Here is a 115,343-nt window from a genome sequence, read left to right as displayed (position 1 = left end):
AGATTGTAGATAAAAATGGATAATTTTAGCATAGAAACTGCCCAAAACATAACAATTCAACAAAATGTTGCCTCTGTAAGTTTAAGAATTGGATCTTTCCTTATAGATTTAATAATTATAGCAGCTTATGGATTTTTAATGATGCTAATATTAAATGGATTAGATGCAGATGATTTTTCTAACAATCAAGTACTTTTTACACTAGTAAGTTTACCTGTATTTTTTTATAGTTTATTTTTTGAATCTTTTATGAACGGACAAACTCCTGGCAAATATTTCAACAAAATAAGAGTAACAAAAATAGATGGTTCTAAACCTACTTTTAGTAGTTATTTAGTTAGATGGATTTTAAAAGGAATTGATGTGAGTTTATCTTCTGGTTCTATAGGTTTACTAACTTTATTATTAAATGGAAAGGGACAACGTTTAGGAGATTTAGCCGCTTCAACCACTGTAATTTCAGAAAAAAAGGCAGTATCAATTAGTGATACTTTAAATGTAGATATTGCTGAAGGTTATGTTCCTACATTTCCACAAGTAACCGTTTTAACAGATAATGATGTACAAACTATAAAAGAATTGTACCTAAAAGCTATGCGAGCTGAAAACCATAAAACTATTTTAAAACTACATATTAAAGTTACAGAATTAACTGGTATTACAACAGACTTAAAACCTGTTGAATTTATAGATATTATTATTAAAGACTACAATTATTATACACAACAAATGTAAATGACACTTTTCGATTTTTTAGACATATCAGGTACAATAGCATTTGCTATTTCAGGAGCTTTAGTAGCTATGCGAAAACGATTCGACCCGTTTGGTGTTTTTATTATTGCATTTGTAACTGCCGTTGGAGGTGGAACTTTAAGAGATGTTTTAATTGGTAGAAATCCTGTTTTTTGGATGGCTAATATGGAATATATTTACGCTATTATGGCCGGTACCATTTTAACTATTATACTTAGAAAAAGGTTAAGGTATTTAAGTAAATCTTTATTTTTATTTGATACTATTGGTTTAGGGTTATACACCATTGTGGGTACCGAAATTGGAATTGAGTATAATTTTCATCCAATAATCTGTATTGCACTTGGTACAATGTCTGCATCTTTTGGTGGAGTAATTAGAGATGTTTTATGTAATAAAATACCGTTAATATTTAAAAAGGAAGTATACGCTACGGCAAGTATTATTGGTGGAATTGCTTTTTTAGTAATTTCTAATTACACTACAAACCAAAATGTTACTTACGTTGTAACATCGCTAATTGTTATTGCTATCCGATTAATTGCTGTAAGGTTTAAATTAGAATTACCTTCATTTTATACCACTAAACAATGAATTTCAATACATTTAAAAACACAATTGCTACGCTTCAACAAAATAAATTGGGAGGTTTAGATGCTCAATTTAAATTAGCACCTGCAATCCGTTTGAAATTTAACCATGAATTAATTGAGAAAGCAAACCCAAAAATTGCTGCAGTATTAGCCTTATTTTACCCAGACAAAAACAACGAAACTCAATTTTTACTAACCTTAAGAGCTAGTTACAAAGGCACACATTCTGCTCAAATTAGTTTTCCTGGCGGTAAGTTTGACAAAGTTGATAGCGATTTAAAAAGTACTGCACTTAGAGAGGCAAACGAAGAAGTTGGCCTTCACTTAAACGATACTTTTGTATTTAAAGAAATGACAAACGTGTACATACCGCCTAGTAATTTTATGGTAACTCCTTTTCTAGCAACTGTAGATTATAAGCCCAATTTTAAAATAAATAACGAGGTAGAACAATTAATTGAAGTTCCATTAAAAGATTTATTAAATAAAAATTCAATTTCAAAAACAACCATAACTACCTCATATGCAACAAACTTAGATGTTCCCTGCTTTAAATTTAACAATCAAATAGTTTGGGGAGCAACCGCAATGATGCTTAGTGAAATTAGAGAATTGTTTAATTCGCTGTAAAATGTGTAACTTTGTCTCAACAAACAAGCAAACCCATAAATGCCACTATTTAAAAGAAATCCATTTGGACATATACTTTTCATAAAAAGATGGATTATTAGAATTTTCGGAATTGTTTCTCACGGAAGATACAGAAGATTTAACAAACTCGAAATTGAAGGTTCTGAAATTATTAGAGATTTACCTGAAGAAAATGTACTATTTATAGCTAATCATCAAACATATTTTGCTGATGTTGCTGCTATGCTACACGTTTTTAACGCTTCTTTAAAAGGAAGAATAGATTCTATTAAAAATATAGGTTATATATGGGATCCAAAATTAAATATTTACTATATAGCAGCTTCAGAAACTATGAAAGCTGGACTATTACCTAAAATATTTGCTTATGTTGGTTCTATTTCTATTCAAAGAACTTGGAGAAGTCAAGGTAAAGATGTAAACCGCCAAGTTAAAATGAGTGATATTAGTAATATTAAAAAAGCACTTGAAGATGGTTGGGTAATAACATTTCCTCAAGGAACAACAACTCCTTTTAAACCAATTAGACGAGGAACTGCTCATATAATTAAAACCTATAAACCAGTAGTTGTACCGGTTGTTATAGATGGTTTTAGACGTTCTTTTGATAAAAAAGGATTACTTATAAAAAAACGAAACGTATTACAATCTATGGTTATTAAAAAACCAATGGAAATTGATTACGAAAACGAATCTATTGAAGATATTGTTAAAAGAATAGAATTCGAAATAGAACAACATCCATCATTTTTAAAAGTTATTACTCCAGAAGAGTATTTAGAAAGAGAAAATGATTTAAATCGAAAACGAAGATTTTGGAAACATCATCAAAAAAAGCCGCAATAGCGGCTTTTTTGTTTTTTTAGTTTTATGTAGTGTAAGAAAGGTGTTTATTGTAACCAAGCATTTAACATCCATACTGTTTTTTCTTGTTCAGCAATAAAATCGCTCATCATCGAGTTAGTACCTTCATCATCTGCATTATCAGACTCTTCTAAAATTGCTCTTTCAATTTTTAATAATTCAGCTAAAGAATTAACTACTAATTGAACAGATTCAACATCATTAGACACATTTTTGCCAACTGGCACACTTGCTTTTTCTGTATAATCTACAAAAGTATGTAGTGGTGTTCCTCCTAATGTTAAAATACGTTCAGCTATCATATCAATTTTCTCTTGAGAATCTGTATAAAACTCTTCGAACTTTACGTGTAATTCAAAAAAGTTTTTTCCCTTAATATTCCAATGCAATCCTCTTAAATTCTGGTAATACACTTGAAAATTAGATAATAAATCATTTAAACTTACTGTTAAATTTTCTGCTTTTACTTTGTTTAAACCTATTATTGTTGTACTCATTTTTATAAATTTTAATATTATTATTTCGTGTTATTTTCTGATACAAAATTGTTCAAAAAAAAGTGATAAATATTATAATTACAATTGATAGTTTTAATATCTTTATCATAAATATTTATAGTTATGACTATTACCCAGTTAAAGTACGTTTTAGCGGTTGCTGAATATCAAAATTTCACTGTTGCATCAGAACATTGTTTTGTTACACAACCAACATTAAGCATGCAAATTCAAAAGCTAGAAGAAGAATTAGACACTAAAATTTTTAATAGAAACAAAAAACCTATTCAATTAACAGAGGTTGGAGATAAAATTGTTGAACAAGCAAAAATTATTGTTGATGAAAGCAACAGAATTAATGATATTGTAGATCAACAAAAGGGATTTGTAGGTGGAGATTTTAAATTAGGTATTATACCCACTATAATGCCAACGCTATTACCTTTATTTTTAAAAACTTTTATTAAAAGATACCCTAAAGTAAATTTAAAAGTTGAAGAACTTACTACAGAAGAAATTGTAAAAAAATTAGCCGATGGCCATATTGATGTTGCCATTGCAGCTACACCTTTAGAAAACGAAGCAATAAAAGAACGTGTACTATATTACGAACCTTTTGTTGGTTTTGTACCAAAAGAACATAGATTGTACGAACATTTAAAACTTAAAGTAGACGATTTAGATGTAGATGATATTTTATTACTCGAAGACGGACATTGTTTTAAAGAAAGCATATTAAACCTTTGTAGCACCTTTGGAAGTAAAAATAGCCATTTTCAGCTACATAGTGGAAGTTTTGACACCTTGATAAAACTTTCTAAAGAAGGTTTAGGAATGACCTTATTACCTTATTTACAAACCTTAGATTTAAATGATAAAGAAAAAATTCATTTAAGAGATTTTACAGAACCTGTACCTGCTCGCGAGGTAAGTATAATATATCATAAATCGCAATTAAAAATACACCTTATAGAAGTATTAAAAAACACCATAGATAGTGTTATACGAGGCGTAATTGCTTTTAATGATGTAAAAATTATAAGTCCAATACAAAAAAAAGGAGCTTAAAAGCTCCTTTTTTTATTATTTTCTACCAAATTTAAACAAACATTGAGTTCTGGTTTATTTGAGGTGAACTCTTTTAACCATACTACTAATTCTTTTATTTCGTATGGTAATAATCTGTTTACTGCTTTTTCTAACTCTTTTTTAAATAAATCTTTATTAAAGCTAACTTTTTGAAGCACGGTTTTGGTATACTCGTACATTGCTCTTGCCATAAATTAATAGATTTTAGTTGGTATTTTAAAAACGTAACAAATACTACTTTTAGTATTTAAATTTACAAAAAAAATTACAATTTGTTAATTTTTTCTATCAAATTATTTGCTGAAGTCTCTAAATCTTTACCAATAGCTTTAAAGTGACTCTTTTTGTTTTCAACACCTTTTTCATTTAAACGCACAATTAAATCATCAAAAATAACAATTGCCTCATCTACAATTGCTTGTGGTCCTTTTACATCTCCTTTAGGATTTAAAAGTTCCCAAACTAAACACTCTTGAATAATATCACCTAATACGTAATTTATATCTTTCTTTAAATTTTTTATACTTGCCATAATGGTTATTTTAATTATATATACAAATGTACACATAATAGATTTAGTGAAATTTTAATTTATTGTGAAAATTTACTTAAAATTGACTTCAAATCTGTTAATCATTTAACAAAAACAATGCTTTACATTAAATTAATGTAGTTTTTAGCTGTTTTTTAAATATTATTTCTATTTTTGGATAACAAATGAAAGAATTCAACAATATATACAATCTATTACTAAACAATGTCAAGGCCATTATAGTCTCGACCTGTTCGTTTATTACCATGCATAATTTAAAACAGCAACCTGTATATATTAAAAATAGCACTTTCAATCCATTTGGGAAATGATACAAATAATAATCATATAAAAATATTAAAAAAGGTGCTTTTGTTAAAAGCATCTTTTTTTTTGCATTACATATTAATTAAAATAGAAAATTATGAAACAAGTCACCATTCAACAACAAGTAAAAATCGCATTTTATATGCTACGTACAATTTTAAATTCCACATACAAAGCACCAGTTCCAATACCCATTACAATAACTACTTAAAACTACAAACATGAAAACTTTCGAAAATAAAATTGCAAATCCTAATACAAACTTCACAGTTACAAAAAGTACAGTAAACAATAACAATGCATTGCTAAGTAACGTATTGTATACCGAAATGGAAAACTTTGTTAAAAAAGTTATATCAGAACATTCAGATATTGTTTATGCTACTCCTCGTTTATACAAGCTTCAAATTTTGAAAAATGCTTATTTAGATGAAAACTTATCAATTACAGGTCAAATTATTAAGTTAGACACAAAAGATTTACATTTTTCAATAGTTGTAAGCAAACTAAACAAATCTAATAAAGAAACAATTTGTAGAGCCACCTTTAAATTTCAATTAAAAAGTAGTGTCTCTATGGCATCATAATAAACTTAAACCAATTGCAGTTTAACATTTATAACTGCAATTGGTTTAAAAGTTAAAATTATAGCCAATTCCAATATTATGCTCTATATAATTTTCTATCTTATTAAATTTATAAAACATATTTATTTCTTTTAAAGAATATTTTACTTCTGTTTGTAATTGCCAATAGTTTTGCCAGTTTGTGGTTTTAAGAGTTGCTTTTATACCGTGTGGAAAATTTTGATTAACACCAATTGTATACCCATAATTTGAGTTATTTATAGAGTTATTTTTGAAATTAGATTTTCCAAACCCAGTGATTAAAATAGTATTTCTATTAAAAATTAAATTTTTAGTGAGGTTAACTTCTACTCCTACACTCTCAAAATCAACAAGGCTACCAACATTAATTTTAGAATATAAAGCTTTTACACCAACGTTTATTTTATTAAAATAGAAAATGTTTATTAAACCTAGTTCTGCATATAATTGATTATTCTTTTTGTTTTTTATTTGATATCCTAATTCAAATTTTGAAATAAACGGTAACGACAATAAGTATGGATCAAAGTATTTAATTGAAATACCATTCATAGAATGGTTTACTCCGCCAAAATAATGCAAACCTATATATCGAGGGTAAAAATAACAAAATGCAATTACCTCCTTCATTAGCAGTAAATTATCCTCTAAAACATACTCTTTCTGTTCATTGTTTTTTATAATTTCTACTTCTTTCGTTTCATATCCAACAAAACTTATTACTAACGTATTTATAGAGTCTGGAACGTGTAATTTAAAATAACCATCGAAATTTGTTTGCGTTCCAATTGAAGTTCCTTTAACTACAACTTGAGCTCCTGGTAAAGGTCCACTAGTATCTTTAACTACTCCACTAACATCTTTAGATTGACTAAAAATTATTTGTGTTAAAAAAAATAATGATAAATAATAAAATCTCATAGCTTGTTTGGTTTTATACAAGCTAAATTAAACCATATCGTAAAAAAGATATAGTTAGAATGAGTGAACTATACATTCCATTTAGTAAACAAGTATTAAAAGTTATTTAGCCATTCTCTAGAGCGGTTAATTGTAGAAAATATATTGAATTCAACAGAATCACTCAACACTAGTTCTTTATATAACATAGATAAAACAGTATTTTTAGGTGAATCAATTATTATGGCAATAAAAGTATTTTTATAAAGCAAAGAAGCTATGCTATTTGCTTCTGCAATTTTTTGAAGTTCATTAATTTTTACATTAAAAATAGCTTTAGTTGCATCTAAAATTATTTTTCTATTTTGTAATGTTGTAAACTCCTCTTTTAATGTAATTATATAATTTAAAATATCATGCGTACTAATTTCTCCTTTGAAATTAGTTTCAATAATATTTGTTGATTCATTATATTCTGAAAAAATCATATTTAACCCTAGAATTAACTAACAAGTTATTAATTTTTAATTAAACTTTGTTCTTTTAATAAATATTCATTTAACACTGCATTTCTTTTTTTTGAATTTACAACATGTTGTGGGTTTGTAGTTGTATGATAATGACGTAAATGATGCTCCGTTTGTCTGTGCGAACTAAAGCTTGATACTCGCTTTAAATAACCAATAACACGTGTACCGTAATCAACATCTGTACTACCACATTTGCTGCAACTAGTTAACGTACGTTTGTCTATATAACTACATTTATTACAAATAGTAATTTTTATATTGAAACAAAAATAATTACACCCAGCAACAGCTGCAGCATTAATTAGCTTTAGAAACCCTACTTTATTAGGCGCTTCTTCTAAATTTAAATGCAATGCAGATCCGCCATCTAAATATTGAATAGTTTCTTTACCATGCAGTAATATTTTATCTAAAGTATTCATTTCTTCATCTTCAACAGCATAAAAATATGAGTTATAACAATCTCTCGAGACCTTTAAACCATCTTCTCTATCCCATTTTGCATTTTTAACACCTAAATTTTCTGCAGGCACAAACTCGGTATTAAACATATAGCCATAATGTCTTTTCGCATCTTTATTAGCTTCGTAAATTACCTTTAATTTATTTTGAACAAAATCTTTATATTCAATAGTGTTCTGAGCTTTTATTCCTTGGCTTTCAGCAGCCTCAACCATACCATTAATACCTATGGTTAAAAATTGTTTATCTAACGATATAAAACCTGCTTGGTAAACAGGTAACATACCTGCTTGTTTATATTCTTCAATTAATTTTCTGTAAGCAACTTGATATTTATGAATTTTCTCAATTTCTAATTTTAAATCTTTTCCTTTTTGAACCAAACGATTCATATTTAATGTAATTACATTAATTGAACCCGTAGCCACACCTCCAGCTCCTAAAGAATAGCTAAAAGTATTATCGCTAATTTCATTTCTAAGTCTACAACAAGACGCTAAACTATCTGCATTTTCAGATTGATATATAAAAAATGAGTTTCCTTCACTCAATTCTTCAGCACACATAGTTGCAAACTCACTATCTACCGGTTTACCTTCATTTACCAACATAGCGGCTGTAACTACAGGAAAAGTTAATACAGCCTCTTTACGTTCTGCATTAAACCATTTCATAAAAAATTGTTGTGTTTTCTTTAAATTTTCCCAGCTTGGTCTAGTCATATCCGGAAAAACAAACTCACCAAACATACTATTAAAATAAGCCTCATCGTATAATGAAATATTCCAAAAAACAGATTGATAACCTCGTGCAGCTGCCGGTTGATTGATAGCATAAACCGCATGTTGCAAATGGTTAGCTACTAATTTACCGTTAGTTTCTAAATAATTATCGCCATAATCTTTACGAGCAAAATAATCGAAATACATTAAAAACTCTACGGTAGCTAAAGCGCCAGCAAATTGAGAGCTAATTGCGAAAACTAAATTCACAAATTCTCCGCAAAAGCTCTCCAAGTGCTGTGGTGCTTTACTTTCTCCTCCTAGTTTTGTTAACCCGTCAAACAAAAAAGGATACATACTTATTGAAACACAATAAGGTTTTAATGATGTTTCATCGTGCACATAAATTTCGTGATCTTCTATTTGGCGTATGTATTCATTAGACATTTCTTCGCCAAACAACTCACTTATTTTATTTTTAACTAAACTTCTATTTACCTGAATATTAATATCTTTATTTAATTCAGCCTCCATTGTTGCAATGTTTTTTGAAGTAACATTAGCGTTGGCATCTACCGCAGAACCATCTGCAGCATTACTAGAATTTATATAGTTTTCTATAAAATCTATTTTTTTTGAAAGTTGTTGTTCAGTTAATCTAATCATAGTTTAGTTTTTTAAAAATAAATGGTTTAGTGTATTGTAGGAATTAACTTTTTTAAATTGTTGGTTTGTTATAGGAGAATCTAAACCTCCTAATTCCTTTATCCAAGGCCCTGTTTTAATCCAGGTTAATTGGTCTAAAATTTGTTGTGAAACTTGTTCTTTGCCAGTATATAAGCAAGTTGTAAAGTTTAGAGTTCGTGCTAATTTCAAATACTTGATTAATTCTTTTTCATGCCATTCTCCTCCCATAAACAATATACAACTCGCTAAGTTTTTATACCGACTCAATGTTTTTATATACAACTCTTCTGTTAACTCACTTCCATTGTTTTTATTCCATAAATAGGAAGAATGGCAGCCGTCACATTTAATATTACACCCAGTAATAGTAAACGAAATACTAATTTCGCCAGGCACTTCTTGTAACGCAATGTTAATATCAGAGTAATTCATCTTAAATAAATTTATTATATTATTTAGTAAGCTTGATGCAATTATCAACCTTTCAGATTTCAAAAAATATTTGCTATCTCTAAAAAATATCTGTAAACCTTTCTCCCGAAAGTTTAACATACTTAATGAATATTGGCAGGTCTTCTGACTAACTTTAGTTTTACGCCTTCCCATCGTCAAATTTTGATAGTGGCAAAAGATTGTAAAACCTAATTTAAAGCTTACAGCTGCGGGAACAGTTTTGGAATTACACCAAATTCCCTTTTAATCCAAGTAATTGTATAATTACTAATGAACCAAATTCTTAACAAATTTATAAAGATTACCATTCAATTTTTAATAAGAAAGTTTAATCTTATTAACTACTTATAAACAATGTAATTTATCAAAAACATGTACTTTAGTATAAAAATAATAGAATGAAAGAGCATAAAATTATTCTAAACAGTATAGGAACAATTAAAACACCTTGGTTAACACCAGAAAACATGCCCATTCAACCAACTGGTGCTCAAAACACTAAAGGTACAATTATACTAAATAAAGAATATTCAAAAGGTTTAAAAAATATTGAAGGGTTTTCTCATATTATTTTAATTTACCACTTACACTTAATTAATAAACCAGAATTAGAAGTAATACCTTTTATGGATAAAAAATCTAAAGGAATATTTGCTACTAGATCTCCTAAAAGACCTAACAAGCTTGGAATATCTACTGTAAAAATTGAAAGTATTAAAGATAATATTATTCATATTTTAGATGTAGATATGGTAAATAATTCACCTTTATTAGATATAAAACCCTTTTTTGAAGATTTTGACAATCGTTTCAATACAAAAAAAGGATGGTTAGCCTCAAAAACTAAAGTTGCCATTGAAAATGTTAAATCTGACGATCGATTTAAATAAATAACTATTTTTGCCGAATGATTGAATTTATAAATAATCTACCAAAAGCTGAATTACATTTACACATTGAAGGATCGTTTGAACCTGAATTAATGTTTAAAATAGCTCAGAGAAACAATATTAAAATACCTTATAAAAGCATAAAAGAAATTGAAGAAGCTTATAAATTTAGCTGTTTACAAGACTTTTTAGATATATATTATCAAGGTGCTGGAGTGTTAATTACAGAACAAGATTTTTATGATTTAACATATAGTTACCTTCAAAAATGTGCTGCACAAAATGTAAAACATACCGAAATAATGTTCGATCCTCAAACGCATACGCACAGAGGAATTACTTTTGAAACTGTTATTAAAGGTATTTCTAAAGCTTGTAAAGATGCTGAAGAAAATTTAAATGTTTCTTCATTATTAATAATGAGTTATTTACGCCATTTAAGTGAAGAAGATGCTTTTAAAACTTTAGAACAATCGTTACCATTTAAGCATTTAATTACAGCTGTAGGTTTAGATTCTTCAGAAAAAGGAAATCCACCTTCAAAATTTAAAAATGTTTTTGAAGCTTCTATAAAACAAGGTTACATACCAGTTGCACATGCAGGTGAAGAAGGAGATGCAGACTATGTATGGGAAGCCTTAGATTTATTGAAAATTAAAAGAATAGATCACGGTAATAATAGTTTACAAGATGCTAATTTAATTAAAGAGATTATTAAACGTAACTTAGCTTTAACTGTATGTCCGCTTTCTAATACGGCATTAAAAGTTGTAGATAATTTAAAAGATCATCCGCTTAAAAAAATGTTAGAGTTAGGACTAAATATTACTATAAATTCAGATGATCCAGCATATTTTGGTGGTCAAGTAAACCAAAATTATATTGAAACTCAAAAAGCGTTAAACCTTTCAAAATCACAAATTTACCTGTTAGCAAAAAATTCTTTTAAGTATTCATTTCTTTCTGAAGAAAAAAAAGAAATCTATTTGTTACAGTTAGATGAATACTATAACAACAATAAGTAAATTTTAACATCGTTATATTTTATAAAACCATTATTTTTCATGTATAAAAATTGTTTAGCAATACTAGTTTTATGTTTAGTTACAACAACAGTATTTAGCCAAAAATCGAAAAAATTTAGCAATAAAGGAACTGTAAATGAACAGTTTGATTATTTATATAAAAATTCAAATAAATACCAAACTTATAAAGTTGTTGAAGCTAATTGGATTCTAAAACTTAAAAAAAATGTTTCAGACTCTATAAAAGCTTCAAAAGTTGAAATTAACAACAACTACAAAACTATAAAAGAACAAAAAAACAATATTAGCAATCTAAACAACTCATTAACAGAATCTAAAAACATAATAGATAAGCTTAATAATGAAAACCAAAGCATTTCGTTATTTGGTATTCAAATTGGAAAAGGCGTATTTAAAACTATTATGTTTAGTATAATTGGAGGTTTAATTGCACTACTAATTGTATTTATAGGTAAATTTAAACAAAGTAACAGTGTTACTAAAGAAATTAAGGCTAGACTTACTGAAACTGAAGAAGAATTTGAGAACCATAGAAAAGTTGCTTTAGAACGTGAACAAAAAGTTAGACGCCAATTACAAGACGAATTAAACAAGCAGAAAAAAGACTAATTTAAATATGAGTTTAGAAGTAATTAAACAAAATTTAGGTTTTCTAAATGAAAATCTATTAATAGAAATTGAAAAAGCTTCTAACATAGTTTCAATAGAAAAAAATAAAGAATTAGTTAGAGAAGGACAATTTATAAAAGTTATTCCTATTGTTATTGAAGGTTTAATTAAAGTATTTTCTAGGTATGAAGATAAAGAACTTCTACTCTATTATATAAAACCTTCCGAAAGTTGCATTATGTCTTTTTCTGCAATTCAAAAAAATGCACCTAGTGAAATTTTTGCAGTAACTGAGGAAGATACTAAAGTACTTTTGTTACCAGCTAACTTAATTCCTAATTGGTTAAAAAATTACCCTACATTAAATCAGTTATTTTACAAGCAATATAATGTTAGGTATACCGAACTTTTAAAAACAATAAATCACTTATTATTCGATAAATTAGATGTTCGAGTTTACAATTACCTTGTTGAAAAAAAGACTTTTACTCAAAAAAATCCGCTAAAAATTTCACACCGTCAAATTGCGAATGAATTAGGTACGGCGCGAGAAGTAATTAGCCGAATAATTAAAAAATTAGAATCCGAAAATAAGGTAAAACAGCATAGCAATGCTATTGAATTAATAAAATAGTGGTGACTATAGTCACTGCATAGCTTATTTGAACCCCATATATTTGCAATATATTAACTTTTAAAAATTTACTGATATGAATAAAAATATGGGATCTACCGATAAAATTATTAGAATAATAATAGCTCTTGGTTTAGCAGCTCTTTATTTTACAAACATAATTTCTGGCACTATTGCTATAATTGCCATAGTTGTTGCCGTAATATTTGTATTAACAAGCGTTGTTAGTATTTGTCCGCTATATTCAATTTTTGGAATAAATACTTGTAAAGTACCTCAAAAATAAAAGCATAAAAAAACCTGCTAATAATTAGCAGGTTTTTTTACTCACCAGTGTAAGTAACAAAATTTCTTGGCGTTTCGTACAAAGTTATTGACAACTCTAAATTGTCTGCAATTTTAGAACGCAACTTGTTCCAAATAACTACCGAAATATTTTCGGCAGTTGGGTTTAAATCTTTAAACTCTTCAACTTCTTCGTTTAAATTTTTATGATCAAATTTTTCTTCAATTTCTTTTTCAATTAGTTTTTTTAAAACTTTCATATCCATAACAAAACCTGTTTCTGGATGTATTTCTCCTTTAACCGAAACAATTAACTCATAATTATGCCCGTGATAGTTTGGATTAGCACATTTACCAAATACAGTAGCATTTCTAGCATCTGTCCATTCTGCATTATACAATCTATGAGCGGCATTAAAATGTGCCTTTCTATTTACGGTTACTTTCATTGCAATTACTTATTTATAAATTCATAATACTTGTCAAAAATAATTTTAAACCAAGCTGTATATATTTCAGGTTGCTTTTCCATATCCTGTTTAACAGCTTCTAAACTCATCCATTTAAAACTTTCAACTTCATCTTTATTAATTACAGGATCATTATTATAATACCCAACCATAATATGATCTAGTTCGTGTTCTGTTAATCCATTATCAAAAGGAGCTTTGTATATAAACGAAGTTTTTTCTTCCAATTCACAAACAAACCCCATTTCTTCTTGCAAACGTCTTTTACCAGCATCTAAATTTGCTTCACCATCACGTTGGTGACTACAACATGTATTTGCCCACAATAATGGCGAATGGTACTTTTCAGCAGCGCGTTGTTGCAGCATTAATTCGTTTTTATTATTAAATACAAATACCGAAAATGCTCTATGAAGCATTGCTTTTTCGTGTGCTTCCATTTTTGGCATTAAGCCAATTTGTTCATCGTTTTCGTTTACTAAAATTACTTGTTCTTCTTTCATTTTTTATTTTGAATTGCTACAAATATAGTTATTTATTGAATGAATTTAGAACTGAAATTTTAAAGATATTTTCTAAATTGTTTTATTGAATCCAATATCGAAAATTAAATAATTTAATAAGGTGTTATGAAAATAGTTATAAAATAAATAGTAACTAATATTTAGTACTTTGGTAAGGTAAATTTAAATTCACTTCCTTTACCTATTTCACTCTCAACCCAAATTTTTCCATTTTGATTCTCAATAAATTCTTTACATAGAATTAAACCCAATCCAGTCCCTTTTTCATCTGCAGTTCCTTTATTTGACAAATTACAATCAATTGAAAATAAGTTATTCAAATATTTAGACTCAATCCCAATTCCTGTATCTGAGATTATAAATAAAATATCATTTTCTAAATTTTTGGCTATTACTTTAACATTTCCATTAGGATAAGTAAACTTTAAAGCATTAGATATTAAATTTCTAAGTACAGTTTTCAACATTTGATTATCAGCTCTAACATAAAAAGTTGAATCTAGTTCAAACTCCAGATTAATATCTTTTGATAGTGCTATAGGTTCACAAAGTAATTGAACATCTAAAGATGTTTCATTAACATTTATTTTTGTAAAATTAGGAATTATTTTTCCTCTTTGCAGCCTTGTCCATTCCAATAAATTCTCTAATAACTCAAAAGTATTTTTAGATGAATCATGAATACTATGTGCTAATTTTTGAGTTTTATCTGTAGAGTAATATGGCGCTCCATCAGCTAGTAATTTACTAAAACCTAATATGGAATTAAAAGGGCTTTTTAAATCATGAGCAATAATCGAAAAAAACTTATCTTTTGTAACGTTTAATTCATGTAGTTTACTATTTACTTCCTCCAACTGTTTTAATGTAATTTCTAATAAGTTTTTTTCTTTAATTAATTTACGTTGAAGATTACTTACCTCTCTATTTAAATGATGCATTCTCTCATTCTGTTCAAATAACTGAGTTGTATTTGCTCCTCCAAGAATTAATATTTGATCATTTTTTCTATAAATATTAGCTTCAATACATACATTAATTGAATTATAATCTCCCAATGTTAAAAAACCACTAAAAATTAGCGGCTCACTATTTTCACAAGCTAATAACTTATTAAAACTTGGATTTATTAAACTTGCATTAGGCTCTTCAGTTAAAAATGCAGAAATAGCTTTATTAGCAAACAATAATGTTCCTTCTATATTAAATAATGCAATACAAAATGAATCGCTATTTAAAAGAGATGTATTTAACTCATCACTCCAATTTAGTATTATTTCTTTTATTTTATTGTTTTGCATTTATTAGTGAAAAGTATTGGTTGATTCAAGTTTTTCATCAGAAACCTTAACAAAAACAGGAATGTTTATTTGCATCCATTCATACAGAGGAAATATTTCATTATAACTTTCTTGTGATAAATGATTTAAAAGAATTTTCATCCATGCGTTCAACTGAGCAGACCAGTAATTAGTTGAAAAACCATGGCTTCTATAAGCTCTAAAAACCCATAAAATTGTTTCTACTAATACTTCTGAATTATAATTAGCCAATATTGAAGCTATAAACCTAACGTGATTTGAATGATTTTCTTGCATCATTTCAAAGTTATCTTTTCCAACTAATTTTTCTAAATCATTACGGTTTAACATTAATTTATTCATTTCAGCTATTAGTAATTCCGCTTTCAATTCATACTCCTTTGATGAAGAATTACTAACTTGTTTTAAGTTATTTGCTGTTTCTAAAAGATAATTTTTATCCATACTATTACAAGTTTTTTATAAATAAATCAGTGCTATTCAAATCTGGCTGGTAAATTATATTTTTATAATTCATCAATATTTCCTTACCTCCATGTCTAAATGCCTGTCCTCCTACTAAAATTGGTGTTTCTGAAAATTCTTGGCGTAATGCTTTAATCAATTTTTCTAACTCCGGTAAATGAAAATATATGCTTAAAGAAATGGCTATAATATCTGGTGAAATTGTTTTTGCAAAAGAAATTAAATCAAAAGTAGGTGTTTTAGCCCCTAAAAAATAAGATTTCCATCCATTCATTTCAAATATATCGCTAATCATTTTCGCTCCAATTTCGTGATGCTCATTTTCAACACAAGCCATCAAAACTTTTTTATCCTTTTTTTGTTTAGAAATTATAAAAAAGTAATGTTCATTTAAAATTGCTGAACAAATTGCAGATGAAAGGTGTTCTGTGGCTACACTTATCTTATTATACTCCCATAGTTCGCCTACAGTATACATAGTTTGTTTTATAATGTTTTCATAAATATCAATAATTGAAATACCATTCTCTATAAGCTTATTAACTATATTAGAACACTTTACACGACTACCTGTAAGTAATCCTTCTAAAAACTGATATTGAGTTTCATTATTTAACTCCATTAATTATATACACTTTATATAAATTTAAGAAAATTCTTTTTTATAACAGCAACCCAGTCCAATTTCTTAAATAAAAGAATCAACTTTCAAGTACTAATTCAATTCATACACATATTTCAACTAATAAAGCTTTTATTAATTAAAATAATCTTCTATTATGAGTACTTTAAACTTTAATATTTTTAATAAGAATACCATATATTTGCACCTCAAATTTTGACAAATGAGTTTTTTAGAAGAAATACAACGTAGACGAACTTTTGGTATTATTTCGCATCCAGATGCTGGTAAAACAACATTAACCGAAAAATTATTACTTTTTGGAGGTGCAATACAAGAAGCTGGAGCCGTAAAAAACAACAAAATTAAAAAAGGTGCAACTTCCGATTTTATGGAAATTGAACGCCAAAGAGGAATTTCTGTTGCTACTTCTGTATTAGCTTTTATTTATAAAAACAAAAAAATAAATATTTTAGATACGCCTGGTCACAAGGATTTTGCTGAAGATACTTTTAGAACCTTAACTGCTGTAGATAGTGTTATTGTTGTAATTGACGTTGCAAAAGGTGTAGAGGAACAAACTGAAAAATTGGTTGAAGTTTGTAGAATGCGTAAAATACCTATGATTGTTTTTATTAATAAATTAGACCGTGAAGGTAAAGATGCATTTGATTTATTAGATGAAGTTGAACAAAAATTAGGTTTACGCGTAACTCCCCTAAGCTTCCCTATTGGAATGGGGTATGACTTTAAAGGTATATACAATATTTATGGAAAAAAATTAAATGTTTTTTCAGCAGACAACAAACAAACTGTTTCTGAAGGTGTAGAATTTAATGATATTTCAGTTCCTGAATTAGATGAAATTATTGGAGGTACAGCAGCTGAAACACTTAGAGAAGAGTTAGAATTAGTTGAAGAAGTATACCCAGCCTTTGATAATGATGAGTATTTAGCTGGAGATTTACAACCTGTATTTTTTGGGTCAGCATTAAATAACTTTGGTGTTAAGGAGCTATTAGATTGTTTTATTGAAATTGCACCTTCACCACAACCAAAAAAATCTGAAGAACGTTTAGTAGATTCTAAAGAAGAAAAATTATCTGGTTTTGTATTTAAAATTCACGCCAATATGGATCCTAACCATAGAAACCGTTTGGCTTTTATAAAAATTGTATCCGGAACTTTTAAACGTAATGCACCTTATTTGCACGTACGTTTAAATAAAAAAATGAAATTCTCTAGTCCAAATGCCTTTTTTGCTGAAAAGAAAGAAATTGTAGATGAATCATTCCCTGGTGATATTGTTGGTATTCAAGATACTGGAAACTTTAAAATTGGAGATACTTTAACCGAAGGTGAAAACTTAAACTTTAAAGGTATTCCTAGTTTTTCTCCAGAACATTTCCGTTATGTTAATAATGCAGATCCTTTAAAATCTAAGCAGTTGTACAAAGGTTTAGACCAATTAATGGATGAAGGTGTTGCACAGTTATTTACATTAGACTTAAACGGACGAAGAGTAATTGGTACTGTTGGAGCCTTACAGTATGAAGTAATTCAATACCGTTTAGAGCACGAATATGGCGCTAAATGTAGTTACGAAAACTTACCAGTACATAAAGCTTGTTGGGTTGAACCAGAAGATCCTAAAAACGAAGAATTCAAAGAGTTTAAGCGTGTAAAACAACGTTTTTTAGCAAAAGATAAACAAGGTCAATTAGTATTTTTAGCAGATTCTGCTTTTACTATTCAAATGACACAAAGTAAATACCCAAGTGTAAAACTTCACTTTACAAGTGAGTTTAATTAAAAATAGTTTCAGTTTTTCGGGCGTTTTCAATAATTTCGGAAGGATACTTATACAATTCTAAAATCTTAATTGCATTTCTAGTTTTAAGTTTTCCTTCTTTTAATTTATGGTCGAATATCAGGTTGTTATTATCTATACTTTCAGAAAAATGAAATAGTTGATATTTTTCAATTTTTAACAAATCGGTTAATTCAATGTCGTGTGTAGAAACTAATACAACATTGTTGCCTTTATTTAAAAAAGACAAAATTGCCTTTCCTCCAGAAATTCGCTCAACAGTATTGGTTCCTTTAAAAATTTCATCTAAAATAATTAAGCAGGGCAAAGTATTTTCTGTTGAAGAAATTAACTCTTTAATAGACAAAACTTCTTCTAAATAATAACTTGTACTATCTAACAAATCATCTGAAATTTTAATTGATGAATAAATTTTAAAATAAGGTGCTTTGTATTTAGTAGCAAAACAAATATTTAATGTTTGAGCCAAAACACTATTAATTCCTATAGTTCTAATAAATGTAGTTTTACCAGACATATTAGATCCTGTAAGCAGTAAACTACTATCAACTATTTTAAAATTATTTGGAATACAATTTTTAATTAATGGATGCTCAATTTCAACAGTATTAATTGTGTTTTCTTTTGTAAATTCTGGCGTGCACAATTTTAAATTCCCATCTTTTAGAGACGCTGTAGAAATAGCCGCATCTACTTCACCAATAAAAAGATACATTTTCTCAATACTTTCCTTTTCTTTAGTAATACCGTCAATAAAACTATAAAACAAAATATACTCTACATTGAATTGAATTTTAACAATTTCAATAATAAACCAAAAAATAAAAGCAAATTCATTACTTAAATTCTTTTCAAAAGAAATAAATGCGGTTTTTAATTGAACAGAATTTGCTTTATGTATAAAAGATACATCTTTAAAATAAGCCTTTAATTCAGTAATTGTTATTAGAGATTTTGATACTCTTAACGCAATTGAAAGCTGACTTACTCCATTTAAATAATAATTAATATTCCCCTTATTTTTATAATGAAAAAAGGAATTAACTACTAAAATTGGTACTAAAGCTAAACTACAAATTGGATAAAAAAATGCGCCTATTATTGAAGCTAGCGCTAAAACAGATAATACTTTTAAAAGTGTTAATACTTTAGGTTTTTTAACTTGTTCACCATTTATTAATTCCTCAAATGCATAAGCATCATATGAATCTAAATTAGATAACATAAATTGACACTTTAAAGCTATTTCTCTATTATTTTGAAAAAACGAAACTCGTTTATCAAACTCTTTCAAGTTTTCTAAACCTTCAATGGTTCGTAATTTAAAGTATAAAAACTGTTGTCCTATTTTTGAAGTTGTTCTATCAACAAATTTAAAAACATCATCTATATCAAGATCAATACTAACTTTGTCAGATATTTTATGATAATATTTTAGAGTAGAATTATCAAAGTATCTTCTAATTATATCAAAGTTGTAATATTCATCAGCCTTGGGTTTACCCCAATTTTCAGCTAATTTATTACGCAGTTTTTTATACCTATTTTTACTAGCGTAATTAGATATTAAATAATAAACAATAATTACAGCAATAACTCCTAAAGCCCAATTCATAGCAGATGGTTTTAGAAATTATTAAGCCTTTGTTTTTCTATACATAAAATATAAACCTCCTAATACTAACGGAATACTTAATACTTGTCCGGTATTTAAACCTAAAACCCAATCTTCTCTACCTTCAACTTGAGCTTCTTTAAAGAATTCAATTAGAAATCTGGCTGAAAATGTTAGCGCAAAATACAACCCAACCAAATAACCAGGTTTTTGCTTTTTATCTGTTTTCCAATATACAAACCATAAAATTGCAAATATTACTACATAACAAATTGCTTCGTATAACTGTGCCGGATGACGCGGAAAACTTTCACCTAAACGCTCAAAAACAAAACCATAATCACTACCTGTTGGTTTTCCAACAATTTCAGAATTCATTAAGTTTCCTAAACGTACAAAAGCTCCACCAATGGCAGAAGGCAAAACAATTCTATCTAAAATAAATAAAATTGGTTTTTTTAACACTTTTTTACTAAAATAATACAATGCTATAATTACTCCAATTGCTGCTCCGTGACTTGCTAAACCTGCAAACCCTGTAAATTTAAAACTTGGCGAAAACTGAAAAGGTAAAATTACTTCTAAAGGTCTTTCTATTAATGCTGCTGGCTCGTAAAACAAAAAATGTCCTAACCTAGCTCCAATTAAAATAGACAATACCATATAAATAAATAATGAATCTAATTTTTCTAATTCAATTTTATCCTTTATAAATACGCGTTTCATTATTTGCAATCCTAGTACAAATGCAATAACAAACATTAAACTGTAATAACGTATTGCAATCGGTCCGATTTTAAATAATTCTGGAGCCGGATTCCAATTTATTTGAAGTAAAGTCATTCTAATTTTTTATTAATAACTGTTTAACAGTTTAATTATTATTTATCTTTTTTAATTTCTTCTTTTTCTGGAACAGGATCGTAACCACTACCACCCCACGGATGGCAACTACCAATTCTTTTAATAGCTAATAAACCACCTTTAAAAAAACCGTGTTTTTGCAAAGCTTCTAATGAATAGCTTGAACATGTAGGTGAATACCTACAAGCCGAAGGCGTGTATGGCGAAATAGCTGCTTGGTAAAAACGTACCAACCATATAAATGGAATTGCTAATATTTTGGCTACAGATTTCAAAACTAATTTACAGAAAAAGTTGTTCCGTCTTTTCCGTCTTTTAATTGAATACCTAATTCAGCTAATTCATCTCTAATTTTATCTGAAAGTGCCCAATCTTTATTCTCACGTGCTTGTTTACGCATACCAATTAACATTTCAACAACACCAGAAAGCTTATCTGAACTATCTTGTTGCAATTCATTCTGAAGTCCTAAAACATCAAAAACAAAGGCATTAATTGTAGCTTTAAACTCTTCTAAATCTTCAGCAGAAATGGTTGCTTTCTTTTCTAGTAAAACATTCACAAATTTTACAGCCTCAAATAAATTTGCAATTAAAACAGGTGTATTAAAATCATCGTTCATAGCATCGTAACATTTCTGTTTCCAAGCTTTAATATCTAACGATGATTCTTTACTAGTTTCAATTTTATCTAATGATGAAACGGCTTCCATTAACTTTACATACCCTTTTTCTGAAGCCTCTAAACCTGTACTTGTAAAATCTAAAATACTGCGGTAATTAGCCTGCAACATAAAAAAACGCGTTGCACTAGGACTAAATGCTTTGCTTAAAATTTCATTATCTCCAGAAAAAATTTCGTTTGGTAAAATATAATTCCCTGTAGATTTAGCCATTTTTTGACCATTTAAAATTAACATATTAGCGTGCATCCAATAATTTACGGGATTTACACCATTTTTAATTTTGGATTGTGCAATTTCACACTCGTGATGTGGGAATTTTAAATCCATTCCACCACCGTGAATATCAAAAGTTTCACCTAAGTATTTTGTGCTCATTGCTGAACATTCTAAATGCCAACCAGGAAAACCATCGCTCCAAGGCGAAGGCCAACGCATAATGTGGCGTTCGTCTGCTTTTTTCCAAAGTGCAAAATCTTGTGGGTTTTTCTTTTCACTTTGCCCATCTAACGTTCTTGTATTATGAATAGAATCTTCAATATTTCTTCCTGAAAGAATTCCGTAATGTTCAGTTTCATTGTATTTTAAAACATCAAAATAAACAGAACCATTTACTTCATAAGCCAACCCTTTTTCTAAAATATCTTTTATAATCTCAATTTGTTCCACAATATGCCCTGTAGCTGTAGGCTCAATACTTGGTGGTAAATTGTTTATTTTTTGAAGTGTTTCGTGAAAGTCTACCGTATAACGTTGTACTACCTCCATTGGCTCTATTTGCTCTAAACGTGCTTTTTTAGCAATTCTATCTTCACCAGCATCTGCATCGTTTTCTAAATGACCTGCATCTGTAATATTACGTACATAACGTACCTTATAACCTAAATGCTTTAAATAACGGAAAATCATATCAAAAGACATAAAAGTTCTAACATTACCTAAATGTACATTGCTATAAACCGTTGGTCCACAAACATACATACCAACTTTACCTTCAACAACTGGCTTAAATTCTTCTTTATTTTTACTTAAAGAATTGTAGATTTTTAACGTATTTGATTTGTAAATTTCCATTAATATTTTATTGTTTTTGAAGTTGTAAAGATAAAAACAATTACGTAATGGAAAAATTATACTTCAATAGGATTTTGAAGTTTTAAAAAGAAGTTATTTTTACAATTTAGTTTACTTTTGAGTTACTATAAATTGTAGTTAAAATTAGCTTATTCGAAGCATTTTTGTCTTTACTATAACCATTAATTATTCTTACGCCATCCATATTTTTTTCGTTAACATTTTCTAATATAGCATCTAAATCAATTGTTGATTTTTTACCATTAATTTGAAAAACATACGCTGCGTTAGATAGATTTAAATTTCCTTTTGTATAATCTAAAACTACATTTAAATTATTAAACTCTGGAACAACCTTTAGCACCTCTATTTTACCAAACTTTTGACTTAAAGCCACGTTCTCACCAACTTCATTAATTATTACATTAGATGAGTTTGAAAACAAACTAGCATTTGAAAACGTACCAAATGAAGCATTTGGCACGTTTTTTAATGTAATATTTCCTGAATTTAATGTATTAATTATAACTGGTGTGTTTTCAAAAATAATATTGTTTTTTTCGCCTTCAATTATTCCTCCAAAAAAATTACCATACTTAACAGTTGCAGACATTTTATTGTTAGATTTTGGTACTTTTAGTTTTCCGTGTCTAACATTTAAATTGAATGTAGCTTTTTTAGGTACTTTAATTTTTATTTTTTTAGTAATCTTTATTTTAGATTTATCTATTATATCATCTGTTGAGTACGAAAAATGATAATTATAAGATTTATTATTTTTTGGTTTCTTTACTTCTTTTCTAGCTTTTAACTCTTTATTATCTTTAAAATGCTTTCTTAATTTCTCAGCTTGTTTTCTTGCCTCTTCAATACTTTTTCTAAATTCTTCGCTGTTTCTCATATTTTCAACATCTCTATACCATCTAGATTCTTTCATTTTTTTTGCGTACTCTTTAGATTGAATTTTAAATCTCTCAACTTTCCTTTTATAATCATCAGTACTTTTTAAAGAATCAATTCTCTTATGCCAATCACTATTTTTAAAATGCTTAACCTGGTTTTGAATACGCTCTTTGTATTTTTTTAAATAGGTAGAGTCTTTTTTATACGCATCATAATCAAAATGAAATTCTTGAATTTCTATTTCTGGAATTTCTATTTCAAATTCCGGCATCTCAGGTATTTCTATAAGTTCAGGCATTTCTGGCAACTCTGGTAATTCTGGCATTTCAAAATGAGGAATATCTGGTATTACAATAGTATGCTCAAAATCGAAATCATTTCCAAAGAAAAAGCTATTTGCTAACGATGTTACTTTTACTTTACTTTTATTACCTAAAGCTTCAAAACTCCATTTGTCCATTAGTTTTTTTGCTTCTTTTTCTGAAACTCCCTCTATTTCTATAGTAGCTTCAATAGAAACTTCGTTTCTATTCCAAGTATCAATTACAACATCGGAATGCGATGTATTTACCACAATATTTACGTCTGAGTTTACATTAAAACTCTCTTCAATTTTTTTATTAAATGTTTGAGCCTGAAGCCCAAAAGCAATTAAAAGAATGCTTATTGTTAATTTATATGTTATTCGTTTCATTTTTTAGTTTGTTAACTGTTTTTAAATTGTTTAACTGTTCTTTAAGTTGATACAATAATTTTAAACGAAGTTGTAAATTATCAATTAAAGCGTTGATTATTTTCTCATTAATACCATCGGTATTTAAATCGCTTGTTAAATCTTTATAATCGTTATCTAACTCACTTATTTTTTCTAAATAACCATCTAAAAGCTCTTTGTTTTCTGCCGTTTGTTCTAATTCTAAAATCTCTGATTGAATACTTGCTAAATAAAAATTTTCTACCTTTTTTAATTCTGGAGAAACACTTCCTAAACTATCAAATGTTTTTGCTAGTTTTGGTTCAACGGGATTTGTATTAAAGAAATATATGGAAACAGCTAAACCAATTAATATTGTAATTGATGCGGCAATTTTCCAAAAACCGAAACCATTTTTTTGCTCCTGATGCAATTCATTTTTTAATCTTGCTTCAAAATTAATTCTATGATTATTAGATAGGTTTAAGTTTTCTTCAACCTTGTTTTTTAATATTTCTCTTAAATCTTTAGACATATTTAAAATCTTTAAATTGATTTTTCAACTTGTTTTTACCTCTCATTAACTGCGAGCGCGAAGCTACTTCAGTAATGTTTAAAATTTGCGATATTTCTTGATGATCATACCCTTCAATTAAATACAAGTTTAAAATGGTTTTGTATTTTTCAGGCAGTTGATTTATTGTTTGCAACACTTTTTCAATTGTTGTTTCATCTTCTACCATCCAATCATCATTATCGGCTAATTTCAATTCTTTCTCTTCAATTGATACCAACTCAATTCTTTTCTTTTTCAAATAATCAATGCATTGATTAATCACAATTTTTTTTATCCAGGCACCTATAGTAACTTCATTTTTAAAACTGTTAATATTTTTAAACACCTTTATAAAAGCATCTTGCATAACATCTTCTGCAATTACTTTATCTTTAACATAGCGTTTGGCAACTATAAACATAGCTTCGCAATACAAATCGTACAATTTCATTTGTGCTTTTGCGTTGTTATGCCTACAACCTTCAACAATTTTAGCGTTTATACAAACAGTTTTATTCATTAAGTTGGTTACTTCTATTTTTAAAGACGAAACAATATTTTAAGTGTTGCACAATTATCAAAATAAATATTTTAAATTTACCGAAATTTTTTATTAAGTCGCTTTTGTCTTAATTTTTAAAAACCACCTAATTAATAATGAGTTATCAATTTACAATTGTTGTTCCTGTATATAATGAAGAAGATAATTTAAAACGAGTTGAAGAAGAACTAACAAAATATATTAATATTGCTTCAAAAAAAACAAAGGTTTTATTTGTAAATGACGGAAGTAAGGACAAAAGCCAAGATTTAATTGAAGAAATTTGCACTAATAATCCTGACTTTACATTTATTAGTTTTGAAAAAAATTGTGGTTTAAGTGCTGCAATTACAGCTGGTTTTAACAATACAGATACTGAGTTGGTAGGTTATATTGATAGTGATTTACAAACTGCTCCTGAAGATTTTAACCTATTACTTAAAGAAATTAATGAGTACGATTTAGTTACTGGTGTTAGAGCTAATAGAAAGGATAGTTTTGTAAAAAACATGTCTTCTACAATTGCTAACGGTATAAGAAGAACTTTTACCCACGATGGTATGGACGATACTGGTTGCCCATTAAAAGTAATAAAAACTGAATATGCTAAAAACATACCTATGTTTAAGGGCTTACACCGTTTTTTACCTGCAATGATTTTGTTACAAAACGGAAAAATAAAACAAATACCTGTACAACATTTTCCGCGTATTGCTGGAGAAGCTAAGTTTGGTGTTTGGAACCGACTTTTAGGACCGTTAATGGATTGTTTTGCTTATTTATGGATGAAAAAAAAATATGTAAATTACCAAATAGCTAAAAAAGGTTAATGAGTAACTGGGTAATTTATAGTGTTGGTTTTTTAGCTCAAATACTTTTCTCTGGAAGGTTAATTTTACAATGGATTTTATCTGAAAAAAGTAAAAAAGTTTTAACTCCTTCATTATTCTGGAAACTCAGTTTAATTGCTTCTTTTATGTTATTTGTATATGGCTATTTACGTGACGATTTTGCCATTATGCTTGGTCAAGCACTTACCTATTTTATATACATTAGAAATTTACAATTACAAGGGGAATGGAAAAAAGCTCCTAAACTATTACGCTTTTTCTTATTAATTTTCCCTGTTTTACTAGTTATTTACTCGTACAATAATAATACGTACGATATGGTTAAACTTTTTCAAAATAACGCCATACCAACTTGGTTATTAGTTTGGGGAAGCATTGCACAGGTAATTTTTACACTACGTTTTATATACCAATGGATTTATTCTGAAAAAAATAAAGAATCTTCTTTGCCTTTTGGATTTTGGCTACTTAGTTTAATTGGCTCAATTATGATATTGATTTATGCCGTTTTGCGAAAAGATCCTGTTTTACTAGTTGGTCATTTAATGGGTTCTGTTATTTACGTTAGAAACATTATTATTCTAAAAAAACAAGATTAATACATTTTAAGCTTAAAAAAATGGTTAACACTATTCAAAAATACCCTTTAGCAACATTATTTAGCGTTATTGTTTTAATGTTACTTATTCATTTAAACGTTCCTAATATTACTATTATGGAAGCTCGAAATTTTATTACTGCTCGAGAAATGATTGACAATGGAAACTGGATTTTAACAACTATGAATGGTGAACCTCGTTACCAAAAACCGCCACTACCAACTTGGTTTACTGCAATTTCTGCATTAATTTTTGGAGTTAAAAGTTTATTTGCATTACGTTTACCTGCCGCTTTAATGGTTTTTGTTTTAGGTATAGCTGCATATTTTTTATCTTTAAAATTGAAATTATCTAAAGTTCAAGCTTTAAACAATGGACTAATTCTTACTACTTCGTTTTACGTTTTTGCTATTATTAATGAAGCGCCTTGGGATATATACGCACACGCATTTATGCTAAGTGGTTTATACTTTTTATTCTTAATTTTTGAAAAAGAAAACAACAAATGGAAAAACACCTTATTTGCAGGTATTTTAATTGGTTGTTCCATTTTAAGTAAAGGACCAGTATCTTTATTTGCGCTTTTTTTACCTTTTATTATTTCCTACGGAATAGTTTTTAAGTTTAAAAAAACTAAAATAGTTCCTTTTTTAGCTTCAATAATTCTATTTTTAATTGTTGGTGCTTGGTGGTTTGCATATGTTAGATACGCAGATCCTGAAGCATTTTTAAAAATTGCAACTAAAGAAACTGGTAATTGGAGCAGCTATAATGTACGTCCATTTTATTACTACTGGAGCTTTTTTACACAATCTGGCTTATGGACAATACCTGCGTTTATAGGTTTACTATATCCATATTTAGTAAAACGTGTTAAAAACACTAAGGCATATAAATTCACTTTTTGGTGGACCATTTTAGCTGTAGTTTTACTATCTGCTATTCCTGAGAAAAAGGCAAGATATTTAATGCCTGTACTTATTCCTTTAGCATTAAACACTGGTTTTTATATTCAATACTTAATAAAAAACTTTAGTCAATTAAAAAAGAAAGCAGAAACAATACCTGTATATTTTAATTTTGGAATTATTTCAGTGTGTGCACTTGCAATACCTATTGCGCTTTATTTCATTTTAAAAGAAGACCTTCAAAATTATTTATTTAACTATTTAGCTACTTCAATAGCCGGAGTTCTAATTGGAGTACTACTTCTAAAAAACTTACTTCGAAAAAATATGCTGAATACTTTTTATTTAACCATTGCATTTATGGTTTCGGTATTCTTATTTGGCTTACCAATATCAAAGCACTTCAACAAAAACAAGGCGTACAACAATATTACATCTCTTCATACTATTGAAGAAAAAAACAATATTACAGCGTATTCTATCGGAGAAATGGCTCCTGAATTTATTTGGAACTACAACGGAATTATTAAAAATATTTATAAAAATGAGGAACTTTTAATTCCTTCAGAAGAAAAATTTGGTCTTTTAATTTTAGATGAAGATTTTGAAAATATTAAGACTAAATTAAATTCAACTTATTCAATTAATTTAAAAGAAACTTACAATTTAAACGTTAGTAAAAGAAAACGTACCAGATTGGTACGAAACTTATATATAGTTTCTAAAAAATAGTACTTTTGCACTTTAATTTACATTTATGAAAACACTTACAAGAACAGATAAAATTGCCTATATATTTTTAATTTTAGTATTTGGATTTGGAATTTACTTTGCCAATACCAACCTTCAATTTTTTGATGAAGTTTACACAAAAGAAGATGGTTTTGCCGAATATGGTACTGCTGTTTTATTATTTTTATCAAGTATGCTGCTTTTTATTAGGTTTTTTAAGCTTCAAAGCTCAAAAAAAATTCTATGGAAAATTGGAATACTAGGTATGGGAATAATATTTTTATTTGGTGCAGGTGAAGAAATTTCTTGGGGTCAACGTATTTTTGAAGTAGAATCTTCAGAATATTTTATTGAAAACAATGCACAAGGAGAAACTAATTTACACAATATGGTTGTTGATGGCAAAAAAATCAACAAGCTTATTTTCAGTCAACTGTTAACTTTAATTTTAGTTATTTACCTAATTATAACTCCTTTTTTATACAGAAAATATGACGCTATTAAAAACTTAGCAGATTCTTTTGCTGTGCCTATTGTTAAATGGCACCATACCATTGCTTTTTTATTAAGTACAGGTTTATTAGTTTTTATGGGCTCTAACAGAAAATGGGAATTGTATGAATTGGCTTTTGGAGTAATTTTCTTACTTATTTTTCTAAATCCGCTAAACTCAAAAATCTACAGCAAATAGTTAAAAATTGTACGAAGCATAAAACCCATAACTACCTTTATTATAATTTGGGTAGAATGATAAATGTTTTGTTTTTTTAAACGGATTAAAGTTTTTAAGTGGTTTAATTAAATACACCAATTCTGTAACTAAAATACTAATTCCAGCAGCAGCCAAAACATCGGAAACCCAATGCTTGTTATTAGCCATTCTAAGTCCACCTGTTGCTGTTGCAAAGGCGTATCCGCTATATGCTAATATTGGCGAACTATCTTTAAATTCTTGATGTAATACAGCCGCATTTGTAAAAGCAATTGTTGTATGTCCTGATGGAAATGCTTTTGGAGTTCCATCTGGTCTTATTTTGGCCGTTGCAACTTTTAACCTATTTGTAATTCCTGAAGAAATTACATTAGAAATAAACAAATATTTAGATTGGTCGAACCAATGATTTTTACTCTTTACACCTAATAAATCTGCAGTGTACATTTGAACAATTGGCGCAAATAAAATATAATCATCTACACTTGTTTTAAAATCATTTCCAACAAAACTCATTACATCCTTATGTAGTTTTTTTTCAAACTTACTATTGTTTAGCAATACTCCTACTCCTAGCAAAGAAGCAGGAACAATACTTTTTTTCCAAAAACTTTTTTTTGAAATAGAGTCTGTTTGTTGACCAATTGATAATGTTATTATAAAAACGAGTAGAATGGTTGTTAGTACAACTTTTTTTATGTGCATATTGTATTAAAGAGTTTTATACTTTAAAAAAACGAGTATAAAACAATTTTAACAAATAATAAAATATTAAAGCGTAAAAAACACCAAATAAAGCTCCTGTTAGAATATCTAAAGGAAAATGAACACCAATATAAACTCTACTATAAGCAACCGCAAAAGCCCAAAATAACAGTATTGGCATTAAGTATTTGTAGTACTGCTTTAACCACAAACTAAAAAACACGGCTATTGCAATTGAATTTGCTGCATGTGCCGAAAAATAAGAAAATTTACCACCACAAGATGGCTTAACTAGACGAATTAAATTCACTATAGCATCGTTATGGCAAGGTCTTAAACGCTTAAAGCCATATTTAAACATATTACTTGTTTGATCAGAAACTGCAATTAACAATGCTACAAAAATTAGCATTACTACTGTTTTTTTTAAACCAAACTGTTTGTAGAAAAAGTAAAGTAATAAAATATATAATGGAATGGCACTTAGCTTATTTGTAATAAAAAGCCAAAAGCCATCCCATTGTGAAGTGCCTAAATTATTTAGGTATATTAATAATTCAACATCTTTATCTATTAAAGTTTCGAACATTGAATTAAATTAATTTATTGTTTTTTAGCTGATTTCTCAACTATTTCTAATACAAAAACTAAATCAGTATCTGGAGGTATAACTCCACCAGCACCGTGAGCTCCGTATCCTAAATGAGAAGGAATGTATAATAAAGCAACATCACCAAATTTCATTTTTTGTAAACCTTCTTTAAAACCAGGAATTAAACGTGCATCTGGACCGTAAGGAGTATTAAACGGTGCATAACCACCTTGCTTATCTCTATTACTATCGTATACTTCATACTTTTTTGCTATATCGCTATAACTTGTATCAAATAATCTTCCATCAGTAAAATAACCTGCATAATTAACTTTAACATCTTCACCCATTTTTGGAGATGAACCATTTAAAGTTTTAGTAATAACATATTTTAAACCTGAAGGAAGTTCAATAGCTTTTGAAGCATTTGCATCGAACATTGCTTTAGTTTCAGCTAAAACAGACTTTAATTTTTCTTCTTTTTCTAAAGCTTCTTTTTTAGCTACTTTAAAATGGTTAGAAAACTCTTCTGCAGCTTTAAACTTTTTAGCTAGCTTACCTATTTTAATAATTTCGATATGTTTAATTGTATCATTTTGAGCTATAGAATCAACAACAGCTTGCCCTTTAATTACATTACCAAACACAGTATGTTTACCATCTAACCAAGGAGTTTCTTTATGTGTAATAAAAAATTGACTTCCGTTTGTTGTTGGTCCAGAATTTGCCATTGATAATATACCGGCTTTGTCGTGTTTCAACAATAATTTTCCAACTGTATCTTTTGGAAACTCATCTTTAAATTTATAACCTGGTCCTCCAGTTCCTTTTCCATCTGGATCTCCACCTTGAATCATAAAATCTTTTAAAACTCTATGAAAAATTAACCCATCGTAATAAGGTTTCCCTTTTAAATCTTCATTTACTAATTCATTTGTTCCATCGGCTAGAGAAACAAAATTAGCAACTGTTACAGGAGTTTTATCAAATTCTAGCTTTAATAAAATTGCTCCTTTGTTTGTTTCCATATTTGCATACATACCATCATCTAAATCTGCATATTTGGTAGGCTTGCAAGATATAATTGCCAAAGCAATTACAATTGGTAAAAATTTAATAATTTTCATTTCTTAGTTTTTACTTGGTGCTTTTGCATTAAAAACCTCAATTAATTCTACTTCAAAAATTAATGGCATAAAAGGTTTAATTTTTCCAGGACGTGGAGTTGCTCCATATGCTAATTCTTGAGGAATAAAGAATTTGTATTTTGCACCAGGGCTCATTAACTGTAAACCTTCTGTCCACCCTTTAATAACTCTATTTACAAAAAAAGAAGCTGGCGTACCTTTATCTACAGAACTATCGAAAACAGTACCATCAATTAACGTACCGTGGTAATGTACTTTTACTTTTGAAGTTGCTAATGGCTTTTCTCCTTTTCCTTCTTTTAAAACAATATATTGTAAACCACTTTCAGTAACTTTTACTCCTGGTTTTGCTTTGTTATCATCTAAAAAGTTAATTCCTTCAACTTTTACGTCAGCAAATTCAACTTCTGCTTTTTTTAATGCATCCGCTCTTTCTTTTTCTTGCTTTTCTTTTTGTTTTTTCTGAAAATATTTATTTAAAATAGCTGGTACATCTTTACCTTCTAATAACATGTTTAAAGAATCTAATCCATTTTCAAAACCTTGAACAAATAAATCATCATCAATTTCACCAAAGTTAGCTTTTACTTTAATTCCCATATCTAAACCTAAAGCATAACTTGCAGAATCTACTTCAGTTTCTAAAGATTTTTTTGTTACTCTACCATTATTACAAGAAGCCATTGATAATACAACAGTACTTACTAATAAAAACTTAATTACTTTCATTTTTTTTTATTGTTTTAATTAATTGAACTTTTACTTTTAACGGCTCATTTATTCCAATCTTATTTCGATCGCCTAAATAACCATACATTTTATGTGAAGGAAATAAAAATGTTACAATTTCATTTTCCTTCATTAATTTTAATCCGTTTCTTAAACCTTCAACAATTTCTTGTTGATCTACTTTATAACCTTGTTTACCTATTTCTTCTGCACTATAAATAATAGAATTATCCATAGCATATACTTCGTAAACATATTCTAATTCATCTCCAAACTTAGGCAAGTAGTTATTAGCTTTGTTTTCTAATTCATACGCATACCAAAACCCACTTGCCGAACGTTGGTAAGCAGTTAATGAATCTTGCTTTATAAAACTTTTTAATTCTTCTTCTTCGTTAGCAATAAGTGTTTTATTAAAGTTTACAGACTCTTTTAAATAAGACGTAGTTTTTCTTGTTACCGGTTTTCTGGGTACCGGATTCATACAAGAAATTATAAGTGTAGTTAATAAAAAAAGTAAGAAACTATTTCTCATACGAATTTTTCAAATCATTTTTATAGTCTGGCAATATACTTAAAAAGTTAGAAATTGTAGCATCTATTGAAACTGTAGACCTTCCACCTGCAGCATTATCGTGTCCGCCTCCATTAAAATGAGCTCGGGCAAATTTATTTACTGAAAATTTACCTTTAGATCTAAAAGACATTTTAATTATTTTTTGATCCGTATCTTCAATAAAAATTACAGCAAAAACAACACCTTTCAAAGATAAAGCATAATTTACCACACCTTCTGTATCTCCTTTTTGGTAATTAAACTCATCTAAATCTTCTTGAGTTAATTTAATATAAGCTGTTTTCAATTCGTCAATTACAACCATATTACTTAATGATCTACCTAACAATTGTAACCTACTGTATGAATTTGTATCATATACGTTATTATGAATTTGAGCATTTTTGGCTCCTTTATCCATTAAGTCTGCAACAATTCTATGTGTTTTACTTGTAGTTGAAGCAAATCTAAACGAACCAGTATCTGTCATAATACCTGCATATAAACAAGTTGCTATTTCTGGTGTTATAGCTTCTAAATCATTTAGCATTTCAAAAAATTGATACACCATTTGACAAGTTGAACATATTGAAGTATCTGAATATAAATACTTTGCAATATTGTCTGGTTGTTGATGATGATCTATCATAATAAAAGTACCCATAAATTTCTCTAGGGTATTTGCCATATCATCTCCTACTCTATGCAACGCATTAAAATCTAATAAAAAGGTTATAGACGCTTCATCTAAAGCTTCTTTAGATTGCCTATTTTGCATGTCAAACTTAAAGGCATTTTTAGATCCTGGCAACCATTTTAAAAAATCTGGATAATCATTAGGAGCTACAACTGTTACATTATGACCTTTACCTTGTAAGTAATGGTACATTGCTAAACAAGAACCCATTGCATCTCCATCGGGGTTTCTATGCGGTACTACAACTATGTTTTGTTTAGTTGATAGTAGCTCTTTTACTTCATTAATATCACTTTTATTCATATGCTGCAAATATACAATTTAATAACATACATGTTTAGTGATACACTTGTATATTTGTTAAAGGAAACATAATAAATATATAATGAAAAATTCTTCTAAACTAATTCTCAGCATCTTTATGCTATTTAGCATTTATAGTAATGGGCAATTAAAAAATTCTAAACAGGCAGATTTTATTCTTTCTTTTGGCTCTTGCAACAACCAACACCTGCCTAACAACTTATGGAAAGAGGTTTCTAAAAACCAACCAAATGTATGGCTTTGGGGTGGTGATATTATTTATTCAGATACAAAAGACATGAAGTATTTGAGTAAAAACTACCAAAAGCAAAAAAATAATAAAGACTATAAGTTATTTGCTAAAAACACTGAAATACTTGGAACGTGGGACGACCACGATTATGGCGTAAATGATGGTGGTGTAGAATATTCTAAAAAAAATGAATCGCAGCAACTATTTTTAGATTTTTTTGATGTTCCCAAAAATGATAAAAGAAGAAGTCAACAAGGCGTATATTATTCAAAAGAATACAAGGTTAAAAATACAATTATAAAGGTTATAATATTAGATACTCGTTATTTTAGAACTCCTTTAACTCGAAGTAATTCAAAAAGAAAAAGATACACGCCTTCAAATGTTCAAACAAACAATATGCTAGGTGAGTCTCAATGGAAATGGTTAAAAAATGAGCTTACTACTTCTAAGGCTAGTTATACTGTTATAATGAGTAGTATTCAATTTTTATCTAATTTACATGGTTTTGAGACTTGGGGTAATATGCCTAATGAAGTTAAAAAATTAGAAGATTTATTAGTTAAAACCAACACAAAAAATGCTATTATTTTATCTGGAGATAGGCATATTTCTGAAATTTCTAGCAAAAAAATAAAAGGTCTAAATTATCCTTTAATCGACTTTACTTCTAGCGGTTTAACACATTCTTACACAAGCTACTCTGGAGAGTTAAACCCTTATAGAATAGTAGATGTAGTATTTAAAAAAAGTTTTGGAATCCTTAAATTTAATCTAAAAACTAATGAGGTTACTATGGAAATTAGAGGAAGAAAAAATATACTTTATAAAAGCTATATTCAAAAATATAATGAGTAACATTGTTATATAAAAAATAAATATATATTTGTCCACCTAAAAATTACAAAATAATGATTACTACAAACAGAACATTTACAATGATTAAACCTGACGCAGTTGAAAATGGCTACGTTGGTCCAATTATTGAAAAAATTACTGCTGCAGGTTTTAAAATTGTAGCTTTAAAAATGACAAGAATTTCTAGAGCTGATGCTCGTGATTTCTATAGTGAACACAGCGAACGTTCATTTTTTGGTGAATTAGTTGAATTTATGACTCGTGGGCCAATTGTTGTTGCTATTCTTCAAAAAGAAAATGCTGTTGCAGATTTTAGAGCCTTAATTGGCGCTACAGATCCAGCTGAAGCTGCTGAAGGAACTATTAGAAAAACTTTTGCGACATCTAAAGGTGAAAATGCAGTACACGGTTCAGATAGTAATGAAAACGCTACTAAAGAAGGTAACTTTCATTTTTCTGACAGAGAAAAATTTTAAAAAAACATTCAATCAATTAAAAAGCCAAGTTGTTAATTCAGCTTGGTTTTTTTATGTTAATAACACTTTTGAAATAAGTTTTTCTCCAAACTCTTCGTTCAATAATTTAACAATTTTTTCTTTACCATAGCTTAGCTCCTCTCTCAATACCGAAGAATTTAATTTAACTATTAAAGTTTTTCCTTGAATTTCTATACTTTGAGTGTATGACACGACTCCATTACCCATTAGCTTTGCCCAATGTTCTTCTAAAGAAAGTTGAGTTAATCCTTTGGTAAGTTTATTTTCTTTAATAACGCTACCCATTAACTCTTCAATAGATTGAAATTCTCTTGTACGTTTTGCCATTACAATTCAAATATTTTATAGGTTTGATTTGTTTTTTTTACTACTTCTTCTGTTCTAACTTTATGAGTATCACTTATAAAAAGCTGTCCAAATTCATCATTATCAACTAGATTAATTATTTGAGAAACTCTAGAATCATCTAATTTATCAAAAATATCATCTAACAATAATATAGGTTTCACTTTAGATTGCGCTTTAATAAAATCGAACTGCGCTAACTTTAAGGCTATTAAATATGATTTTTGCTGTCCTTGAGATCCAAATTTCTTTATAGGAAACCCATCAATTTCAAACAATAAATCATCTTTATGTACACCAACACTAGTATATTGCAACACTCTATCTCTTTCTATATTTTGCTCAAATAAACTTAACATATCAATATCTAACAATTGAGATTTATAAGCCAAATTAACAGTTTCGTTATTTCCAGATATAGCTTTGTAGCGCTCTTTAAAAATAGGAATAAACTCATTTAAAAAGTTATTTCTCTTTTCAAAAATTATAGAACCATAACTAGTAAGTTGTTCATTATAAACATTAAGGTTTACAGCATCAAAAGTTCTATTAGCTGCAAAATACTTTAATAAAGAATTTCGCTGTACCAACACCTTATTATAGTTAATAACTGCTTTTAGATAATTTTTATCGCTTTGCGAAATTACACTATCCATAAATTTACGGCGCGTATCACTACCTTCAACAATTAAATCCCTATCTGCAGGTGAAATTATAACCAATGGTAAATACCCTATGTGTTCAGAAAACTTTTCGTAAGCTTTACCATTTCTTTTTACTACTTTTTTGCTTCCTCTTTTTAAACTACAAACTACATTTTCTATTTTTTCTTGCATTTTGTACTCTCCTTCTATCATAAAAAAGTCTTCGGTATGCCTAATATTTTGGCTAGCAACCGGATTAAAGTAACTTTTTGCGAAAGATAAATAATAAATTGCATCTAAAACATTTGTTTTACCAACTCCATTATCTCCAACAAAACAATTTATTTTACTCTCAAAATCAAACGTTTGAGAGTCAAAATTTTTAAAATTTACTAATGTAATTTTTTGTAAATGCATTTATATTTTTTGAAAGTTTAAAATTATTGAAAATAAATGGAAATTTAGACCCATTTGCATTTTTACTTTCCATTTAAATATTCTATTTTTGCGCCTACAAATTTTACAATAAATGGCAACATATAAAAAGACTGGTGGTAAAATAAAGAAAACTCAACAAGTAGTTGAGGAACAATCTACAACAGCTGAAGTATTTAATACTTTAGATGAAACCGCTTCAAAATCGGAACAATGGGTTATTAAAAACCAAAAAATAATTTTTATATTATTAGGTTTAGTAGTAGCAGGAATTTTGGGATACTTAGCATACAATAAATTTGTAGCTGCTCCAAAAGAAAAAGAAGCTGCAAACGAATTAGCTTTTCCTAAAACTTATTTCGAAAAAGCAATGACAAGCTCTGTTGCTGTAGATTCTTTGTTAACTTTAGGTTTAGACGGAACTGACGGTAAATACGGTTTTGTTGATATTGCTGATAAATTCAGTGGAACTTCTGCAGGAAATTTAGCAAACTACTACGCTGGTTTATCGTACTTAAAAATGAGTAACTATAAAGAAGCTATTTCGCATTTACAAAAATTCACTTCTGAAGATGAGTTATTAGCTCCAACTGCTAAAGGTGCAATTGGTGATGCTTTTGCTGATATTAACCAACCAGAAGACGCTTTAGATTACTATTTAGAAGCTGCTAACTTAAGAGACAACAATTTTTCTACTCCTTTATTTTTATTTAAAGCTGGTAACACAGCAATGGAATTAGAAAAATACTCTAAAGCTTTAGACGCTTTTTCTAGAATTAAAAAAGATTACCCTACTTCTAACGAAGCTAGAAATATTGATATTTATATTAATAAAGCAACATTTGCTAAAAACTAATACGTTGTATGGCAACAACAGATTTATCTTATTACGATAAAGCAACAATCCCAAATGCGAAAAATTTTCGATTTGGGATTGTTGTTTCAGAATGGAATCCTGAAATTACAAACAACCTTTATTTAGGTGCTCAAGAAGCTCTTTTAGAAAATGGAGCATTACAAGGTAACATTGTAAAATGGGATGTACCTGGAAGTTTTGAATTGGTATACGGTTGTAAAAAAATGATAGAAACTCAAAAGGTTGATGCTATTATTGCAATTGGAAATGTTATTCAAGGTGAAACTAAACACTTCGATTTTGTATGTGAAGGTGTTACGCAAGGTATTGTAGATTTGAATGTTAAATACGATGTACCTGTTATTTTTTGTGTTTTAACCGACAATACAAAACAACAATCTTTAGATCGTTCTGGAGGTAAACACGGTAACAAAGGTATTGAATGTGCTATTGCCGCAATTAAAATGGCAAACTTATAAGCATACGGCAATAATCTTTACATTTTAACTTTTTTTTACACTTTTAATCGTATTAAAATATCTTATTTTTTAAGTATATTTGACTATTATGGGAATTTTAAGCAAGCGAAAAAATAAAAAATTCGAATACAAACCAAGGTATTTTAAAGGTGATGGTAATCCATATGAAGTTAGACATAAGTTTGATGAGTTTAGATCTACTGTTGGAGAAAAACAAAATCTAAAAGGCAAAGTTAACTCTGCTTTAGATGAAATGAAGGCATCAGAAAACTATGGTTTTAATAAAGTAATTATTATAGTTGCTGCTATTCTTGTTTTTATATTTCTCTATATTATTGATTTTGATTTATCAATTTTCAAGAAACCGTTTTAATGTCCGACATCATTCAATTATTACCAGACCACGTTGCTAATCAAATTGCAGCTGGGGAAGTTGTTCAGCGCCCATCATCCGTTGTTAAAGAATTACTAGAAAACGCTATTGATGCAGGTGCTACTTCAATAAAACTTATTGTTAAAGATTCAGGCAGAACCTTAGTTCAAGTTATTGATAATGGAAAAGGAATGAGTGTTACCGATGCTCGTTTATGTTTTGAACGTCATGCAACTTCAAAAATTCAAAAAGCAGAAGATTTATTTAATCTACAAACTAAAGGTTTTAGAGGTGAAGCTTTAGCATCTATTGCCGCAATTGCACATGTAGAATTAAAAACCAAACAAGAAACAGAAGAACTAGGTACACTTATTAAAATAGAAGGTAGTGCCGTAACTTCTCAAGAAAGTGTTTCTGCTTCAACAGGAACTTCACTTTCTGTTAAAAACTTGTTTTATAACATACCAGCACGTAGAAACTTTTTAAAATCAAACACCGTTGAAACCAGGCATATTGTTAATGAATTTCAAAGAGTATCTTTAGCACATCCATCTATTGCATTTTCATTTCACCATAACGATAGTGAAATATATGTATTACCCAAAGGAAATTTACGTCAACGTATTGTTTCTATTTTAGGTAAAAAAACCAATGAAAAATTAGTTCCTATAAGCGAAGCTACCGATGTAGTTGAAATTACAGGTTTTGTGGCTAAACCAGAATTTGCTAAGAAAAAAAGAGGTGAACAATTCTTTTTTGTAAACGACAGGTTTATTAAAAATGCCTATTTAAATCATGCTGTTACAAGTGCTTTTGAAGGGTTAATTTCTAACGGACATTTTCCTACGTATTTTTTATTTTTAAACGTACCTGCTAAAAGTATTGATATAAATATTCATCCAACAAAAACTGAAATTAAGTTTGACGATGAAAAAACGCTGTATGCCATATTGCGTTCAACCATAAAGCATAGTTTAGGGCAATATAATGTAGCACCTGTTTTAGATTTTAATAGAGATGCGCAATTAGATACGCCGTATAATTTCAAAAATAAAACAGCACCTTCAACACCTAAAGTTTCGGTTAACCCAGATTTTAATCCCTTTAAAGCTGAAACCACTTCAAAACCATATACCCCAAAGCCCTTTAAAAAAGAAGAAGCTAATTGGGATAGTTTGTATACTGGTCTTGATGTAGAGAAAATTGAAGTTGAAGCTGAACCAGTTTTAAATCAATTATTTACTGAAGAAAAAACTGTTAACAAAACATATCAAATACACTCAAAATATATTGTTAGTAGTATAAAATCGGGAATTGTATATATACACCAAAATTTAGCACACCAACGTATTTTATATGAAGAATTTTTAGAAAACATAACTGTTAAAGATGCTATGAGCCAACAATTGTTGTTTCCTTTAGAAATAAATTTTAGTGCTACTGATATTGATTTAATTAAAGAAATTAAAGAAGATTTAGAAAGTGTAGGCTTTTTATTTGATACTATAACTAATGAAACTATTGTTATAAAAGGTATTCCGGTAAATATTACCGAAAGCCAAACTACTATAATTATTGAACAATTATTAGACGATATTAAAAACGATATTCCTGATACAAGTTTTAGTCAACTTGACATAATGGCAAAAAGTTTGGCAAAAAGTCTTGCTATTAAAACTGGCACAAAATTAGATGCTAAAGAACAAGAAGAAATTGTAAACAATTTATTTTTAACCAAACAACCAGATTTATCTCCGTTTGGTAAAAAAACCTTTGTTACAGTTAATATTGATGAAATTGATAAACGATTTAACAATTAACCTTGTTAACTAATTAAATTATGGGAAGAATTACTGAAGCTGTAAAACATTTAATAATAATAAACGTCATCTTTTTTGTGGCGCCACAACTATTGCCTAATTTAGGCTTAGACAGTATGTTTGCTTTATACTTTCCTGAAAACGAAAAATTCGGATTTTGGCAGTTTGCTACTCATATGTTTATGCACGGAGGCATATCGCACATACTTTTTAATATGTATGGTTTGTGGGCTTTTGGTACTCCACTTGAACAAATGTGGGGAAAAAATAAATTTATTTTCTTTTATTTATCTGCGGGTTTAGGTGCCGGTGTCATTTATACATTGGTAAATTACTTCCAATTTAACGGTGTTTACGATCAATTAATAAATATTGGAATGTCTGCTGAAGATATTAAAAACATTTTAACTACAGGAAGTTATAACGATAGCATATTACAGACCGTTTCTAGCGAACAACTTAATGAATTTTATGCAACATACCATACGCCTGCTGTTGGAGCATCTGGTGCTGTTTATGGAATTTTAGTTGCATTTGGATTAAGTTTTCCTAACGCTAAACTGGCTCTTATATTTTTCCCTGTTCCAATTGCTGCAAAATATTTTATACCATTAATTATTTTTGGAGATTTATTCTTTGGAATGACTAAATATTCAATAGGAAACGTTGCTCACTTTGCACACGTTGGTGGGGCTTTAATAGGATTTTTAATAGCTTGGTATTGGAAACAAAATCAATTTAAACGCTGGAACTAATTTGAATATACTAAACGACATAAAAGCTGCTTACAACAAAGCCAACATAGTTGAACGGATTGTTTATATAAATGCATTTCTATTTTTGGTAACTGCACTTTTAAGCAATTTTATAATTGAATGGTTTGCATTGCCTTCAAACATAGATAGTTTTATTACAAAACCTTGGACATTATTATCATATGGTTTTATACATCAACGTTTTATACATTTAATTTCAAATTTATTAGTACTGTATTATATAGGTAATTTGTTTTTAGATTTTTACACTAAAAAACAATTCCTAAACTTTTACTTTTTAGGTTTATTTGTTGGTGGTATTGCTTTTTTAACTACTTATTATTTTACCCAACAAAACGGATTACCCCTAGCAGGAGCATCTGCTGCTATTGCAACTGTTTTTGTTGCTATTGCTACTAAAGTGCCACGTTACGCACTACGTTTACGCTTTATTGGCAGTGTTGAACTTTGGGTATTAGCTGCAATTTATGTTTCGTTAAATATATTACAACTTACTAATAATGATAATGGTGGTGCAATTGCTCATTTAAGTGGCGCTCTACTAGGTTTTGTTTATTCTAAACAATTAAGTCAAGGAAATGATATTGGTAAATGGTTTGAAAATAGTATTGATTTTTTTACTAATTTGTTTACAAATAAAAAGAATTCAAACCTTAAAACTGTACATAAATCTAAAAGAAGATCTAGTACTAAAAATGAGGTATCTAAAAATAAACAAGGTAAAATTAACGACATTCTAGATAAAATTAGTAAATCTGGATATGATAGTTTAACACAAAAAGAAAAAGACTTTTTATTTAGAGCTGGAAGAAAATAATATGAAAAAATTATCCCTACTAGATAAATTATTATTCTTTGTCAATTCTTTATTGGCAACATTACTTATACTCTCTTATTTAACCTATTTTATATCTCCAAACTCAATATCTCTAATTTCTATAATTAGCTTATCTGTACCTTTTTTAATACTAATAAACTTAATATTTGCTATTTACTGGCTTATTAAATTAAAAAAACAATTTTTATTGTCTTTATTCGTATTACTAATTGGCTTTCCATATTTAACTAAGTTTTATAATATTTCAGAAAAGAAAATTTTACTAGAAAGTGATACCAAAATAATGAGCTACAATGTACGTATGTTCAATAAATATAAAAACATTAAGGAAGAAGGTGTTGATAAAAAGATAATAGATTTTATTACGAATAAACAACCAGACATTCTTTGTTTACAAGAATATTCTAACGACAAAAAATCAATTTTAAAATTTCCATACAGATATACTTTTTCTAAAAAAAAGAGCATTTTTGGTCAAGCAATATATACTAGATACAAAATCTTAAACAAAGGATCATTAAACTTTTCTAGCCCAACAAATAATAATGCCATTTTTGTTGACATTTTAAAAGGAAAAGATACAATCCGTATCTATAATGTTCATTTACAATCGCTTCAAATAAATCCTCAGAAGGAAGAACTTACTAAAGAAAACGGAGAAAAACTAAGAAAGCGTGTAGAGAAAGCTTTTAAAATTCAAGCCAATCAAATTGAATTATTAAAATTGCATATGGCAAAAAGCAACTTAAAAACTATAATTTGTGGAGATTTTAATAACAATGCATTTTCTTGGGCTTATCATCAATTAAAAGAAAATAAAAACGATGCTTTTGAAGAGGCTGGTAAAGGTTTTGGAAAAACGTATGATTTCCCGTTCCCTTTTAGAATTGATTTCATTTTAACAGATGAAAGTTTTCCTGTAAACAACTTTAAAACATATCCTGTTAAATACTCGGACCATAACCCAATAATGGCTAGGATTAGTTTTAATAATAACTAATATAATACTACTATAGAATCACAATTTTCATTAATTTTATTTTTTAAAACAAATAAAACTCAATAATGAAAAAACTATTTACATTTCTATTTTTAAGTGTCTTATTTTTTGGCTTTTCACAAGAAAAAGAATTAACTATTGATGATGCAGTTCTAGGTTATTATAAAGGCTTATACCCTACTTCTATTTATAACAGACACTGGGTAGAAAACACAAATACTTATGTATATCAAAAAGAGAATAGTTTAATTTTTACAAATGCAAAAAGTAATACTATAACAACTAATATTTCTTTTGAATCACTTCAAAAAACATACAGTAATTTAAAAAGGTTTCCGCAAATAAAAGATATTTCTTCAACAACTTTTTCATTTCAAAATGGAACTGCTATTGAAACTTACAATTATGTTTCTAAAACAAAAGAAACTACTGTGTCTTTTGATGAAAAAGCTGAAAATAACGAGTTTAATTCAAAGGCTAAAGCTGTTGCTTATACACTAGACAACAATTTATTTATTGCAAACTCTTCAAATCCAAAAATTGAAGTTACCAATATTAAAGATAAAAATATTGTTTCTGGACAAACTATACATAGAAGTGAATTTGGTATTTACAAAGGAACATTTTGGAGTCCAAAAGGAAATTATTTAGCTTTTTATCAAAAAGATGAAAGTAACGTAACTAATTATCCTTTAGTTGATGTTAACTCATACCCTGCTTCATTAAAAAATATTAAATACCCAATGGCAGGACAAGGAAGTGAACAAGCTAAAATTGGTATTTTCAACTTAGCTACTCAAAAAACTTCTTACTTAAATATTGACACCTCAGATGAGCATTATTTAACAAATCTTTCTTGGACACCTGATGAAAAATTTGTTTTAATTGCTGAAATCAACCGAGGTCAAAATCATTATTGGTTAAACTTATACAATGTTGAAACTGGTAATAAAGTAAAAACTATTTTAGAAGAAACTAGCGATAAATGGACAGAACCAGAGCACGATGCTATTTTTATACCTAACAGCAACACAAACTTTTTATGGTTTAGCGAACGAGATGGTTTTATGAATTTATACCAATACACAACTGAAGGGAAATTAGTAAAACAAGTAACAAAATTTAATTGGGTTGTAAATGACGTTCTTGGTTTTGATGCCAAAGCTAAAAATGTATTTATAACTGGAACTAGTGAAGATGCAAGAGAAAACCACACTTATAAAGTTAATTTAAAATCTGGTAAATACACAAAATTAACAACAGATGCTGGAACGCACAGAACACAATTAAGTTCAGATGGTAGTTTTTTAATCGACCAATATAGTAACCTTTCTACTCCAAATGATATTAATGTAATTGATACAAAAAAAGGAACTTCAACAACTATTTACACTTCAAAAAACCCATTAAAAGATTATAAAATTGGAACTACCGAATTTGGAAGCTTAAAAGGTGAAGATGGTACTAAACTTTATACACGTATTATTAAACCTGCAAATTTTGATGCTTCAAAAAAATATCCAGTTATGGTGTATGTGTATGGAGGACCTCACGCACAAATGATTACAAATTCTTGGTTAGGAGGTTCTAATTTGTGGATGCAAGCATTTGCTACTGCAAACGATTATATTGTGTTTACTTTAGATAATAGAGGTTCTGCTAATAGAGGTTTTGCTTTTGAAAGCATTATTCACCGTAATTTAGGTGATGCTGAAATTAGCGATCAACTTACAGGAATTGACTATTTAAAAAGCTTAAATTATGTAGATAGCTCTAGAATTGCTGTTAACGGTTGGAGTTATGGTGGTTTTATGACTACTAGTTTAATGTTACGTAATCCAGGTGTGTTTACAACTGCTGTTGCAGGTGGACCAGTAATTGACTGGAAATATTACGAAGTTATGTATGGTGAACGTTATATGGATACTCCACAGGAAAATCCAGAGGGTTACAACAAGACCAAAGTAGCTAATTATATTAAAAATTTAGACGGAAAAATGCTTATTATTCACGGTAGTGTTGATCCGGTTGTAGTACCTCAGCACAGTATGTCTTTATTACAAGAAGCTATTAAACAAAAAGTGCAAATAGACTTTTTTACATACCCAATGCACGAGCACAATGTACGTGGTTATGATAGAGTTCATTTAATTAAAAAAATGATGAATTATATTGTTGAAAACAACAAATAAGTTTTATTCTTGTCACCCTAAACTTGATTCAGGGCCTCATAGCTATAAGCAATTATAATGATGAGATGCTGAACCAAGTTGAGCATGATGTTCGTTTAAATTAAAGAAAAAATGAAGTTAACAAGCCCTAACAAACTAGTTTCAGTTTCTATAGAAAACGGAGAGTTAATTAGTTACCTAAAAAACGGCGAAGAATTAATTCACCAAAAAGGAAGTGCTGGTTGGCGTAATTCTGACACTGAAATGTTTCCTGTAATTGGACCAACAAGTGATAAGGATTATTTAGTAAATACTCCTAAAGGAAATGCCGTGCAAGATCAACATGGTATTTTAAGAGAATTAACTTATAATTTGAAAAACAGCAGTTCGAATACTGCTGTTTTTCAAAAAAAATATAGTGCAAATACAATTGTTAAAAATTCTAAGTTTCCAGAAAAATCTTCTGCAGAAAATTTACACTGGCCATATAATTTCAATTTTGAAAAAAGTTTTGAACTAACAAACAATTCATTAAAAATTACTTTTAATATTGAATGTGAAAAAAATATGCCTTTTATGTTAGGCTACCATCCAGCTTTTAAATTATCTGGCGATAATTCTGAGGTAATTTCAACTTCGAACAACAACATTTCACTTCAAAATATAATTGATAGTGGAGCAAGTGCATATCCTATCTTAAACACTTCTGAATTAACCTTAGTTAAAGAAAAAGGTTGTAATGTAAATATTAAAACAAGTGGCTATAATAACTTTATGTTATGGACTGAAGTACCAAATATGCTTTGTATTGAACCTATTACAGCATACCCATATGTGGAAGGTAAAATGTTAAACAAAAAATTATTTAATACCGCTAAAGAAACTAATTTTTTTGAAGTTTTAATTACACCTATAAACAAATAGAGAAATTATTTACTTTAAAAATAAATGATCTAAATTTTAAAATAAAAGCTTTTTAATTTTTCTAAAACACATGATAAAATGAAAAATCAAAAAATGGCATACTTTTATGCTATTTGTGCTGTACTAGTTTGGTCTACTGTTGCGTCTGCTTTTAAAATTTCTTTAAAGTACTTGAATTTTTTACAACTGTTGTTAATTTCTACATTTGTTTCAACCGCTATACTTTTGGTTTTATTAATTGCTCAAAATAAATTAAAAAACTTAAAAAAATATACTTTAAAAGATTTTATACATTCTGCTCTACTAGGTTTCTTAAACCCTTTTTTATATTACATATTATTATTTAAAGCCTACTCTCTTTTACCTGCTCAAGAAGCTCAGCCGTTAAATTATACTTGGCCTATAATGCTAACCTTACTTTCTATACCAATTTTAAAACAAAAAGTTAGCATAAAAAGTATTATTTCTATTGTTATTAGTTTTATTGGCGTTTTAATAATTTCTACACAAGGAAATCTATTAAACATTAGTTTTACAAATTTAAATGGTGCATTATTAGCTATAAGTACCGCAGTAATTTGGGCTTTCTTTTGGATATATAATACTAAGGATAAAAGGGATGAAATTACAAAGCTTTTTCTAAATTTTGCTTTTGGTTTTATATACATATTTATTGCAACAATAATTTTTTCAAAAATTGAAACCCCAGACTTAAACGGATTACTTGGAGCAAGTTATATTGGTCTTTTTGAAATGGGTATTACTTTTGTTATTTGGTCAAAAGCTCTTCAATTATCTACATCAACAGCCAAAGTCAGTAAATTTATTTACTTAGTTCCATTTCTTTCTTTAGTAATTGTATACTTTATTTTAGGTGAAAAAATATTAATTTCTACTATTGTAGGTTTAGTTTTTATTGTGGTTGGAATAGTTTTAGAACAAATAAATAAAAGTAAAATTCATTAATTTTTATTCGTTTTTTTTTGAAATTCCACACAACTAGGCAAATTATTTTATAAAAATAAAAAAATGTATCTACTTCAAAAAGCACGAGACTAAAGATTTATTATTAAAATCAAGTTAAAAATGGTTTAAATAAACCAAAAAATATACAACATTCGAATTTTAGTATAAGAAGTTAACTTAAACTCACTCTTACCTTTGCGTTATTCTTTGTAACACTAAAAATAAACAATAATGAATACAAATATATTTGGTAAAAAAGGATGGACTCCAGAAAGAATGGGAAACTTAAGTGATAAAATCTTTGTTATTACAGGTACTACAAGCGGTACAGGTTTTGAAGCTGCAAAAATATTACTATCAAAAGAAGCAAAAGTGGTAATGCTCAATCGTAATACAAAAAAAGCAGAAAATACTATTAAAACTTTAAAAGAAATTCTTGGTAACAATATAAAAGTATCTAATATACATTTGGACTTAGCCACACTAGCTTCTGTAAAAAAATCAGCACAAGACATTCTTAAAACTGTTTCTAAAATTGATGCATTGATTTGTAACGCCGCCATTGCTCAAGTACCAAAACAAACACTTACCGTTGATGGTTTTGAGAGTCAGCTAGGTGTAAACCATTACGGTAATTTTTTACTACAAGCTTTACTTTATCCACGTATTGAAGAATCAAAAGGTCGTATAGTAACTGTTGGAAGTATGGGATATAATTTAGGCCTCAAAACCATTCAATTTAATGATATGAATTGGGACAAGAATTACAGCCCAAATGGCGTATATAGCCAAAGTAAGTTAGCTCAAATTATGTGTATCTATGAATTACAAGACCGATTAAAAAAAGCTGGTAAAACCACTGTAAAAGCTTATGCCTGTCATCCTGGTGCTTCCAGAACATCATTAATAAAAACTAACGGTAGTTTATTAACTAGATTTATTTGGCAAATAATGAAGTTGACTCCTATGGTTCAGTCCGCTGAAAAAGGAGCATATCCGCAATTAATGTGTGCCACAGAACCAAATTTAAATGAAGCTGGTTTTTATGGGCCAACAGGAAGTGGTTATTTTAAAGGACCAGTTGGTGAATGCAAATTAGAACCACATGCAAAAGACAAACCGGTAATGGAAAAACTCTGGGCTATTTCAGAAAAAGCAACAGGTATTAAGTGGAATGTTTAAATTTGAAAATATTATGGATATATTAAAAACAGCAACAAATTGGGCTAAAGCAGAATTATTTTCAACACCTTTTTTTATTCTTTTCGGAATTGGGTTTGTAGCAGCAAGCATTGGCTTTTGGCAATTAGGTAAAACAGATATTGCAAAAGCATATATTTTCCCAACATTGTTAGCTGGTTTATTACTTATAACAATAGGACTTGGGTTATTTTTTACTAATAAATCTAGAATTGCCCAATTCGAAACTGCCCACCATACAAATGCAGAAGCATTTGTAAAATCAGAAATTATTAGAGCAGATAAAACTTTAAAAGAATATAAAACTATTGTATTCAAAGCTATTCCGTTAATAATAATTATTGCTGCAATGTTTATTATATTTGTTGACAAACCTATTTGGAGAGCAATTAGCATTACAACAATTGGATTTATGGTAATACTTTTATTGGTAGATGGTACTGCTCATTCCAGAATAAAAGCTTACAAAGAACAACTTATATTAGTAGAAAAATAAAACTTTTAATGAAACATTTTAAAACTCTCTCTGCTTATTTCGAATATATGCTATTACCCCAGCCTGAACACCCAATGTTAAGTGTTTTGTCTGCAATTGGTGATGGTTTTTTACCTTGTCCAAAAGAAAGTTCTCCTCCAATAACACATGATTGTTATTCCATTAGTTTAAAAAAAATAGTAAAAGGAAACTTAAACTATGGGAGAACAAAGTATGATTTTACAAATGGTGCACTTATTTTTATGGCACCGAGACAAGTATTACAATGGGATAATAGTGTTGTTTTTGAACAAAAAGGTTTTTCAATTAATTTTCATGAAGATTTTATTAAAGGAACCGAATTAGCAAAGCAAATTAAGAAATACGGATTCTTTTCATACACTGTAAACGAAGCTTTACACCTTTCTCCTAAAGAAGAGAGATTAGTAGAATCTATTGTAGAAAACATTAAAACTGAATACCACAATAACCAAGATGAGTTTAGTAAAGATATTATTATTTCTCAATTAAGTACACTATTAAAATATGCTAACCGTTTTTATGAAAGACAGTTTCTTAATAGAAAAGAACTTTCCAATGATTTATTAACGAAATTTAACGAAGAGCTAGAAGTTTATTTTGAAACTGGACAGCTGCAAGAAATTGGTATTCCAAGTATAGAGCAATTAGCTAATAAAATAGGTATTTCTCAACGTTACCTTAGCGATACCTTAAAACAAGAAACTGGTAAAACCACTACCGAACATTTACAGTTATACTTAATTAATGAAGCAAAAAACATTTTATTAAAACCTAACAAAACTGTTTCTGAAGTAGCGTATGAATTAGGTTTTGAATACCCTCAGTATTTCTCAAGATTATTCAAAAAAAAGGAAGGTATAAGCCCTTCAGAATATAGAGAAAAATATAGAATGAATTAAAAGGCAACTAAATATTTATTCTTTTTTAACATTTTTCAAAGTCAACATATTTACAGGGTTTATTCCTAAACCTGAAATGTTTTTTTGAGTAAAACGTACAACTTCATCATAATACAGAGGAATTATAGCTCCCGAAGCCATTACTAAACTATCCATTTTTTGATACAACTTTCTTCGTTCAAACTTATCATTTATTTGAATTGAAGTTTCATATAAATCATCAAATTCTTTTGAACTATAATGCACATAGTTCGGGCCTTTTGGCGAAAAGTTTTTACTATGAAAAATAAATAGGTAATTCTCCGCATCAGGATAATCGGCAACCCAACTACCTCTAAAAATACTTAACTTACCATTTACTTTAGTTTGTCTTAGTGTAGAAGGTGGCATTACATCAACATTTACTTGTAAACCTGTTTTACCAACTTCACGCTGTATGTATTCGCATAAATCTAAATATTGACTATTTGTACTAATAGTAATAGAAGGATTTTTATTCCCTGTTTCTTCAATATACTCTTCAACTAATTTTTTAGCTTTTTCGGGTTGGTACGTATAACCTTCCATTTCGTTAAAACTAGGCAAACCTTTTGGTATAAATCCATTTACTGCAGGTGTTCCAATTCCATTTCTTAAAAACTTCAACATTTTTACACGGTCAAAGCCATAATTTATAGCTTTTCTTATTTTAATGGAACTCACCTCCTTTTCTTCAGCATCCATATAAACACCTAAATATTCTGTATTTAAATAAGGGCTAGAAATCATATTAATTTTTGAACTATGATGCTCTTTCAACTCACCTTCTGTAGTTAACAAATCATCTTTATAAGAAGCATCAATACTACTCATAAAGTCCAAATTACCTTGTACAAACTGTAAAAACTCGCTTTGTTTGTCTGGCAAAAAAGTAATTGCCACGGCCTCTAAGTGGGGTAATTTATTTCCCTTTTTATCCTTCTCGTAATACAACTCATTTTTTCTAAAAACCAACTTTGTATTCTCTACCCACAATTTAAACTTAAACGGACCAGTACCAATTGGATTTGCTCTAAACGTATCTCCAAAATAATCTACAGCCTCTTTAGGCACTACCGAGCAATATTTCATACTCATTAAGCTTAAAAAAGGTGGAAACGATTGTTTCAAATTAATAACAAAAGTACTATCATTTTTTGCTTTAAAATTATCTACAAATTCTAATACCCATTTTCCAGGTGAAGTAACTTTTGGATCAATTAATCTATTAAAGCTATACTCAAAATCACTAGCTGTAACTGTTCTAGTAGAATCTTTTCCAAATAAACTATGTTTATGAAATTTAATATTGCTTTTTAAATTAAACTCATACGTTTTGCCTTCATTAGAAATAGCCCAAGAATTAGCTATATCCGGTTGAACTTCTAACTTATCATCTAATTGAACCAAGCCATTAAATAGCTGATTTGTAACCCAAACCGTACGTAAATCTTTAGCAAAAGCAGGATCTAAGGTGGTAATATTAGCGTGCTCATTATATCTAAACACCTGATTATCTTTTTGTTTTTTCTCTTCGGAAGCACATGAAATTATGAACCAACAACAAACAACTAACAACCAAACTCTATTTCTCAAACCCATACTCGTGTTCTACTTTACAAATTCTTAATTGGTATTTTTTATACCATAATTCTTTTCCTAATTTTCTAGCAACAGTATGTTCTGCATTGTTTTTCCATTTTAAAATAGCATCTAAACTACTCCAATAAGAAATGGTAATTCCAACTTCATTTCTAGCAGACTCTACTCCTAAATATCCTTCTTGCTCTTTTGCTAACTCTTCCATTCTTTCAGCCATTTCAATATAACCTTCGTCTATTGAAGTTCTAATGGTTGAAAAAATTACAGCATAATACGGAGGTTTTGGTGTTTTTGTTATCATCTATTTTTCTATTTATACTAACTATTATTTAAAAGTTAATAGCCATTCTATAGCTACCGCTTCAGAATAAAATATTTTGGAAATATGATTTTCATTCTCTCTTTCTTCGTGGTATAGAGTAGTTAGTGCAAATTTTTCAGGGTCTTCAATTAAAACTGCCTCATAAGTAACTCTATCCTTATCGTAATACTTAGCCAATTTAGAATATAAACCCTCAATATCCTTAGCTGTCCAATTATAAATAGCTTTTCTTACATCGGTAAGTACATAAGCTTTATTAGCTTTTTGTTTAAGATTAAACTCTTTAGTTAACTCCACTGCTTCATCTACAGTAATATTTCCTGTTAATTTAACTCTAATAACCCCATTTAAATAGCTATAATCAATAGTGTACATTGTAATCTCTTTCTAATAAGTATTTATTCTTTCTCTATTTACATAAAACATAATTTCTAAAATATAACTAAATCTTCAAATTAATACAAGTGTTTGATAAAGGTTTTATTAGTGTTTTTTATAATCGTTTTATTGAGTACTTTTGCAGTTGATAAATGTACAAGAATGAGCGCACAAAAAAAAGTGGCATTTTACACCTTAGGGTGTAAACTAAATTTTTCTGAAACTTCTACCATTGCACGTAACTTTCAAAACGAAGGTTTTGATCGTGTTGAATTTGATGAAGTTGCTGATATATATGTAATTAATACCTGTTCGGTAACAGATAATGCTGATAAACGATTTAAATCGATTGTAAAAAATGCGTTAAAAAAGAATGAGAATGCTTTTTTAATTGCCATTGGTTGTTATGCACAATTAAAACCTGAAGAATTAGCTGCTGTTGATGGTGTTGATATGGTTTTAGGTGCTACCGAAAAATTTAAAGTAACCGACTATATAAACGACCTTTCTAAAAATGAAATGGGCGAAGTACACTCTTGCGAAATTGAAGAAGCCGATTTTTATGTTGGCTCCTACTCTATTGGAGATAGAACTCGTGCTTTTTTAAAAGTACAAGATGGTTGCGATTATAAATGTACTTACTGCACAATTCCATTAGCTAGAGGAATTTCTCGAAGTGATGAACTAAGCAATGTTTTAAAAAACGCTAAAGAAATTTCAGAAAAAGAAATAAAAGAAATTGTACTTACTGGTGTAAATATTGGTGATTACGGTAAGGGTGAATTTGGTAACAAAAAACACGAACATACGTTTTTTGAGCTAGTTGAAGCATTAGATAAAGTTGATGGTATTCATCGTCTTAGAATTTCTTCTATTGAACCAAATTTATTAAAAAACGAAACTATTGAGTTTGTTGCAAATTCTAACAGCTTTGTTCCTCATTTTCATATCCCTTTACAAAGTGGTAGCGATGAGTTATTAAAATTAATGAAACGTAGGTATTTAACAGCTACTTATACAGATAGAGTTAGTGCCATTAAAAAAGTAATGCCAAATGCTTGTATAGGTGTTGATGTTATTATTGGTTTTCCTGGTGAAACTGATGAACTGTTTTTAGAAACATATAATTACTTAAGTCAATTAGATATTTCGTACTTACACGTTTTTACGTATTCAGAAAGACCAAATACGGAAGCAATAGAAATGAAAGGTGTTGTACCTCAAAAAGTACGTGCTAAACGTAGTAAAATGTTACGTGGTTTATCTGTTAAAAAACGTAGAGCTTTTTACGAAAGTCAATTAGACAATGAGTTAACTGTGCTATTTGAAAGTGAAAATAAGGATGGATTTATACATGGTTTTACCGAAAATTATGTAAAAGTTAAAACTCCTTGGAATCCAGAACTCGTAAATACTCTTCACCCAATAAAATTAACAAAAATTGATGAAGATGGAATTGTTCGTTTTGATTGGGTAAAAGTTCCTAAATTTGTTTAAACTATGACCGAAGATATTTACACATTTGCTATATTGGTTTTTACCTCTTTTTTCACACTTATTAACCCAGTGAGTTCAATGCCTGTTTTTATGACAATGACGGCTAATTTAAGTAAAAAAAGAAGAGTGCAAACTGCTAAAAAAGCAACTATTGTAGCACTTATTACTTTAATATTATTTGCTTTTTCTGGACAAATATTATTTAATTTCTTCGGTATTTCGGTAAATAGTTTTAGAATTGTAGGTGGTGTAATTTTCTTTGCAATGGGCTGGGATATGCTACAAGCTAGGCTTGGTTCTATGAAACATACAGTAGAAGAAGAAAAAATTGATGCATACGTTGAAGATATTTCAATAACTCCATTAGCAATACCTATGATTTGCGGACCAGGAGCAATTACAAACGCTATTGTATTAATGGAAGATTCGCACACAGTAATGCACAAAGCAGTATTACTTGGTATTATTACTTTAGTAATTTTACTAACTTATTTAATATATGTAGGCGGAAGTAAAATTATAGATTTCTTAGGTGAAACTGGTAACAAAGTTATGATGCGTTTAATGGGATTGATAGTAATGGTAATTGCAGTTGAATTCTTTTTTAGCGGATTAAAACCAATTGTTATCGATATTTTAAATAGCTAATGAAAAAGACAAAAAAACACATTTATTTTGTACCTGGTTTAGCGGCCAGTTCTAAAATATTTGAATACTTAAAATTGCCCGAAGAAGATTTTGAACTTCACTACATAGAGTGGCTAGTTCCTCTTTCTGAAAATGAAAAAATTGAAGACTATGCCCTTAGAATGGCTAACCAAGTAATAGAAGAAAATCCAATTTTAATTGGAGTTTCTTTTGGTGGTATTATGGTCCAAGAAATGGGTAAACACTTAAACAATGCTAAAATTGTTATTATATCTAGTGTTAAATGTAGAGATGAACTTCCAAAACGCTTAAAACTAATACAAGCAACAATGGCTTATAAATTATTTCCTGCAGGAGCCATTAGTAATTTGGAAGATTTTTCTGTTTTTGCCTTTGGAGACTTTGCAAAAAAACGAATAGATCTTTATAAAAAATACCTTTCGGTTAGAGATGAAAGCTATTTACACTGGTCTATTTATAACGTACTTCATTGGAAAAATGAAGTTATAGACGATTCGATACTTCATATACATGGAGTCGAAGATCACGTTTTCCCAATTAAACATATAGAAAACTGTATTAGCATTAAAAACGGAACACATATTATGATTTTAGATAAAGCTAAAACCATATCAAAAATATTACTAGAACATATATAATGTTAAAATTCAATTAATAATTTACTTCAAATTATATTAATTCGTACTTTAAGCATCTATTAAAAAGAAAAAATCATGAACAAGTTAATTAAAACCTTAAGCTTAGTTGCACTTATTTTAGTAAGCTCTATACTAATAAACGGTACAAAAAAAGATAGCACTATAGTTTCAACACAACAAACTTCAATTTCAAATAATAATGAAACTAACACAAGTTCTACCTATCAAATAAAAGCTTTAAAAGTTCCTACTGGATTAAATTTTGCTGGAGAACATGTTCCTATTGAAAATGCAGATATTAAAGAACGAATTGACCGAGAATTACTAGTAAATACCTACTGGCAATCTAATGGCTTATTATTATTTAAGAGAGCTCATAAATATTTTCCTGTAATCGAACCTATTTTAGCTAAAAATGGTGTTCCAAACGATTTTAAATACTTAGCAGTTATTGAAAGCGGATTACAAAACGTTACATCTCCTGCTGGTGCTAGAGGTTTTTGGCAAATTATGAAAACTACAGGGCGTGAAAACGGATTAGAAATAAATACAAATGTAGATGAACGCTACCATTTAGAAAAAGCTACTGAAGTTGCCTGTAATTATTTAAAAGCTGCTAAAAAAAGATTTGGCAGTTGGACAATGGCTGCTGCTGCATACAATGCAGGTAATGCAGGAATGGCTAGAAGATTAAAAGATCAAAAAGTTGATGATTATTACGATTTATTATTAGGTGAAGAAACTAAAAGATATTTACCAAGAATTGTAGCCTTAAAAGAAATATTATCTCACCCAACTAAATACGGATTTGTTTTTGATGAAGAAGATTTATACAATTTACAGCCTACCACTTTTGTTGAAGTTGATACTGCAATAACTAATATTGCTGCTTTTGCAAAAGGTTTTGGAATAAATTATAAAATTTTAAAAGAGCACAATGCTTGGTTGCGTGAAAACAAATTGAACAATAAATCAAGAAAAAAATATCAAATAAAATTACCTAAATAAACTATTGTAAAAATGACATTAACAACAATAATTGGCTTAATCTGTATTGGTTTATTAGCAGGAGTACTTAGTGGTCTGGTAGGTGTTGGTGGTGGAATTATTATGGTACCAATGTTTGTGTTTTTCTTAGGATTAACACAACACAATGCACAAGGAATGAGTTTAGCGGTAATGTTACCTCCTGTTACATTTTTTGCTGTTTATAATTACCATCAATCAGGTGAAATAAATTGGAAAATGGCTTTAGTTGTATCGGTACTCTTTTTTATTGGTGGTTTTATTGGTTCAAAAATAGCGTTACAAATAGATCAACGGATATTAAAAAAAATATTTGGAATTATGATGCTAATTGTAGCTCTTAAATTAATTTTTACAAAATAATATGAAATATACAATTGGAATTATTTATGTTGTAGTTGGTTTGTTAATGATATTTACAACCATTAGCCAATATATGGAAGACAGAGAGCTTTATAAAATTATACTCTCTTACACTACCGAAAATAGAAATACCTTTTTAGCTATTAGAGGTGGACTTTCGGCACTAATTGTATTAGTTGGTCTTCAAAAAATTAAAAAAATAAATGATTCGAAAAGTTAAACTTTCTGATGCTTTAGCAATAGCTGATATATATAATTTTCACGTTTATAACACTATTGTAACTTTTGATCTAACTCCAGTTTCAGAAGAAATAATAAAACATAAAATTGAAACTGTTACCGCTAAATATCCTTGGTTTGTTTTTGAAGAAAATAATAAAATTGTAGGCTATGCATATGCTAGTTGTTGGAAAGACCGAAGCGCATATGATGCAACAGTAGAAAGTTCTATTTATTTAAATGAAAATAGTATTGGTAAAGGAATTGGTAAAAAACTATATCAACATTTATTAGACTATCTAAAAGCTAATAATTTTCACATTGTAATTGGCGGAATTTCTTTACCTAACGAAGCAAGTATAGCAATTCACGAAAAATTTGGCTTCGAAAAGGTTGCACATTTTAAAGAAGTAGGATTTAAATTTAATAAATGGATTGATGTTGGTTATTGGCAACTTACACTATAATTAGTACTATCAAAACTATTTAATCAAAAAAACTACTTAACCTAATTTCTTCTATAAAAATAGCTTACATTGTGGGTTTAAATAATTTTAAATCAATAAATGGATTTTACAAACCCTTTAGTGTATGGAGTTCCTTGCTTCTTAGCTCTAATTTTACTAGAATTAACCTATAGCAAAACTCATAACAAAAAAAACTTATACCAGTGGAAAGATTTAGGTGCAAGCTTTTTTATGGGACTTGGTTCTGCAATAATTGCCCCGTTAATTAAAACAATTTCCGCTATTGTTATTTTTAATCTTGTATTTGATTTTTTTAATCCTGAAATAAATGGAATTAGAACTAACATTTTTGGCTGGGAATCATTTGGTTATGCTTGGTACATTTGGATAGCTTGCCAAATTTTAGACGATTTTACGTATTACTGGTTTCATAGAAAAAACCACACAGTACGTTTTCTTTGGGCAGCACATATTGTTCACCATTCATCTGATAATTACAATTTAGGAACGGCTATTAGAAATGGTTGGTTTACTATTTTATACAAACCTTTATTTTATATGTGGATTCCTGCTATTGGTTTTAGACCAGAAATGGTAGTAGTTTGTTTAGGTATTGAAGCTTTATGGCAATTTCAATTACATTCTGTTTACATTCCAAAACTTGGTTTTATTGAAAAAATATTTAACACGCACACTATGCACCAAGTCCACCACGCAAGAAATGTAGAATATATGGATAAAAATCATGGTGGGTTTTTAAATATTTTTGATAAAATTTTTGGTACTTGGAAAGAGCTAGACGAAACTATTAATATTGAATATGGTGTTACTAAAGCACCAAACTCTTATAACCCTTGGGTTATTCTTACGCACGAATATAAAGACATTTGGAACGACACTAAAAAATCTAAAAACTGGTATCATAAATTTATGTACACATTTGGTGCACCAGGTTGGAGTCATGATAACAGTACGCAAACTGTAAAACAAATGCAATTAGAACTAAAACAACAAAAGGATTAATGCTATTTATTAGATTTTTATTTTATAAAAATTTATCTTTGCCCTATGGGATTAACAAATAACGACGTTTTTAAAAAACTTAGAGTAGCACACAAATTTCGTGATACAGATATTATTGCAATTTGTAAATTGGTAGACTTTAAAGTAAGTAAAAGTGAGCTTGGCGCTATATTTAGAGCTGAAGACCACCCAAAATATATGGAATGTGGAGATCAGTTTTTACGTAATTTTTTAAACGGATTAGTCATTCACTTAAGAGGCCCAATGCCTCCAAAAAAACAGAAAAACAACGATCATAAAAAATAAAAAAAAGGCTAAACATAATGTTTAGCCTTTTTTTATTTTATTTCTATTTTTTCACCTAAAAACTTAGGTTTCTTAAAAAGTAAAAAGTCTAAAAACACTTTTACTCTTGCAAATTTTTCTCGTAAATTAGTTTTAAAACCATATCTGCTAGATACATTTTTCGCATTATAACCTATAGCATTTATTCCCTTAGCTCTTGCAATGTATACGGCTCGCTCGTTATGAAATTTTTGAGATATTACTATAAAATCTGTTAAGCCAAAAATTTCTTTGGCTCTAACCATAGAATCCAACGTTCTAAAACCTGCATAATCTAAATAAATTTTATTTTCAGGAACACCTAAAGCTATTAAATCATTTTTAAAAGTTGAAGGTTCATCATAAGTTTTAGTACTATTATCTCCACTAATTAAAATAAATTCTATTTTATCAGCTTTATATAATTCATATGCAGCATTTAACCTGTATTTATAATACAAATTAACATTGCCATTTGTTAGTATTTTTGAAGTTCCTAAAACAACTCCTACTCTATGCTTTGGTACATTTTCAACTTTAGAATATAAATGTTCTTGCGTAGTTTCAGCAATTAAATAACTGCATAATATAACAGCTACACAACAAAATATAAAAAACCTAAAAGCTAATCTTAGTGTATTTTTTTTTAGCATAAAGACTTTTTTACACTTTCAAATTCTGAAATAATTTCTTCAAAAATTTGAGCAACTGGTTTAACTTTGTGAATTAACCCTGCCACTTGACCAATTTCTAATTCTCCTTCATCTAATTCTCCTTCAAACATTCCTTTTTTTGCTCTACCTCTTCCTAGTTTTTCTCTAATTTCTTCAACAGTTGCTTTATTTTTGTAAAGCTCTTGTAAATCGTTAAAAAATTTATTTTTAATTAAACGAGCCGGCGCTAATTCTTTTAGAGTAAGATAGGTGTCACCATCCTTTGTTTTAACCACTTCATCTTTAAAATTAATGTGTGCCGATGATTCTTCACTTGCCACAAATCTACTTCCCATTTGTACGCCATCTGCTCCTAAAACAGTTGCAGCTAACACACCTCTTCCTGTTGCAATTCCTCCGGCGGCTATAACTGGTATAGTTAACTTTTCTTTTACCATAGGTATTAAAGTTAAGGTTGTAGACTCTTCTCTACCATTATGTCCACCTGCTTCGAAACCTTCAGCAACAACAGCATCCACACCAGCCTGTTCAGATTTTAATGCAAATTTTACACTGCTAACAACATGCACAACAGTAATTCCTTTTTTTTGCAAATATGAAGTCCAAGTTTTTGGGTTACCTGCTGAAGTAAAAACAATTTTTACACCTTCATCAATAATTATTTGCATAACCTCTTCAATATTAGGGTACAACATAGGTACATTTACACCAAAAGGTTTATTAGTTGCTTTTTTACATTTTTGAATATGCTCTCTTAACACATTTGGATACATAGATCCTGCTCCAATTAACCCTAATCCGCCTGCATTACTAACAGCTGAAGCCAATCTCCAACCACTATTCCAAACCATTCCACCTTGAATAATTGGATATTTAATACCCAAAAGGGTAGTTATTCTATTGCTCATTTATTTTTTTAAAACTTTTATTGCTTTTACCTCATCTCCATATTTCACTTGTGCCATATACATACCTTTTGGAAGGTGCGCTAAAGAAAGTGATTGCTTATTTTTAGAAACGATACTAGTTAATTGTCTTTTTCCTAATAAACTATAAATAGAAATTTCTACTTCTGAAATTCCTTTAGGAAATTTAATATTTAAATTATCTATAATTGGGTTTGGATACAATGTTAATCCTTCTTCTAATATAACATTATCTTTAAAATTAAGTGTATTAAATACAGATTCAAAATTTGGAATTCCATAACCTTCATGATTGTTAGGAGTAGCATATAAATGTGCAGATTCTTTTACTAACTGAATAATCTCTGCATTTGTTTTATCTGGAAATGCTTGCCATAAGCAAGCTACGGCACCAGCCATTATTGGAGATGAAAACGAAGTTCCGTTTGAGGTTGCTACATTTCCGGCTGTATTTATAATATATGCTCCTTGTCCTTGTGCACAAACATCTGGCTTTGTTCTATTGTCTGCAGTTGGTCCATACGAACTAAAACCTGCAATTGTTCCTGCAGAATTTACAGCTCCAATTGTTAATACAGATGGTCCATCAGCCGGAGCATTTAAATAGGGCCAATTATATCCTTCTGCATCAAGTCCTTCATTTCCAGCAGAGTTAACAATAATCATTCCTCTAGAAAATGCGGCCTCCGCACCACGTGTAATAAATGCCGTATTACCATCCATTTGACTATATTGATAGTTATGATTTGTATTATCGAAAAATACAGAATACCCTAAACTTGAATTTACAACATCTACACCCAAACTATCTGCACGTTCAACAGCTTCAACCCATAAACTTTCTTCTAATTTAACTTCAACAGGAGAATTTTCAGAAATAAATAAATAGAATTCTGCATCTGGCGCAGTACCTACAAAATCTACTGTAGCACCATTTTCACCATTTTTTAGATAACCTGCAATTGTGGATAACACTGCTTGCCCGTGATAATGACCAGTTTCATATGTATTACTTCTATTCACAAAATCATAACCTCCTAAAATTCGACCTTCATTTATTACTTTATCAAAAGCCTTTAAATTACTAAGATTTGGAAAACCAGCGTCTACAACTGCAATTAACATTCCTGTTCCAGTAAAATCATTTTCGTGCAAAACATTTCCTTTAAACATGTTTATTTGATTTCCTGCGTTACCATACGTATAAGTAGTTTGGATATCTAATTTTTTATTTTGCTTTAGTTGCTTATTTGTTTTGCTTCCACTTGATAAGCCAGCAAACTCAATAGAACTAACAAAAGGAAAACTTAACAACGCATTAATATCTGTTTCACTTCCTTGTATATGAAGCGCATTTAACCATTTAGAACGTGCTTTTACAGAAATACCGGTAGCACTTGCTATAGCAGCAACATAAGTCGCTTCGATAGGAGTATCTTTTATGTCAAACGGTATGTTATGCTTAATACGTCTATCAATTGAACGTTGTGTTAACATTGTTATAGGTGCAGCAATAAAACCTGCTGAGCTGGGTTTATCTGCAAAATACACCCAAGCATCTTCTTGCGCATAACTTTTAACAAATGAACATATAAGAATTAGTAGTAGTAATTTTGTTTTCACTTTTTTAATTTTAAGTTAAAGTTCTAATTTACAATATTTTTACGATATTACTCCAGAACCTATTAATTCATCTTTTAAATACCAAGCAGCAAATTGTCCTTCAGTAATTGCAGATTGAGGGTTTTTAAACTCAACATACAATCCTTTTTCAACTTTATATATTGTTGCCTCTTCTAATTTTTGACGATATCTAATTCTTGCTTCTACATTTAGATTAGCTCCATTCTCTAAAGCTAGATCTTCTCGAATCCAATGTAATTCTTCATTAGAAATAAACAACACATTTCTATACAAACCTTTATGCTGTTTACCTTCACCTGTATATATTACGTTCTCATTTACATCAGTTTCAATTACAAACAATGGTTCTTTCATTCCTCCAACAGCCAAACCTTTACGTTGCCCTTTGGTAAAATAATGAGCTCCTTGATGTTTTCCTACAGTATTTCCATCTGCTACTGCATATTTATACTTTGTTGCTAAAAATGCTAACTCTTGTTCCTTATTATTAAAACTTGGCAAAACTCTGTTATAAATAGGAGAATTGTTTGGTATTTTAACTATAATACCCTCTTTTGGTTGTAATTTTTGTTGAAGAAACTCTGGCAATCTAACTTTACCAATAAAGCATAACCCTTGAGAGTCTTTTTTATCTGCAGTAATTAAGTCTTGCTCCGCTGCTATTTTTCTAACTTCTGGCTTTGTTAATTCACCTATTGGAAACAATGCTTTAGCTAATTGCTTTTGAGATAACTGACATAAAAAATAAGATTGATCTTTATTATTATCTACACCTGCCAACAATTTATTAACTGTTACTCCATTTATTTGTTCTTCTCCTTTTCTACAATAGTGTCCTGTAGCAACGTAATCTGCTCCTAAATCCAATGCAATTTTCATAAAAACATCAAATTTAATTTCTCTGTTACATAAAACATCTGGATTAGGAGTTCTTCCTTTCTCGTATTCATCGAACATATAATCTACAATACGATCTTTATATTGCTCACTTAAATCAACAACCTGAAAAGGTATTCCTAGTTTTTCAGCTACAATCATAGCATCATTACTATCTTCAAGCCAAGGACATTCATTAGAAATAGTTACAGAATCATCGTGCCAATTTTTCATAAACAGTCCAATTACTTCGTAACCTTGTTCTTTTAACAAATAGGCTGCCACACTACTATCTACTCCTCCAGACAAGCCAACTATTACTCTTTTCATTAATAAAATTTTAGTTTGCAAAGATAAGCATTCCTATTCTGAAGAAAAAGTTAATTTTATTATTGAAAGTTCACTATTTTTGACAAAAATTTAATCTATGACATTTAGTATTGCAACCTCTAAACACAGAATACCATTACTTAAAAATTACCTGCTATTATTTTGCTTATCGAGTTTCGTTATATTTTGGCTATCGACTCTTTTAGGAACTACAGATTTAGCCAATTGGTTTTTAGAAAACACACTGGTTATTATATTTTTAGCTGTTTTAATTTCAACATATAAAAAATTACAATTTAGCGATTTAAGTTATTTGCTTATGTTTATTTATTTAATAATGCATGTGTACGGATCTAAATATACCTATGCTGAAAACCCGCTAGGTTTTTGGTTGCAAGATTTTTTTGATGCTTCGAGAAACCATTATGATAGAATTGTACATTTTAGTTTTGGGTTTTTATTGGCATACCCAATGCGAGAATTATTTTTAATAGGTTTTAAATTCAAAAAATGGGTTTCTTGGTTACTACCCATAGAAATAACTTTATCTGTTAGTGCTTTTTATGAATTAATAGAATGGGCTGTGGCTGACATATTTTTTAAAGAGCAAGGTGCTGCTTATTTAGGTACTCAAGGAGATATTTGGGATGCGCAAAAAGATATATTTTTAGCTTTTACTGGAGCTATTATTGCAACTACACTTGTTTCAATAATTAAAAAGATTGCGAAAAAATAAAAATAAGACATGAAAAAAGCCTATCAAAATTGATAGGCTTTAAGATCTTAAAATGATAATAGTTATATATTATAAAACTTTTACATTTACTGCGTTCATTCCTTTTCTTCCTTCTTGTAAGTCGAATTCTACTTCATCACCTTCTCTAACTTCATCAACTAATCCAGAAATGTGTACGAAATACTCTTTGTCTGAACCTTCTTCTTTAATAAATCCAAAACCTTTTGTTTCGTTGAAGAATTTTACTGTTCCTTTGTTCATTATTATTACTTTATAAATTTATATTGATGCAAATATACTCTTTTCTAAACACTTAGACATCTTTTTACATCAAAAATAAAATAATTTTAATTGAACACAAACAATAAGGTCCTTAAACCTTGGTATCACTATGAAAATGAGATTTAAAAAATTACATTTTCTGGTTAAAAATTATATCAAAAATATTTTTTGTTTATCTTTTTTTTAAAAAACATAAACAATTTTGTTTATTTTTTTATATATTTGCTTAAACAAAACTACTAAAAACATGAAAAAATTACTTAATTACGCTTCAATTCTATTTATAGTTTTAACTATAACGACCTTTACATCTTGTAATGATGATGATAATAATGATCCTATTATACCGGTATCTAATACAATTGCCGATTTTGTTGTAGCTAACTCTTCAAACTATAGTAGCTTATTAGCAGCCTTACAACAGGCCGACTTAGTTACTACTTTAAGCGGAACTGATAACTTTACTGTTTTTGCTCCAGATAATGCAGCTTTCAGTAAATTTTTAAGCGATAATGGATTTGCAAGTTTAGAGGATGTACCAACAGATATTTTAAAACAAGTTTTATTAAATCATGTAATTAGTGGTGTTGTAAAATCTACAGATTTATCTACCGGTTATGTTTCTACACTTTCAACTGCAACACCTAATATGGAAAACATTAATATGTTTGTTAATACTACTGGAGGTGTAATGCTTAATGGAATATCTTCTGTAACAAATGCTGATAATATGGTAGATAATGGAGTAATTCATTTAGTAAATGAAGTTATAGCTTTACCTACAGTTGTTACTTTTGCTGTAGCCGATCCAACATTCTCAATTTTAGTAAGTGCTTTAACAAGAGACGATCAACCTGATTTTGTAAGTACGTTATCTACTGCAGACGGAACCTCTCCTGCCCCTTTTACTGTATTTGCCCCAACCAATGATGCCTTTGCCGATTTATTAACAGAATTAGATGCAATGAGTTTAGATGATGTTGGTACAGCAACATTAACAGCAACTCTAAACCACCATGTAGTTGCAGGTGCTAACGTAGTTGCCTCTAGTTTAACTGATAATATGATGGTTACAACTTTAGGAGGAGACATTACTGCTAATGTAACTGGTGGCGCAACATTAACTGACGCTAACAATAGAGTAAGTAACATTATTGTTACCGATGTGCAAGCATCAAACGGTATAATACATGTAATAGATAAAGTGGTTTTACCTCCACTATAATATTAATTTTAAGTTTGGTTAAAAAAAAACCTAATTCTTTTAAATACAAGAATTAGGTTTTTTATTATGTTTATTTCTTTTTTGAAGTTTACTCAGACTTAAATATCTTTTTTCTCAAAGCTCCAAAAGCACCAACTACTGCAATTGCTATAATTTTCCAAAACTTTAATAACCCTGCAAAAACACCAGCTTTTGCTAACATTTTACCTGCAATTAAACCTCCAATTCCATAAGCGGCGACATTATCTACACTTGCATCAAAATCGGCATATGCATACCCTTCATTAAATTCTACACTATTTAAAATTGTATCTATATCGCTATTTAATAATGGTAAAACTTCCATATCTCCAATGGCGTTTAAATTTAAATAACCTTCTCTACCTAAAACTCGAATATTATAATTTAAGGTATTTACTTCGTAATTTTCAAACTTTAACTCTTTAGCCCAATGTAGTTTTTTGTTTTCTTTATCGTAAAATGGTGGAGAAGCCCAACCAAGTAATTCTATTTTCTCATAGCCTTCTTTAACTCTTTCTTTATTATACAATTCTGTATCATTCTGCATTTCTTCAAGCAAATCGTCATAATCAATATCTTCGGCATCATCATCTTCAATATAACCATCGGCAGAATAAGTTACCTCAACAGCGTACGTAAAATTATCGCTCATTGGGCTAATATCTTTTGGAAACAATAAACCTAATACTTCACTTGGTGGATTTCCCCATAAATCGGTTAAAACATATGCACTTTGTTCTGCATTTAAAAATTTATAGCCTGAAGGAATATTTATGGTAGCAATACCATTTAATAAGTCTACAGTATCATATTCATAATTGAAAGACTTTTCAATACTGTCAATTTTTTGTTGGTAAATTTCGTTAGCAATTTTTAACGAATCGATTTGAGAATACATTATTCCACACACAAAAAGAGCAATAACAGGTAATAGTTTTTTCATAGAATTATATTTTAATCAAATATAAAACGAAATTTAAAGATGTAAAATGATTTTTATCAACTCTCTTTTTCTACAGGAAACTTAGTACCTGCTCCCCACTCTACCCACGAGCCATCGTACAACGATTTTTTATTATCCAAAACTAAATCACTTGCCAATAAAATTATACAAGCCGTAACACCAGATCCACAGCTAAACACCAAATTATTGTTTGCTAAATCTAACTCATTAAAAATGCTTTTTAATTGTGATTTAGGCTTCATTTTTCCGTTATCAAGAACATTCGAAAATGGTAAATTAATGGCGTTTGGAATATGACCACTTTGCATATTAACTCTAGGTTCCGGAAGTTTACCTGTAAATCTGCCATTACCACGAGCGTCAATAACTACTTCTTTTTTACTAGCTATATTTTCTAATACAAAATTTGAATCTTTTATATTTTCTATATTAAAATCTGCTTCAAAATTCCCTTTTAACAAATTTTCCTCTTGTTTATAACTTGCACAAGGTAAACCTGCATTTTTGTAGGCAGATAAACCACCATCTAAAACTGCTACATTTGTATGTCCCATAGTTTTAAACATCCACCAAACTCTTGGACTTAAATAAATGCCTAAGTTATCATACACAACTATAATACTGTTTTTATTTATACCTAGTTGTTGACATTCCTTCGTAAATTTTTCTTCGGAAGGAAACATATTTGGAATATTACTTTCAGTATCTACAAATACTTTTTCTGAATCAAATATTCTTGCTCCTTTTATTTTTTCTCCAAGAAACTCTGCGGTTAAATTTGCTTTATTACTTAAAGGACTCGCATCTAATATTATAAGATTTGGATTAGATAATTCATTTTTTAACCAATTAACAGAAACTAGATTCATAATTTATTAAAATATTTATAATGTTATTATTGTCCTTGATTCCCTTTTTTTGAAGGTTCACCATCAATATAAAAAAACCAATCATCTAATTTCTCATCATTTTCATAAGTTCCTTCATAAATTAAATCTCCTTTTTCATTGTAAAATTTAGCGTATCCATTTAGTTTACCTTCAACATAATTAACATCGTCTAAAACTGTTCCTTTTTTTGTGAAACGTTTTACGCTACCGTGTAATTTTTTATTTTTATAATGAACAATTTCAGCAGTTTTACCATTAGGGTAGTACGTAATAGACTCACCGTTTAACAATCCGTTTTTGTAACTTTCAAAAGAAAGTAAAGATTTTCCATCTGCTTGATAATACACCCATTTCCCAGTTCTTACTTTCCCATCCATTTGTCCTTCACTTTTCAAAATTCCTTTTTCAGTAAAAAATTTAACCGTAGCTATTGAACTGTTTTCTTTAAAAGTTTTTATTGCTATTGGATGCTTAGAACTGTTGATACTATAATATTTAAAAACACCCACTTCTTTACCAGCCAAAAATTGACCGGTATAACGTACTCTTTTATTCGGGTAGTATTTTTTCCAAACTCCTGTACGTTTTCCATTAGCATCTAATTTATTAAGTGAACTTTGTGCAACACTTGAAAAACTAATTAATACCGATAAAATAATTGCAATTTTAAATTTCATTTTAGTCAATTTTTATTGTTTTAATCCAATTTTTTAAAACTTCTATTTGCTCTTTAGTTAAAGTAGCTTCTTTATGCATAATTAAATAACTTTTTAAAGGCATTTGATGTTTATCTAAAACTTCATCAAAATTACTTAAAATATGTTCTTTTTGAAATTTATTATAAGAAGTCCATTCAGAAAAATTTAAATACTCTTTTCCTTCATTTACGTGTGATGCTAAATACCAAGAAACAGGAGCAATTTCGCTATACCAAGGATATACAGTTAAATTCGAATGACAATCGTTACAAGATGTTTTAAGAATTTGCTTTACATTTTTTGGTGTTTCGACAACTGTAGAAATATCATTCTCGTAGTTTTTAGATTCATTTTTTGTTGGCCTAACAAACTGAATTAATAGTAACACAACTAACACACCTAAAACAATTTTTTTCATAAATTCACATCTTATAATTACAACGCTAAAATAACTATCTTTAATTATTAAAGGTAGTATTTATAAAACACTTTTAAATTAATATAAATATGGGGCTTTCAAACTTTTGGTATTACACTTTAGTTGCAGTAGTTATTTTACACGTTCTTATTGCCTTCGGGTACTTAATGTACAAACTTTCTATTCCTAAAAAAAAGAACAATAAACAAGATGAGTAAAAAGCTAGTTATAACTGAATTAGAAAATTTAGGAACAGCTCATAGAGCAAACCGAGAAAGAGTTAGAAACTTTATTTTTGACAATCCTGATTTACTTCCACATTTAATTGATATTGTGTTTGAAGTTGACAATAAACTATCTATTAAAGCAGCTTGGGTTTTAGAACTTGTTTGCGAAAAACATTTAATTTGGCTACTCCCATACATCAATATATTTACTTCAAATATTCACAGAGCTTATTTAGACAGTGCTGTAAGACCGTTATCTAAAATTTGCAATTTTATTGCTAAAGAATACAATAAAAAAACAGACAACCCAATTAAAAAAAATCTTTCAAAAAAACATATTGATAAAATAATTGAAACTGGTTTTGATTGGATGATTAGCAATCATAAAGTAGCTGTAAAGGCCTATACTATGAATGCACTTTACATCTTTGGAAAAAACTCTGATTGGGTTCACAATGAGTTAAAACTAATCTTACTTCAAAACATTCCAAAAGAAACTTCAGCCTATAAGTCGCGCGGTAAGATTACGGTAGACCTTATAAACAAAAAATAAAACTATAAATTTTGGCTTAATTTCATTAATTTCGCATTTTTCAACACAAAACTAACAGATGTCATTAACAAGTTTAAACGCTATTTCTCCCATAGATGGAAGATATAGAAGTAAAGTAGAAAGTTTAGCTCCTTTTTTTTCTGAAGAAGCATTAATAAAATACAGAGTAAAAGTAGAAATTGAATATTTTATTGCATTGTGCGAAATTCCATTGCCACAATTAGTAAATTTCGATAGCTCTCTTTTTCCTCAGTTAAGAGCTATTTATATAGATTTTACTGCGGAAGATGCTCAAAAAGTAAAAGATATTGAAAGCGTAACTAACCACGATGTTAAAGCTGTTGAATATTTTATAAAAGATAAATTTGACGCTTTAAGTTTACAGGCTTATAAAGAGTTTATCCACTTTGGTTTAACTTCACAAGACATTAACAATACAGCAACACCGTTATCTATTAACGATGCATTTGACATTGTTTATTACCCAGAAATTGCAACTTTAATTGAAAAATTAAGACAACTTGCAACTGCTTGGGCAGATGTGCCAATGTTAGCACGTACACACGGTCAACCAGCTTCTCCTACTCGCTTAGGAAAAGAAATATTGGTTTTTATAGAGCGTTTAGAGCAACAAATTAACCAATTACAAAATGTACCTTATGCAGCTAAATTTGGTGGTGCAACTGGTAATTTTAATGCTCATAAAGTTGCTTACCCAAACATAGACTGGAAAGAATTTGGAACAAATTTTGTTGAAAAAGTATTAGGTTTACACCACTCTTTTCCAACAACACAAATAGAACATTACGATCATATTGCTGGTATATTTGATGCGCAAAAACGTATAAATACTATCTTAATTGACTTTAACAGAGATATTTGGACATATATCTCTATGGATTATTTCAAACAAAAAATTAAAAAAGGTGAAGTTGGTTCTTCAGCTATGCCACATAAAGTAAATCCTATAGACTTTGAAAACTCTGAAGGAAACTTAGGTATTGCAAATGCATTGTTTGAACACTTAGCAGCAAAATTGCCTATTTCTCGTTTACAACGTGATTTAACAGATTCTACTGTATTAAGAAATGTTGGTGTTCCATTTGCCCACACAATTATTGGGTTTACTTCTACGTTAAAAGGTTTGAATAAATTATTAATTAATGAAGCTAAATTTGCTGAAGATTTAGAAAACCATTGGGCAGTAGTTGCTGAAGCAATTCAAACTATTTTACGTCGTGAGGCATATCCAAATCCATACGAAGCTTTAAAAGGTTTAACTAGAACTAACGAAAAAATTACGCAAAAATCTATGGCAGATTTTATTGATAGTTTAGAAGTTTCTAACGAAATTAAAACTGAATTAAAAGCAATTACACCAAGTAATTACACAGGAATTTAAAAATCAATTCAATATGAAAAAGATTGCACTAATACTTTGTTTTATTACACTAATTATAAGTTGTAAAAACGAACCTTTAAGTCCAGATAGGTTTAAATCTGGCACATTTGAAATACCTGAAGGTAAAGGTTATGAAAAAACGGTAATTATTAGGCAAGATTCAATTCAAATTGAAAAATACGAAGATAGAATAGATACTTTATCAATAGCTTGGAAAAACAATTTTGAATACACTTTAAAAATGTTAAACCCAAAAACAGCTATTGATGAAGATCCTATTTATGTTAAAATTACCAATATTGAAAAGGATTCTTATGAGTTTGAAGCAGTAATTGGTCATTCTAACTTTGTTCAGAAAGGAAAATTAATAAAAACTTCAAAATAAACTATGGAAATATTTTTACAAGCTGATGCTTGGATAGCGCTGTTAACGCTAACCTTTTTAGAAATTGTACTAGGAATTGACAACATTGTTTTTATTTCAATTGTTTCTAATAAATTAGAAGAAAAAGATAGACCTAAAGCTAGAAATATTGGTCTGCTTTTAGCAATGTTTTTTAGAATTGGATTACTTTTTGGAATTTCTTGGGTTTTAAGATTGCAAACTGTACTATTTGAAATTGACACAAGTTGGTTAAAAGCAGGTATTACTGGTCAAAGCTTAATAATCTTAGCCGGAGGAATATTTTTATTATACAAAAGTGTTGCTGAAATTCACCATAAATTAGAAGGAGAAGAACAAAGCGCATCTTCAAAAGCTAGTAAAACAATAACAAGCGCAATTATTCAAATTGTAATGCTAGATTTAGTATTCTCATTTGATAGTGTGTTAACAGCAATTGGATTGGTTAGTTTTGATGCTGCCCCTGTTGGTTTTGGTTATTTTGGAGGAATGGCAATTATTATTACGGCAATTATTATTTCAATTATAATAATGCTTGTATTTGCTGGACCTGTTAGTAAATTTGTTAATGAACACCCAACAATTCAAATACTTGGTCTTTCATTTTTAATTCTTATTGGAGTTATGTTGTTAGCAGAAGGTTCTCATTTAGCTCATTTCGAATTCTTTGGAAATGCTGTACACAGTATACCTAAAGGTTATTTATACTTTGCTATTTTCTTTTCTTTATTTGTTGAATTTATAAACTTAAGAATGAAAAAAGGTAAAAACCCTGTAGTGCTTAAAAACTCAACAATTATTGATGATAAATTAAAAGATACTAAAATTTTAGATAAATAAATTCTATTTAATAGAAAATAAAAAGAGCCTGATAATTATTTATCAGGCTTTTTTATTAACTTTAATGTGCTAACAATTTAATACAACGTTATAAATGTTACATAACACTGTAATGTTTATTACAACATACTGCTGTTGCCTCTTTTACATTTGCAATAAACTAAAAAGGCAAAAAAATGCGAGGAAAATATGTTTTATTAGCCAGTATACTACTTACATTACAAAACGTAGTGGCTCAACAAACTATATCGTTAAACGATATTATGCTAAAGGTTTCAGAAAATAACCACACTATAAAAATTTCTGAACAAGATTATAAGGCTGCAAAGGCCGACTATAATCAAACAAATTCAATTTTATTACCAAACGTTACAGTTTCACATTCGGGCATTACAACTAACAATCCGTTAATGGCATTTGGTTCTAAATTAAATCAGGAAATTTTAACTGCAAACGATTTTAATCCTGCTTTGTTAAACGATCCAGACAACATAGAAAATTTTACCACAAAAATTGAAGTATTGCAACCAATTTTTAATGCAGATGGTATTTATATGCGTAAAGCTGCAAAAGCAAAAATGAACGCTATGCAATTACAAACAAATAGAACTGCCGATGGTATTAAACTTGAAGTCGCAAAAGCATATATGCAATTACAACTAGCATACAAAGCTGTTGAAGTACTAGAAAAAGCAAAAGAAACTGCTTTAGCAAACAAAAAAATAGCTGACAATAATTTTAAACAAGGTTATATGCAAAAAGCAGATGTATTATCTGTTGAAGTATATGTTTCTGAAGTTGAAAACCAATTGTTAACGGCAAAAAGTAATATTCAAAACGCATCAGATTATATTTATTTTTTAATGGGTGAAACTTCTAACACTACATTAAAACCAAATTCTGAATTAATCTCTGAATTAAACTTAGATGTTTATAACAATCAAATTTCAACAACAAGAGCAGATATTGAAGCTTTAGAAAAAAGCACAGAAGCTTACAAAAACATGTACAAGGCTTCAAAAATGAGTTATTTACCTAGATTAAATGCCTTTGGAAGCTATGAGCTATACGATGATAAAATTTTTAATGCAGATGCAAAAGGTTATATAGTTGGGGCACAATTATCTTGGAATTTGTTTGATGGTTTTAAACGTATTGGAAAAACTCAAAAAAACAAAGCTAATTTAGACAAAGCTCAATTGAGTTTAGATCAATATAAAAACAAAAGTAACTTAGAGTTTAACAAAGCAAAGCGCCAATTAAAAGATGCCGAAAATAGTATGAATTTAACTAACCTAGCAGTTGAACAATCTAAAGAAGCGTTACGTATTAGAACAAACCGTTTTAAACAAGGCCTAGAAAAATCGTCCGATTTACTAATTTCTGAAACACAATATTTACAGAAACAATTAGAATATTTACAAGCCGTTTTCAATTATAATTTTACTAAAACGTACGTAGAATTTTTAACAAAATAAGTCAATACACTTCAACTATAAATTAAACATCGAAAATTTCTAAAAAATGAAAAATATATCAAAATTATTAATTGTAGCAATACTACTAGTTGCTGCTAGTTGTGGAAAAGAAAAAGCTACTACTATAGATAGCAGACCAACTGTTAATGTAAAAGTAAGCACTCCTGGAAATGAAAACGGAACATTTATTTCTGCAAGTGGTAAGGTTGAAGCTGTACAAAATGCCAATTTAAGCACTCGTAATATGGGGTATGTAAATAATGTTCATGTAAAAGTTGGGCAAAAAGTTAGAAAAGGGCAGTTATTAGTAAGCATTAATAGTGCAGATATAAACGCTCAAAAAGCACAAGTTAATGCTTCTATAACTGAAGCTTCTGCAGCTTTAAAAAGTGCAGAAAAAGATTACAATCGTTTTAAAGCGTTGTTTGAAGATAATAGTGCATCTCAAAAAGAAATGGACGACATGACTGCCAATTACGAAATGGCTAAAGCTCGTGTTGAAGCTGCTACACAAATGAAAAATCAAGTAAGTGCACAATTGTCATATTCTAACATTACAGCTCCTTTTAGCGGTGTAGTTACAGGAAAATTTATAAACAAAGGCGATATGGCTAATCCTGGAATGCCTTTAATTAGTATTGAAACTCCTGGCAAATTTCAAGTAATGGCAATGGTGCCTGAAAATGAAATTACCTCAATAAAAAATGGTGCTACAGTAAATGTATTGATAAAATCTACAAACACTATTTTAAAAGGAAAAGTTACTGAAATTAGTACTTCAGCAAAAAATACTGGAGGACAATATTTAGTAAAGGTAATTTTAGATAAAAGCAATGTTAAATTATTATCTGGAATGTTTGCTTCTGTTCAGTTTCCAACAGAAAAAAGTAAAGAAGCTTCAACAATATTAATACCAACTTCTGCAATTGTTAAAAGAGGTGAATTAAACGGTGTTTATGTGGTAAGTTCAAGCAATACAGCTTTATTGCGTTGGTTACGTTTGGGTAAAGAATTTGGAAATAAAACAGAAGTTTTATCTGGCTTGTCTGCTTCAGAAAAATTTATACTATCCGCTGAGAGTAAATTAATAAACGGTGCTAAACTAAACATTCAATAAGATGAAAGAAGGATTAGCAGGAAGTATAGCCAAGGTATTTATCAATTCTAAACTAACCATTTTATTAATGGTAATGTTTATGGTAATTGGTATAGGTAGTTCGTACTTGATTCCACGTGAAGAAGAACCTCAAATAGATGTTCCAATAGCCGATATTTTTGTAAGATATCCTGGAGCAAGTCCGCAGGAAGTAGAATCTCGTGTAATTAAACCTTTAGAAAAAATTGTTTCAAACATTAAAGGAATTGAATATGTATATTCAACTTCTATGAATGAACAAGCAATGTTAATTGTTCAGTTTTATGTTGGTGAAGATATTGAACGTTCGTTTGTAAAATTATACAACGAAATAATGAAACATATGGATCAAATGCCACAAGGTGTTTCTATTCCATTAGTAAAAACACGTGCCATTGATGATGTACCAATGTTGGCTTTAACATTGTGGAGCGAAAATTACGACGATTACCAATTAAAACAAATTGCTAGTGAATTAACTAGTGAAATTGAAAAGATTAATGATGTTGCTATTACCAAACAAATTGGTGGTAGAAACACGCAAGTTAGAGTTGTTTTAGACAAAGATAAAATGGCTGAAAGTGGTGTTGATTTATTGAGTATTACACAAAAAATTCAAGCCAATAATCAACAATTAACTTCGGGAAGTTTTGATTCCAATAACACTGAATATTTAGTAAATACAGGAAATTTTATTCAAACTGTTGAAGATGTAGAAAATTTGGTGGTTGGTGTACAACAAAATCAACCTGTTTATTTAAAGCAAATAGCTTCAGTTGTTGAAGGACCAGAAATTCCAAAAGAATATGTTTCTTTCGGTTTTGGAAAAGCAAACAAACAATCTGAAACATACAATTCAGAATATCCTGCAGTAACCATTTCAATAGGAAAAAGAAAAGGTGCTGATGCTATGAAAATTTCAGAAAAAATATTGACTAAAGTTGAATATTTACGTCAAGATTTAGTTCCTGATGATGTTCATATTACAACCACAAGAAATTACGGTGAAACTGCTTCACACAAAGTTTCGGAATTATTAATGCACTTAATTGGTTCAATTTTAGCAGTAACAGTTGTTGTTATGTTAGCAATGGGCTGGCGTGGTGGTTTGGTCGTATTTTTATCGGTACCAATTACATTTGCAATGACGTTGTTTAGCTATTATATGCTAGATTATACGTTGAACAGAATTACATTATTTGCACTAGTATTTGTTACCGGAATTGTGGTGGATGACTCCATTATTATTGCCGAAAATATGCATAGGCATTTTAAAATGAAACGCTTGCCGTTTAAGCAAGCTGCACTATATGCGATTAACGAAGTTGGAAACCCAACCATTTTAGCAACATTTACAGTAATTGCTTCTGTTTTACCAATGGCGTTTGTATCTGGTTTAATGGGACCTTATATGAGTCCAATGCCAATTGGAGCTTCAATTGCTATGATAATTTCGTTATTTGTTGCTTTAACAATTACACCGTATTTAGGGTATTATATTCTACGTGAAAAAGAATCTCAAGAAGATAAAGAAGAGCAAGGTTTAGAGACTTCAAAAATCTACAAGCTTTATAATAAATTTGAAAAACCTTTAATTGAAAACAAAGCAAAACGTTGGGGATTTTTAGGCTTTACTACCATTTTATTATTAGCTTCAATGGCTTTATTTTATACAAAAGGTGTAGCTGTAAAAATGTTACCGTTTGATAACAAAAATGAATTTCAGGTAGTAATTGATATGCCAGAAGGTAGTACGTTAGAAAACACATCAGCAGTAGCTGGTGAAATTGCAAACTATTTATCTCAAAGAACTGAAGTTGATAATTACCAAACGTTTGTTGGTACCTCTGCTCCTATTACGTTTAACGGATTGGTTCGTCATTACGATTTACGTGGAGGCTCTAATATGGCAGATATTCAGGTCAATTTAGTTGATAAATCACTACGTTCAGAGCAAAGTCACGATGTTGCTAAAAAACTACGTGCCGACATTCAAACTATAGGAAAAAAATTCAACGCCAATGTAAAATTGGTTGAAGTTCCTCCAGGACCTCCAGTACTTTCTACTATTGTTGCTGAAGTGTATGGGCCAGATTATGAAACGCAAATGGATATTGCTAAACAGCTTCGTTCTATTATTGAAACTACACCAGATGTAGTTGATGTAGACGATATGGTGGAAGCAAATCAAACGGAATATAATTTTGTTATAGACAAGGAAAAAGCAATGTTGAATGGAGTTGCACCTCAACAAATTGTGCAAACATTGAATATGGCTTTATCTGAAAATCCAATTTCAACTTTATACAAAGAAACTGCGAATGAACAAGTTGCTGTTGTATTGGCTTTAGATGAAAAAGAAAAATCTTCAGTAAGCGATATCAAACAACTAAAAGTTATTTCACAAATGGGAATTGCAATTCCTGTGGGAGATTTAATTAAAGTTGAAGAAAAAACTCGAGGAAAAGCTATTTACCGTAAAAATCAAAAACGTGTTGTTTATGTATTAGCTGATATGGCTGGTGAATTGGAAAGTCCTGTATATGGAATTTTAAATATGAGCGATAGATTGAGTGAAATAAAAGTGCCTGCTGGTTATAAATTAAACGAAGAATTTAACCAACAACCAACACACGAAGATGATTATACTGTAAAATGGGATGGTGAATGGCAAATTACTTTTGAAGTATTTAGAGATTTAGGAGCTGCATTTGCAGTAGCTATTTTTGTAATTTACTTGTTAATTGTTGGTTGGTTCCAAAACTTTAAAGCACCATTGGTAATGTTAGTGGCAATTCCTTTAAGTTTAGTTGGTATTATTTTAGGACACTGGATTATGGGAGCTTTCTTTACAGCAACTTCTATGATTGGTATGATTGCCCTTGCCGGAATTATGGTTAGAAACTCGGTATTATTAATCGACTTTATAGAACTTCGATTAGAAGAAGGAATTCCTATTAAACAAGCTGCTATTGAAGCTGGAGCTGTGCGTACAACTCCTATCCTACTAACTGCTGGTACTGTTGTAATTGGTGCATTTGTAATTTTATTCGATCCAATTTTCCAAGGTTTAGCAATTAGTTTAATGGGTGGAACAATAACTGCTACGGTATTAACTTTATTGGTTGTTCCGTTAGTATACTATATGACTGAAAAGCATAAATATAAAGATAGAGAGTAATCAATTATTGTCATTCTGAATGAAGTGATAACGAAATGAAGAATCTCATACCAAAGATTCTTCACTATCGTTCAGAATGACAAAAAAAGTTGAAAATCAAGTTTATTGAATGTCAACTTTAAAAATTTTCAACTTTAAACCTAAAAACTACATACAATGAAACTAATTTTAATAACAAGCATTCTAGAGTTTGAAAAAGATATTTGTCAGCTATTTAAAAAGTCTGAAGTTGAAGTTTATAGTTCTAACGATATTCAAGGACATAAGTTCTATTCTGCAACAAACATAAAAGACAATTGGTTTTCAGCTCAAAAAGACACTTATAATTCTAAACTATTTTTTTCTTTTACTTCTGAAGAAAAAGTAGAAATTATGCTTAAAAACATTGAAGAATTTAACACCAAAAAAACAACTACAAACCCAATTAAGGCAGTAGTAGTTGATATTGAAAAATATATTTAATAACTAAAAAAAGAAAAAAAATGAAATCAAGATTAATGAACATTATTCCAGGAGCTTTTATATTAATTAGCCTTTTATTAGCGTTAAAAGTAAATATGAATTGGTTGTGGTTTACAGCTTTTGTTGGAGCAAATTTATTTCAACGTGGTTTTACAAAATGGTGTTTACTAGAAATAATACTAGGAAAACTTGGTGTTAAAGATTAATTAATCTCGCTAAAAATAATCTAAAATTAAGAATTTAAGCAAACATATAATTTCATGTGTTTTAGTAACAGCTGTACTGCTTCCTTTTGCAGTACAGTTTGTGCATTCTCTAGAACATCATTTACATGATGAATGTGCAGTCTATGACTTACATTTTGATAATCACGAACAAGATTGTTCTGTTTTTCATTTTAAAATTGATCAAAACTCAATTTTTACTTCTAATATTTTTAGGATTCAGGAAGAGAATGTTTTTTTAGAAAAAATAACATCAATAGAGGTTTTAAATATAAAATTAAAACTTCATTACAAATCTTCAAGATCACCACCTATGTTATTGTTATAAATAAAAGCAATTATAACAAGCTTATTTTTTATTAAAAAAATAAGCTATTACTATTTATACAATAATAAAACTTAAATGAAAAAATTATTCGTAATCCTATTTATAGGATTCAATTTATATAGTTACGGACAAAATAAAATCTCTGGAACTATTTTAAACACAAAAAATGAACCTTTAATTGGTGTTGAGGTTTATATCGAAAAACTAAAAAAAGGAACTTCAACCAATGAACTTGGATATTTTGAATTAAAAAACGTTCCAAACGCAACATTAAAAGTTACTGCACACTATATTGGTTATAAAACACAGGTTAAAACTGTAAGTTTTACAAAACCTGATATAGAACTAAACTTTCTGCTAAAAGAAATGGCGTATCAAATGGATGAAGTAGTTATTTCAACTCCGTTTAATAAATTACAATCAGAAAATGCTATAAAAGTTGTATCGTTAAAATTAAATGAAATTGAGAACGGTGGCTCTACTAACCTAACTGAAGCTATTTCAAGTATTCCGGGTATAGATATGATTGCCAAAGGAACTGGTGTTGCAAAACCTGTTATTAGAGGTTTATCTGGCACCAATGTTTTAATGTTGAATAACGGAATTAAAATGGAAAATTTTCAATTTTCAGAAAATCATCCATTTATTGTAGATGAATTTGGAGTTGATCATATTGAAGTAATTAAAGGACCAGCCTCTTTATTATATGGATCTGATGCTGTTGGTGGTGTTATTAACGTAATTAGAGAAAGACCTGCATTAGAAAACGAAATAACAGGTGACTTTAACACACAATACCATTCAAATACAGATGGTATTACTTTAAATGCTGGTGTTAAAGGAAATTCTAACCAAATAAACTGGGGAATTAGAACTGGTTATAAAAGCCACGCAGATTATGAAGACGGTAATGGAAATTACATTCCAAATACACGCTTTCAAGAAAAATCTTTAAAAGCCAATATTGGTTTAAGAAAATCGTTTGGAATTTTTAATTTGTATTACGATTTTAATCGTCCACAGCTAGGTATGAGTGTTGGAAATGTTAAAACTTTAGAGAAAAGTAGAAATTTAGATTTCTGGTATCAAGATTTAACAAGTCATTTAATTTCATCTAGAAATACACTTTTTTTTAACGATTACAAATTTGATGTAAACCTCTCTTATCAATTAAATAACAGAAAGCTACAAACAGACAATAATACGCCTGCTTTTGAAATGGTAGATATGGATTTAAATACGTTTGCTTATGAAGTAAAAACTCATTTCCCTTCAACAGAAAAAACAGAATATATTATTGGTTTACAAGGTTCAAATAAAACAAATAGAAATAATGAAGCACCAAACCACGTAATTCCAGATACAGATGTAAATGATATTTCGGTATTTGGATTATTACAACATAGTTTTGCTGAAAAATTAAAGACTCAAGTTGGTTTAAGATACGATTATCGCATAATTTCTTCAGAAAAAGAAACAAATAAGCCAGCTATTGACAACGATTATGGAAATATTAGTGGTTCTATAGGGGCAACTTATCCTTTAACGGATGACTTTTTAGTACGTGCAAATTTGGCTTCAGCATATAGAACTCCAAATATTGCTGAATTAACTCAAAATGGCTATCACGGAGCAAGATTTGAAATAGGAAATCCAGATTTAGACACCCAACGTAGTTATGAAGGTGATTTGAGTTTTCATTATCATTCGAAATACATAATGTTAGATGTTTCTGGGTTTTATAACCGCATAAACGATTATATTTATATTGCTCCTACCGGCGAAAATTTAGATAATGGAGATATTATTTATCAATATTCTCAAACAGATTCTAAATTGTATGGTGGTGAACTAATTGTAAATATTACACCAATTGAGTGGTTGAACATTAACACAACGTATTCGTATTTAATAGGAAAAGAAGATAGTGGTAATTACTTACCATACATTCCACATAATAAGTTTCGTTTTGATGTAAAACTTCAAAAAGAAAAAATAGGATTATTACACAGTCCATATTTTAAAATTGGAGGTTTATTAGCTCAGGATCAAGACAATCCTTCAATTTATGAAACTGAAACAGATGGCTACTTTTTAATAAATGCAGGTGTAGGAACTGAACTTAAAATTGGAAAAGAAATGGTAAATATTTCCATCCAAGCAAATAATATATTAAATGAGACCTATATAGATCATTTATCTACTCTTAAAGGAATGAACTATAATAATATTGGTAGAAATATTGTTGCAACAATTAAGATTCCAATTAGTGTAAAATAAAAATCTATTTTAAAGATAAAAGTAACGCCAATGTTTTAACAACTATATTAAAAACATTGGCGCTATTATTTATATAAAAACTATTTACTTAAAATTTAATTAACCAAGCATTTTTCACATACTCCTTGAATTAATAATTGTGAAGATATAATTTCTCTGTTTGGGATTTTTGGAATATTAATATCCATTGTTAAGCAATCTACTTTTCCACACTCTAAACATTGAAAATGAGGATGTACATCGTGATGACTAGAAACCGAACAGCCTTTACACTCTGCATACCATTTATTTCCATCTGTGGCTAAAAAAGAATGCAAAATACCATCTTCTTCCAATTTATTTAAAACACGGTAAATGGTTGTCTTATTCATTTCAGAATTTAAACGGTTTATTAATTCTATTACAGAAATAGCGCCATCATAATTTTTAAATTGATTTAATAATGCTTCAACAGATTTTGTTTTCCGAATAATTCCCATACAGCAAATTTAATACAACTTAGTTGTAATAACAAGAAATGTTTTTATATTTGCAACTTAGTTGCATTAAGAAAAAACAGTCATGAAATTAATATTAAATAAACCAGATTCTCTAGGTGCTTTTGCAAGTACTTTATGTTTAATACATTGTATTGCTACACCTTTTCTTTTTATTGCACAAACTTGCTCTTCAACTTGTTGTGAAACAGCTCCCTCTTGGTGGCGATTGATAGATTATCTTTTTCTTTTAGTTTCGTTTTTTGCTGTTTATAAATCAACACAAACTACTACAAGTAAAATTATAAAACCAATATTATGGATAAGCTGGAGTACTCTTTTTTTTGCAATTTTAAGTGAAAGTATACACTCTATACACTTAATTGAACTACTAAAATATATTGCAGGGTTTTCACTAATTGTAGTTCATATCTACAATTTAAAGTATTGCCAATGTAAAAACGATAAATGCTGTACAAATTATGAATAAAGAACAAATAGATATTATAGGAGACAACCATATTTCTTCTAACGTAGATACACCAATGCGTGCCAATGCTTTTGAAAAATCTAATGATGAAAAAATTAAAAATATTCAACATTATTTTGGTAAAATAATGGAAGAACTTGGACTAGATTTAACTGATGATAGTTTATCAGGAACACCGTACCGTGTTGCTAAAATGTATGTAAAGGAGCTTTTTTATGGCTTAAACCCAGAGAATAAACCAAAACTTTCAGTATTTGAAAATAAATATGACTACAAAAAAATGCTAGTTGAGCAAAATATTACTATAGATTCTGCTTGTGAACATCATTTTTTACCAATTACAGGGCACGCTCATATTGCTTATATACCAAAAGACAAAGTAGTAGGTTTGTCTAAAATAAATCGTTTGGTAGATTATTATTCACATAGACCACAAGTACAAGAACGATTATCATTACAAATTTTAAAAGACTTACAAGTAACCTTAAATACTGAAGATGTAATTGTAATGATTAACGCTAAACATTTGTGTGTATCTTCTAGAGGTATAAAAGATAAAAGTAGCTTTACTACCACACTTGAATACGGTGGTTGTTTTAAAGAAAAATCATTTAGAGATGATTTTTTCAAAATAATTAATCAAAAAATGATATAATTTTTAACATAAAACGTTTTAATACTAATATAATGATAAATATCAATTTTATTGCTATAAAGTTGCATATACATATTTAATAACTACTTTTGCTAAAAATTAAAAAAACATTAAAACAGTACTAAAACATATAATTTCAAATGTATTATTGGCGGCTATATTGCTACCATTTGCTGTGCAATTTGTTCATTCTTTTGAACATCATTGTCATGAAGTTTGTACTACTAATGATTTACATATTGATGAACATAAAGAAGATTGTTCTGTTTTTCATTTCAAAATAAATCAAAATTCTATTGATTTTCCTTCTGAAGTTATAAAAACAACCTACTCTTTATTTGATTCAAAAATTATTACTTCTGAAACTAAATTAGTTTCAACTCAACTTACACATAAATCTTCAAGAGCTCCACCAATTTTATTGTTTTAACCGTATTACATAATAATATTAAACAATAAAATAAATCATATATGAAATCATATATTTTAATCCTATTTGTAGGATTATCTGCTGTTTTGCATTCTCAAAACACCATTACTGGTACCATTACAAATACTGAAAATGAGAAACTATTAGGTGTTGAAGTTTACATTAATGAACTACACAAAGGTACTTCAACCAATGAAAAAGGATATTTCGAATTAACTAATTTACCAAGTAACACCTTAAAAATTACTGTTGCTTATATTGGATATAAAACAGAAATAAAAACAATTAAATTAACGCAAGAAATAACAACTTTAAACTTTGTTTTAAAAGAATCAGTTTTTAAAATGGATGAAGTAATTATTTCTACTCCTTTCAACAAATTACAAAGCCAAAATGTAATGAAGGTTGAAAAAACAACTCTTAAACAAATTCAAAATCAAGGAGCTGTAACTTTAAATGATGGTATAAACACCATTCCTGGAGTTGAAACGGTATCAACAGGTATTGGTATAGGTAAACCTGTAATTAGAGGGTTACGTGGTAATAGAGTACTTGTTTATAGCTCTGGTATTCGTTTAGAAAACCAACAGTGGGGAGACGAGCACGGCTTAGGTGTAGATGATTCTAGCATAGAAAGCTTAGAAGTAATTAAAGGCCCTGCATCATTATTATATGGTTCAGATGCTTTAGGTGGTGTGTTGTACTTTAACCCTGCTAAATTTGCAAAAACTAACGAATTAGATCTAAACGCTGGTCATACTTATTTTTCTAATACTGAAGGATCTAAAACTCATTTTGGTTTTAAAAAATCATTCAACTCTTGGAAATTTTTAGCAAATGGTTCCCGTAGCGAACATAGCGATTATAAAACTAGTGATGTTTACAGAGTATCAAACACTCGTTTTAATGAAACAAACTTTAATTCTGCTATTGGATATAATAATAAATTTATTTCAAGTGCTTTACGTTTTTCTTACAACAGAAGCAATATTGGAATTCCAGAAGAAATTGGAGAGCAAACAACTGAAAAGCATTTAGAATTACCTTATCAAGATTTAACTACAAAAATGATAAGTTTTGACAATACTATATTTTTAGGTGAATCTAAAATTACAGCAATTGGTGGTTATACTTTTAACACTCGTAAAGAATTTGAAGATGAGCATCACCATGATGAACACGAAGAAGGAGATCTCGATGAAGACGAGCACGATGAACACGAAGAAGTTTTTGATCCTTCAATTCTTTTAAAATTAAAAACGTATAACTACGATGTAAAATGGCATTTACCAAAATCAGAAAATTTTGAAGCTATTGTTGGAGTTCAAGGAATGCATCAAACTAATGAAAATGGTGGAGAAGAAATTTTAATTCCGAATGCAAAAACAAATGATATTGGAGTTATGGCAACAGCTATTTACTCAAAAGGAATTCATAATTTACAAGGTGGTGTTCGTTTTGACTATAGAAGTTTAGACACAGAAGAACACATTATTGCACATGAAGACGAATTACACGTATTTAATGCTTTAGATAAATCATTTGAAAACATTTCTGCTTCTTTAGGTTATAAAACAACGTTGTTTAACAATATAGAAACTAGATTAAATTTAGCTTCAGGTTTTAAAGCTCCAAATTTATCTGAATTATCTTCTAACGGTGTTCATCATGGAAGTAATCGTTTTGAATTAGGAAACAGCGATTTAGATAGCGAACGTAATTACCAAAGTGATTTATCTTTAGAATATAAAACCAATCATTTTGAAATTACAGTAAACGGTTTTTATAACTATATTTCAGACTATATATTTATTTCACCAACTAGAGAAGTTGAAGATGGCTTTGAAGTGTATGAATACATACAAGATGATGCTAAATTATATGGTGGTGAGTTTGGATTACACTTACACCCTCACCCATTAGATTGGCTGCATATTTACAGTAACTTCGAAATGGTTATTGGTAAGCAAGATAATGGCGAGTATTTACCATTAATCCCTGCAAATAAACTTACAAATACACTTAGAGCTGAATTCAATTCAATAGGTAAATTCAAAAATAATTTTCTATCACTTACCTATGAAAACACCTTTAAACAAGATAATGTTGGGGTATTTGAAACACCTACCTCTAGTTACAACCTATTAAATTTTGGTGCTGGTACTTCTTACTCTTTTAATAAAGTAAATTTAGATTTTAACTTAAACTTAAATAACGCATTAGATAAAGGTTATATTTCACATCTATCACGTTTAAAATCTAATGGTATTCAAAATATTGGAAGAAACGTTGTAGCTAGTCTAAAAATCAGTATTTAAATTAAGAATTAATATAAATAAGATATTCACAGAACAATCTAAACCTTGATATTTAGATTGTTCTGTTTTTATGGTTAATTTTGTGGGATTTTAAATTTAAAACCAAAAATGAAACCAACACAAACTAACAACACTTCAGAAATTAAAAGTACGCCGAAGCGAATAATTATTGGAATCCAATTTTTATTTGTTGCTTTTGGTGCTACCGTTTTAGTTCCATTATTAATTGATATTGACCCTGCAGTAGCTTTATTTACTGCTGGTGTAGGTACTCTTATTTTTCATATTATTACCAAAGGTAAAGTTCCTGTATTTTTAGGTAGTAGTTTTGCTTTTATAGCGCCTATTGTTGCTGCTACTAAGCTTTACGGCTATCCTGGCACATTGGGAGGTTTAATTGCTGTTGGTATTGTTTACGGTATTGTTTCGGCAATTGTAAAACTATGGGGATTAAAAGTTATCGAAAAAATATTCCCTTCAATTGTAGTAGGGCCAGTAATTATGATTATTGGATTATCACTAGCTTCAGTAGGTGTAGATATGGCTAAAACTAATTGGTTAATTGCAATGTCTGTTTTAATTACAGCAATTGTAATTGTAGTTTATGCAAAAGGAATATTAAAATTAATTCCAATTTTTATTGGTATTGTTGTTGGTTATATTATTTCAATTATAGCTGGCTTGGTAGACTTTACACCTGTTAGTGAAGCTGCTTGGTTTGCGTTACCTAAATTTACAACACCAGAATTTAATTGGGCAGCAATTGTTTATATGATTCCTGTTGCTGTTGCTCCTATTATAGAACATATTGGAGATATGTATGCTATTGGAGGTGTTGCAGATAAAGAATTTGTAAAAGAACCAGGTTTACACAGAACGTTACTTGGAGATGGTGTTGCAACTGCTTTTGCTGGTTTTTTAGGTGGTCCACCTAACACAACTTATAGTGAGGTTACTGGAGCAGTTGCTTTAACAAAAATTACAGACCCAAGAGTTTTACGTATTGCGGCGGTTACGGCAATTGTATTCTCTTTAGTAGGAAAAATTAGTGCATTGTTAAAAACAATTCCTGGAGCTGTTTTAGGCGGAATTATGTTATTATTATTTGGAATGATTGCAAGTATTGGTATTAAAACTTTAATTGATGCTAAAACAGATTTTTCTAAAACACGAAATCAAGTAATTGTTTCTATTATTTTAACAATTGGTATTGGTGGAGCTCAAATGAGTTATGGTAATTTTTCTTTAGCAGGTATCGGTTTAGCTTCAATTGTTGGTGTTATTTTAAATCTTGTTTTACCAAGCAAATCAACACCTATAAAAGGTAGCCATATTGAAGAATAAAATACATTTTTTTAAGGCTTTGGCATAAAAAAATTAAATAATATATCCCCTTTCTGAGTTTATCAAAAAGGGGATTTTTTTATATATTAATTTCAGTTAATGCTACACCAAGAAGTTTTTTAGAAATAACATCTAATGCATATTTAGAGCCTTCAAAATGAAAAATTGTTTGACTATGATAAAGTTCTTCATTTGGTTTTAATTCCGATTGAGCTGAAAGAGTTTCTAACTCATAAAAAGGCCAATTTCTATCTTCAGCTGAATTTACTTCACCATTAAAAATATTAATTACATCGCCTTTATAAGGCTTTGTATGACCCCAAACACAATTTGCATACAATTCTTCATTTTCAACAAAATTAAAAGTACAAATAGTTAGTAAACTTAGTTCTGGTGAATAACTACCAAATACGTTTTTTACATTTTCTGGCTGAATACCAATCTTATTCATATAATTAGCATCGGCTTTATAAAACACAGTTTCGTTTTCTATTTTTATTCGCTCTTTAGTTAACGGAGTAAAGTAATTTGTAACCGAATCTAACTTATTTTTTGTAGGAATAATAACAATTGTTTTTGGTGTTGTTTTAACGCAGGCTAGATCCCAAATTGAAAGTAATCCATTTTGTTTTGACCATTGAATTGAATCTATATTTTTAACCCAAGATTCGACTTTAAAAGCAACTTCTGAAACGTTGTTATACGCAATATTTAATTCATTTTTAATTTCTTCTGAAGATAAAATTGAAACTTTCCTCTTTACATCTATGTTAAAAGTATAATTGTTGGCATTTAAAATATTCATTGTGCTAGAACAAACTATAGATTTATCTGTTTTACTTTCAACAATAAACCTCTTCGATTTCATATCTTTCGAAGGGCCAATTGTTTCAGCAGTTTGTGGTGTATTTGGAGCAAAAAACGTAGCGTATTTACCAACTTCAGGAGCAAAAATTAATCTACCCTCACCTCCCATTGCTGTTAAATTGTTTTTATATTCTTCCTTCAGAATTAAATTTTTATTAAAATATCCATAACTTATACCTTCCATTCCTTTTGAAGAACTTGTAAAAACTCGTCCTTGTAAAATTCCTGAAACGGCTATTTTAGAATTACCAGAACTTAATATTTCCAATCCTTCAATATTTTTTAAAAATTCAATATCATCTTTAAACATAGTTTCCTTTTTTATTTGATTACAATTAGCAAATAAGAGTACTGTTAAAATAATTAATAATAGGTTTCTCATTTTATTACAAATTTAAATGCTCAATTTAACAAAATAGCGTCCAAATAAAAAGCCTTCATAAACAATTTATGAAGGCTTTATTATTTTTTAAAATTCTATCTAATTATACAAAAAACTTGATAATAAATAGAATTGCAATAATTATCATAATTGGTTTAATCTCTTTGAATTTTCCTGTTAATAACTTCAAGAAAACATAAGATAACATACCAAAAACAATCCCTTCAGCAATACTATATGTTAATGGCATCATTACAATAGTAAAAAACGCTGGAATAGCTTCTGTATAGTCCGTTAAATCAATTTTCATTATTGGTGAAATCATAAACAAACCTACAATTATTAAAGCTGGAGCAGTTGCAGCAGCAGGAATAATCATAAATACTGGCGCAAAGAAAAGCGATAAAGCAAACATTGCTGCAACAGTTAAAGCTGTCATACCTGTTTTTCCACCTTCAGCAACACCAGCAGCACTTTCTACATAGGTTGTTACTGTTGAAGTTCCTAAAATTGCTCCAAAAAATGTTCCAATAGAATCTGCAAATAAAGCTTGTTTAACTCTTGGCACTCTTCCTTCTTTATCTAACATTCCAGATTTAGAAGAAACACCAACTAGCGTTCCAACTGTATCAAACATATCTACAAATAAAAATGTAAATAAAACAATTAACATATCTATTGTAAATACCTGAGAAAAATCGAATTTAAAGAAAATTGGCTCTATTGATGGTGGTAAACTTACTACTGTAAAGTCTTCAGGAATTACAGTTACACCAACAAATAAACCTAAAATAGTTGAAGCTAAAATACCTATTAAAATTGCTCCTTTAACTTTTCTAGTTAATAAAACACCAATAATTAAAACACCTACTAAACCAACATAAACAGCTGGATTTTTCATGTCTCCTAATTGAACTAAAGTAGCTGGATTATCTGAAATTAATCCAGTTCCTTTTAAACCAATAAAAGCAATAAATAGTCCAATACCAACAGATACTGCGTGTTTTAAATTTAATGGTATAGAGTTTACAATTAGCTCTCTAATATTAAAAGCTGTTAGTAAAAGAAATATAATACCCTCTAAAAAAACTGCTGTTAAAGCAAACTCCCAAGAGTATCCCATACCTAATACAACTGTAAACGCAAAAAATGCGTTTAATCCCATTCCTGGAGCCAATGCAAAAGGTAATTTTGCAACTAAAGCCATTACTAATGTAGCAATTACTGCAGATAAAGCTGTTGCTGTAAATACAGCATCTTTATCCATTCCTGCAGCACTTAATATACCTGGATTTACGGCTAAAATATACACCATTGTCATAAATGTTGTAATACCTGCAATAATCTCCGTTTTTAAGGTCGATTTATTTTCTGTAATTTTAAAAAACTTGTCTAACATAATTCAGGTTTTAAAGATTCCACTTTACAGCTAATGTAGGTCTTCCTTTAATAGCGTCATTTGCTACACCAAAGTTCGAAGAAATTTCTAACTCGCCTCCTACTGAAAAAGTTTTATTAATATGGTACCATAACTGTGGTTCAGCTAAAAATACATTTCCATCATAAAATAATCCTTCTTGTGTCCAGTAATCAGCAAATCCAGAACATGTTAATTTATCTGCTATAATATTCCAATACCAAGTAGCGGTTACCTGAAAGTTAGCTTCTCCATTTGCTCCTGTAAAAGCTTTATAACCTGCATAGGTAGAGAATCCCCATTTTGCATTTCCTTTACCATAGTTTGCTCCAAAAATCCAAGCTTCATTAATTGTAAAGATACCGTTTTTAGATGAAGGATTATTAGACAAACCTCCATTATACTCTACGTGTAAACCAACAGGCATTTTTTCTGTTTTTAAAACACGCGCTATTTCATAATAAGCTAAACTTGTCCCATCTGTGGCGTTATAATCGAAATCTACAAAAGTAAATGTGTTACCATATTTATCTGGTTTAAACATTTCGAAAGTTGTTGTAAAATGCCCTCTTTCTAAATCTCTATGCAATTGAAAGTTTTGTGCAGTAACAGAAACTGTTACTAAAATTGTTAAAAGTGTGATTAGTTTTTTCATTGTGTTGTTGTTTGTTGTGTTTGTGAAAAATTAAGCGGCAAAAATAACACATTTAAGACAGTTTTATCTTATAAACAACTAGCTATTATTAACATATAATTAACAAAACAGTTAATTTATAAAGATTCTAAACACGGTAATTTATAAAAACCTTATTTCTTTCTAAGAAAATTGATTTATTACACAATAAAAACTAATTTCTTTTAAGAATTTAAAGAATTGTAATACTTCAATTCCTATTAATTATATATATTATAAAACCTAGTATTTCAACAAAAAACAATTGACAATCAATATGTTAATTTGTATATTTAATACTATAAACTTATTTTATTATGAAACGTAAAAGACTATTAGCCCGTCTTTGGCAGTTTCAGAATGATAATGGTTATATACCCCAAGTTTCCATTAATAAACTTGCTCAAGAACTGAGGGTTTCAAAAATTGAAATTGAAGGAGTTATTTCATTCTATCACTTCTTTCACAAAGAACCAACAAATAAATACATCATTTATTTAAACAAAAGCATAGTATCGGAATTTAAAGGTTATAATAATGTAAAAAAAGCTTTTGAAAAAGAAACAAATTGTACTTTTGAAACTAACAATAAAGACTCTCTATTTTCTTTATTTGAAACACCTTGCATTGGACTTAGCGATCAAGAACCTGCCGCTTTAATAAACTTTTATCCTTTTACAAATTTAACACCACAAAAGGTTCGTTCTATTATTTTTCATTTAAAAAATGGAAATAATTTAAAAGATATTTCAAGTAATCCAACAAGTAAAATTCAATATAAACCAGCAAAAAACAAAACAATTTTTTTTAGAGATTATGTATTAGGAAACTCAATAAAAAAACTTAAAAACCTTACTCAAAATCAAGTTTTATCTGAATTAAAAAATGTTGGAGTTTCTGGAAGAGGCGGTGCATTTTTTCAAACAGCTACTAAATGGACGTATTGTAAAAACAATAAAAATAAACCAAAATATATAATTTGTAATGCAGACGAAGGAGAACCAGGAACATTTAAAGATAAAGCAATACTTAATAATTTACCTGGATTAATGTTAGAAGGAATGATTTTAGCAGCCTATGTAACTGGGGCTAAAAATGGAATTATTTATTTAAGAGCTGAATACAAATACCTTCAACCAAAAATTGAAAAAGCTATTGCTTTGATGTATAAAAGCGGTTTTTTAGGTAAAAACATTAACGGTATTAAAAATTTCAATTTCGAAATTGAACTTCAATTAGGTGCCGGAGCATACATTTGTGGTGCCGAAACAGCTTTAATAGAATCGTTAGAAGGTAAAAGAGGAGAGCCAAGAATTCGTAACCTTTTTCCAACAGAAGCCGGCTACTTAAATAAACCAACTGTTGTTAATAATGTCGAAACCTTTGCGTTAGCAGCAAGGGTTATTGAACTTGGTAGTTGTTTTTTTAAAAATATTGGAACCAAAATTAGTAAAGGAACCAAATTAGTGAGTATATCTGGAGATATTGCTAAACCAGGTATTTTTGAAATTGAATGGGGCACTACAATAAATCAGCTTTTAAGTATAGAAATGTGCAATGCTAGCGAGCCATATTATATTCAAATTAATGGTCCATCTGGAGTATGTATTAACCAAAATGAATTTAATAGAAAAATTGCAAAAGAAGATTTAGCTTGTAATGGATCCATAATGGTATTTAACAAAAACAGAAACATTATTCAAATAATTGAAAACTTCACTAAGTTTTTTAGAAGTGAATCCTGTGGAAATTGTACACCTTGTAGAGCTGGAAATCAAATTTTACTTGAAAAAATTAAAAAAATAAAAAACGGCATTGCTACTGCTAACGATTTAGATGATATTAAAAAATGGAACAATATTATGAAACTATCTAGTAAATGTGGTCTTGGTAAATATTCTGCAAGTACTTTTAGTAGCGCAATTGATAAATTTAGAAACTATTTTAATAAAATAATTATAAAAAATAAAGGTGAAATTAAGTTTGATTTGGAAGCTGCAGTTTTTGATTATAACGAGTTAATACAGAATACTCAAAACTAACTATCTAAACAACAATAATTTATACTAAACACAAAAATACAATCGTTTTAAAACAGCTTTTTATATAAATATGATTTAAATCATAATAAATTTATTATTTCAACAAAAATATAATTTAATAAAAACTGTTTTTTAATTAATTCTAAATGATAATATGGATAAATACTTAACAAATAAAAAATACCTGCTAGAAAAATTTTAATTTTAAATAAATCGCTCGAAAACGTTTGAAATTGGTCTTTTAACTTTAATTAATTCGTAACTTTAGTAATATCAATTATTAATCATATGGACCGAACGCAATTGTTAAATAAACTTTGGGAATTTCAACATAGATTAGGTTATATCTCAAAAGAAAGTATCTCAACATTATCTAAAAAATTAAATGTTTCAACTGTTGAAATAGAAAGTGTAGTTTCATTCTACCATTTTTTCCACAAAAAGCCAACAGGTAAACATACTATTTACCTAAATAACAGTATCATATCCGACTTAAAAGGCTTTGAAGATGTTAAAGCTACTTTTGAAAAAGAAACTGGTTGTAGTTTTGGAGAGTATGGAAACAAAGAGTTTTCTTTATTTGAAACTTCTTGTATTGGTATGAGTGATCAAGAACCTGCGGCTTTAATTAACTTCCAGCCATTTACAGATTTAACTCCTTCTAAAGTTAGAAACATTATTCAAAAAATAAAAAATGGAGAAAATGTTAAAGATTTTTCTAGTAAAACAATTAGTAAAATACACTACACTCCAGATGATGACAAAACAGTTATTTTTCGAAATTATGAATTAGGTAAAAGTGTAAAAGAAGGCTTAAAATTTACACCTCAAGAAATAATTGATAAAATTTACAAATCGAAATTAAAAGGCTGTGGTGGTGCTTTTTTTGATGTTGGCTACAAATGGCAATCGTGTAAGCGAAATGAAGACACCGAAAAATATATTATTTGTAATGCAGATGAAGGTGAACCTGGAACATTTAAAGATCGTGCAATTTTTCAACATTTACCAGGCTTAGTTATTGAAGGTATGATTTTAGCTGGCTACGCAACCGGAGCCAAAGAAGGTATTATTTATTTACGAGCAGAGTACCAATATTTCAAACAAAAATTAGAAGATTTAATTCAAGAATTTTACACGCAAAATTTACTAGGTAAAAACATACAAAGCATAGATGGTTTCGATTTTGAAATACGAATTCAATTAGGCGCTGGTTCTTACGTTTGTGGTGCAGCTTCAGCCTTAATAGAATCTATGCAAGGTAGACGTGGCGAACCACCTGTACGTATGTGGAGCGCAACCAAACACGGTTTTAAACACAAGCCAACAGTAGTAAATAATGTAGAATCTTTAGCATATGCTTCTAGAATAATTGAACTTGGTGAAGATTATTTTTTAAGTATGGGAACCAAAGAAACTCCTGGAACTAAGTTAATAAGTATTTCTGGTGATGTTGCAAAAGCTGGTATTTATGAAATTGAATACGGAACTTCAATTCGTGAATTATTAGGTATAGAAATGGCACAAGCAACTGCACCTTATTATGTACAAGTTAGTGGTCCATCTGGTGAATGTGTTTCTCCTGCAGAATTTGATCGTAAAATTTGTATGGAAGATATTTTATGTGGTGGAAGTTTTATGGTATTTAATAGAACTCGAGATATTTTACACATACTTCGCAACTTTATGGAATTTTTTAAAGAAGAATCTTGCGGTGTGTGTACACCTTGTAGAGCTGGAAATTTCATTTTAAATGAAAAAGTGAAGAAAATGCAACGTGGTTTAGCCTCGCAAGATGATGTAGATGAAATAAAAAAATGGGGAAAAATAATAAAACTTTCTAGTAGATGTGGTTTAGGAAAGTCTTCACCAAACTCGTTGATATTTTCAATAGATAAATTCAAAGATTATTACAATTTAAAAATAGCTCCTTCAAACGAATTTCAAAATGTAGAGTTTGATATGGAAGCTGCCATACACGAATTTGATAGTATAATTAAAGATACCCAACTGTAAAACCATTTAAAATGAAAGAAGTATCATTTAAAATAGACGGAAGAGATTGCAAGGCCGAGAAAGGTCAAAATTTAATTGAAGCTGCCAAACAAAACGGTATTTTTATTCCTACGTTGTGCTATTTCAAACACCTTAATCCTTTAGGTAGTTGTAGAGTTTGTACTGTTAAACAAAATGGTAAACCTATTGCAGGTTGTACAGTTTCTATTGCTGAAGGAATGGATATTGAGGTAAATACACCTGAGTTACTAGACAACCGTAAAGCAATTTTAGAAATGATGTTTGTTGAAGGTAATCACTTTTGCCCTTCTTGTGAGAAAAGTGGAGATTGCCAAATGCAAAATTTAGGTTATGAAACCGGTATACGTTATACACGTTTTCCTCATTTATTTGTAGATAGAATTGTAGATGCACGTCCTGAGCGTATTGTGGTAAATCAAAATAGATGTATAAAATGTAAACGCTGTATTGAAGAAGTTATTACTAACGATGGTTTTAAAGTTTTCAATTTTACCAACAGAGGTAACCAAACTTTAGTTTCTGTAGATTACGAACAAGAAGCAAAACTTTCTGAAGCTCAAGCAGAACATGCAATGCATATTTGCCCTACAGGTTCAATTTTAGTAAAAGGAAAAACATTTGGTAAACCTTTTGGAGATCGCCAGTTCGATTATGCACACGAAGGACAAAACATTCCACTTACAGATATTAAAAAGCAAGTAAAATCTAATAAAAGAAAAATGAGAGTAGCCACAACCTCTTTAGCTGGTTGTTTTGGCTGTCATATGTCTTTATTAGATGTAGATTTAGGTTTATTAGATTTAATAGAGCTGGTTGAATTTAATAAATCTCCATTAACCGATATTAAAAAGTTTACCGAGCGTTGCGATATTGGTTTAATTGAAGGCGGATGTTGTAATACCGATAATATTGAAGTATTAAGAGAGTTCCGTAAAAACTGCGATATTTTAGTTTCGGTTGGCGAATGTGCTATTTGGGGAGGTTTACCAGCAATTAGAAACACCGTTCCTTTAGAAGATTGTTTAAAAGAAGCCTATCTAGATTCTTTAACAAGTGAAGAAGGTGAAACAGTTATACCTCATCACGAAGATATTCCTAAAATATTAAACAAAGTTTACTCTAACCACGAGGTTGTAAAAATAGATTACCATATTCCAGGTTGTCCTCCAAATGCAAATCATATTTGGAATGTTGTAAAAAACCTTCTTTTTGAAGAAGAGTTTTCTATTTCTTACCCTGAATTTAAATACGACTAACTTAAAAACAAACTAATGAGCAAAAGAAAAATAGTTATAGAACCAGTTACTCGTGTTGAAGGGCACGGAAAAGTAACCATAAAAATGGATGAAAACGGCAAAGTTGATGATGCGTTTTTACATATTGTTGAATTTAGAGGTTTCGAAAAATTTATACAAGGTCATCCGTATTGGGAAGCGCCTGTTTTAGTACAACGATTATGTGGTATTTGTCCTGTAAGTCATCATATTGCTGCAGCAAAAGCCATTGATCAATTAGTTGGTGTAGATCCTGAAAACTTATCACCAACAGCTACAAAACTGCGTAAATTACTCCATTACGGTCAAGTATTTCAATCACATTCATTACACTTCTTTTATTTAGCTTCACCAGATATTTTATTTGGAATAAATGCACCTGCAGAAAAAAGAAATATTGTTGCTGTTGCAGCTCATAATCAAGAGTTAGCTAAAAAAGGAATTCTTATGCGTAAGTTTGGTCAAGAAATTATCAAAGCTTTAGCTGGTAAAAAAATTCACGGAATTTTAGCAGTTCCTGGAGGAGTTCATAAAACATTTACAGCTGAAGAACGTGAATATTTCTTAGATGGTAAACAAATTCCTAATGTTGATACTATGATAGAATGGTCTAAAGAAATTATAGACTTTATGAAAAACTATCATACTGAAAATGCTGAATGGATTGACAATTTTGCAAAATATGATTCGAACCACTTAGGTTTAGTAGATAAAGAAACTGGCGCGTTAGAATTATACGATGGCCGCTTACGATCTGTAGATGCAACTGGTAACGAACTATTAAATATTTCAGATATTGAATATGGCTATCATTTTAAAGAAGCTGTTGAACCTTGGTCTTACTTAAAGTTTCCTTATATGACTAAGTATGGTCGTGAGAATGGTTGGAACAGAGTTGGACCTTTAGCACGTATGAATACTTGCTCACACATAAACACACCATTAGCTGAAACAGAACGACAAATTTTTAAAGCTTACACACAAAACAAACCTAATAATATGACAATGCATACGCATTGGGCACGTTTAATTGAAATGCTTCATTGTGCTGAATTAATGAAGGAATTACTATTAGATAATGAAATTATGGGTAATGATTTAGTAAGAGAAGGAACTCCTAGAAATAAAGGTATTGGTATTATTGAAGCTCCAAGAGGAACGCTAATTCACGAATATCATACAGATGATAAAGGTTTAATTACAAAATGTAATTTAATAGTTTCTACAACACATAATAACGAAGCCATGAACCGTGGAGTTAGAGCTGTTGCTCAAGAAGTTTTAAACGATAAACCTGAAATTACTGAACCAATGTTAAACCAAGTAGAAATGGCTATTAGAGCTTACGATCCTTGTTTAAGTTGTGCAACACACGCACTAGGTGAAATGCCTTTAATTGTAAAAATAGAAGATGCTAACGGAAACTTAATTGATGAAAAAACTAGATAACATACTTATTATAGGAATAGGAAATAATACCCGCCAAGACGATGGTCTTGGTTGGGCTTTTCTAGACAATTTGGTAGAACAAGGTTATAATGAAGATAATTTATTATACAAATATCAATTAATGGTTGAAGATGCAGAATTAATTGCTGAATATAATACTGTAATTTTTGTTGATGCTTATAAAAAAGAGCTAGAAAATGGTTTTATTTTTGAAGAAATTGAACCAGCTAAACAAGTTTCATTTTCAACACATGCGGTACCTCCAAATCAAATATTAAATTTATGTGAAACTATTTACAACAAAACACCCAAAGCTTACGTACTAAAAATTGAAGGTATTACGTGGGAAATTGAAATTAAATTAAGCGAACAAGCTAGTAATAATCTCGAAAAATCTTTAAATTATTTTAATCAAATAATTATACCCCAAACCTGTAACAATTGAAAATGTAAAGCTTAATAAAGTACCTATTAGAATATATTCTGTTAGTTTTCTATCATCTGCTTTAGTTAAATCTCCAAATCTAAATATAGATTTGGCTGCTAAAAGAAAACCTACACCACTCCAATTATTGGTAATTATAAACACGAATATTAATAAGCGTTCTATAATTCCAATATATTTTCCTGCGTCATCTAACGATTTTTTGTTTGAATTACCTTTAATTTCCCATTTAGAAATTATCACCTTCATAACAATTGATGATACAACGGTTGCCATTAACAATGCAATAACAAATAGCAATACTTTAGGAGAAAACAATGCATTTAAATCTAAAAAAATTGGCTTGTATAAATTAACCACAAATACAATTACGGCCAAATGCGCTAGCTGATCCCATAAAAATAGCCATCTAAAATTTAGTTTCTTTTTTAAATTTAGCTTTAACACATCAATTATATAATGAGAAATTATAATTATTAATACACCTAACCAATAAACTCTATTAAATTGAAGCACTACTAAAGCGGCAAATAAATGCACTAAAATATGCCAATATAAATATGGCGATTTGTGTTTCTTTTTCTCTTTGCTTTTCACCCATTTTTCAGGTTGAAATACAAAATCACCAATTACATGAGCCAATATTAGTTTTAATAACAAAGCAATCATAATGAAACCATTAAAGTTCTATAATATTTTTCCATTCGTATAATTTCATCATAACCAGCAATTTTTAAATTCTTACTAATGGCACTTTGGGTTTTATTCAACATCTTAGCCAGTTCTTTTTGATTTAAATTTGGATTTTCAATAACCATTTTCACAATTTCCGATGATTTCTGAGTCCAACTATTCATTGTTAACTGCGCTAAATCAAACAATAAATTTAATTGAATATCTAAGTTTTTATCTTCAGATTTAAAAGCCAAAGTACTTTTTTTTAAACTTTCAAAACACTCACCTGAATTTACAAAAGCAGTTCCATTAGAAACTGTAATTTTTTCTGAACTATATGTCTTACTCCCAATTCCAATAGCCAACCTAACATCTAAACCTTTAATAGTTTTTATGGTCGCTTTCATTAAAATTGAAGCTTCTAAAGCTTTTTCTGGTTTAATTTCTAACTGAAAACTATCTCCTCTATAAATTTCCCATTCTTTAGGCTCAGAACCATACAAGTTTAATACCTGTTTTAATAATGGCATCCAAATACTTGGTTCATTCTTTTTTGAATTTACTATGTCTCCAGTTATTATACTAGTCATCTATTTAAATCTGTTTATACTTCAAATATATTAGTTTAAGACTTAGAAAACAAATTTATTCCGTTAAAATGGAATATAATTAAATACAACCTTAAAAAGGAATAAACCCAAATATAACCTTAAAAAGGAATAACTAAACTCCAAAAGCAGTAATTACCAACTTTCTTGATCCTCCAAAATCTCTATGTTCACATAAATAAATTCCTTGCCAAGTACCTAAGTTTAAACGCCCATTTGTTATTGGAATTTGAATAGAAGGTCCTAATAATGAAGCTTTAATATGAGCTGGCATATCATCCGATCCTTCGTAAGTATGAATATAATAAGGCATATTTTCAGGAACCATTTTATTAATATGACTTTCAAAATCTACACGTACCGATGGATCTGCATTTTCATTAATAGTTAAACTAGCCGAAGTATGCTTAATAAAAACTTGTAATTGACCAGTTTTAATTTGATTTAATTCAGCAATTGAATTTTCAATTTCATTAGTTATTAAATGAAAACCTCTTTTAGCAGGTTTCAACTGAATTTCTTTTTGAAAAAATTTCATAAATTATTTAATTACATGTTCAACTATTTCATCTGCAATTGCCAAACAAGCAGTTGCCGCAGGAGAAGGAGCATTTATAACATGAATATTATTGTTGTGTTTCATTATTTTAAAATCATCAACCATATTACCATCAAAATCAATAGCTTGTGCTCTAACTCCAGCCCTAGCAGGTTGAATATCATTTACAGTTATTGAGGGCATTAATTTTTGAAGTTCTTTTACAAACAAACGCTTAGAAAAGGCTCTTTTATATTCATCAATTCCTTTGCGCCAATGTTTACCAAATAATTTCCAAGTACCTCTAAATGTTAACGCTTCAAAAGTATCCTTTAAACTAAAGCTAGTACGGTAATAGCCTTCACGCTTAAATGTAAAAACAGCATTTGGCCCACATTCAATACTACCATCAACCATTCTTGTAAAGTGAACTCCTAAAAATGGAAATTTTGGATCAGGAACTGGATATACAAGATTTTTAATTTTATACGATGCTTCTGGAGTTAACTCAAAATAATCTCCTCGAAAACCAACAATATGAACATCTAATTTTAAATCGTCTTTTTCGGCAATTCTATCCGATTGCAAGCCGGTACAAAAAACAACCTTTTCAGCAATAAAATCTTTTGTTGAAGTTTTTAAAATAGAATTATTTTTTTTAGAAATTACTTCTAATACTTCACAGTTTGAAATAAAAGTACTGTTTGAATTAATTTCAACAATACTTTTTACAAAAGCTTTACACAGCCCAACATAATCTATAATACCTGCTGTTGGAACCCAAATTGCTTTTACTCCTTTAATAAAAGGTTCTTTTTTGTTTAATTCTTCTGAAGACAAATAACAAATACCCGCTGTTTTATTTTCAATTCCTCGGTTAAAAATATTTTCCAACATTGGAAGTTCTTCATTTTTTGTAGCAACAATTATTTTACCACAAACATCGTGAGTAACATTATTTTTTTTTGAATAGTTTACTAACTGTGTATGCCCGTTTTTACAATTTTTAGCTTTATATGATCCAGGCTTGTAGTAAATACCAGAATGCATTACACCAGAGTTTCTACCAGTTTGGTGCTTGGCAACACTATTTTCTTTTTCTAAAACGGCAATACTCTTTGCAGGAAATTGAAGTTGTAATTTATACGCTGTAGCTAAACCAACTACACCACCACCCACAATAATAAAATCATATTTATTGCACATACTTTGTTTTTCCAACAAAGTTCAGCAAAACAACCGATATTAAAAAGAAAACTGCCAAAAACAATACACTATATTGCATTGAACCAAAAATTGAATTTAATAACCCAAATCCAAACATACCTATAACAATTGCAATTTTTTCGGTTACATCATAAAAACTAAAATATGTTGCGTGATCTTTAGTATCTGGTAATAATTTAGAATATGTAGATCGTGATAATGATTGAATTGCCCCCATAACCAAACCTATTAATGCTCCAAGGCCATAAAAATAAAGATTAATATTCTCTTGCTTTTTATCTAACATAAAAGCAATGAAACAAACTGCACCCCAAATTATAATAGTTAACATTAAAGCTTTTATATTTCCAATTATTTTAGATAGTCTTGAAAACAAAAATGCTCCAGCAATACCTACAAACTGAACTAATATAATAACTAAAATTAAATCTGAAGTTGGTAAACCTAGTTCTTTGCTCCCAAAAATACCTGCCATTAAAATAATGGTTTGCACCCCAACACTAAACATAAAAAAAGAACTCAAAAAGAATTTTAATTCTGGATGTTGTTTTAACTCTTTTAAAACCAGTTTTAACTCGTAAAATCCTTTCCAAATAAAATCCTTAGCTGGTTTTTTATTGTATACATTATTTGGTAATCTTCTATAGGTAATTTGTGCAAAGCCAAACCACCAAACACCTACAACTACAAATGTAAGTCTAGATGCCATTGCTTTACTTTCCAAACCTAGCAAGTCGAAATTATTTATAGCAAACAAGCAAGTTGTTAATAACAGAATTGATCCTAAATAGCCTAACATAAATCCTTTAGCACTTACTTTATCCTGATCTTCAGGATGCGCAACTTCGGGTAAATAAGCATTGTAAAAAACAATACTTCCCCAAAAACCAATACTAGCAAAAATAGTTGCTAAAATTCCTATCCATAGTGTATCTTTTCCTTCAAAAAAGTATAAACTTGCTACAGAAATAGAACCTAGTAGGCAGAAAAATTTTAAAAATTTTAGTTTGTTTCCTGTATAATCTGCAATTCCAGATAAAATAGGCGAAATAAATGCTACAATTAAAAAAGAAAATGCCAACGTATAGTTATACAATGTTGTTGGATTCCATTGTGTACCTAAAAAAGTAATTTGACCTTCAACATTCTGAAATGCCTCTGTTAAACCACTATAATAAATAGGAAAAACTGCTGTGCTAATAACTAATGAATATACTGAATTTGCCCAATCGTAAAATGCCCAAGCATTTATCAATTTTTTATCTCCTTTTTTTAACATAATAAAAAAACCGTTCTCTTTTAAAGAACGGTTCAATATACTATATTTTTTATTCAATTACTGCTTTGAATTGGCAGGTAATTGCTGCGTGCTATATTTTTTGGCTAATACCATAGCTGTAGGTAAAAATGCTCTTAAATTTTTAATACGTGTTTGATTTGAAGGGTGTGTACTTAAAAATTCTGGTGGTGCTTTTGAAGCGTCTGCTCTTTGGCTCATTCTAATCCATACATTAACAGCTTCTTCTGGCTTGTAACCAGCCATAATCATAAAAACCATTCCTAATTTATCTGCTTCAGTTTCGTGAGTTCTACTGTATGCAAGCATACCTAATTGAGAACCTACCCCGTAAGCCATATTCCATAATTCTCTAGCTTTTGGATCTTTATTTGCTGTTCCAACTGCAACAGCTACACCTCCTAATTGCTGAGCATAAGCAGATGTCATACGTTCTTGACCATGTTTTGCAAATGCATGAGCTACTTCGTGCCCCATAACAGCTGCAATTCCATCAGTATTTGCACAAATTGGTAAAATACCTGTGTAAAAAACAACTTTACCTCCTGGCATACACCAAGCATTTACCGTATTATCATTAATTAAATTAAATTCCCATCTATAATTATTTGCTTCGCTAACCATATTATTGGCTCTCATAAATTTATCTACTGCTTTTGAAATTCTTATACCAACAGATTGAATTTCGTTTGTTTTTCTAGCATCTGTAGAAATTTTATTTTCCTTTAAAAAGGTACTATACTGCGCAAAACTCGATGGCAATATTTGAGCATCACTAACTAAATTAATTCTTTTTCTTCCTGTAATAGGCACTGTACTACAGCTTACCATAAATATTACAAGTAGAGATAATGCTATAATTTTTTTCATTTTTCAGTTTTTTTAATGGGTTGGTTATTTATAAAAATACAAATTCTATATTTACGGGCAAAATAAACATTTTTAAATGAGTACAGCCAAAAGTTCGAAAAAACCTATAAACAATGGAATACAAGTACCAAAGGTTTTTATAATAATAGGACACACATTACAAGCTATAAGTCACAATTGGGCTACACTATACGCAATTCGGTTATTTAAAACTCCTTTTAGGTTTAAAACACCTGAACGAGAATTAAAAATGAAAACAAGCTCAAAAATTTCTAAACATTTAATTTCTTCACTTAATAAAGAAATTACTACCTACAGCTATGGAAGTTCTAAGAGAAAAATTTTATTAGTACATGGTTGGTCTGGTAGAGGAACACAACTTTACAAAATTGCAGATAAATTAATAGAAAATGATTTTATGACCATTAGTTTTGATGCTCCTGCACACGGAAACTCTAGTGGAAAAACAACTATGATGCCCGAATTTGTGGCTTCGATTATACAATTAGAAAAAGAATTTGGTCCTTTTGAATTTGCAATTGGACACTCCTTAGGTGCAATGGCTGTTTTAAATGCCGCAAAAAAAGATTTAAACGTACAAAAAATAATATCAATTGGATCTGGTGATATTATTACCGATATCATTACTAATTTCACTCAAAAATTAAAATTAAAGCCAATTATAATTACTAAAATGAAAGAGTATTTTTTCAAAAATTTTGGTAAAGATATTGATACCTACTCAGCTAGTATTTCAGCAAAAGAAGTAAAAGTACCCACATTAATTATACATGATACCGACGACAAAGAAGTTTCTGTAAGTTGTGCTCATAATATTCGTCAAAATTTACAACAAGGTGAAATTTTAATTACAAATGGTTTAGGCCATAACCGTATTTTAAAAGACGATTTTGTTATAGAACGAATAGTTGAATTTATTAATAGAGATAATTATCATGAACAACTTTAGTAAAGTATTTCTTGTTTGCATTTTATTTTCAAACATTGCATTTTCACAAAAAAAACAATCTAAAATGATTAAAAAAGTTATTAAAACAGAACAAGAATGGAAAGAAGAATTAACACCTCAAGAGTATTATGTTTTAAGGCAAAAAGGTACCGATAGGCCAAGTGAAGAAGGATTAACAGCTCATTTTGAAAAAGGTACTTACCATTGTGCTGCTTGTGATTTACAATTGTTTGAATCTGGGAGTAAATTTGAATCTCATTGTGGATGGCCTTCTTTTGATGATGCTATTGAAGGTACCGTAAACTATGTAAAAGATATTAGCCACGGAATGATTAGAACAGAAATTATTTGTGCTGCTTGTGATGGACATTTAGGTCATATTTTTGATGATGGCCCAAAAGATACTACAGGAAAAAGGTTTTGTGTAAACACAAGCTCTATTAAATTTGTAAAATCTGATAAATAACGTTGAAAAACCATTCCTTTTTAAATTTTCTTATAACTAAAAATCCTTTTTAAATTATAAACTTTTAAAACTATAAGAGTTTGTTAAACAATAGGGCAAGAACTTTATTTTAGTTAAATTTACTTATTCAATAGCCGAATATTCATTTATTAATTAATTAGTTCTACCTAAGACTATTACCTATGTTATGGGAGTTTTACCATAAAAAATTAAACTATTTTGTTAGCTCAAATTGGAGTATTGACAAGAAAAGAAAATATCGCCAAACAACTGGTGTTGTATTTACTTGTGCTGTTTTTGCTTTTTCTAGTTTAATATTGGCTATTTATTACAATTTATTATACGCAACTGTTTTAGAGGTTTTAAATATTGCTTTTTGTTTTTATTCTTTTAAATTATTAAAAGACAAAAAAATAATTCGAACACAAAAATTAGGCATTTACTATTTCCAAATTCAAGTTTTTATTACTGCCGTTTTATTTTCTACACCATTTACAAATACATTTGCTTGGTCCTACCCTTTATTACTTGTAACAATATATCCTGTTGTAGCTGCATTGTTTGATTTGAGCATTATTAAACACTTTGTAATTGCATTTCTACAAATTGTAGCATTTCAAATTCTGTTTAATTTGGTTCCGAATCTATTTTTTAGCAATATAGATTTATTTCAACAAAATGATGAATTTCTAATTAAAACAGTTTCATTTACTTATCTAATTTTATTCAATACCACAATTGTTTACCTCATTTATAAGGAGCAAGTTTTTGCTAAAGAAAAGGTAATACATATTTCAAAAACTCTAAAAAGAAAAAATAGTAGAATTGAAGAACTTAATCATTCTAAAGACAGGCTTTTTTCAATTATTTCACACGATTTAAGAAGCCCTTTTAATAGTATAATTGGGTTTTCAAATTTATTACTGGAATCGAAAGATTTAACTAAAAAAGAACGTTCATATTCTGAAATTATTAATAAAAGTTCTAAAGGTACTTTAACATTGATAGATAATTTATTGTACTGGTCCAAATCTCAATTAAAATCTATACAGCCTAACTTTAAAACTCATAAAATTAAAGCAATAATTAATGATGTTATTGAAAGTATAGAAGCTACCGCACTTCAAAAAAATATAATAATTGTAAACCATGTTAATCAAGAAATTACTGGTTTTGTAGATGCCAATTTAATTCAAATAATTATTAGAAATTTAATTACAAATAGTATTAAATTTTCAAACAATAATGGAATTGTTAAAGTTAATGCTATTCAAGAAACGGATAAAATTAGATTTTCTGTTTCAGATAATGGCATTGGAATAGAAAAAGGCGTGCTACTAAATATTTTTACTCAAAATGTATCTAAACCTGGCACAAATAATGAAAAAGGAAGTGGTTTGGGTTTATTTTTATGCAAAGAGTTTGTAAAACTGCACAATGGTAAAATTTGGATAGAAAGTGAAAAAGGAAAAGGGACAGTAGTTTTCTTTACCATCCCTTTATATCATTCTAAAAACTAATTAATTATTAGCTTAACTCTACCTTTTTAGGCATTTCAATATTACTGCTATACATTTGCCATAGTTTAAAACCTCCTGCAACGTTTACAATATTGTTAATATTATTATGGCGTAAAATTAATTCTGCCAAATAACCTCTTAATCCTTTTTGACAAAATATAATTACTGGCTTATTTTGTTGTTTTATAACATCTACATTCTTTCTCAAACTATCTAAAGGATAATTTAAAGAACCAGGAATAGTACCTTTTTCAAACTCTACAACCGTTCTTGCATCAATTAATAAATAGTTCTCTTTATTATTTTTTTCTAAATAGCTTTCTAATTCTTCTACAGAAATTTGACTACTATTACTGTTTAATATGTTTTCTGTAGCATAACTTGTTACAACTATTGGATCTTTAGCTGGAGAAAATGGTGGTGCATAAGCTAAATCTAATTGAGCTAAATCATCCATTTTTAATTTTGCATAAATAGCTGTACTTAATACATCAACTCTTTTATCTACTCCTACTTCTCCAAATAACTCTGCTCCTAAAATTTCCTGAGTTTCTGCGTTGTAATATATTTCGGTAATTAAATCTTTTGGATTTGGATAATATCCAGGTGTAGAACCTGCAACGGTTAATACAGTTTTATAAGGAATATTTAAATTATCTAAAGCCTTTGGATTTAAACCTGTTCTTGCCAATGTGTAATCAAATACCTTTACAATTGCAGTTTTATAAGCACCTTTAAATTCTATATTTCTACCAACAGCATTTGCTCCTGCAGCTCTACCAGCTTTGTTTGAATGCGTTCCTAAAGGAAAATAATCATATTCTCCTGTTTGAATATTTTTTATTGAAACATTGTCTCCTGCTGCATAAACATCTTTAATAGATGTTTCCATTAATTTATTAACTTTTAATGCTCCATTACCAATATGCTCAGCTCCTTCTTTAAGTAATAAATCGGTATTAGGTTTAATTCCAACGCTTAAAACCACAAAATCTGTAGCTACCGTTTTACCGCCTTTAATTTTAACAGCTTTAATTCTACCTTCATTATTAATTTCGAATTCAGAAACTAAACTAGAGTTTAAAACTTCTATTCCTTCATTTTTTAAAATAGTTTCAGCAAAAATTCCAAATTTTTGTTGCCACATATTTAAAACCTGCTTATCACCTTCTATTAAAGTAACTTGCTTTCCAGCGTCCTTTAAGTTTTCTGCAACTTCAATACCAATTAATCCAGCACCAATAACTGTTACATGCTTAGATGTTTCGGCCATTCCTTCGGCCATTATTTTATCAAAATCTACCATAGATCTACAAGTAGACCAATTTGTTGCTAAATTTATGTTTTTAATTGGCGGAACAACAGATTTTGCACCTGTTGCAAAAATTAACTTATCATACTTGTAATCTTTCTTTTGAGAATAAACAACTTTATTAGTCGTATCGATATTAACAACTTCTTCATTTAACTTAACATCTACATTAAATCTATTTTGAAGTAATTCTGGTTTAACAACAATTAATTTTTCTCTATTTTCAATAACTCCTGATATTGCATAAGGCATTCCGCAAGTTGCATAACTAATGTTAGCACCTTTTTCAAATAGTATAATTTCAGCATTTTCATTCTCTCTTCTTGCTTTTGCAGCTGCAGATGGTCCTGCTGATAATCCTCCTATAACTATAATTCTTTCCATTGTTATAATAATTTTACACAAATTTCACACTAAAAAATAACTTATACTGTAATGATTATTACTATAACGTTTTCATGGTAATAATTAATTAGTGTAAGATATTTAAGTACTACAAAGCTAGTTATTATAGGGCTTTTAACAATTTAATTTACGCATTGAATTCACCTTAAAAAAAGCTTTAAAATACTTTCTTTACTAATAGTATAAAATGATGATTTGAAAAAATAACTTTAATACATTTTTACTACCTTTGCATTTCTTAAAATTGAAGCCAGAATATGTTTAATAATTTAAGCGATAAGTTAGATAAAGCTCTTCACGTACTAAAAGGGCACGGAAAAATTACTGAAGTTAATGTTGCAGAAACTTTAAAAGAAGTTCGTAGAGCTCTTTTAGATGCCGATGTTAACTTTAAAATAGCAAAAAACTTTACTAAAACTGTTAAAGAAAAAGCTTTAGGACAAGATGTACTTACATCATTAAATCCTAGCCAATTAATGGTTAAACTTGTTAAAGACGAATTAACTGAGTTAATGGGTGGTGAAACTGTAGGTATTAACCTTTCAGGAAATCCAACTGTTATATTAATGTCTGGTTTACAAGGTTCTGGTAAAACAACATTTTCTGGTAAACTAGCAAATTATTTAAAAACTAAAAAAACAAAACAAGTTTTATTAGTTGGTTGTGATGTATATAGACCTGCAGCAATAAATCAATTACAAGTTGTTGGAGAACAAATTGGTGTTGAAGTATATGCTGAAGTTGGAAATCAAAACCCTGTTGAAATTTCTCAAAACGCATTAAAACATGCAAAATCAACTGGTAAAAATGTTGTTATTATTGATACCGCTGGTCGTTTAGCTGTTGATGAAGAAATGATGACAGAGATTTCTAACATTCATAAAGCTGTAAATCCACAAGAAACTTTATTTGTTGTAGATTCTATGACAGGGCAAGATGCTGTAAATACAGCCAAAGCCTTTAATGATATTTTAAATTTTGAAGGTGTTGTTCTTACAAAGTTAGATGGTGATACTCGTGGTGGTGCAGCCTTATCTATTAAATCGGTTGTAGATAAACCTATTAAATTTATTGGTACTGGAGAAAAAATGGAAGCTATTGATGTTTTCCATCCAGATCGTATGGCAGATAGAATATTGGGAATGGGAGATGTTGTTTCGTTAGTGGAACGTGCCCAAGAACAATATGATGAAGAAGAGGCTAGAAAAATTCAGAAAAAAATTGCCAAAAACCAATTCGGTTTTGATGATTTCTTGAAGCAAATTCAACAAATCAAAAAAATGGGTAATATGAAAGACCTGATGGGAATGATTCCTGGGGCTGGTAAAATGATGAAAGATGTTGATATAGATGATGATGCTTTTAAAGGTATTGAAGCAATTATACATTCTATGACTCCTGGAGAAAGAGAAGAACCTAAAACAATTAACGCAAGTAGAAAAAAGCGAATTGCAAAAGGATCTGGAACTTCAATACAAGAAGTAAATCAATTGCTTAAACAATTTGGCCAAATGAGTAAAATGATGAAAATGATGCAAGGTGGTGGAGGCCGAAAAATGATGCAAATGATGAAAGGAATGGGAAATTAAATTCTAAAGCAAGCTAAACACTTGCTTTTTTTTATATAATAACAATACACTAATGACACTACTAGACGGAAAAAAAACTTCAGCAGATTTAAAAATAGAAATTGCTGAATCTGTAAAAGAAATTAAATCTCAAGGTAAAAAAACACCACATTTAGCAGCTATTTTAGTTGGAACAGATGGTGCTAGTATGACTTATGTAAATGCTAAAGTTAAAGCCTGTGAATTAGTTGGATTTAATTCTACTTTGGTTGACCTACCTGAAGAAACTTCAGAAGAAACACTATTAAACGAAATTGATAAGCTTAACAATAATGATGATATTGATGGTTTTATAGTTCAACTACCATTACCAAAGCATATTGATGAGCAAAAAGTTTTAATGGCTGTAAATCCAGATAAAGATGTTGATGGGTTTCACCCAACTAATGTTGGTAGAATGACTTTAGATTTACCTGCTTTTTTACCTGCAACACCATTTGGTATTTTAGAATTATTAGAACGCTACAATGTTAAAACTTCAGGGAAAAATGTAGTTGTAATTGGTAGAAGTCATATTGTTGGTAGACCAATGAGTATTTTAATGAGTCAGAAACGTGCTGCTGGTGATGCAACAGTAACTGTTGCACATAGTAGAACCAAAAACTTAAAAGAACTTTGTTTACAAGCCGATATTATTATTGCTGCCTTAGGTATTCCAGAGTTTTTAACTGGTGATATGGTAAAAGAAGATGTTACTGTGGTTGATGTTGGTATTACTAGAGTTGCTGACGATACAAAAAAACGTGGTTATAGATTGGCTGGTGATGTAGATTTTAACAGTGTAAGTCCTAAATGTTCTTATATTACTCCTGTACCAGGTGGTGTTGGACCAATGACTATTGCAATGCTTATGAAAAATACTTTATTAGCTTGTGAAAGAAAAGGCTAAAAAGCACAAACATATATTACATAAAAAAGGCTTCATTAAAAATGAAGCCTTTTTTATTCTTCTCTATGTACCAAATCCATAGAAAAAGCAGGTAAACAAACCGAAAGGTATTTACACTCTTCATCAAACGGATTAGAATATTTAATTCGTGTTCCTTTTAATATTTTTATAGATTGCCCTTTTTCTAAAACAATAATTTCTCCATCTATGTTAAATTGTTTTTTTCCTTCAATAATATAAGTATATTCATCAAATTCAGGGTTTTGAAAAGGTTCTGTCCATTTTGGAGGAGCAACCATATATGCTATACTAATTTCAGATAAAATTGTAGCATTTCCAAAATGCTCTTCAATTAACTTACCATCTGTTGTTGGAACAATAAAAGGTTTATTTTGAATTTGATATTTCTTACTCATTTTGCAACAAATAGTTTAATTAAACCAAATTGTAAAATATTTTACTTTAGCTATATCTGGAATTTGATCTATTGAAATTTCTTCTCTACTAAAACTATTTAAACCTAGGTCTTTTTTGTCTATAGCTATTGTTGCATTCAATTCATCAATAAATAAAGTTGCAGAAGTTAGTGTAGTTTCCACTTTATTTACCATATAGTTTTCATTTATATCTTTAAAAGTAGATTGTAATGAAATTCCTTTATCCGTTTTATAATTTACATCAAAAATTTGTATACTTTTTATTTTAGATAATGAGTCCTGTTGCTTTTGAGGTGCAATTTCCAATAATTTATTCCCTTCTTTAGAATACACAATAAACTCATCTGTCTCATTAGAAAACAATTCTTTATCTTTTTCTGCATGCAATATTGATACTAGAGAATCGTTTTCGAAAATAGTTGTTAACTGTTCAACTTTTGTGTTTTTATCTAACAATCCAACTTTTCCTTTTTCAACAATGTATTTACTTTCATTAGAACATTGAATAAACAGAACTAGCATTACCAAAACAGGTGCTATTTTTTTTAAAATATACATATACAATTTAATTTTACCATACCATACACTATAACGTGTATTAAACCAATTTATTTAATAAACTTTCGTTTATATAACTCTTTTTAAAATACCTAAAACACCTCTAATAAATGTAGCACTTGTAACTACCTTTAATATAGGATTCATTCGTGTACTACTTCTTCTACTCGAACTTCTTTTAGATTTTGAAGCTTCTTTCTTTTTCTTTGCAACTTCTTCTTTTTCGTTAATATCTTCTATTTTTTTATTTAAAATTTCATAAGCGCTATCTCTATCAATTGCCTCTTCGTATTTTTCATAAAGTTTAGAGTTTTCAATTAACGTTTCTAACTCTTTTTGACTTAACACATCCATTCTACTCATTGGAGCTCTCATCATAGTTGCAGCCAATGGTGTTGGAATACCTTTTTCGTTTAAAGCTGAAACAAATGCTTCTCCAATACCTAACTGTGTTAAAGATTCATCAACATCATAATACTCAGAGTCTGGATAGTTTTCAGCTGCTAACTTAATAGCTTTTCTATCTTTAGCAGTAAAAGCTCTTAACGCATGTTGAACTTTTAAACCTAGTTGCGCCAATACATCTTCTGGAACATCTTTTGGGTTTTGCGTTACAAAAAACAATCCAATTCCTTTTGAGCGTATTAGCTTAACAATACTTTCAATTTGCGAAAGTAATGCTTTTGAAGCTTCTTTAAATATTAAATGTGCTTCATCTATAAAAATAACTAATTCAAGTTTACCACTATCACCTTGCTCAGGAAATGTAGAATAAACTTCAGCCAATAATTGTAACATAAATGTTGAAAATAACTTTGGCTTATCTTGAATATCTGTTAATCGCAATATCGAAATTACACCCTTATCGTCAACCTTTCTAACTAAGTCTTTTACTTCAAAAGATTTTTCTCCAAAAAACAAATCACCTCCTTGTTGTTCTAACTCAACCAACTTTCTTAAAATTGCTCCTGTACTCATAGATGAAATTCTACCATATTCAGCTTGAATTTCTTCTTTTCCTTCATCAGTTGCAAATTGTAATATTTTTTTGAAGTCTTTTAAATCTAATAAAGGTAATTTATTATCATCGCAATATTTAAAAATAATAGAAACTATACCACTTTGTGCTACCGTTAAATCTAAAATTCTAGATAATAACACTGGCCCAAATTCAGAAATAGTAGCTCTTAATCTTGTTCCTTCTTGTTCAGAAATGGTTAAAACTTCAACTGGAAATTCTTTTGCTTCAAAAGGTAAGCCAATTGCTGCGTGACGTTCATCAATTTTTGGATGACCTGGGCTCGCTTTTGCCAATCCACTCAAGTCACCTTTTATATCCATTAACAAAACCGGCACACCCTTTTCTGAAAGATTTTCGGCCATAACTTGCAACGTTTTTGTTTTACCAGTACCGGTTGCTCCAGCTATTAACCCGTGTCTATTCAATGTTTTAAGCGGTACTTTTACAAATGCATCCTTAATAGTTTCACCGTCTAACATTGCAGATCCAAACACCAAACTATCTCCTTTTGCCTTGTATCCTTCCGTTATATGATTAAAAAAAGCTTCTTTTCTATCCATTTCTAATATTTTTGATAAAAATAGCACATATAAATCAAATTAAAAATTTCAACAGATAATTAGTTGCAATTATTTATAATTGGTACTAATAGTTATATTTGCAAAATGATTGATAACAAAGTACAACAACTAATTGATAAAGGTGAAATGTTACCTTTAATGGAAGAATTCTATACTATTCAAGGTGAAGGTTCGCATACTGGTAAAGCTGCATATTTTATAAGAATTGGAGGTTGTGATGTTGGTTGCCATTGGTGCGATGTTAAAGAAAGTTGGAATGCAAAATTACACCCACCAACCAAAACTGACCTTATTGTTGAAAATGCAGGCAAATATGCGAATACAGTTGTTATTACTGGTGGTGAACCATTAATGTGGAGTTTAGATTATATTACCCGTAAACTACAAAACAGTAGTATTAAAACTCATATAGAAACTTCAGGTGCGTATCCACTTTCTGGTAAATGGGACTGGATTTGTTTATCACCTAAAAAAACAAAATTACCTTTAAAAGGTATTTATTCTGAAGCGCACGAGTTAAAAATAATAATTTCTAATAAACACGATTTTATTTTTGCTGAAGAACAAGCCTCGAAGGTTTCTGATACTTGTGAGTTATATTTACAACCTGAGTGGAGCAAAAGAGATAAAATGACTGAACAAATTGTAGAGTATGTAATGAATAATCCTAAATGGAAAATTTCTTTACAAACTCATAAGTACTTAAATATACCTTAAGCCTCTTTTAGTTTATTTTCTACTATTTCTAATACTTTTTTAAATTGTTCTTCTAACGTTAAATTAGAATTATCAATCTCAATAGCGTCTTTTGCTTTTACTAAAGGAGAATCATCTCTTGTAGAATCTATATGATCTCGTAATTGAACATTTTCTAATATTTCTTGGTACGATACTTTATCACCGCGTTTAGAAAGTTCATCGAACCTTCTTTTCGCTCTTGTATCAGCAGAAGCATTCATAAAAAGTTTTAAAGCTGCATTAGGAAAAACAACAGTACCAATATCTCTACCGTCCATAACTATCCCCTTTTCTAATCCCATTCTTTGCTGTTGTTCAACTAGTTTTCTTCTTACCTCAGAAATTTCAGCAATTCTACTAACAAAATTAGAAACTTCAATAGATCTAATAACTTTCTCTACATTCTCTCCATTTAAATAAGCCTCTCCAAAACCTAGTTTTTCATTAAACTTAAAACTTAATTCAATAGAATTTAAAGAATTTATTAATTTCTCTTTCTCAAATTTGTTTTCAGAAATAAGTTTATTCCGCATTGCAAATAAAGTTACAGCTCTATACATTGCCCCAGTATCTACATATACATAAGATAACTTTTGTGCTATTTGTTTAGCTAACGTACTTTTTCCTGTTGATGAAAAGCCATCAATCGCAATAATTATTTTTTTCAATGAATTCTATTCTAAATTTATTAATAAACTAAATGTACTTGTATTAGATGCTGGGTGATATTTCGAAAATGCATAATTAAACTTTAATTTTCTCATAGTAATTCCAAAACCAGCTGTAAATCCAGCAAATGTTCTTTTATCTACAAGCATCATTTCTTTAGATCTTCTAAAGTTATAACCTAAACGCAAATTAAATAATCCTTCAGGAAAAATTTCTGCACCAACAGATAAATGTCTAAAAGTATTATCTAAAAAAGAAATATCTTCTTCAGTTTCATTTCCATCAATATCCGTACTAACATTAGATGGATTGCTGTAAGCTAATTTCCATTGTTGTAAATTATCAACGGTAAAATGCCAATTAATAGGTACATTTTCTAATTTGTATGAAGCTCCTAATTGAATTTCGAAAGGTAAATCTTCTCTTTCTTCATCATACAATGTAACCTGATAACCTATATTTCTAAGCACAAGGGTAAAACTATATGGCAAATATTCATTATAATACAATAAACTCAAATCCGCTCCAACTCCAAATGAAGAATAATTATCAATTACTGAATTTATCAATTTCACGTTAGCACCAACATAAAAATCTGTTTTAAAAATATTATAGGCATACCCAACAGATACTGCTAAATCATAAGCTTTAAAGATACCTGTTTCATTCCCATCTTCATCGGCACCAATAAATTTTCCATAATTTAAATATGTAATTCCTCCATGTATCGTTCCAAAATTTCTGTTAATTAACTGAGCGTATGAAACAGAAGCTAAATTCACATCAGCCAAATAATTTACATAATTTACAGATAGCTTTCTATCTATACTATTATTTATTGTTGATGGATTCCATAACGGCTGGTTAACATCATCTAATAAAGTTAATACCTTACCTCCTAATGCCGCTTGACGCGCTGAACTAGATAAATTCAAAAAATTATAGATACTTTCACCTCCTACTTGGGCAAATAAACCTTCTGAAACCAATAAAATAAGTATTAGTATTTTTCTCATTATTACTTTGCAAAATAAAACTAATTTAGTTTAATAACTCAATAACTAGAGATTTATTTTTATTAAATAAACTCAATCAAAATAAAAAAGTATTAATTTGATTCTTCATCAATTGCATAAAGCACACCTTCTTTTCCTTCAAAATTAATTTTTTGAATATAAACCATTCCAATTTTAATCAAAACGTTAACCGATCCTATATTATCTTTCATAGCTCTTCCTATAATTCTTTTTAGCTTAAAGTTTTTAAAACCATAATCTATACACGCTTTTGCACTTTCCGTAGCAAAACCATTATTCCAATCTTTTTCAAAAAAACGGAAACCAATATCTGTTTCATTTGCTAATTCATTATATTTTAATCCACACCAACCAATAAATTCATTTGTCTTTTTATTTACTACTGCCCATCTTCCATAACCATTATACTCGTAATCATTATAATTACCTAAAAACTCTTTTGCCTCATCTATACTTTTAAAAGCAGAATCACCAGTATATTTTATAACATTAATATTTAAGTTTAATTTATAAATATTTTCACAATCATCTACATTTAACTCTCTTAAGAAAAGTCGTTTTGTTTCTAAAATTTTTATCATTGCTAATTTTTTAATACAGTAATTAAAACAATACTTATTTTTAAATAAAAATATACATTTAATATATGCATTTGATTTTTTTTTTCAAAGTTCAGCTTATATCATTAAACACAAAAAATAACTATTGCATTTCTCACAGAAAATTTTTATCCCTTTTATCAAGAATTAGCAAAATTATTACCATCAACTTCGGGTATGAAAGGATTCATCAAATTAACCCAAATGGAAGCCTCCTTTACACATGTACTCTCCGAGTGGAACCATCTCTGGCTATTAACACTTATTTATTTTATAATTGCAATAATAACATTAAAATTGAGAGCAATAAACGAACAAACAAAAATTCTAAAAACTCAATAATATTTTGGGCGTGTCGGTAAATAAAAATTTACCGTCGCGTCTTTCGTTAAATCTTTTGCAAAAAAAGCAAAAGGATACCACTTCAACCGTTCACGCAACATTTCAAAAAAAATGTAACTAAACAATACCATTATTAACTCTCCAGTATATAACCTACAAGTACTTATTAAGAGCTATATCTTCAGGCACAAAAGTTAATCTTGATAATGAGCTAAACCAATACAATAAGTATT

Annotated in this window: 124 protein-coding genes and 1 riboswitch; of the genes, 68 read left to right on the top strand and 56 right to left on the bottom strand. The window is 29.2% G+C overall.

Annotated elements, in window-relative coordinates:
• Positions 1–15 precede the first annotated feature (15 nt).
• Genes BLU40_RS17645 through BLU40_RS14955 form a run of 4 tightly spaced genes read left to right on the top strand, consistent with a single transcriptional unit; the run spans position 16 to position 2,846 of the window.
• Positions 16–735, top strand: a complete 720-nt coding sequence (locus BLU40_RS17645; RefSeq protein WP_175454806.1) for an RDD family protein — start codon at positions 16–18, stop codon at positions 733–735.
• Positions 736–1,350: a trimeric intracellular cation channel family protein gene (locus BLU40_RS17640; RefSeq protein WP_175454805.1), complete on the top strand. Its 615-nt coding sequence runs from the start codon at positions 736–738 to the stop codon at positions 1,348–1,350.
• Positions 1,347–1,979, top strand: a complete 633-nt coding sequence (locus tag BLU40_RS14960; RefSeq protein WP_090125403.1) for an NUDIX hydrolase — start codon at positions 1,347–1,349, stop codon at positions 1,977–1,979. Before BLU40_RS17640 ends, BLU40_RS14960 begins: the two co-directional genes overlap by 4 nt.
• Positions 1,980–2,018: 39 nt before the next feature.
• Positions 2,019–2,846, top strand: coding sequence for a lysophospholipid acyltransferase family protein (locus BLU40_RS14955; RefSeq protein ID WP_090125400.1), 828 nt, complete (start codon positions 2,019–2,021; stop codon positions 2,844–2,846).
• A gap of 44 nt (positions 2,847–2,890) precedes the next feature.
• Here the strand turns inward: BLU40_RS14955 and BLU40_RS14950 are convergent, their stop codons facing one another.
• Entirely contained in the window at positions 2,891–3,361 is a 471-nt protein-coding gene (locus BLU40_RS14950; protein ID WP_090125397.1) for a Dps family protein, read from the bottom strand.
• Positions 3,362–3,484: 123 nt separating this feature from the next.
• On the opposite strand from BLU40_RS14950, the gene BLU40_RS14945 reads away from it, so the two are divergent.
• On the top strand, positions 3,485–4,429 hold the full coding sequence (locus BLU40_RS14945; protein ID WP_090125395.1) for a LysR family transcriptional regulator: 945 nt from the start codon (positions 3,485–3,487) through the stop codon (positions 4,427–4,429).
• On the opposite strand, the gene BLU40_RS14940 is transcribed toward BLU40_RS14945, so the two are convergent.
• Together BLU40_RS14940 and BLU40_RS14935 are read right to left on the bottom strand one after the other, a co-directional pair.
• Positions 4,426–4,641: a hypothetical protein gene (locus BLU40_RS14940; RefSeq protein ID WP_090125393.1), complete on the bottom strand. Its 216-nt coding sequence runs from the start codon at positions 4,639–4,641 to the stop codon at positions 4,426–4,428. The genes BLU40_RS14945 and BLU40_RS14940 overlap by 4 nt on opposite strands.
• A gap of 74 nt (positions 4,642–4,715) precedes the next feature.
• Complete coding sequence (locus BLU40_RS14935; RefSeq protein ID WP_090125390.1) at positions 4,716–4,982, bottom strand: hypothetical protein; 267 nt, start codon at positions 4,980–4,982, stop codon at positions 4,716–4,718.
• A gap of 548 nt (positions 4,983–5,530) precedes the next feature.
• Here BLU40_RS14935 and BLU40_RS14930 point away from each other — a divergent pair.
• Positions 5,531–5,896 (top strand): hypothetical protein, encoded by a 366-nt coding sequence (locus BLU40_RS14930; RefSeq protein ID WP_090125387.1) that lies wholly within the window; start codon positions 5,531–5,533, stop codon positions 5,894–5,896.
• A gap of 45 nt (positions 5,897–5,941) precedes the next feature.
• Here the strand turns inward: BLU40_RS14930 and BLU40_RS14925 are convergent, their stop codons facing one another.
• The 4 genes from BLU40_RS14925 to nrdG form a co-directional block, all read right to left on the bottom strand.
• The gene (locus tag BLU40_RS14925) at positions 5,942–6,838 is read right to left on the bottom strand and encodes a carboxypeptidase-like regulatory domain-containing protein (protein WP_090125496.1); all 897 of its coding nucleotides are present in this window, start codon (positions 6,836–6,838) and stop codon (positions 5,942–5,944) included.
• A gap of 95 nt (positions 6,839–6,933) precedes the next feature.
• Positions 6,934–7,305, bottom strand: coding sequence for a hypothetical protein (locus tag BLU40_RS14920; protein WP_090125384.1), 372 nt, complete (start codon positions 7,303–7,305; stop codon positions 6,934–6,936).
• 29 nt (positions 7,306–7,334) lie between these two features.
• Positions 7,335–9,197 (bottom strand): anaerobic ribonucleoside-triphosphate reductase, encoded by a 1,863-nt coding sequence (nrdD, locus tag BLU40_RS14915; protein ID WP_090125381.1) that lies wholly within the window; start codon positions 9,195–9,197, stop codon positions 7,335–7,337.
• A 3-nt stretch (positions 9,198–9,200) separates the two neighbouring features.
• Positions 9,201–9,650, bottom strand: coding sequence for an anaerobic ribonucleoside-triphosphate reductase activating protein (gene nrdG, locus BLU40_RS14910; RefSeq protein WP_090125379.1), 450 nt, complete (start codon positions 9,648–9,650; stop codon positions 9,201–9,203).
• Positions 9,651–9,767: 117 nt separating this feature from the next.
• Positions 9,768–9,966, bottom strand: a riboswitch (cobalamin riboswitch).
• Between the two features lie 103 nt (positions 9,967–10,069).
• On the opposite strand from nrdG, the gene tsaA reads away from it, so the two are divergent.
• The 5 genes from tsaA to BLU40_RS14885 all read left to right on the top strand — a co-directional run bounded on the left by tsaA (position 10,070) and on the right by BLU40_RS14885 (position 13,136).
• A complete protein-coding gene (gene tsaA, locus BLU40_RS14905; protein WP_090125376.1) occupies positions 10,070–10,561 on the top strand; it encodes a tRNA (N6-threonylcarbamoyladenosine(37)-N6)-methyltransferase TrmO in 492 nt (163 codons plus the stop codon).
• 17 nt (positions 10,562–10,578) lie between these two features.
• Positions 10,579–11,586, top strand: coding sequence for an adenosine deaminase (locus BLU40_RS14900; protein WP_090125375.1), 1,008 nt, complete (start codon positions 10,579–10,581; stop codon positions 11,584–11,586).
• A 39-nt stretch (positions 11,587–11,625) separates the two neighbouring features.
• The gene (locus tag BLU40_RS14895; RefSeq protein WP_090125372.1) at positions 11,626–12,216 is read left to right on the top strand and encodes a hypothetical protein; all 591 of its coding nucleotides are present in this window, start codon (positions 11,626–11,628) and stop codon (positions 12,214–12,216) included.
• Between the two features lie 7 nt (positions 12,217–12,223).
• Complete coding sequence (locus BLU40_RS14890; RefSeq protein ID WP_090125369.1) at positions 12,224–12,850, top strand: Crp/Fnr family transcriptional regulator; 627 nt, start codon at positions 12,224–12,226, stop codon at positions 12,848–12,850.
• Positions 12,851–12,926: 76 nt separating this feature from the next.
• On the top strand, positions 12,927–13,136 hold the full coding sequence (locus tag BLU40_RS14885; RefSeq protein ID WP_090125364.1) for a YgaP family membrane protein: 210 nt from the start codon (positions 12,927–12,929) through the stop codon (positions 13,134–13,136).
• A 37-nt stretch (positions 13,137–13,173) separates the two neighbouring features.
• Here the strand turns inward: BLU40_RS14885 and BLU40_RS14880 are convergent, their stop codons facing one another.
• The 5 genes from BLU40_RS14880 to BLU40_RS14860 all read right to left on the bottom strand — a co-directional run bounded on the left by BLU40_RS14880 (position 13,174) and on the right by BLU40_RS14860 (position 16,538).
• On the bottom strand, positions 13,174–13,584 hold the full coding sequence (locus tag BLU40_RS14880) for a 6-pyruvoyl trahydropterin synthase family protein (protein ID WP_090125361.1): 411 nt from the start codon (positions 13,582–13,584) through the stop codon (positions 13,174–13,176).
• A 5-nt stretch (positions 13,585–13,589) separates the two neighbouring features.
• Positions 13,590–14,108: an isopentenyl-diphosphate Delta-isomerase gene (gene idi / locus BLU40_RS14875; RefSeq protein ID WP_090125358.1), complete on the bottom strand. Its 519-nt coding sequence runs from the start codon at positions 14,106–14,108 to the stop codon at positions 13,590–13,592.
• Positions 14,109–14,269: 161 nt separating this feature from the next.
• Entirely contained in the window at positions 14,270–15,430 is a 1,161-nt protein-coding gene (locus tag BLU40_RS14870) for a sensor histidine kinase (protein ID WP_090125355.1), read from the bottom strand.
• A gap of 3 nt (positions 15,431–15,433) precedes the next feature.
• Entirely contained in the window at positions 15,434–15,895 is a 462-nt protein-coding gene (locus BLU40_RS14865; protein WP_090125351.1) for a hypothetical protein, read from the bottom strand.
• 4 nt (positions 15,896–15,899) lie between these two features.
• On the bottom strand, positions 15,900–16,538 hold the full coding sequence (locus tag BLU40_RS14860; protein WP_090125348.1) for a cobalamin B12-binding domain-containing protein: 639 nt from the start codon (positions 16,536–16,538) through the stop codon (positions 15,900–15,902).
• Between the two features lie 223 nt (positions 16,539–16,761).
• Here BLU40_RS14860 and BLU40_RS14855 point away from each other — a divergent pair, with 223 nt between their 5' ends.
• Positions 16,762–18,351: a peptide chain release factor 3 gene (locus BLU40_RS14855; protein WP_090125346.1), complete on the top strand. Its 1,590-nt coding sequence runs from the start codon at positions 16,762–16,764 to the stop codon at positions 18,349–18,351.
• Here BLU40_RS14855 and BLU40_RS14850 read toward each other — a convergent pair.
• From BLU40_RS14850 to BLU40_RS14820, 7 genes are all read right to left on the bottom strand, one after another.
• Positions 18,344–19,984: a MutS-related protein gene (locus BLU40_RS14850; RefSeq protein WP_090125343.1), complete on the bottom strand. Its 1,641-nt coding sequence runs from the start codon at positions 19,982–19,984 to the stop codon at positions 18,344–18,346. The two genes, BLU40_RS14855 and BLU40_RS14850, sit on opposite strands and share 8 nt — an antisense overlap.
• Positions 19,985–20,005: 21 nt before the next feature.
• Positions 20,006–20,827: a prolipoprotein diacylglyceryl transferase gene (gene lgt, locus BLU40_RS14845; RefSeq protein WP_090125340.1), complete on the bottom strand. Its 822-nt coding sequence runs from the start codon at positions 20,825–20,827 to the stop codon at positions 20,006–20,008.
• A 38-nt stretch (positions 20,828–20,865) separates the two neighbouring features.
• Positions 20,866–21,123, bottom strand: a complete 258-nt coding sequence (gene yidD, locus BLU40_RS14840; protein WP_090125337.1) for a membrane protein insertion efficiency factor YidD — start codon at positions 21,121–21,123, stop codon at positions 20,866–20,868.
• A 2-nt stretch (positions 21,124–21,125) separates the two neighbouring features.
• Positions 21,126–22,604, bottom strand: coding sequence for a cysteine--tRNA ligase (gene cysS / locus BLU40_RS14835; protein WP_090125334.1), 1,479 nt, complete (start codon positions 22,602–22,604; stop codon positions 21,126–21,128).
• Positions 22,605–22,710: 106 nt separating this feature from the next.
• Positions 22,711–24,201, bottom strand: a complete 1,491-nt coding sequence (locus tag BLU40_RS14830; RefSeq protein ID WP_090125331.1) for a hypothetical protein — start codon at positions 24,199–24,201, stop codon at positions 22,711–22,713.
• A complete protein-coding gene (locus tag BLU40_RS14825; protein ID WP_090125328.1) occupies positions 24,182–24,736 on the bottom strand; it encodes a hypothetical protein in 555 nt (184 codons plus the stop codon). The genes BLU40_RS14830 and BLU40_RS14825 overlap by 20 nt, the downstream gene beginning before the upstream one ends.
• A complete protein-coding gene (locus BLU40_RS14820; protein ID WP_090125325.1) occupies positions 24,729–25,277 on the bottom strand; it encodes an RNA polymerase sigma factor in 549 nt (182 codons plus the stop codon). The genes BLU40_RS14825 and BLU40_RS14820 overlap by 8 nt, the downstream gene beginning before the upstream one ends.
• A gap of 137 nt (positions 25,278–25,414) precedes the next feature.
• Between BLU40_RS14820 and BLU40_RS14815 the strand changes: the two genes are divergently transcribed.
• Genes BLU40_RS14815 through BLU40_RS14800 form a run of 4 tightly spaced genes read left to right on the top strand, consistent with a single transcriptional unit; the run spans position 25,415 to position 29,079 of the window.
• A complete protein-coding gene (locus tag BLU40_RS14815) occupies positions 25,415–26,128 on the top strand; it encodes a glycosyltransferase family 2 protein (RefSeq protein WP_090125321.1) in 714 nt (237 codons plus the stop codon).
• Positions 26,128–26,748, top strand: coding sequence for a lipid-A-disaccharide synthase N-terminal domain-containing protein (locus tag BLU40_RS14810; protein WP_090125318.1), 621 nt, complete (start codon positions 26,128–26,130; stop codon positions 26,746–26,748). The genes BLU40_RS14815 and BLU40_RS14810 overlap by 1 nt, the downstream gene beginning before the upstream one ends.
• A gap of 20 nt (positions 26,749–26,768) precedes the next feature.
• Positions 26,769–28,388 (top strand): ArnT family glycosyltransferase, encoded by a 1,620-nt coding sequence (locus tag BLU40_RS14805; RefSeq protein WP_090125315.1) that lies wholly within the window; start codon positions 26,769–26,771, stop codon positions 28,386–28,388.
• Positions 28,389–28,413: 25 nt separating this feature from the next.
• Positions 28,414–29,079: a hypothetical protein gene (locus tag BLU40_RS14800; protein WP_090125312.1), complete on the top strand. Its 666-nt coding sequence runs from the start codon at positions 28,414–28,416 to the stop codon at positions 29,077–29,079.
• On the opposite strand, the gene BLU40_RS14795 is transcribed toward BLU40_RS14800, so the two are convergent.
• From BLU40_RS14795 to BLU40_RS14770, 6 genes are read right to left on the bottom strand one after another with little or no spacing between them, the layout of a single operon-like run.
• On the bottom strand, positions 29,080–29,805 hold the full coding sequence (locus BLU40_RS14795) for a phosphatase PAP2 family protein (protein ID WP_090125309.1): 726 nt from the start codon (positions 29,803–29,805) through the stop codon (positions 29,080–29,082).
• A gap of 16 nt (positions 29,806–29,821) precedes the next feature.
• A complete protein-coding gene (locus BLU40_RS14790; protein WP_090125306.1) occupies positions 29,822–30,394 on the bottom strand; it encodes a phosphatase PAP2 family protein in 573 nt (190 codons plus the stop codon).
• A gap of 14 nt (positions 30,395–30,408) precedes the next feature.
• Positions 30,409–31,524 carry a peptidylprolyl isomerase gene (locus BLU40_RS14785; protein ID WP_090125303.1) on the bottom strand — a complete coding sequence of 372 codons (1,116 nt, stop codon included), beginning with the start codon at positions 31,522–31,524 and terminating at the stop codon, positions 30,409–30,411.
• Positions 31,525–31,527: 3 nt separating this feature from the next.
• On the bottom strand, positions 31,528–32,274 hold the full coding sequence (locus BLU40_RS14780) for an FKBP-type peptidyl-prolyl cis-trans isomerase (RefSeq protein ID WP_090125299.1): 747 nt from the start codon (positions 32,272–32,274) through the stop codon (positions 31,528–31,530).
• The gene (gene gldI / locus BLU40_RS14775; protein WP_090125296.1) at positions 32,261–32,809 is read right to left on the bottom strand and encodes a gliding motility-associated peptidyl-prolyl isomerase GldI; all 549 of its coding nucleotides are present in this window, start codon (positions 32,807–32,809) and stop codon (positions 32,261–32,263) included. Before gldI ends, BLU40_RS14780 begins: the two co-directional genes overlap by 14 nt.
• Positions 32,799–33,830 carry a DHH family phosphoesterase gene (locus BLU40_RS14770; RefSeq protein ID WP_090125294.1) on the bottom strand — a complete coding sequence of 344 codons (1,032 nt, stop codon included), beginning with the start codon at positions 33,828–33,830 and terminating at the stop codon, positions 32,799–32,801. The genes gldI and BLU40_RS14770 overlap by 11 nt, the downstream gene beginning before the upstream one ends.
• A gap of 118 nt (positions 33,831–33,948) precedes the next feature.
• On the opposite strand from BLU40_RS14770, the gene BLU40_RS14765 reads away from it, so the two are divergent.
• Positions 33,949–34,941 carry an alkaline phosphatase D family protein gene (locus BLU40_RS14765; protein ID WP_245729957.1) on the top strand — a complete coding sequence of 331 codons (993 nt, stop codon included), beginning with the start codon at positions 33,949–33,951 and terminating at the stop codon, positions 34,939–34,941.
• A 56-nt stretch (positions 34,942–34,997) separates the two neighbouring features.
• A complete protein-coding gene (locus tag BLU40_RS14760) occupies positions 34,998–35,417 on the top strand; it encodes a nucleoside-diphosphate kinase (RefSeq protein ID WP_090125493.1) in 420 nt (139 codons plus the stop codon).
• Positions 35,418–35,468: 51 nt separating this feature from the next.
• On the opposite strand, the gene BLU40_RS14755 is transcribed toward BLU40_RS14760, so the two are convergent.
• A complete protein-coding gene (locus BLU40_RS14755) occupies positions 35,469–35,765 on the bottom strand; it encodes a DciA family protein (RefSeq protein ID WP_090125288.1) in 297 nt (98 codons plus the stop codon).
• Positions 35,765–36,844, bottom strand: a complete 1,080-nt coding sequence (recF, locus tag BLU40_RS14750) for a DNA replication/repair protein RecF (RefSeq protein ID WP_090125284.1) — start codon at positions 36,842–36,844, stop codon at positions 35,765–35,767. The genes BLU40_RS14755 and recF overlap by 1 nt, the downstream gene beginning before the upstream one ends.
• Before the next feature lie 112 nt (positions 36,845–36,956).
• Here recF and BLU40_RS14745 point away from each other — a divergent pair, with 112 nt between their 5' ends.
• The 13 genes from BLU40_RS14745 (at position 36,957) to BLU40_RS14685 (ending at position 49,681) form a co-directional block, all read left to right on the top strand.
• The gene (locus BLU40_RS14745; protein WP_090125281.1) at positions 36,957–37,718 is read left to right on the top strand and encodes a tetratricopeptide repeat protein; all 762 of its coding nucleotides are present in this window, start codon (positions 36,957–36,959) and stop codon (positions 37,716–37,718) included.
• A gap of 8 nt (positions 37,719–37,726) precedes the next feature.
• Complete coding sequence (gene ribH / locus BLU40_RS14740; RefSeq protein WP_090125278.1) at positions 37,727–38,197, top strand: 6,7-dimethyl-8-ribityllumazine synthase; 471 nt, start codon at positions 37,727–37,729, stop codon at positions 38,195–38,197.
• Positions 38,198–38,285: 88 nt separating this feature from the next.
• Complete coding sequence (locus tag BLU40_RS14735) at positions 38,286–38,570, top strand: riboflavin synthase subunit beta (protein ID WP_090125275.1); 285 nt, start codon at positions 38,286–38,288, stop codon at positions 38,568–38,570.
• Positions 38,570–40,390 carry a DNA mismatch repair endonuclease MutL gene (gene mutL, locus BLU40_RS14730; protein ID WP_090125272.1) on the top strand — a complete coding sequence of 607 codons (1,821 nt, stop codon included), beginning with the start codon at positions 38,570–38,572 and terminating at the stop codon, positions 40,388–40,390. Before BLU40_RS14735 ends, mutL begins: the two co-directional genes overlap by 1 nt.
• 20 nt (positions 40,391–40,410) lie before the next feature.
• A complete protein-coding gene (locus tag BLU40_RS14725) occupies positions 40,411–41,145 on the top strand; it encodes a rhomboid family intramembrane serine protease (protein WP_090125270.1) in 735 nt (244 codons plus the stop codon).
• Position 41,146: 1 nt separating this feature from the next.
• Positions 41,147–41,983: a rhomboid family intramembrane serine protease gene (locus tag BLU40_RS14720; protein WP_090125267.1), complete on the top strand. Its 837-nt coding sequence runs from the start codon at positions 41,147–41,149 to the stop codon at positions 41,981–41,983.
• Between the two features lies 1 nt (position 41,984).
• On the top strand, positions 41,985–43,004 hold the full coding sequence (locus BLU40_RS14715) for an endonuclease/exonuclease/phosphatase family protein (protein ID WP_090125264.1): 1,020 nt from the start codon (positions 41,985–41,987) through the stop codon (positions 43,002–43,004).
• A gap of 65 nt (positions 43,005–43,069) precedes the next feature.
• Complete coding sequence (locus BLU40_RS14710; protein WP_090125261.1) at positions 43,070–45,196, top strand: S9 family peptidase; 2,127 nt, start codon at positions 43,070–43,072, stop codon at positions 45,194–45,196.
• 111 nt (positions 45,197–45,307) lie between these two features.
• Positions 45,308–46,099, top strand: a complete 792-nt coding sequence (locus BLU40_RS14705; RefSeq protein WP_090125258.1) for an aldose epimerase family protein — start codon at positions 45,308–45,310, stop codon at positions 46,097–46,099.
• Positions 46,100–46,177: 78 nt separating this feature from the next.
• Positions 46,178–47,065: a DMT family transporter gene (locus BLU40_RS14700; RefSeq protein WP_090125256.1), complete on the top strand. Its 888-nt coding sequence runs from the start codon at positions 46,178–46,180 to the stop codon at positions 47,063–47,065.
• 231 nt (positions 47,066–47,296) lie between these two features.
• A complete protein-coding gene (locus tag BLU40_RS14695; RefSeq protein ID WP_090125253.1) occupies positions 47,297–48,247 on the top strand; it encodes an SDR family oxidoreductase in 951 nt (316 codons plus the stop codon).
• Positions 48,248–48,260: 13 nt separating this feature from the next.
• Positions 48,261–48,761, top strand: a complete 501-nt coding sequence (locus BLU40_RS14690; protein ID WP_090125490.1) for a hypothetical protein — start codon at positions 48,261–48,263, stop codon at positions 48,759–48,761.
• Positions 48,762–48,769: 8 nt separating this feature from the next.
• Positions 48,770–49,681, top strand: coding sequence for a helix-turn-helix domain-containing protein (locus tag BLU40_RS14685; protein WP_090125250.1), 912 nt, complete (start codon positions 48,770–48,772; stop codon positions 49,679–49,681).
• A 15-nt stretch (positions 49,682–49,696) separates the two neighbouring features.
• Here BLU40_RS14685 and BLU40_RS14680 read toward each other — a convergent pair whose 3' ends face one another.
• From BLU40_RS14680 to BLU40_RS14670, 3 genes are read right to left on the bottom strand one after another with little or no spacing between them, the layout of a single operon-like run.
• The gene (locus BLU40_RS14680; protein ID WP_090125247.1) at positions 49,697–51,301 is read right to left on the bottom strand and encodes an ABC transporter substrate-binding protein; all 1,605 of its coding nucleotides are present in this window, start codon (positions 51,299–51,301) and stop codon (positions 49,697–49,699) included.
• Positions 51,285–51,602, bottom strand: coding sequence for an antibiotic biosynthesis monooxygenase family protein (locus BLU40_RS14675; RefSeq protein WP_090125242.1), 318 nt, complete (start codon positions 51,600–51,602; stop codon positions 51,285–51,287). The genes BLU40_RS14680 and BLU40_RS14675 overlap by 17 nt, the downstream gene beginning before the upstream one ends.
• A 24-nt stretch (positions 51,603–51,626) precedes the next feature.
• Entirely contained in the window at positions 51,627–51,998 is a 372-nt protein-coding gene (locus BLU40_RS14670) for a hypothetical protein (RefSeq protein ID WP_090125238.1), read from the bottom strand.
• 165 nt (positions 51,999–52,163) lie between these two features.
• Here BLU40_RS14670 and mtaB point away from each other — a divergent pair, with 165 nt between their 5' ends.
• From mtaB to BLU40_RS14625, 9 genes are all read left to right on the top strand, one after another.
• A complete protein-coding gene (gene mtaB, locus BLU40_RS14665) occupies positions 52,164–53,498 on the top strand; it encodes a tRNA (N(6)-L-threonylcarbamoyladenosine(37)-C(2))-methylthiotransferase MtaB (protein ID WP_090125234.1) in 1,335 nt (444 codons plus the stop codon).
• Between the two features lie 3 nt (positions 53,499–53,501).
• Complete coding sequence (locus BLU40_RS14660) at positions 53,502–54,146, top strand: MarC family protein (protein ID WP_090125232.1); 645 nt, start codon at positions 53,502–53,504, stop codon at positions 54,144–54,146.
• Positions 54,146–54,805, top strand: a complete 660-nt coding sequence (locus BLU40_RS14655; RefSeq protein WP_090125229.1) for an alpha/beta hydrolase family protein — start codon at positions 54,146–54,148, stop codon at positions 54,803–54,805. Before BLU40_RS14660 ends, BLU40_RS14655 begins: the two co-directional genes overlap by 1 nt.
• 75 nt (positions 54,806–54,880) lie before the next feature.
• Positions 54,881–55,813: a lytic transglycosylase domain-containing protein gene (locus BLU40_RS14650; protein WP_090125226.1), complete on the top strand. Its 933-nt coding sequence runs from the start codon at positions 54,881–54,883 to the stop codon at positions 55,811–55,813.
• 12 nt (positions 55,814–55,825) lie between these two features.
• On the top strand, positions 55,826–56,194 hold the full coding sequence (locus BLU40_RS14645) for a sulfite exporter TauE/SafE family protein (protein WP_090125223.1): 369 nt from the start codon (positions 55,826–55,828) through the stop codon (positions 56,192–56,194).
• Position 56,195: 1 nt separating this feature from the next.
• The gene (locus tag BLU40_RS14640) at positions 56,196–56,414 is read left to right on the top strand and encodes a hypothetical protein (protein ID WP_090125220.1); all 219 of its coding nucleotides are present in this window, start codon (positions 56,196–56,198) and stop codon (positions 56,412–56,414) included.
• Complete coding sequence (locus tag BLU40_RS14635; protein WP_090125217.1) at positions 56,398–56,880, top strand: GNAT family N-acetyltransferase; 483 nt, start codon at positions 56,398–56,400, stop codon at positions 56,878–56,880. The genes BLU40_RS14640 and BLU40_RS14635 overlap by 17 nt, the downstream gene beginning before the upstream one ends.
• Before the next feature lie 99 nt (positions 56,881–56,979).
• Complete coding sequence (locus BLU40_RS14630; protein WP_090125213.1) at positions 56,980–57,903, top strand: sterol desaturase family protein; 924 nt, start codon at positions 56,980–56,982, stop codon at positions 57,901–57,903.
• A 45-nt stretch (positions 57,904–57,948) separates the two neighbouring features.
• A complete protein-coding gene (locus BLU40_RS14625; protein ID WP_090125210.1) occupies positions 57,949–58,209 on the top strand; it encodes a DUF1456 family protein in 261 nt (86 codons plus the stop codon).
• A 32-nt stretch (positions 58,210–58,241) separates the two neighbouring features.
• Here the strand turns inward: BLU40_RS14625 and BLU40_RS14620 are convergent, their stop codons facing one another.
• The 4 genes from BLU40_RS14620 to mnmA are packed head-to-tail and all read right to left on the bottom strand — an operon-like array spanning position 58,242 to position 62,677.
• On the bottom strand, positions 58,242–58,880 hold the full coding sequence (locus BLU40_RS14620; RefSeq protein ID WP_090125207.1) for a SanA/YdcF family protein: 639 nt from the start codon (positions 58,878–58,880) through the stop codon (positions 58,242–58,244).
• Positions 58,874–59,809: an NAD(P)H-dependent flavin oxidoreductase gene (locus tag BLU40_RS14615; protein ID WP_090125205.1), complete on the bottom strand. Its 936-nt coding sequence runs from the start codon at positions 59,807–59,809 to the stop codon at positions 58,874–58,876. Before BLU40_RS14615 ends, BLU40_RS14620 begins: the two co-directional genes overlap by 7 nt.
• Complete coding sequence (locus BLU40_RS14610) at positions 59,810–61,450, bottom strand: S8 family serine peptidase (RefSeq protein ID WP_245729956.1); 1,641 nt, start codon at positions 61,448–61,450, stop codon at positions 59,810–59,812.
• 39 nt (positions 61,451–61,489) lie between these two features.
• Positions 61,490–62,677, bottom strand: a complete 1,188-nt coding sequence (gene mnmA, locus BLU40_RS14605) for a tRNA 2-thiouridine(34) synthase MnmA (protein ID WP_090125203.1) — start codon at positions 62,675–62,677, stop codon at positions 61,490–61,492.
• Positions 62,678–62,774: 97 nt separating this feature from the next.
• On the opposite strand from mnmA, the gene BLU40_RS14600 reads away from it, so the two are divergent.
• Complete coding sequence (locus BLU40_RS14600; RefSeq protein WP_090125200.1) at positions 62,775–63,413, top strand: DUF2238 domain-containing protein; 639 nt, start codon at positions 62,775–62,777, stop codon at positions 63,411–63,413.
• Between the two features lie 69 nt (positions 63,414–63,482).
• Here BLU40_RS14600 and BLU40_RS14595 read toward each other — a convergent pair whose 3' ends face one another.
• Positions 63,483–63,674: a cold-shock protein gene (locus BLU40_RS14595; RefSeq protein ID WP_090125197.1), complete on the bottom strand. Its 192-nt coding sequence runs from the start codon at positions 63,672–63,674 to the stop codon at positions 63,483–63,485.
• Between the two features lie 268 nt (positions 63,675–63,942).
• On the opposite strand from BLU40_RS14595, the gene BLU40_RS14590 reads away from it, so the two are divergent.
• Positions 63,943–64,920, top strand: a complete 978-nt coding sequence (locus BLU40_RS14590; RefSeq protein ID WP_090125194.1) for a fasciclin domain-containing protein — start codon at positions 63,943–63,945, stop codon at positions 64,918–64,920.
• Positions 64,921–65,008: 88 nt separating this feature from the next.
• On the opposite strand, the gene BLU40_RS14585 is transcribed toward BLU40_RS14590, so the two are convergent.
• The 4 genes from BLU40_RS14585 to BLU40_RS14570 are packed head-to-tail and all read right to left on the bottom strand — an operon-like array spanning position 65,009 to position 67,911.
• Positions 65,009–65,884 carry a DUF2167 domain-containing protein gene (locus BLU40_RS14585; RefSeq protein WP_217633405.1) on the bottom strand — a complete coding sequence of 292 codons (876 nt, stop codon included), beginning with the start codon at positions 65,882–65,884 and terminating at the stop codon, positions 65,009–65,011.
• A 56-nt stretch (positions 65,885–65,940) separates the two neighbouring features.
• The gene (locus BLU40_RS14580; protein ID WP_090125191.1) at positions 65,941–66,774 is read right to left on the bottom strand and encodes a sulfurtransferase; all 834 of its coding nucleotides are present in this window, start codon (positions 66,772–66,774) and stop codon (positions 65,941–65,943) included.
• A gap of 26 nt (positions 66,775–66,800) precedes the next feature.
• The gene (locus BLU40_RS14575; protein ID WP_090125187.1) at positions 66,801–67,472 is read right to left on the bottom strand and encodes a toxin-antitoxin system YwqK family antitoxin; all 672 of its coding nucleotides are present in this window, start codon (positions 67,470–67,472) and stop codon (positions 66,801–66,803) included.
• Between the two features lies 1 nt (position 67,473).
• Entirely contained in the window at positions 67,474–67,911 is a 438-nt protein-coding gene (locus BLU40_RS14570; protein WP_090125185.1) for a heme-binding domain-containing protein, read from the bottom strand.
• A gap of 210 nt (positions 67,912–68,121) precedes the next feature.
• Between BLU40_RS14570 and BLU40_RS14565 the strand changes: the two genes are divergently transcribed.
• The 10 genes from BLU40_RS14565 (at position 68,122) to BLU40_RS14515 (ending at position 80,424) form a co-directional block, all read left to right on the top strand.
• The gene (locus tag BLU40_RS14565; RefSeq protein ID WP_090125182.1) at positions 68,122–68,691 is read left to right on the top strand and encodes a hypothetical protein; all 570 of its coding nucleotides are present in this window, start codon (positions 68,122–68,124) and stop codon (positions 68,689–68,691) included.
• A gap of 58 nt (positions 68,692–68,749) precedes the next feature.
• Positions 68,750–70,093 (top strand): adenylosuccinate lyase, encoded by a 1,344-nt coding sequence (gene purB, locus BLU40_RS14560; RefSeq protein ID WP_090125179.1) that lies wholly within the window; start codon positions 68,750–68,752, stop codon positions 70,091–70,093.
• A 13-nt stretch (positions 70,094–70,106) separates the two neighbouring features.
• The gene (locus tag BLU40_RS14555) at positions 70,107–70,478 is read left to right on the top strand and encodes a hypothetical protein (protein WP_090125176.1); all 372 of its coding nucleotides are present in this window, start codon (positions 70,107–70,109) and stop codon (positions 70,476–70,478) included.
• Between the two features lie 3 nt (positions 70,479–70,481).
• Positions 70,482–71,336 carry a TerC family protein gene (locus BLU40_RS14550; protein ID WP_090125174.1) on the top strand — a complete coding sequence of 285 codons (855 nt, stop codon included), beginning with the start codon at positions 70,482–70,484 and terminating at the stop codon, positions 71,334–71,336.
• A gap of 176 nt (positions 71,337–71,512) precedes the next feature.
• Positions 71,513–72,814: a TolC family protein gene (locus BLU40_RS14545; protein WP_090125171.1), complete on the top strand. Its 1,302-nt coding sequence runs from the start codon at positions 71,513–71,515 to the stop codon at positions 72,812–72,814.
• A gap of 46 nt (positions 72,815–72,860) precedes the next feature.
• Positions 72,861–73,931 carry an efflux RND transporter periplasmic adaptor subunit gene (locus BLU40_RS14540; RefSeq protein WP_090125168.1) on the top strand — a complete coding sequence of 357 codons (1,071 nt, stop codon included), beginning with the start codon at positions 72,861–72,863 and terminating at the stop codon, positions 73,929–73,931.
• Position 73,932: 1 nt separating this feature from the next.
• Positions 73,933–77,130, top strand: coding sequence for an efflux RND transporter permease subunit (locus BLU40_RS14535; RefSeq protein WP_090125165.1), 3,198 nt, complete (start codon positions 73,933–73,935; stop codon positions 77,128–77,130).
• Positions 77,131–77,286: 156 nt separating this feature from the next.
• Positions 77,287–77,592 (top strand): hypothetical protein, encoded by a 306-nt coding sequence (locus BLU40_RS14530; protein WP_090125162.1) that lies wholly within the window; start codon positions 77,287–77,289, stop codon positions 77,590–77,592.
• A gap of 20 nt (positions 77,593–77,612) precedes the next feature.
• On the top strand, positions 77,613–77,798 hold the full coding sequence (locus tag BLU40_RS14525; protein WP_090125159.1) for a YgaP family membrane protein: 186 nt from the start codon (positions 77,613–77,615) through the stop codon (positions 77,796–77,798).
• Between the two features lie 421 nt (positions 77,799–78,219).
• Positions 78,220–80,424, top strand: a complete 2,205-nt coding sequence (locus BLU40_RS14515; RefSeq protein WP_090125154.1) for a TonB-dependent receptor — start codon at positions 78,220–78,222, stop codon at positions 80,422–80,424.
• Between the two features lie 95 nt (positions 80,425–80,519).
• On the opposite strand, the gene BLU40_RS14510 is transcribed toward BLU40_RS14515, so the two are convergent.
• Positions 80,520–80,903: a Fur family transcriptional regulator gene (locus tag BLU40_RS14510; RefSeq protein WP_090125150.1), complete on the bottom strand. Its 384-nt coding sequence runs from the start codon at positions 80,901–80,903 to the stop codon at positions 80,520–80,522.
• A gap of 82 nt (positions 80,904–80,985) precedes the next feature.
• On the opposite strand from BLU40_RS14510, the gene BLU40_RS14505 reads away from it, so the two are divergent.
• The 5 genes from BLU40_RS14505 to BLU40_RS14485 all read left to right on the top strand — a co-directional run bounded on the left by BLU40_RS14505 (position 80,986) and on the right by BLU40_RS14485 (position 86,137).
• Positions 80,986–81,390, top strand: a complete 405-nt coding sequence (locus BLU40_RS14505) for a MerC domain-containing protein (RefSeq protein WP_090125147.1) — start codon at positions 80,986–80,988, stop codon at positions 81,388–81,390.
• Entirely contained in the window at positions 81,383–82,045 is a 663-nt protein-coding gene (folE, locus tag BLU40_RS14500; protein ID WP_175454804.1) for a GTP cyclohydrolase I FolE, read from the top strand. The genes BLU40_RS14505 and folE overlap by 8 nt, the downstream gene beginning before the upstream one ends.
• Positions 82,046–82,193: 148 nt before the next feature.
• Entirely contained in the window at positions 82,194–82,475 is a 282-nt protein-coding gene (locus tag BLU40_RS14495) for a hypothetical protein (protein ID WP_139170975.1), read from the top strand.
• 41 nt (positions 82,476–82,516) lie between these two features.
• A complete protein-coding gene (locus tag BLU40_RS14490; RefSeq protein ID WP_090125139.1) occupies positions 82,517–84,793 on the top strand; it encodes a TonB-dependent receptor in 2,277 nt (758 codons plus the stop codon).
• A 108-nt stretch (positions 84,794–84,901) separates the two neighbouring features.
• The gene (locus BLU40_RS14485; protein WP_090125136.1) at positions 84,902–86,137 is read left to right on the top strand and encodes a uracil-xanthine permease family protein; all 1,236 of its coding nucleotides are present in this window, start codon (positions 84,902–84,904) and stop codon (positions 86,135–86,137) included.
• Between the two features lie 79 nt (positions 86,138–86,216).
• Here the strand turns inward: BLU40_RS14485 and BLU40_RS14480 are convergent, their stop codons facing one another.
• The 3 genes from BLU40_RS14480 to BLU40_RS14470 form a co-directional block, all read right to left on the bottom strand.
• Complete coding sequence (locus BLU40_RS14480; RefSeq protein WP_090125134.1) at positions 86,217–87,386, bottom strand: DUF6786 family protein; 1,170 nt, start codon at positions 87,384–87,386, stop codon at positions 86,217–86,219.
• 103 nt (positions 87,387–87,489) lie between these two features.
• On the bottom strand, positions 87,490–88,785 hold the full coding sequence (locus BLU40_RS14475; protein ID WP_090125131.1) for an NCS2 family permease: 1,296 nt from the start codon (positions 88,783–88,785) through the stop codon (positions 87,490–87,492).
• A gap of 10 nt (positions 88,786–88,795) precedes the next feature.
• A complete protein-coding gene (locus tag BLU40_RS14470) occupies positions 88,796–89,458 on the bottom strand; it encodes a DUF5020 family protein (RefSeq protein ID WP_090125129.1) in 663 nt (220 codons plus the stop codon).
• 335 nt (positions 89,459–89,793) lie between these two features.
• Here BLU40_RS14470 and BLU40_RS14465 point away from each other — a divergent pair, with 335 nt between their 5' ends.
• The 5 genes from BLU40_RS14465 to BLU40_RS14445 all read left to right on the top strand — a co-directional run bounded on the left by BLU40_RS14465 (position 89,794) and on the right by BLU40_RS14445 (position 96,723).
• The gene (locus BLU40_RS14465) at positions 89,794–91,518 is read left to right on the top strand and encodes an NAD(P)H-dependent oxidoreductase subunit E (protein ID WP_090125126.1); all 1,725 of its coding nucleotides are present in this window, start codon (positions 89,794–89,796) and stop codon (positions 91,516–91,518) included.
• Between the two features lie 288 nt (positions 91,519–91,806).
• Entirely contained in the window at positions 91,807–93,534 is a 1,728-nt protein-coding gene (locus BLU40_RS14460; protein WP_090125123.1) for an NAD(P)H-dependent oxidoreductase subunit E, read from the top strand.
• A gap of 11 nt (positions 93,535–93,545) precedes the next feature.
• On the top strand, positions 93,546–94,811 hold the full coding sequence (locus tag BLU40_RS14455; RefSeq protein ID WP_090125120.1) for an NADH-quinone oxidoreductase subunit B family protein: 1,266 nt from the start codon (positions 93,546–93,548) through the stop codon (positions 94,809–94,811).
• Positions 94,812–94,826: 15 nt separating this feature from the next.
• Positions 94,827–96,278, top strand: coding sequence for a Ni/Fe hydrogenase subunit alpha (locus BLU40_RS14450; RefSeq protein WP_090125118.1), 1,452 nt, complete (start codon positions 94,827–94,829; stop codon positions 96,276–96,278).
• A complete protein-coding gene (locus BLU40_RS14445) occupies positions 96,262–96,723 on the top strand; it encodes a hydrogenase maturation protease (RefSeq protein ID WP_090125115.1) in 462 nt (153 codons plus the stop codon). Before BLU40_RS14450 ends, BLU40_RS14445 begins: the two co-directional genes overlap by 17 nt.
• Here BLU40_RS14445 and BLU40_RS14440 read toward each other — a convergent pair.
• The 6 genes from BLU40_RS14440 to BLU40_RS14415 all read right to left on the bottom strand — a co-directional run bounded on the left by BLU40_RS14440 (position 96,676) and on the right by BLU40_RS14415 (position 101,938).
• A complete protein-coding gene (locus BLU40_RS14440) occupies positions 96,676–97,392 on the bottom strand; it encodes a DUF3307 domain-containing protein (RefSeq protein ID WP_090125112.1) in 717 nt (238 codons plus the stop codon). The genes BLU40_RS14445 and BLU40_RS14440 overlap by 48 nt on opposite strands.
• Positions 97,389–97,988 (bottom strand): SatD family protein, encoded by a 600-nt coding sequence (locus BLU40_RS14435; RefSeq protein ID WP_090125110.1) that lies wholly within the window; start codon positions 97,986–97,988, stop codon positions 97,389–97,391. Before BLU40_RS14435 ends, BLU40_RS14440 begins: the two co-directional genes overlap by 4 nt.
• A gap of 133 nt (positions 97,989–98,121) precedes the next feature.
• Positions 98,122–98,544: a secondary thiamine-phosphate synthase enzyme YjbQ gene (locus BLU40_RS14430; protein ID WP_090125107.1), complete on the bottom strand. Its 423-nt coding sequence runs from the start codon at positions 98,542–98,544 to the stop codon at positions 98,122–98,124.
• A gap of 3 nt (positions 98,545–98,547) precedes the next feature.
• Complete coding sequence (gene lhgO / locus BLU40_RS14425) at positions 98,548–99,750, bottom strand: L-2-hydroxyglutarate oxidase (RefSeq protein WP_090125104.1); 1,203 nt, start codon at positions 99,748–99,750, stop codon at positions 98,548–98,550.
• Entirely contained in the window at positions 99,740–101,050 is a 1,311-nt protein-coding gene (locus BLU40_RS14420) for an MFS transporter (RefSeq protein ID WP_090125101.1), read from the bottom strand. Before BLU40_RS14420 ends, lhgO begins: the two co-directional genes overlap by 11 nt.
• 57 nt (positions 101,051–101,107) lie before the next feature.
• Positions 101,108–101,938, bottom strand: a complete 831-nt coding sequence (locus BLU40_RS14415) for a M48 family metallopeptidase (protein WP_090125098.1) — start codon at positions 101,936–101,938, stop codon at positions 101,108–101,110.
• A 76-nt stretch (positions 101,939–102,014) separates the two neighbouring features.
• Between BLU40_RS14415 and BLU40_RS14410 the strand changes: the two genes are divergently transcribed.
• The 3 genes from BLU40_RS14410 to BLU40_RS14400 all read left to right on the top strand — a co-directional run bounded on the left by BLU40_RS14410 (position 102,015) and on the right by BLU40_RS14400 (position 104,894).
• Entirely contained in the window at positions 102,015–102,908 is an 894-nt protein-coding gene (locus tag BLU40_RS14410) for an alpha/beta hydrolase (RefSeq protein WP_090125095.1), read from the top strand.
• Positions 102,909–102,972: 64 nt separating this feature from the next.
• Positions 102,973–103,374, top strand: a complete 402-nt coding sequence (gene msrB / locus BLU40_RS14405) for a peptide-methionine (R)-S-oxide reductase MsrB (protein ID WP_090125480.1) — start codon at positions 102,973–102,975, stop codon at positions 103,372–103,374.
• A 182-nt stretch (positions 103,375–103,556) separates the two neighbouring features.
• Complete coding sequence (locus BLU40_RS14400; protein WP_090125092.1) at positions 103,557–104,894, top strand: sensor histidine kinase; 1,338 nt, start codon at positions 103,557–103,559, stop codon at positions 104,892–104,894.
• A gap of 7 nt (positions 104,895–104,901) precedes the next feature.
• On the opposite strand, the gene BLU40_RS14395 is transcribed toward BLU40_RS14400, so the two are convergent.
• Positions 104,902–106,590 carry an FAD-dependent oxidoreductase gene (locus BLU40_RS14395; protein ID WP_090125090.1) on the bottom strand — a complete coding sequence of 563 codons (1,689 nt, stop codon included), beginning with the start codon at positions 106,588–106,590 and terminating at the stop codon, positions 104,902–104,904.
• A 278-nt stretch (positions 106,591–106,868) separates the two neighbouring features.
• Here BLU40_RS14395 and ffh point away from each other — a divergent pair, with 278 nt between their 5' ends.
• A complete protein-coding gene (ffh, locus tag BLU40_RS14390) occupies positions 106,869–108,200 on the top strand; it encodes a signal recognition particle protein (protein ID WP_090125086.1) in 1,332 nt (443 codons plus the stop codon).
• 52 nt (positions 108,201–108,252) lie between these two features.
• The gene (locus tag BLU40_RS14385; RefSeq protein WP_090125083.1) at positions 108,253–109,128 is read left to right on the top strand and encodes a bifunctional 5,10-methylenetetrahydrofolate dehydrogenase/5,10-methenyltetrahydrofolate cyclohydrolase; all 876 of its coding nucleotides are present in this window, start codon (positions 108,253–108,255) and stop codon (positions 109,126–109,128) included.
• A 53-nt stretch (positions 109,129–109,181) separates the two neighbouring features.
• Here the strand turns inward: BLU40_RS14385 and BLU40_RS14380 are convergent, their stop codons facing one another.
• The 3 genes from BLU40_RS14380 to BLU40_RS14370 form a co-directional block, all read right to left on the bottom strand.
• Positions 109,182–109,544: a cupin domain-containing protein gene (locus BLU40_RS14380; protein WP_090125080.1), complete on the bottom strand. Its 363-nt coding sequence runs from the start codon at positions 109,542–109,544 to the stop codon at positions 109,182–109,184.
• A gap of 15 nt (positions 109,545–109,559) precedes the next feature.
• Complete coding sequence (locus tag BLU40_RS14375) at positions 109,560–110,123, bottom strand: hypothetical protein (RefSeq protein ID WP_090125077.1); 564 nt, start codon at positions 110,121–110,123, stop codon at positions 109,560–109,562.
• 69 nt (positions 110,124–110,192) lie between these two features.
• A complete protein-coding gene (locus tag BLU40_RS14370; RefSeq protein WP_090125074.1) occupies positions 110,193–111,704 on the bottom strand; it encodes a helicase HerA-like domain-containing protein in 1,512 nt (503 codons plus the stop codon).
• A 105-nt stretch (positions 111,705–111,809) separates the two neighbouring features.
• Between BLU40_RS14370 and BLU40_RS14365 the strand changes: the two genes are divergently transcribed.
• Positions 111,810–112,442 (top strand): 7-carboxy-7-deazaguanine synthase QueE, encoded by a 633-nt coding sequence (locus BLU40_RS14365; protein WP_175454803.1) that lies wholly within the window; start codon positions 111,810–111,812, stop codon positions 112,440–112,442.
• Here the strand turns inward: BLU40_RS14365 and cmk are convergent.
• From cmk to BLU40_RS14350, 3 genes are all read right to left on the bottom strand, one after another.
• Positions 112,439–113,131, bottom strand: coding sequence for a (d)CMP kinase (gene cmk / locus BLU40_RS14360; protein WP_090125071.1), 693 nt, complete (start codon positions 113,129–113,131; stop codon positions 112,439–112,441). The genes BLU40_RS14365 and cmk overlap by 4 nt on opposite strands.
• A 6-nt stretch (positions 113,132–113,137) precedes the next feature.
• Positions 113,138–114,148, bottom strand: a complete 1,011-nt coding sequence (gene porQ, locus BLU40_RS14355) for a type IX secretion system protein PorQ (RefSeq protein WP_090125069.1) — start codon at positions 114,146–114,148, stop codon at positions 113,138–113,140.
• A 92-nt stretch (positions 114,149–114,240) separates the two neighbouring features.
• Positions 114,241–114,750 (bottom strand): GNAT family N-acetyltransferase, encoded by a 510-nt coding sequence (locus tag BLU40_RS14350; protein ID WP_090125066.1) that lies wholly within the window; start codon positions 114,748–114,750, stop codon positions 114,241–114,243.
• Between the last annotated feature and the right edge of the window lie 593 nt (positions 114,751–115,343).

The sequence above is a fragment of the Lutibacter oricola genome (genome assembly GCF_900106565.1).
GTDB classification, from domain to species: Bacteria; Bacteroidota; Bacteroidia; order Flavobacteriales; family Flavobacteriaceae; genus Lutibacter; species Lutibacter oricola.
This window is presented reverse-complemented; position numbering and strand designations above follow the sequence as displayed.

What these genes read in the sequence shown, in the direction of transcription:
- BLU40_RS14855 (WP_090125346.1), top strand. Translation starts at nt 16,762, where the DNA reads ATGAGTTTTTTAGAAGAAATACAACGTAGACGAACTTTTGGTATTATT.
- BLU40_RS14575 (WP_090125187.1), bottom strand. Translation starts at nt 67,472, where the DNA reads ATGAAATTTAAAATTGCAATTATTTTATCGGTATTAATTAGTTTTTCA.
- recF (WP_090125284.1), bottom strand. Translation starts at nt 36,844, where the DNA reads ATGCATTTACAAAAAATTACATTAGTAAATTTTAAAAATTTTGACTCT.
- BLU40_RS14870 (WP_090125355.1), bottom strand. Translation starts at nt 15,430, where the DNA reads ATGCAAAACAATAAAATAAAAGAAATAATACTAAATTGGAGTGATGAG.
- BLU40_RS14860 (WP_090125348.1), bottom strand. Translation starts at nt 16,538, where the DNA reads ATGGAGTTAAATAATGAAACTCAATATCAGTTTTTAGAAGGATTACTT.
- BLU40_RS14695 (WP_090125253.1), top strand. Translation starts at nt 47,297, where the DNA reads ATGAATACAAATATATTTGGTAAAAAAGGATGGACTCCAGAAAGAATG.
- BLU40_RS14955 (WP_090125400.1), top strand. Translation starts at nt 2,019, where the DNA reads ATGCCACTATTTAAAAGAAATCCATTTGGACATATACTTTTCATAAAA.
- BLU40_RS14820 (WP_090125325.1), bottom strand. Translation starts at nt 25,277, where the DNA reads ATGAATAAAACTGTTTGTATAAACGCTAAAATTGTTGAAGGTTGTAGG.
- BLU40_RS14535 (WP_090125165.1), top strand. Translation starts at nt 73,933, where the DNA reads ATGAAAGAAGGATTAGCAGGAAGTATAGCCAAGGTATTTATCAATTCT.
- BLU40_RS14685 (WP_090125250.1), top strand. Translation starts at nt 48,770, where the DNA reads ATGAAACATTTTAAAACTCTCTCTGCTTATTTCGAATATATGCTATTA.
- BLU40_RS14895 (WP_090125372.1), top strand. Translation starts at nt 11,626, where the DNA reads ATGTATAAAAATTGTTTAGCAATACTAGTTTTATGTTTAGTTACAACA.
- BLU40_RS14920 (WP_090125384.1), bottom strand. Translation starts at nt 7,305, where the DNA reads ATGATTTTTTCAGAATATAATGAATCAACAAATATTATTGAAACTAAT.
- BLU40_RS14350 (WP_090125066.1), bottom strand. Translation starts at nt 114,750, where the DNA reads ATGATAAAAATTTTAGAAACAAAACGACTTTTCTTAAGAGAGTTAAAT.
- BLU40_RS14620 (WP_090125207.1), bottom strand. Translation starts at nt 58,880, where the DNA reads ATGCTAAAAAAAAATACACTAAGATTAGCTTTTAGGTTTTTTATATTT.
- idi (WP_090125358.1), bottom strand. Translation starts at nt 14,108, where the DNA reads ATGAAAGAAGAACAAGTAATTTTAGTAAACGAAAACGATGAACAAATT.
- BLU40_RS14790 (WP_090125306.1), bottom strand. Translation starts at nt 30,394, where the DNA reads ATGTTCGAAACTTTAATAGATAAAGATGTTGAATTATTAATATACCTA.
- BLU40_RS14430 (WP_090125107.1), bottom strand. Translation starts at nt 98,544, where the DNA reads ATGAAATTTTTTCAAAAAGAAATTCAGTTGAAACCTGCTAAAAGAGGT.
- BLU40_RS14680 (WP_090125247.1), bottom strand. Translation starts at nt 51,301, where the DNA reads ATGGGTTTGAGAAATAGAGTTTGGTTGTTAGTTGTTTGTTGTTGGTTC.
- BLU40_RS14830 (WP_090125331.1), bottom strand. Translation starts at nt 24,201, where the DNA reads ATGAAACGAATAACATATAAATTAACAATAAGCATTCTTTTAATTGCT.
- BLU40_RS14675 (WP_090125242.1), bottom strand. Translation starts at nt 51,602, where the DNA reads ATGATAACAAAAACACCAAAACCTCCGTATTATGCTGTAATTTTTTCA.
- BLU40_RS14480 (WP_090125134.1), bottom strand. Translation starts at nt 87,386, where the DNA reads ATGAGAAACCTATTATTAATTATTTTAACAGTACTCTTATTTGCTAAT.
- BLU40_RS14940 (WP_090125393.1), bottom strand. Translation starts at nt 4,641, where the DNA reads ATGGCAAGAGCAATGTACGAGTATACCAAAACCGTGCTTCAAAAAGTT.
- BLU40_RS14510 (WP_090125150.1), bottom strand. Translation starts at nt 80,903, where the DNA reads ATGGGAATTATTCGGAAAACAAAATCTGTTGAAGCATTATTAAATCAA.
- BLU40_RS14930 (WP_090125387.1), top strand. Translation starts at nt 5,531, where the DNA reads ATGAAAACTTTCGAAAATAAAATTGCAAATCCTAATACAAACTTCACA.
- BLU40_RS14440 (WP_090125112.1), bottom strand. Translation starts at nt 97,392, where the DNA reads ATGATTGCTTTGTTATTAAAACTAATATTGGCTCATGTAATTGGTGAT.
- BLU40_RS14635 (WP_090125217.1), top strand. Translation starts at nt 56,398, where the DNA reads ATGATTCGAAAAGTTAAACTTTCTGATGCTTTAGCAATAGCTGATATA.
- mtaB (WP_090125234.1), top strand. Translation starts at nt 52,164, where the DNA reads ATGAGCGCACAAAAAAAAGTGGCATTTTACACCTTAGGGTGTAAACTA.
- BLU40_RS14850 (WP_090125343.1), bottom strand. Translation starts at nt 19,984, where the DNA reads ATGAATTGGGCTTTAGGAGTTATTGCTGTAATTATTGTTTATTATTTA.
- BLU40_RS14475 (WP_090125131.1), bottom strand. Translation starts at nt 88,785, where the DNA reads ATGTTAGACAAGTTTTTTAAAATTACAGAAAATAAATCGACCTTAAAA.
- ffh (WP_090125086.1), top strand. Translation starts at nt 106,869, where the DNA reads ATGTTTAATAATTTAAGCGATAAGTTAGATAAAGCTCTTCACGTACTA.
- BLU40_RS14630 (WP_090125213.1), top strand. Translation starts at nt 56,980, where the DNA reads ATGGATTTTACAAACCCTTTAGTGTATGGAGTTCCTTGCTTCTTAGCT.
- BLU40_RS14765 (WP_245729957.1), top strand. Translation starts at nt 33,949, where the DNA reads ATGCTATTTAGCATTTATAGTAATGGGCAATTAAAAAATTCTAAACAG.
- BLU40_RS14735 (WP_090125275.1), top strand. Translation starts at nt 38,286, where the DNA reads ATGGGAATTTTAAGCAAGCGAAAAAATAAAAAATTCGAATACAAACCA.
- BLU40_RS14455 (WP_090125120.1), top strand. Translation starts at nt 93,546, where the DNA reads ATGAAAGAAGTATCATTTAAAATAGACGGAAGAGATTGCAAGGCCGAG.
- BLU40_RS14780 (WP_090125299.1), bottom strand. Translation starts at nt 32,274, where the DNA reads ATGAAAGTAATTAAGTTTTTATTAGTAAGTACTGTTGTATTATCAATG.
- BLU40_RS14615 (WP_090125205.1), bottom strand. Translation starts at nt 59,809, where the DNA reads ATGAGCAATAGAATAACTACCCTTTTGGGTATTAAATATCCAATTATT.
- BLU40_RS14700 (WP_090125256.1), top strand. Translation starts at nt 46,178, where the DNA reads ATGAAAAATCAAAAAATGGCATACTTTTATGCTATTTGTGCTGTACTA.
- BLU40_RS14890 (WP_090125369.1), top strand. Translation starts at nt 12,224, where the DNA reads ATGAGTTTAGAAGTAATTAAACAAAATTTAGGTTTTCTAAATGAAAAT.
- BLU40_RS14380 (WP_090125080.1), bottom strand. Translation starts at nt 109,544, where the DNA reads ATGAGTAAGAAATATCAAATTCAAAATAAACCTTTTATTGTTCCAACA.
- BLU40_RS14745 (WP_090125281.1), top strand. Translation starts at nt 36,957, where the DNA reads ATGGCAACATATAAAAAGACTGGTGGTAAAATAAAGAAAACTCAACAA.
- BLU40_RS14655 (WP_090125229.1), top strand. Translation starts at nt 54,146, where the DNA reads ATGAAAAAGACAAAAAAACACATTTATTTTGTACCTGGTTTAGCGGCC.
- BLU40_RS14945 (WP_090125395.1), top strand. Translation starts at nt 3,485, where the DNA reads ATGACTATTACCCAGTTAAAGTACGTTTTAGCGGTTGCTGAATATCAA.
- BLU40_RS14505 (WP_090125147.1), top strand. Translation starts at nt 80,986, where the DNA reads ATGAAATTAATATTAAATAAACCAGATTCTCTAGGTGCTTTTGCAAGT.
- BLU40_RS14435 (WP_090125110.1), bottom strand. Translation starts at nt 97,988, where the DNA reads ATGACTAGTATAATAACTGGAGACATAGTAAATTCAAAAAAGAATGAA.
- BLU40_RS14555 (WP_090125176.1), top strand. Translation starts at nt 70,107, where the DNA reads ATGAAAAAGATTGCACTAATACTTTGTTTTATTACACTAATTATAAGT.
- BLU40_RS14490 (WP_090125139.1), top strand. Translation starts at nt 82,517, where the DNA reads ATGAAATCATATATTTTAATCCTATTTGTAGGATTATCTGCTGTTTTG.
- BLU40_RS14445 (WP_090125115.1), top strand. Translation starts at nt 96,262, where the DNA reads ATGAAAAAACTAGATAACATACTTATTATAGGAATAGGAAATAATACC.
- BLU40_RS14805 (WP_090125315.1), top strand. Translation starts at nt 26,769, where the DNA reads ATGGTTAACACTATTCAAAAATACCCTTTAGCAACATTATTTAGCGTT.
- BLU40_RS14550 (WP_090125174.1), top strand. Translation starts at nt 70,482, where the DNA reads ATGGAAATATTTTTACAAGCTGATGCTTGGATAGCGCTGTTAACGCTA.
- BLU40_RS14880 (WP_090125361.1), bottom strand. Translation starts at nt 13,584, where the DNA reads ATGAAAGTAACCGTAAATAGAAAGGCACATTTTAATGCCGCTCATAGA.
- BLU40_RS14485 (WP_090125136.1), top strand. Translation starts at nt 84,902, where the DNA reads ATGAAACCAACACAAACTAACAACACTTCAGAAATTAAAAGTACGCCG.
- BLU40_RS14450 (WP_090125118.1), top strand. Translation starts at nt 94,827, where the DNA reads ATGAGCAAAAGAAAAATAGTTATAGAACCAGTTACTCGTGTTGAAGGG.
- BLU40_RS14755 (WP_090125288.1), bottom strand. Translation starts at nt 35,765, where the DNA reads ATGGCAAAACGTACAAGAGAATTTCAATCTATTGAAGAGTTAATGGGT.
- mnmA (WP_090125203.1), bottom strand. Translation starts at nt 62,677, where the DNA reads ATGAAAAGAGTAATAGTTGGCTTGTCTGGAGGAGTAGATAGTAGTGTG.
- BLU40_RS14530 (WP_090125162.1), top strand. Translation starts at nt 77,287, where the DNA reads ATGAAACTAATTTTAATAACAAGCATTCTAGAGTTTGAAAAAGATATT.
- BLU40_RS14640 (WP_090125220.1), top strand. Translation starts at nt 56,196, where the DNA reads ATGAAATATACAATTGGAATTATTTATGTTGTAGTTGGTTTGTTAATG.
- BLU40_RS14885 (WP_090125364.1), top strand. Translation starts at nt 12,927, where the DNA reads ATGAATAAAAATATGGGATCTACCGATAAAATTATTAGAATAATAATA.
- BLU40_RS14650 (WP_090125226.1), top strand. Translation starts at nt 54,881, where the DNA reads ATGAACAAGTTAATTAAAACCTTAAGCTTAGTTGCACTTATTTTAGTA.
- BLU40_RS14935 (WP_090125390.1), bottom strand. Translation starts at nt 4,982, where the DNA reads ATGGCAAGTATAAAAAATTTAAAGAAAGATATAAATTACGTATTAGGT.
- BLU40_RS14645 (WP_090125223.1), top strand. Translation starts at nt 55,826, where the DNA reads ATGACATTAACAACAATAATTGGCTTAATCTGTATTGGTTTATTAGCA.
- BLU40_RS14400 (WP_090125092.1), top strand. Translation starts at nt 103,557, where the DNA reads ATGTTATGGGAGTTTTACCATAAAAAATTAAACTATTTTGTTAGCTCA.
- BLU40_RS14670 (WP_090125238.1), bottom strand. Translation starts at nt 51,998, where the DNA reads ATGTACACTATTGATTATAGCTATTTAAATGGGGTTATTAGAGTTAAA.
- BLU40_RS14825 (WP_090125328.1), bottom strand. Translation starts at nt 24,736, where the DNA reads ATGTCTAAAGATTTAAGAGAAATATTAAAAAACAAGGTTGAAGAAAAC.
- BLU40_RS14570 (WP_090125185.1), bottom strand. Translation starts at nt 67,911, where the DNA reads ATGAAAAAAATTGTTTTAGGTGTGTTAGTTGTGTTACTATTAATTCAG.
- BLU40_RS14950 (WP_090125397.1), bottom strand. Translation starts at nt 3,361, where the DNA reads ATGAGTACAACAATAATAGGTTTAAACAAAGTAAAAGCAGAAAATTTA.
- BLU40_RS14795 (WP_090125309.1), bottom strand. Translation starts at nt 29,805, where the DNA reads ATGCACATAAAAAAAGTTGTACTAACAACCATTCTACTCGTTTTTATA.
- purB (WP_090125179.1), top strand. Translation starts at nt 68,750, where the DNA reads ATGTCATTAACAAGTTTAAACGCTATTTCTCCCATAGATGGAAGATAT.
- BLU40_RS14365 (WP_175454803.1), top strand. Translation starts at nt 111,810, where the DNA reads ATGATTGATAACAAAGTACAACAACTAATTGATAAAGGTGAAATGTTA.
- BLU40_RS14540 (WP_090125168.1), top strand. Translation starts at nt 72,861, where the DNA reads ATGAAAAATATATCAAAATTATTAATTGTAGCAATACTACTAGTTGCT.
- lhgO (WP_090125104.1), bottom strand. Translation starts at nt 99,750, where the DNA reads ATGTGCAATAAATATGATTTTATTATTGTGGGTGGTGGTGTAGTTGGT.
- BLU40_RS14410 (WP_090125095.1), top strand. Translation starts at nt 102,015, where the DNA reads ATGAGTACAGCCAAAAGTTCGAAAAAACCTATAAACAATGGAATACAA.
- BLU40_RS14710 (WP_090125261.1), top strand. Translation starts at nt 43,070, where the DNA reads ATGAAAAAACTATTTACATTTCTATTTTTAAGTGTCTTATTTTTTGGC.
- BLU40_RS14770 (WP_090125294.1), bottom strand. Translation starts at nt 33,830, where the DNA reads ATGAATAAAAGTGATATTAATGAAGTAAAAGAGCTACTATCAACTAAA.
- BLU40_RS14585 (WP_217633405.1), bottom strand. Translation starts at nt 65,884, where the DNA reads ATGAAAAAACTATTACCTGTTATTGCTCTTTTTGTGTGTGGAATAATG.
- BLU40_RS14705 (WP_090125258.1), top strand. Translation starts at nt 45,308, where the DNA reads ATGAAGTTAACAAGCCCTAACAAACTAGTTTCAGTTTCTATAGAAAAC.
- BLU40_RS14515 (WP_090125154.1), top strand. Translation starts at nt 78,220, where the DNA reads ATGAAAAAATTATTCGTAATCCTATTTATAGGATTCAATTTATATAGT.
- BLU40_RS14470 (WP_090125129.1), bottom strand. Translation starts at nt 89,458, where the DNA reads ATGAAAAAACTAATCACACTTTTAACAATTTTAGTAACAGTTTCTGTT.
- BLU40_RS14545 (WP_090125171.1), top strand. Translation starts at nt 71,513, where the DNA reads ATGCGAGGAAAATATGTTTTATTAGCCAGTATACTACTTACATTACAA.
- ribH (WP_090125278.1), top strand. Translation starts at nt 37,727, where the DNA reads ATGGCAACAACAGATTTATCTTATTACGATAAAGCAACAATCCCAAAT.
- BLU40_RS14415 (WP_090125098.1), bottom strand. Translation starts at nt 101,938, where the DNA reads ATGAAAAAAATTATAGCATTATCTCTACTTGTAATATTTATGGTAAGC.
- BLU40_RS14715 (WP_090125264.1), top strand. Translation starts at nt 41,985, where the DNA reads ATGAAAAAATTATCCCTACTAGATAAATTATTATTCTTTGTCAATTCT.
- BLU40_RS14580 (WP_090125191.1), bottom strand. Translation starts at nt 66,774, where the DNA reads ATGAATCTAGTTTCTGTTAATTGGTTAAAAAATGAATTATCTAATCCA.
- mutL (WP_090125272.1), top strand. Translation starts at nt 38,570, where the DNA reads ATGTCCGACATCATTCAATTATTACCAGACCACGTTGCTAATCAAATT.
- BLU40_RS14370 (WP_090125074.1), bottom strand. Translation starts at nt 111,704, where the DNA reads ATGGATAGAAAAGAAGCTTTTTTTAATCATATAACGGAAGGATACAAG.
- BLU40_RS14590 (WP_090125194.1), top strand. Translation starts at nt 63,943, where the DNA reads ATGAAAAAATTACTTAATTACGCTTCAATTCTATTTATAGTTTTAACT.
- BLU40_RS14375 (WP_090125077.1), bottom strand. Translation starts at nt 110,123, where the DNA reads ATGTATATTTTAAAAAAAATAGCACCTGTTTTGGTAATGCTAGTTCTG.
- BLU40_RS14420 (WP_090125101.1), bottom strand. Translation starts at nt 101,050, where the DNA reads ATGTTAAAAAAAGGAGATAAAAAATTGATAAATGCTTGGGCATTTTAC.
- BLU40_RS14395 (WP_090125090.1), bottom strand. Translation starts at nt 106,590, where the DNA reads ATGGAAAGAATTATAGTTATAGGAGGATTATCAGCAGGACCATCTGCA.
- BLU40_RS14900 (WP_090125375.1), top strand. Translation starts at nt 10,579, where the DNA reads ATGATTGAATTTATAAATAATCTACCAAAAGCTGAATTACATTTACAC.
- BLU40_RS14525 (WP_090125159.1), top strand. Translation starts at nt 77,613, where the DNA reads ATGAAATCAAGATTAATGAACATTATTCCAGGAGCTTTTATATTAATT.
- tsaA (WP_090125376.1), top strand. Translation starts at nt 10,070, where the DNA reads ATGAAAGAGCATAAAATTATTCTAAACAGTATAGGAACAATTAAAACA.
- BLU40_RS14600 (WP_090125200.1), top strand. Translation starts at nt 62,775, where the DNA reads ATGACATTTAGTATTGCAACCTCTAAACACAGAATACCATTACTTAAA.
- nrdD (WP_090125381.1), bottom strand. Translation starts at nt 9,197, where the DNA reads ATGATTAGATTAACTGAACAACAACTTTCAAAAAAAATAGATTTTATA.
- lgt (WP_090125340.1), bottom strand. Translation starts at nt 20,827, where the DNA reads ATGACTTTACTTCAAATAAATTGGAATCCGGCTCCAGAATTATTTAAA.
- BLU40_RS17640 (WP_175454805.1), top strand. Translation starts at nt 736, where the DNA reads ATGACACTTTTCGATTTTTTAGACATATCAGGTACAATAGCATTTGCT.
- BLU40_RS14460 (WP_090125123.1), top strand. Translation starts at nt 91,807, where the DNA reads ATGGACCGAACGCAATTGTTAAATAAACTTTGGGAATTTCAACATAGA.
- BLU40_RS14960 (WP_090125403.1), top strand. Translation starts at nt 1,347, where the DNA reads ATGAATTTCAATACATTTAAAAACACAATTGCTACGCTTCAACAAAAT.
- BLU40_RS14465 (WP_090125126.1), top strand. Translation starts at nt 89,794, where the DNA reads ATGAAACGTAAAAGACTATTAGCCCGTCTTTGGCAGTTTCAGAATGAT.
- cysS (WP_090125334.1), bottom strand. Translation starts at nt 22,604, where the DNA reads ATGGAAATTTACAAATCAAATACGTTAAAAATCTACAATTCTTTAAGT.
- BLU40_RS14565 (WP_090125182.1), top strand. Translation starts at nt 68,122, where the DNA reads ATGAGTAAAAAGCTAGTTATAACTGAATTAGAAAATTTAGGAACAGCT.
- BLU40_RS14660 (WP_090125232.1), top strand. Translation starts at nt 53,502, where the DNA reads ATGACCGAAGATATTTACACATTTGCTATATTGGTTTTTACCTCTTTT.
- BLU40_RS14785 (WP_090125303.1), bottom strand. Translation starts at nt 31,524, where the DNA reads ATGAAAATTATTAAATTTTTACCAATTGTAATTGCTTTGGCAATTATA.
- gldI (WP_090125296.1), bottom strand. Translation starts at nt 32,809, where the DNA reads ATGAGAAATAGTTTCTTACTTTTTTTATTAACTACACTTATAATTTCT.
- BLU40_RS14625 (WP_090125210.1), top strand. Translation starts at nt 57,949, where the DNA reads ATGGGATTAACAAATAACGACGTTTTTAAAAAACTTAGAGTAGCACAC.
- BLU40_RS14865 (WP_090125351.1), bottom strand. Translation starts at nt 15,895, where the DNA reads ATGGATAAAAATTATCTTTTAGAAACAGCAAATAACTTAAAACAAGTT.
- folE (WP_175454804.1), top strand. Translation starts at nt 81,383, where the DNA reads ATGAATAAAGAACAAATAGATATTATAGGAGACAACCATATTTCTTCT.
- BLU40_RS17645 (WP_175454806.1), top strand. Translation starts at nt 16, where the DNA reads ATGGATAATTTTAGCATAGAAACTGCCCAAAACATAACAATTCAACAA.
- msrB (WP_090125480.1), top strand. Translation starts at nt 102,973, where the DNA reads ATGATTAAAAAAGTTATTAAAACAGAACAAGAATGGAAAGAAGAATTA.
- BLU40_RS14725 (WP_090125270.1), top strand. Translation starts at nt 40,411, where the DNA reads ATGGGAAGAATTACTGAAGCTGTAAAACATTTAATAATAATAAACGTC.
- BLU40_RS14810 (WP_090125318.1), top strand. Translation starts at nt 26,128, where the DNA reads ATGAGTAACTGGGTAATTTATAGTGTTGGTTTTTTAGCTCAAATACTT.
- BLU40_RS14385 (WP_090125083.1), top strand. Translation starts at nt 108,253, where the DNA reads ATGACACTACTAGACGGAAAAAAAACTTCAGCAGATTTAAAAATAGAA.
- BLU40_RS14925 (WP_090125496.1), bottom strand. Translation starts at nt 6,838, where the DNA reads ATGAGATTTTATTATTTATCATTATTTTTTTTAACACAAATAATTTTT.
- nrdG (WP_090125379.1), bottom strand. Translation starts at nt 9,650, where the DNA reads ATGAATTACTCTGATATTAACATTGCGTTACAAGAAGTGCCTGGCGAA.
- BLU40_RS14815 (WP_090125321.1), top strand. Translation starts at nt 25,415, where the DNA reads ATGAGTTATCAATTTACAATTGTTGTTCCTGTATATAATGAAGAAGAT.
- BLU40_RS14595 (WP_090125197.1), bottom strand. Translation starts at nt 63,674, where the DNA reads ATGAACAAAGGAACAGTAAAATTCTTCAACGAAACAAAAGGTTTTGGA.
- porQ (WP_090125069.1), bottom strand. Translation starts at nt 114,148, where the DNA reads ATGAGAAAAATACTAATACTTATTTTATTGGTTTCAGAAGGTTTATTT.
- BLU40_RS14800 (WP_090125312.1), top strand. Translation starts at nt 28,414, where the DNA reads ATGAAAACACTTACAAGAACAGATAAAATTGCCTATATATTTTTAATT.
- BLU40_RS14690 (WP_090125490.1), top strand. Translation starts at nt 48,261, where the DNA reads ATGGATATATTAAAAACAGCAACAAATTGGGCTAAAGCAGAATTATTT.